The 115,343-nt window shown below is 39.0% G+C and carries 100 protein-coding genes (2 of these 100 cut by a window edge); 42 read left to right on the top strand and 58 right to left on the bottom strand.

Features of this window, described 5'->3' with window-relative positions:
- On the top strand, positions 1-1,521 hold the 3' portion of the coding sequence (locus KSK37_RS11960; RefSeq protein ID WP_217201779.1) for a penicillin-binding transpeptidase domain-containing protein. It extends 495 nt beyond the left edge of the window; only the last 1,521 of its 2,016 coding nucleotides appear in the window; the start codon falls outside the window, past its left edge; its stop codon occupies positions 1,519-1,521.
- A complete protein-coding gene (rodA, locus tag KSK37_RS11955; RefSeq protein ID WP_217201777.1) occupies positions 1,518-2,747 on the top strand; it encodes a rod shape-determining protein RodA in 1,230 nt (409 codons plus the stop codon). Before KSK37_RS11960 ends, rodA begins: the two co-directional genes overlap by 4 nt.
- A 396-nt stretch (positions 2,748-3,143) precedes the next feature.
- On the opposite strand, the gene KSK37_RS11950 is transcribed toward rodA, so the two are convergent.
- Both KSK37_RS11950 and KSK37_RS11945 read right to left on the bottom strand, forming a co-directional pair.
- The gene (locus KSK37_RS11950; protein WP_088359077.1) at positions 3,144-3,827 is read right to left on the bottom strand and encodes a C40 family peptidase; all 684 of its coding nucleotides are present in this window, start codon (positions 3,825-3,827) and stop codon (positions 3,144-3,146) included.
- Between the two features lie 326 nt (positions 3,828-4,153).
- Positions 4,154-6,355, bottom strand: a complete 2,202-nt coding sequence (locus KSK37_RS11945; protein ID WP_088359078.1) for a glutamine synthetase III family protein — start codon at positions 6,353-6,355, stop codon at positions 4,154-4,156.
- 204 nt (positions 6,356-6,559) lie between these two features.
- Here KSK37_RS11945 and KSK37_RS11940 point away from each other — a divergent pair, with 204 nt between their 5' ends.
- The 3 genes from KSK37_RS11940 (at position 6,560) to KSK37_RS11930 (ending at position 11,001) form a co-directional block, all read left to right on the top strand.
- Entirely contained in the window at positions 6,560-8,245 is a 1,686-nt protein-coding gene (locus KSK37_RS11940; RefSeq protein ID WP_088359079.1) for a DUF6909 family protein, read from the top strand.
- A 138-nt stretch (positions 8,246-8,383) separates the two neighbouring features.
- Entirely contained in the window at positions 8,384-10,228 is a 1,845-nt protein-coding gene (locus tag KSK37_RS11935) for a M1 family metallopeptidase (protein ID WP_217201775.1), read from the top strand.
- A gap of 14 nt (positions 10,229-10,242) precedes the next feature.
- Positions 10,243-11,001 (top strand): type III pantothenate kinase, encoded by a 759-nt coding sequence (locus KSK37_RS11930; protein WP_088359081.1) that lies wholly within the window; start codon positions 10,243-10,245, stop codon positions 10,999-11,001.
- 77 nt (positions 11,002-11,078) lie between these two features.
- On the opposite strand, the gene KSK37_RS11925 is transcribed toward KSK37_RS11930, so the two are convergent.
- The 5 genes from KSK37_RS11925 to KSK37_RS11905 all read right to left on the bottom strand — a co-directional run bounded on the left by KSK37_RS11925 (position 11,079) and on the right by KSK37_RS11905 (position 17,485).
- Positions 11,079-12,449, bottom strand: coding sequence for a tetratricopeptide repeat protein (locus tag KSK37_RS11925; protein WP_217201773.1), 1,371 nt, complete (start codon positions 12,447-12,449; stop codon positions 11,079-11,081).
- 98 nt (positions 12,450-12,547) lie between these two features.
- Positions 12,548-13,930 (bottom strand): phosphoglucosamine mutase, encoded by a 1,383-nt coding sequence (gene glmM, locus KSK37_RS11920; RefSeq protein ID WP_217201771.1) that lies wholly within the window; start codon positions 13,928-13,930, stop codon positions 12,548-12,550.
- A gap of 227 nt (positions 13,931-14,157) precedes the next feature.
- Positions 14,158-16,194 (bottom strand): ferrous iron transport protein B, encoded by a 2,037-nt coding sequence (gene feoB / locus KSK37_RS11915; protein ID WP_217201769.1) that lies wholly within the window; start codon positions 16,192-16,194, stop codon positions 14,158-14,160.
- Complete coding sequence (locus tag KSK37_RS11910; protein ID WP_217201767.1) at positions 16,195-16,446, bottom strand: FeoA family protein; 252 nt, start codon at positions 16,444-16,446, stop codon at positions 16,195-16,197.
- Positions 16,447-16,588: 142 nt separating this feature from the next.
- Positions 16,589-17,485 (bottom strand): GLPGLI family protein, encoded by an 897-nt coding sequence (locus KSK37_RS11905; RefSeq protein WP_088359086.1) that lies wholly within the window; start codon positions 17,483-17,485, stop codon positions 16,589-16,591.
- 125 nt (positions 17,486-17,610) lie between these two features.
- Here KSK37_RS11905 and KSK37_RS11900 point away from each other — a divergent pair, with 125 nt between their 5' ends.
- Entirely contained in the window at positions 17,611-18,108 is a 498-nt protein-coding gene (locus KSK37_RS11900) for a DinB family protein (protein WP_217201765.1), read from the top strand.
- Between the two features lie 61 nt (positions 18,109-18,169).
- On the opposite strand, the gene KSK37_RS11895 is transcribed toward KSK37_RS11900, so the two are convergent.
- Complete coding sequence (locus tag KSK37_RS11895) at positions 18,170-19,042, bottom strand: GLPGLI family protein (protein WP_217201763.1); 873 nt, start codon at positions 19,040-19,042, stop codon at positions 18,170-18,172.
- Between the two features lie 16 nt (positions 19,043-19,058).
- On the bottom strand, positions 19,059-21,785 hold the full coding sequence (locus KSK37_RS11890) for a carboxypeptidase regulatory-like domain-containing protein (protein WP_217201761.1): 2,727 nt from the start codon (positions 21,783-21,785) through the stop codon (positions 19,059-19,061).
- 167 nt (positions 21,786-21,952) lie between these two features.
- Here KSK37_RS11890 and KSK37_RS11885 point away from each other — a divergent pair, with 167 nt between their 5' ends.
- Complete coding sequence (locus KSK37_RS11885) at positions 21,953-22,834, top strand: cupin-like domain-containing protein (protein WP_217201759.1); 882 nt, start codon at positions 21,953-21,955, stop codon at positions 22,832-22,834.
- Positions 22,835-22,883: 49 nt separating this feature from the next.
- Here the strand turns inward: KSK37_RS11885 and KSK37_RS11880 are convergent, their stop codons facing one another.
- Entirely contained in the window at positions 22,884-24,581 is a 1,698-nt protein-coding gene (locus tag KSK37_RS11880; protein WP_217201757.1) for a M14 family zinc carboxypeptidase, read from the bottom strand.
- Between the two features lie 46 nt (positions 24,582-24,627).
- Between KSK37_RS11880 and KSK37_RS11875 the strand changes: the two genes are divergently transcribed.
- A complete protein-coding gene (locus KSK37_RS11875) occupies positions 24,628-25,407 on the top strand; it encodes a hypothetical protein (protein WP_217201754.1) in 780 nt (259 codons plus the stop codon).
- Positions 25,408-25,460: 53 nt separating this feature from the next.
- Here KSK37_RS11875 and lepA read toward each other — a convergent pair whose 3' ends face one another.
- The 4 genes from lepA to KSK37_RS11855 form a co-directional block, all read right to left on the bottom strand.
- Positions 25,461-27,257, bottom strand: coding sequence for a translation elongation factor 4 (gene lepA, locus KSK37_RS11870; protein WP_088359091.1), 1,797 nt, complete (start codon positions 27,255-27,257; stop codon positions 25,461-25,463).
- Between the two features lie 252 nt (positions 27,258-27,509).
- Positions 27,510-28,019, bottom strand: a complete 510-nt coding sequence (locus KSK37_RS11865) for a hypothetical protein (RefSeq protein WP_144264858.1) — start codon at positions 28,017-28,019, stop codon at positions 27,510-27,512.
- 12 nt (positions 28,020-28,031) lie between these two features.
- The gene (locus KSK37_RS11860; RefSeq protein ID WP_217201752.1) at positions 28,032-28,574 is read right to left on the bottom strand and encodes a hypothetical protein; all 543 of its coding nucleotides are present in this window, start codon (positions 28,572-28,574) and stop codon (positions 28,032-28,034) included.
- 37 nt (positions 28,575-28,611) lie between these two features.
- Positions 28,612-29,163 (bottom strand): RNA polymerase sigma factor, encoded by a 552-nt coding sequence (locus tag KSK37_RS11855; protein ID WP_217201750.1) that lies wholly within the window; start codon positions 29,161-29,163, stop codon positions 28,612-28,614.
- Between the two features lie 106 nt (positions 29,164-29,269).
- On the opposite strand from KSK37_RS11855, the gene KSK37_RS11850 reads away from it, so the two are divergent.
- From KSK37_RS11850 to porW, 4 genes are all read left to right on the top strand, one after another.
- A complete protein-coding gene (locus KSK37_RS11850) occupies positions 29,270-30,022 on the top strand; it encodes a Rossmann-like and DUF2520 domain-containing protein (protein ID WP_217201747.1) in 753 nt (250 codons plus the stop codon).
- Positions 30,012-30,530, top strand: coding sequence for a KdsC family phosphatase (locus tag KSK37_RS11845; protein ID WP_217201745.1), 519 nt, complete (start codon positions 30,012-30,014; stop codon positions 30,528-30,530). Before KSK37_RS11850 ends, KSK37_RS11845 begins: the two co-directional genes overlap by 11 nt.
- A 32-nt stretch (positions 30,531-30,562) precedes the next feature.
- Positions 30,563-31,120, top strand: a complete 558-nt coding sequence (locus tag KSK37_RS11840) for a Maf family nucleotide pyrophosphatase (protein ID WP_217201743.1) — start codon at positions 30,563-30,565, stop codon at positions 31,118-31,120.
- 91 nt (positions 31,121-31,211) lie between these two features.
- A complete protein-coding gene (gene porW, locus KSK37_RS11835) occupies positions 31,212-33,728 on the top strand; it encodes a type IX secretion system periplasmic lipoprotein PorW/SprE (RefSeq protein WP_217201740.1) in 2,517 nt (838 codons plus the stop codon).
- Between the two features lie 41 nt (positions 33,729-33,769).
- On the opposite strand, the gene tsaB is transcribed toward porW, so the two are convergent.
- Genes tsaB through rpiB form a run of 7 tightly spaced genes read right to left on the bottom strand, consistent with a single transcriptional unit; the run spans position 33,770 to position 39,932 of the window.
- Positions 33,770-34,447, bottom strand: coding sequence for a tRNA (adenosine(37)-N6)-threonylcarbamoyltransferase complex dimerization subunit type 1 TsaB (gene tsaB / locus KSK37_RS11830; RefSeq protein ID WP_217201738.1), 678 nt, complete (start codon positions 34,445-34,447; stop codon positions 33,770-33,772).
- A gap of 51 nt (positions 34,448-34,498) precedes the next feature.
- Entirely contained in the window at positions 34,499-35,251 is a 753-nt protein-coding gene (locus tag KSK37_RS11825; RefSeq protein WP_217201736.1) for an SDR family NAD(P)-dependent oxidoreductase, read from the bottom strand.
- 26 nt (positions 35,252-35,277) lie between these two features.
- A complete protein-coding gene (locus tag KSK37_RS11820; protein WP_088359101.1) occupies positions 35,278-35,649 on the bottom strand; it encodes a YraN family protein in 372 nt (123 codons plus the stop codon).
- Positions 35,650-35,652: 3 nt separating this feature from the next.
- Positions 35,653-36,582, bottom strand: a complete 930-nt coding sequence (locus tag KSK37_RS11815; RefSeq protein WP_088359102.1) for a S66 peptidase family protein — start codon at positions 36,580-36,582, stop codon at positions 35,653-35,655.
- Entirely contained in the window at positions 36,583-37,263 is a 681-nt protein-coding gene (locus KSK37_RS11810; RefSeq protein WP_088359103.1) for a LysE family translocator, read from the bottom strand.
- Between the two features lie 52 nt (positions 37,264-37,315).
- On the bottom strand, positions 37,316-39,472 hold the full coding sequence (rnr, locus tag KSK37_RS11805; RefSeq protein WP_217201733.1) for a ribonuclease R: 2,157 nt from the start codon (positions 39,470-39,472) through the stop codon (positions 37,316-37,318).
- A 28-nt stretch (positions 39,473-39,500) separates the two neighbouring features.
- Positions 39,501-39,932 (bottom strand): ribose 5-phosphate isomerase B, encoded by a 432-nt coding sequence (rpiB, locus tag KSK37_RS11800; protein ID WP_217201731.1) that lies wholly within the window; start codon positions 39,930-39,932, stop codon positions 39,501-39,503.
- Between the two features lie 716 nt (positions 39,933-40,648).
- On the opposite strand from rpiB, the gene KSK37_RS11795 reads away from it, so the two are divergent.
- A complete protein-coding gene (locus tag KSK37_RS11795) occupies positions 40,649-41,839 on the top strand; it encodes a phosphoglycerate kinase (protein ID WP_217201729.1) in 1,191 nt (396 codons plus the stop codon).
- 263 nt (positions 41,840-42,102) lie between these two features.
- Here KSK37_RS11795 and KSK37_RS11790 read toward each other — a convergent pair whose 3' ends face one another.
- From KSK37_RS11790 to KSK37_RS11765, 6 genes are all read right to left on the bottom strand, one after another.
- Positions 42,103-42,921, bottom strand: a complete 819-nt coding sequence (locus KSK37_RS11790; protein ID WP_217201728.1) for a class I SAM-dependent methyltransferase — start codon at positions 42,919-42,921, stop codon at positions 42,103-42,105.
- Between the two features lie 108 nt (positions 42,922-43,029).
- The gene (gene mnmG, locus KSK37_RS11785; RefSeq protein ID WP_217201726.1) at positions 43,030-44,892 is read right to left on the bottom strand and encodes a tRNA uridine-5-carboxymethylaminomethyl(34) synthesis enzyme MnmG; all 1,863 of its coding nucleotides are present in this window, start codon (positions 44,890-44,892) and stop codon (positions 43,030-43,032) included.
- Between the two features lie 149 nt (positions 44,893-45,041).
- Positions 45,042-45,449: an rRNA maturation RNase YbeY gene (ybeY, locus tag KSK37_RS11780; protein WP_217201724.1), complete on the bottom strand. Its 408-nt coding sequence runs from the start codon at positions 45,447-45,449 to the stop codon at positions 45,042-45,044.
- Between the two features lie 3 nt (positions 45,450-45,452).
- On the bottom strand, positions 45,453-47,618 hold the full coding sequence (locus tag KSK37_RS11775; protein WP_217201722.1) for a patatin-like phospholipase family protein: 2,166 nt from the start codon (positions 47,616-47,618) through the stop codon (positions 45,453-45,455).
- Positions 47,619-50,063 carry a bifunctional UDP-N-acetylmuramoyl-tripeptide:D-alanyl-D-alanine ligase/alanine racemase gene (locus tag KSK37_RS11770; protein ID WP_217201720.1) on the bottom strand — a complete coding sequence of 815 codons (2,445 nt, stop codon included), beginning with the start codon at positions 50,061-50,063 and terminating at the stop codon, positions 47,619-47,621.
- Positions 50,060-50,650 (bottom strand): thymidine kinase, encoded by a 591-nt coding sequence (locus tag KSK37_RS11765; protein WP_217201718.1) that lies wholly within the window; start codon positions 50,648-50,650, stop codon positions 50,060-50,062. Before KSK37_RS11765 ends, KSK37_RS11770 begins: the two co-directional genes overlap by 4 nt.
- 58 nt (positions 50,651-50,708) lie before the next feature.
- On the opposite strand from KSK37_RS11765, the gene KSK37_RS11760 reads away from it, so the two are divergent.
- From KSK37_RS11760 to fabG, 4 genes are read left to right on the top strand one after another with little or no spacing between them, the layout of a single operon-like run.
- On the top strand, positions 50,709-51,704 hold the full coding sequence (locus tag KSK37_RS11760; RefSeq protein ID WP_217201716.1) for a hypothetical protein: 996 nt from the start codon (positions 50,709-50,711) through the stop codon (positions 51,702-51,704).
- Positions 51,705-51,720: 16 nt separating this feature from the next.
- Complete coding sequence (locus tag KSK37_RS11755) at positions 51,721-53,097, top strand: UDP-N-acetylmuramate--L-alanine ligase (RefSeq protein WP_217201714.1); 1,377 nt, start codon at positions 51,721-51,723, stop codon at positions 53,095-53,097.
- 49 nt (positions 53,098-53,146) lie between these two features.
- A complete protein-coding gene (gene rsmI, locus KSK37_RS11750; protein WP_217201712.1) occupies positions 53,147-53,881 on the top strand; it encodes a 16S rRNA (cytidine(1402)-2'-O)-methyltransferase in 735 nt (244 codons plus the stop codon).
- 5 nt (positions 53,882-53,886) lie between these two features.
- Complete coding sequence (gene fabG, locus KSK37_RS11745) at positions 53,887-54,630, top strand: 3-oxoacyl-[acyl-carrier-protein] reductase (RefSeq protein WP_088359115.1); 744 nt, start codon at positions 53,887-53,889, stop codon at positions 54,628-54,630.
- A 44-nt stretch (positions 54,631-54,674) separates the two neighbouring features.
- Here fabG and KSK37_RS11740 read toward each other — a convergent pair whose 3' ends face one another.
- The 3 genes from KSK37_RS11740 to surE form a co-directional block, all read right to left on the bottom strand.
- Positions 54,675-55,124 (bottom strand): GNAT family N-acetyltransferase, encoded by a 450-nt coding sequence (locus KSK37_RS11740; RefSeq protein WP_217201710.1) that lies wholly within the window; start codon positions 55,122-55,124, stop codon positions 54,675-54,677.
- 76 nt (positions 55,125-55,200) lie between these two features.
- Entirely contained in the window at positions 55,201-56,241 is a 1,041-nt protein-coding gene (locus KSK37_RS11735) for a GMP reductase (RefSeq protein WP_217201708.1), read from the bottom strand.
- 10 nt (positions 56,242-56,251) lie between these two features.
- Complete coding sequence (gene surE / locus KSK37_RS11730) at positions 56,252-57,016, bottom strand: 5'/3'-nucleotidase SurE (protein WP_088359118.1); 765 nt, start codon at positions 57,014-57,016, stop codon at positions 56,252-56,254.
- Between the two features lie 138 nt (positions 57,017-57,154).
- On the opposite strand from surE, the gene KSK37_RS11725 reads away from it, so the two are divergent.
- From KSK37_RS11725 to KSK37_RS11705, 5 genes are all read left to right on the top strand, one after another.
- Positions 57,155-59,275 carry a carboxy terminal-processing peptidase gene (locus KSK37_RS11725; RefSeq protein WP_217201706.1) on the top strand — a complete coding sequence of 707 codons (2,121 nt, stop codon included), beginning with the start codon at positions 57,155-57,157 and terminating at the stop codon, positions 59,273-59,275.
- Between the two features lie 143 nt (positions 59,276-59,418).
- Positions 59,419-60,738, top strand: coding sequence for a 2TM domain-containing protein (locus KSK37_RS11720; RefSeq protein WP_217201704.1), 1,320 nt, complete (start codon positions 59,419-59,421; stop codon positions 60,736-60,738).
- A complete protein-coding gene (locus KSK37_RS11715) occupies positions 60,738-61,025 on the top strand; it encodes a 2TM domain-containing protein (RefSeq protein WP_217201702.1) in 288 nt (95 codons plus the stop codon). Before KSK37_RS11720 ends, KSK37_RS11715 begins: the two co-directional genes overlap by 1 nt.
- Positions 61,009-61,302, top strand: coding sequence for a 2TM domain-containing protein (locus KSK37_RS11710; protein WP_343216991.1), 294 nt, complete (start codon positions 61,009-61,011; stop codon positions 61,300-61,302). The genes KSK37_RS11715 and KSK37_RS11710 overlap by 17 nt, the downstream gene beginning before the upstream one ends.
- 69 nt (positions 61,303-61,371) lie before the next feature.
- Positions 61,372-62,115, top strand: coding sequence for a LytR/AlgR family response regulator transcription factor (locus tag KSK37_RS11705; RefSeq protein WP_088359123.1), 744 nt, complete (start codon positions 61,372-61,374; stop codon positions 62,113-62,115).
- Position 62,116: 1 nt separating this feature from the next.
- On the opposite strand, the gene mnmA is transcribed toward KSK37_RS11705, so the two are convergent.
- Positions 62,117-63,304: a tRNA 2-thiouridine(34) synthase MnmA gene (gene mnmA, locus KSK37_RS11700; RefSeq protein ID WP_217201700.1), complete on the bottom strand. Its 1,188-nt coding sequence runs from the start codon at positions 63,302-63,304 to the stop codon at positions 62,117-62,119.
- 299 nt (positions 63,305-63,603) lie between these two features.
- On the opposite strand from mnmA, the gene KSK37_RS11695 reads away from it, so the two are divergent.
- Complete coding sequence (locus KSK37_RS11695) at positions 63,604-64,143, top strand: hypothetical protein (protein ID WP_217201698.1); 540 nt, start codon at positions 63,604-63,606, stop codon at positions 64,141-64,143.
- A 55-nt stretch (positions 64,144-64,198) separates the two neighbouring features.
- On the opposite strand, the gene KSK37_RS11690 is transcribed toward KSK37_RS11695, so the two are convergent.
- Both KSK37_RS11690 and KSK37_RS11685 read right to left on the bottom strand, forming a co-directional pair.
- Entirely contained in the window at positions 64,199-64,840 is a 642-nt protein-coding gene (locus KSK37_RS11690; protein WP_217201696.1) for a hypothetical protein, read from the bottom strand.
- Between the two features lie 110 nt (positions 64,841-64,950).
- Complete coding sequence (locus KSK37_RS11685) at positions 64,951-67,170, bottom strand: TonB-dependent receptor (protein ID WP_217201694.1); 2,220 nt, start codon at positions 67,168-67,170, stop codon at positions 64,951-64,953.
- 152 nt (positions 67,171-67,322) lie between these two features.
- Between KSK37_RS11685 and KSK37_RS11680 the strand changes: the two genes are divergently transcribed.
- Positions 67,323-67,826: a superoxide dismutase family protein gene (locus KSK37_RS11680; RefSeq protein ID WP_179209373.1), complete on the top strand. Its 504-nt coding sequence runs from the start codon at positions 67,323-67,325 to the stop codon at positions 67,824-67,826.
- Positions 67,827-67,871: 45 nt separating this feature from the next.
- Here KSK37_RS11680 and KSK37_RS11675 read toward each other — a convergent pair whose 3' ends face one another.
- The 5 genes from KSK37_RS11675 to KSK37_RS11655 all read right to left on the bottom strand — a co-directional run bounded on the left by KSK37_RS11675 (position 67,872) and on the right by KSK37_RS11655 (position 74,948).
- Positions 67,872-69,146 (bottom strand): DUF6080 domain-containing protein, encoded by a 1,275-nt coding sequence (locus KSK37_RS11675; protein WP_217201692.1) that lies wholly within the window; start codon positions 69,144-69,146, stop codon positions 67,872-67,874.
- 30 nt (positions 69,147-69,176) lie between these two features.
- Entirely contained in the window at positions 69,177-70,721 is a 1,545-nt protein-coding gene (locus KSK37_RS11670) for a protein adenylyltransferase SelO (RefSeq protein ID WP_217201690.1), read from the bottom strand.
- 75 nt (positions 70,722-70,796) lie between these two features.
- On the bottom strand, positions 70,797-73,178 hold the full coding sequence (locus KSK37_RS11665) for a penicillin-binding protein 1A (RefSeq protein WP_217201689.1): 2,382 nt from the start codon (positions 73,176-73,178) through the stop codon (positions 70,797-70,799).
- 8 nt (positions 73,179-73,186) lie between these two features.
- Entirely contained in the window at positions 73,187-73,651 is a 465-nt protein-coding gene (locus KSK37_RS11660) for a gliding motility lipoprotein GldH (protein ID WP_217201687.1), read from the bottom strand.
- Positions 73,644-74,948 carry a PSP1 domain-containing protein gene (locus KSK37_RS11655; protein WP_088359130.1) on the bottom strand — a complete coding sequence of 435 codons (1,305 nt, stop codon included), beginning with the start codon at positions 74,946-74,948 and terminating at the stop codon, positions 73,644-73,646. The genes KSK37_RS11660 and KSK37_RS11655 overlap by 8 nt, the downstream gene beginning before the upstream one ends.
- Positions 74,949-75,335: 387 nt before the next feature.
- Here KSK37_RS11655 and KSK37_RS11650 point away from each other — a divergent pair, with 387 nt between their 5' ends.
- From KSK37_RS11650 to KSK37_RS11630, 5 genes are all read left to right on the top strand, one after another.
- Positions 75,336-76,571: an OmpP1/FadL family transporter gene (locus KSK37_RS11650; protein WP_217201685.1), complete on the top strand. Its 1,236-nt coding sequence runs from the start codon at positions 75,336-75,338 to the stop codon at positions 76,569-76,571.
- A gap of 14 nt (positions 76,572-76,585) precedes the next feature.
- The gene (locus tag KSK37_RS11645; protein WP_217201683.1) at positions 76,586-78,043 is read left to right on the top strand and encodes an SGNH/GDSL hydrolase family protein; all 1,458 of its coding nucleotides are present in this window, start codon (positions 76,586-76,588) and stop codon (positions 78,041-78,043) included.
- Positions 78,044-78,137: 94 nt separating this feature from the next.
- Entirely contained in the window at positions 78,138-79,076 is a 939-nt protein-coding gene (locus KSK37_RS11640; RefSeq protein ID WP_088359133.1) for a ribose-phosphate pyrophosphokinase, read from the top strand.
- 49 nt (positions 79,077-79,125) lie between these two features.
- Positions 79,126-79,767 (top strand): 50S ribosomal protein L25/general stress protein Ctc, encoded by a 642-nt coding sequence (locus tag KSK37_RS11635; protein WP_088359134.1) that lies wholly within the window; start codon positions 79,126-79,128, stop codon positions 79,765-79,767.
- A gap of 246 nt (positions 79,768-80,013) precedes the next feature.
- The gene (locus KSK37_RS11630; protein WP_217201681.1) at positions 80,014-80,625 is read left to right on the top strand and encodes a YdeI/OmpD-associated family protein; all 612 of its coding nucleotides are present in this window, start codon (positions 80,014-80,016) and stop codon (positions 80,623-80,625) included.
- Between the two features lie 20 nt (positions 80,626-80,645).
- On the opposite strand, the gene KSK37_RS11625 is transcribed toward KSK37_RS11630, so the two are convergent.
- The 4 genes from KSK37_RS11625 to KSK37_RS11610 all read right to left on the bottom strand — a co-directional run bounded on the left by KSK37_RS11625 (position 80,646) and on the right by KSK37_RS11610 (position 83,244).
- Positions 80,646-81,077, bottom strand: coding sequence for a nucleoside deaminase (locus KSK37_RS11625; RefSeq protein WP_217201680.1), 432 nt, complete (start codon positions 81,075-81,077; stop codon positions 80,646-80,648).
- A gap of 72 nt (positions 81,078-81,149) precedes the next feature.
- The gene (locus tag KSK37_RS11620) at positions 81,150-81,695 is read right to left on the bottom strand and encodes a DUF3575 domain-containing protein (protein WP_217201678.1); all 546 of its coding nucleotides are present in this window, start codon (positions 81,693-81,695) and stop codon (positions 81,150-81,152) included.
- A 56-nt stretch (positions 81,696-81,751) separates the two neighbouring features.
- Positions 81,752-82,303 (bottom strand): hypothetical protein, encoded by a 552-nt coding sequence (locus tag KSK37_RS11615; RefSeq protein ID WP_246566540.1) that lies wholly within the window; start codon positions 82,301-82,303, stop codon positions 81,752-81,754.
- A gap of 158 nt (positions 82,304-82,461) precedes the next feature.
- The gene (locus tag KSK37_RS11610) at positions 82,462-83,244 is read right to left on the bottom strand and encodes an XRE family transcriptional regulator (protein ID WP_217201676.1); all 783 of its coding nucleotides are present in this window, start codon (positions 83,242-83,244) and stop codon (positions 82,462-82,464) included.
- A 61-nt stretch (positions 83,245-83,305) separates the two neighbouring features.
- On the opposite strand from KSK37_RS11610, the gene dinB reads away from it, so the two are divergent.
- The gene (gene dinB, locus KSK37_RS11605; RefSeq protein ID WP_217201674.1) at positions 83,306-84,454 is read left to right on the top strand and encodes a DNA polymerase IV; all 1,149 of its coding nucleotides are present in this window, start codon (positions 83,306-83,308) and stop codon (positions 84,452-84,454) included.
- Between the two features lie 24 nt (positions 84,455-84,478).
- The gene (locus tag KSK37_RS11600) at positions 84,479-87,565 is read left to right on the top strand and encodes a DNA polymerase III subunit alpha (RefSeq protein ID WP_217201672.1); all 3,087 of its coding nucleotides are present in this window, start codon (positions 84,479-84,481) and stop codon (positions 87,563-87,565) included.
- Positions 87,566-87,632: 67 nt separating this feature from the next.
- Here the strand turns inward: KSK37_RS11600 and KSK37_RS11595 are convergent, their stop codons facing one another.
- A complete protein-coding gene (locus tag KSK37_RS11595; RefSeq protein WP_088359142.1) occupies positions 87,633-90,152 on the bottom strand; it encodes an ATP-dependent Clp protease ATP-binding subunit in 2,520 nt (839 codons plus the stop codon).
- A gap of 158 nt (positions 90,153-90,310) precedes the next feature.
- Here KSK37_RS11595 and KSK37_RS11590 point away from each other — a divergent pair, with 158 nt between their 5' ends.
- Genes KSK37_RS11590 through KSK37_RS11575 form a run of 4 tightly spaced genes read left to right on the top strand, consistent with a single transcriptional unit; the run spans position 90,311 to position 93,056 of the window.
- Positions 90,311-90,529: a uroporphyrinogen decarboxylase gene (locus tag KSK37_RS11590; protein WP_088359143.1), complete on the top strand. Its 219-nt coding sequence runs from the start codon at positions 90,311-90,313 to the stop codon at positions 90,527-90,529.
- A gap of 9 nt (positions 90,530-90,538) precedes the next feature.
- Complete coding sequence (locus tag KSK37_RS11585; protein WP_217201670.1) at positions 90,539-91,636, top strand: glycosyltransferase family 4 protein; 1,098 nt, start codon at positions 90,539-90,541, stop codon at positions 91,634-91,636.
- 38 nt (positions 91,637-91,674) lie between these two features.
- Complete coding sequence (locus KSK37_RS11580) at positions 91,675-92,094, top strand: SufE family protein (RefSeq protein ID WP_217201668.1); 420 nt, start codon at positions 91,675-91,677, stop codon at positions 92,092-92,094.
- Positions 92,094-93,056, top strand: coding sequence for a glycosyltransferase family 9 protein (locus KSK37_RS11575; protein ID WP_088359455.1), 963 nt, complete (start codon positions 92,094-92,096; stop codon positions 93,054-93,056). The genes KSK37_RS11580 and KSK37_RS11575 overlap by 1 nt, the downstream gene beginning before the upstream one ends.
- 75 nt (positions 93,057-93,131) lie before the next feature.
- Here the strand turns inward: KSK37_RS11575 and KSK37_RS11570 are convergent, their stop codons facing one another.
- From KSK37_RS11570 to KSK37_RS11540, 7 genes are all read right to left on the bottom strand, one after another.
- Positions 93,132-94,214 carry a mannose-1-phosphate guanylyltransferase gene (locus KSK37_RS11570; RefSeq protein ID WP_246566537.1) on the bottom strand — a complete coding sequence of 361 codons (1,083 nt, stop codon included), beginning with the start codon at positions 94,212-94,214 and terminating at the stop codon, positions 93,132-93,134.
- Between the two features lie 2 nt (positions 94,215-94,216).
- Positions 94,217-94,807 (bottom strand): SprT-like domain-containing protein, encoded by a 591-nt coding sequence (locus tag KSK37_RS11565; protein ID WP_217201667.1) that lies wholly within the window; start codon positions 94,805-94,807, stop codon positions 94,217-94,219.
- 61 nt (positions 94,808-94,868) lie between these two features.
- Entirely contained in the window at positions 94,869-96,209 is a 1,341-nt protein-coding gene (locus KSK37_RS11560) for a TolC family protein (RefSeq protein WP_088359147.1), read from the bottom strand.
- 40 nt (positions 96,210-96,249) lie between these two features.
- The gene (locus tag KSK37_RS11555) at positions 96,250-96,642 is read right to left on the bottom strand and encodes a hypothetical protein (protein WP_217201665.1); all 393 of its coding nucleotides are present in this window, start codon (positions 96,640-96,642) and stop codon (positions 96,250-96,252) included.
- Between the two features lie 18 nt (positions 96,643-96,660).
- Positions 96,661-98,064 (bottom strand): nucleoside recognition domain-containing protein, encoded by a 1,404-nt coding sequence (locus KSK37_RS11550; protein WP_217201663.1) that lies wholly within the window; start codon positions 98,062-98,064, stop codon positions 96,661-96,663.
- 95 nt (positions 98,065-98,159) lie between these two features.
- Positions 98,160-99,203 carry a PA0069 family radical SAM protein gene (locus tag KSK37_RS11545; protein WP_217201661.1) on the bottom strand — a complete coding sequence of 348 codons (1,044 nt, stop codon included), beginning with the start codon at positions 99,201-99,203 and terminating at the stop codon, positions 98,160-98,162.
- 123 nt (positions 99,204-99,326) lie between these two features.
- Positions 99,327-99,524, bottom strand: a complete 198-nt coding sequence (locus KSK37_RS11540; RefSeq protein ID WP_088359151.1) for a hypothetical protein — start codon at positions 99,522-99,524, stop codon at positions 99,327-99,329.
- A gap of 134 nt (positions 99,525-99,658) precedes the next feature.
- Between KSK37_RS11540 and KSK37_RS11535 the strand changes: the two genes are divergently transcribed.
- The 7 genes from KSK37_RS11535 to KSK37_RS11505 all read left to right on the top strand — a co-directional run bounded on the left by KSK37_RS11535 (position 99,659) and on the right by KSK37_RS11505 (position 106,897).
- Positions 99,659-101,773 carry a prolyl oligopeptidase family serine peptidase gene (locus KSK37_RS11535; RefSeq protein ID WP_217201659.1) on the top strand — a complete coding sequence of 705 codons (2,115 nt, stop codon included), beginning with the start codon at positions 99,659-99,661 and terminating at the stop codon, positions 101,771-101,773.
- A 91-nt stretch (positions 101,774-101,864) separates the two neighbouring features.
- Positions 101,865-102,584 (top strand): class I SAM-dependent methyltransferase, encoded by a 720-nt coding sequence (locus tag KSK37_RS11530; RefSeq protein ID WP_217201657.1) that lies wholly within the window; start codon positions 101,865-101,867, stop codon positions 102,582-102,584.
- 73 nt (positions 102,585-102,657) lie between these two features.
- A complete protein-coding gene (gene mutL, locus KSK37_RS11525; protein WP_217201655.1) occupies positions 102,658-104,421 on the top strand; it encodes a DNA mismatch repair endonuclease MutL in 1,764 nt (587 codons plus the stop codon).
- A 6-nt stretch (positions 104,422-104,427) separates the two neighbouring features.
- A complete protein-coding gene (locus KSK37_RS11520) occupies positions 104,428-105,159 on the top strand; it encodes a rhomboid family intramembrane serine protease (protein ID WP_217201653.1) in 732 nt (243 codons plus the stop codon).
- A gap of 9 nt (positions 105,160-105,168) precedes the next feature.
- Positions 105,169-106,146 (top strand): endonuclease/exonuclease/phosphatase family protein, encoded by a 978-nt coding sequence (locus KSK37_RS11515; RefSeq protein WP_217201652.1) that lies wholly within the window; start codon positions 105,169-105,171, stop codon positions 106,144-106,146.
- 2 nt (positions 106,147-106,148) lie between these two features.
- Positions 106,149-106,514, top strand: coding sequence for a hypothetical protein (locus tag KSK37_RS11510; protein ID WP_217201650.1), 366 nt, complete (start codon positions 106,149-106,151; stop codon positions 106,512-106,514).
- 38 nt (positions 106,515-106,552) lie between these two features.
- Complete coding sequence (locus tag KSK37_RS11505; protein ID WP_217201648.1) at positions 106,553-106,897, top strand: hypothetical protein; 345 nt, start codon at positions 106,553-106,555, stop codon at positions 106,895-106,897.
- Positions 106,898-106,926: 29 nt separating this feature from the next.
- Here KSK37_RS11505 and KSK37_RS11500 read toward each other — a convergent pair whose 3' ends face one another.
- The 8 genes from KSK37_RS11500 to murC all read right to left on the bottom strand — a co-directional run.
- Positions 106,927-108,441, bottom strand: a complete 1,515-nt coding sequence (locus KSK37_RS11500; protein ID WP_088359159.1) for a GH3 auxin-responsive promoter family protein — start codon at positions 108,439-108,441, stop codon at positions 106,927-106,929.
- A gap of 102 nt (positions 108,442-108,543) precedes the next feature.
- Positions 108,544-108,954, bottom strand: a complete 411-nt coding sequence (locus KSK37_RS11495) for a BrxA/BrxB family bacilliredoxin (RefSeq protein WP_088359160.1) — start codon at positions 108,952-108,954, stop codon at positions 108,544-108,546.
- Between the two features lie 182 nt (positions 108,955-109,136).
- Entirely contained in the window at positions 109,137-110,024 is an 888-nt protein-coding gene (locus KSK37_RS11490) for a hypothetical protein (RefSeq protein ID WP_217201646.1), read from the bottom strand.
- Between the two features lie 105 nt (positions 110,025-110,129).
- A complete protein-coding gene (locus tag KSK37_RS11485) occupies positions 110,130-110,576 on the bottom strand; it encodes a GatB/YqeY domain-containing protein (RefSeq protein WP_088359162.1) in 447 nt (148 codons plus the stop codon).
- A 61-nt stretch (positions 110,577-110,637) separates the two neighbouring features.
- Positions 110,638-112,467, bottom strand: coding sequence for a cell division protein FtsZ (ftsZ, locus tag KSK37_RS11480; RefSeq protein WP_217201644.1), 1,830 nt, complete (start codon positions 112,465-112,467; stop codon positions 110,638-110,640).
- Between the two features lie 69 nt (positions 112,468-112,536).
- Positions 112,537-113,907 (bottom strand): cell division protein FtsA, encoded by a 1,371-nt coding sequence (gene ftsA / locus KSK37_RS11475; protein ID WP_217201642.1) that lies wholly within the window; start codon positions 113,905-113,907, stop codon positions 112,537-112,539.
- A gap of 50 nt (positions 113,908-113,957) precedes the next feature.
- On the bottom strand, positions 113,958-114,995 hold the full coding sequence (locus KSK37_RS11470) for a cell division protein FtsQ/DivIB (protein ID WP_246566535.1): 1,038 nt from the start codon (positions 114,993-114,995) through the stop codon (positions 113,958-113,960).
- Positions 114,996-115,023: 28 nt separating this feature from the next.
- Positions 115,024-115,343: the 3' end of a UDP-N-acetylmuramate--L-alanine ligase gene (murC, locus tag KSK37_RS11465; protein WP_217201641.1), read on the bottom strand. 1,039 nt of this gene lie beyond the right edge of the window; 320 of the gene's 1,359 nt are visible here — the last part of the coding sequence; its start codon lies off the right edge, out of view; it ends in the stop codon at positions 115,024-115,026.

Below are 115,343 nucleotides of genomic sequence, written 5' to 3'. Positions count from 1 at the left end.
GTGAACGACCGCGACATTAAAAAAGATTCCCTGTATTACTTGCCCGGCGATTTCATTGGCAAAACAGGAATTGAAAAGTCTTATGAAAAAGATTTGCGTGGCGAAAAAGGCATCCAGTACATTCAGAAAGATATCCGTCTAAGAAATGTCGGCCCTTACAAAAACGGAACTTTAGACAAAGAGGTTGTTACCGGAAAAGACATTACACTTACCATTGATTACGACTTGCAGAGACTCGCTGAAGAAATGATGGTTAATAAACAGGGTGCCATTGTTGCTCTGGACCCGTCGAACGGAGAAATACTTGTTCTTGCAACAGGTCCGGATATTGATCCCAATCTTTTTACAGGTCCTGATAAAACCAGAAATCTTTATAAATTGCAGATGGACACAATTTATAATAACCGTCCAACTTTCGACCGCTCTTTACAGGCAGCTTATCCACCGGGATCTACCTTCAAACTTCTTACCGCAGCAGCAGCGATGCAAATGGGCGTAATGGATGAAAACACCATCTTTCCATGTGGCGGCGGATTTAATTACAGAGGCCTGAGAGTTAAAGGTCACGGCGGTGCCGATCCTTTAATTCCCGCGATTCAGGTTTCCAGTAACTGCTATTTTTCTTATGCGTTTATCGCGATCATGAATAAATATCCCGGAAACCCTACAAAAGGTGTTGACGAATGGAAAAAAATCATGAGCAGCTTCGGAGTGGGTGAATTTTTAAATAATGATTTGGCAGTAGGCGCAAAAGGAAGAATTCCGTCAGGCGAATTTTACGAAAAACGATCCGGCAAAAAAGACTGGAGCTCCGCCTACACCATGAACGGATCGATTTTTAACGGAATGGGTCAGGGAGATGTTTTGCTTACCCCTCTGCAAATGGCAAACTCCATCGCAGCGATTGTTAACAGAGGATGGTATTTTACCCCACATATCGTAAAATCCATTGACGGCAAGCCGAATCCTGATCCGAGATTTAAAGTGAAGCATAAGACACTCGTCAATCCGAAACATTTTGAACCGATCATTAAAGGAATGGAAGCTGTGGTACTCAACGGGACTGCAAGAAGTTTAAAATCCGCTGATTTTACCATGCTTGCAAAGACGGGTACTGCACAGGTTCCGCAAGGAAAAGATAACTCTATTTTCGTTTTGGCTGCTCCTGCAGAAAATCCTAAAATCGTCATCGCTGCGGTGATGGAACACGCCGGTTTTGGCGCTACATGGGCAGGTCCTGCAGCTGCAGTAATTGCTGAAAAATATCTGACCGGAGATTTAAAGCGCGAACATCTTTATAAAAAGCTCACCGGAGCCAGCTTCATGCCGGAATACAGAAGACAGTGGGATGCCGAGCTTAAGAAGAAAGGGCTTTACAAAGAACCTAACAAAGATTCTGTAAGAATTCAAAATATTGAAGACAGTCTGAAGTTTATTAAAAATGACCAGATCCGGGCAAAGCTCATTTATAAAAGAGATTCGCTGCGATTAAAAGTAAAAACTCAAACTCCGAAAAAATGAAGTGGACAGAAGGAATAGACAAACTCAGCATTTTTCTGTATCTCGCCATCTCGCTTTTTGCAGTGGCAAACATTTACAGTGTTGACGAAGGTTTAGGAAAAAAACAGCTGATTTTTTTCTGCATTTCCCTTTTTATAGGCATCATCATTTTTATGATGCGGACTAAGTTCTTTGAAAATTTCGCCAGTATCATTTATGTTTTCGGAGTCTTGCTCCTCATTGGTCTTTTTCCGTTCGGAACTGAAATTCTGGGTCAGAGAAACTGGTATAAATTCGGCGGAGTGACGATGCAGCCTGTCGAATTTGCAAAAATTGGGGTTGCTCTGATGCTCTCAAATTATGTTTCGGGGCCGGATTTTAACCTGAAAAACAGAAAATCTCTACTCACTACTCTTGCTATTATCGGAATTCCAGCGATTGTGGTACTCGCAATTCCCGATGTTGGATCTTTACTGGTTTTTACCGCGTTTTTTATTGCGCTTTTCCGGGAAGGATTAAGCGGCTGGTTTTTCGGAGTCGGAGGTATATTGGCAGCGGTTTTCTTAGTAGCTCTTGCTGTAGATCCTCTTTACGTCATTATCGGAACTGCTGTAATTTACGGTTTCATTGTTTTATTTAATTATAACCGAATCCACTGGAATGTAATATCTGTCGCAGGTTTTCTCGGGTCGTTTCTTCTCCTTTCAGGACTCGCTTTCGGTACTCCGAAAATTCTGGAAAAAATGCCGAAACATCAGCGCGAACGTATTGAAGTTCTGTACAAAGGTGAAAAAGCATTCCGCGATACTTCCGGTTACAATTTACTGTATTCCAAAACCGCGATCGGATCGGGAGGGTTTTTTGGCAAAGGTTACAAAGAAGGTTCTGTAACGCAGGGGAAATTTGTTCCTGAACAGGAAACTGACTATATTTTCTGTACTGTTGGAGAAGAATGGGGTTTCTTTGGAGCGTCACTTCTCGTAATTTTTTATGCGGTCTTTATCGGAAGGATCTATTACCTTTCAGAAAAGCAGAAATCAGCTTTTAACCGGGTTTTCGGCTATTGCTTTGCCTCGGTGCTCTTAATGCACTTTTCTATCAATTTAGGAATGGTTATGGGATTATTTCCTACAGTGGGTATTCCGCTGCCGTTTTTCAGTTACGGTGGAAGTTCACTACTGGCATTTTCGATCATGACTTTTATCTTCTTTAAACTGAATTATACGGACCGGAACAGTTTGGTATAGCATTCTTAATTTTCAGCCCTGATTGCGTTAAATTTAATAAGGAAGTGAAATCTCCATTATCAAACCTTTCCGACAATCAGGCATCCAAATAACCCGCTTTGGGAAGAATATAATTATTAAACCTGGAGATCGATTAAACGCTTGACGTGCTTTAACGAAGTTTCGTCTCTAAACATTTAGAAGAATAATGAAGAGATTTTCTGTATTATAATTCTTGACCCTTAGTTTGCTTAATCATAGAGAGATTCACTAAAAATTAAGCTTGAGATCCGTTTCATTGATAACTTGTTCTGGGGCGAAACTAATTCTGCCTGTAGTTTCCATAAACAGTTAAGCTGAATAGCCAACAAAAAAAAGCTACTCTCGGGTAGCTTTTAATTGAATCAATTATTTATTTTAGTTATTAGCGAAGTTGTTAAACGAATCCATTGAGATGATTCTTTTTGCAAATTGAAATTTCGGACCCCAATAAGAATCAGTAAGGGAAGAAATCATAACTCCTTTTGAAGTGGCCGCATGAATGAATTTCACACCTCCTTCCGCTGATACTTCTTCTACAATTCCTACGTGAGAAATTTTGCCTTTACCATGAGAGAAGAAAACCAAATCGCCTTTCTGAAGCTCATCCTTGTTAATCTTTTCGCCTTCCTGAGCCTGAGATGCAGCTACTCTTGGCAAATTCATCCCTGTAACAGCTCCAAAAACCGAAAGAACGAACGCTGAGCAGTCAATTCCTCTTCTGGTCATTCCACCGTATCGGTAAGGAGTTCCTAAGTAAGACTGTGCCTCTGCCAAAAGATCATCAATTTTTTTGGTGAATTTTACCGTTTTGGCAATCTCGTCATTTCTTAAATTAGCTTCTAAAGTCTTTGATGCAACAACTTTTTCATCATTAAAACTGTTAAGTAATTGAGATTTAGCTTTTTCTAATTTTTTATTATCAATAGATGCTAGTTTGGCATCTGATTTGTATTGATTAATTTGGGTTGCTGGTGATGATACAACATAGTTGGTTACACAAGACTGCATTGACATGGTAGCAGTTACAGCAACTAAATAAAACAGAACTCTTTTCTTCATATATATTTGATTATCTGTGTTAAAGAAGTAATATTTGTTTTTAAATGCAAGGCAAAATTAAGTATTCGAACTTGAAGGGGGGTGAAAACACCCTTTTTGAAAAGCCACTTTAACACTTTTTAACATTTTTAATACTAATGTTAAAGCAAAACAAACCACAATCACCCTATTTAGGGAGGTTGTGGTTTAATTTTTTTTATGATTTATTAACATTTATACAGGGCATCTATTTAATACATTATTTTTCTCTATAATGTAAGCTCCCAATATGTAAACAAAAAAAGTCCTGAATGAATCCAGGACTTTTATAATTTGCAGTAAATCAGTTATCTTGTGAACAAAAGCTCTCTGTACTTGGTCATTGGCCAAAGCTCGTCATCAACAACCATTTCCAGCGCATCAGATGCGTCCCGGATTTTATCAAATAATGGTTTTACATCGTTACAGAATGACTCAGCCATTTTCTGGGAATCTGACGCAGCCTTCGCTGTTTCGATTGCAGAAAGTAAATTGTCAATCTCTACTTTCATAACTGAAACATGTCCTGAAATTTCGACAATCATGTTCATCTGTTCCTTACCAAGGGTTTTGAATTCTTTATCCCCGAAAATTTCTTTAAGTCCTTTTACATTCTCAATTAAACGGTTCTGATAATTGAGTGCGCAAGGAATGATATGATTTCTCGCAATGTCTGCCAAAACGGTTGCTTCGATAGCAATCACGGTAGAATATTTTTCAAGCTTCACTTCATTTCTCGCCTCAATTTCCCGGTGCGTATAAATACCCAGATCTTCATACAGCGTAACAAATCTTTTATCAAGCTCTTTCTTAAGTGCTTCAGGTGTAGTTTTCAGATTATTCAAACCTCTTTTCTTTGCCTCGTTCGCCCAGTCGTCGGAATATCCGTCACCTTCAAACATGATATTTTTAGAAACTTTGATATATTCTCTTAAAATATTGAAGATTGCTTCGTCCTTTTTCAGTCCTTTTTTCTCTATTAAAGTATCTACCTCTTTTTTGAAATCCTGTAACTGTTTTGCAACGATGGAGTTCATCACCGTCATTACTTCTGCACAGTTAGCCGAGGAACCTACCGCTCTGATTTCGAACTTATTTCCAGTGAAAGCGAAAGGTGATGTTCTGTTTCTGTCAGTATTATCTAATAGAATTTCCGGAATTTTTCCTACTACATTTAATTTAAGCTCTGTTTTTTCTTCCGGTGAAAGTTTTCCGTCCGTCACTTTTTCAAGTTCTTCCAACACACTGAATAGCTGCGTTCCGATAAAGGCAGAAATAATTGCCGGCGGCGCTTCGTTGGCTCCCAAACGGTGATCGTTACTCGCAGACGCGATGCTTGCTCTCAGGAGATCAGCATAATCATGAACCGCTTTCAGCGTATTGACAAAAAAGGTAAGGAACTGCAGATTCTTTTTAGGGTTTTTCCCAGGACTTAAAAGGTTTTCGCCAGTATCGGTCGCTAAGCTCCAGTTGTTGTGCTTTCCGCTTCCGTTAACCCCTGCAAAAGGTTTTTCATGGAAAAGGATATGGAAATGGTGTTTATGAGCAACTCTGGCCATAATATCCATCAGTAAAGAATTGTGATCTACCGCAACATTCACTTCTTCAAACATCGGAGCCAATTCGAACTGGTTTGGCGCCACCTCATTGTGTCTTGTGGTAACCGGAATTCCCAGTTTCATACATTCAATCTCCAGCTCTTTCATGAAATTCATTACTCGCGTAGGAATGGAGCCGAAATAATGATCGTCCAGCTGCTGACCTTTGGCAGGCGAATGCCCCAACAAAGTTTTTCCGGTAATTACCAAATCCGGACGGGACTGATAAAGTGCTGAATCAACAAGAAAATATTCCTGCTCCCAACCCAAAGTCGGACTCACCTTCGTCACATTTTTATCAAAATAAGATTTACAAATGTCGGTGGCCGCTTCATCAACAGCATGAAGAGCTCTTAACAACGGAGCTTTATAATCTAATGTCTCCCCGGTATATGAAATAAAAATAGAAGGAATACATAGTGTTGTTCCCATAATAAAAGCGGGAGAAGTAGGATCCCATGCGGTATAACCTCTTGCTTCAAAAGTATTTCTTATACCTCCGTTTGGAAAAGAAGACGCATCCGGTTCCTGCTGAATAAGCATTCCGCCGGAAAACCTTTCAATGGCTCTGTCTGTTTCAAATGGCGTAAAAAACGAATCATGCTTTTCTGCGGTAGATCCCGTAAGAGGCTGAAACCAATGGGTATAATGCGTTACGCCTTTACTCAAAGCCCAGTCTTTCATCGCTACTGCAATCTGGTCTGCAACATCACGCTGGATTTTGGTCCCTCTTTTTATTGCATTCTGAATAGAAGTGAATGCTTCTTTGGTTAAATATTCTCTCATCGTTTCTTCAGAGAATACATTTTGGCAGAAAAGTTCTGATAATTTTGCTGGAACTGTAACCGCATTATCTTTTCGGAAATCCTTAAAAGATAACATTTCTAAAGCCTTAAATCTTAGTGATGACATATTTTTATGTGTTTGATGGGGGTAAAATTACAAAAAAAAACAAAATAAATCATTTAACCCTTAAAAATTTAGGGGTTAAATTGAAATTAAGTGAACTTTATAAGAATTTACATAGTAAATATTCAATTCTGATTAATGTCATCTATGATATAAGCCGTATGGAAATTTGCGATATATGTATTATATTTGCCAAAAGATACACCTATGGTAAATTCACGTGCACGGGAAACTACAGAAGCAATCGAGCGACTTTATGTTTCTATGCGACACTTATTCTATCGCGGTTTTTTCAAACCTTCCGGAATCTCCGGCGAAAGTCTCCGGTCTTTATTAACGACCATCAACCCTGAAATTTACGGAACAATGGGCGTTCCCAACAAAATAGAGTTAGACGGACTTCTTTATGTTCTGGATCGTCTGCCTGAGGGAATTGAGGAATGTTCATTCATCCACTTAACTTCTGATGAAGGCTTTGAAAAAGGCAGTTTTGAAGTTATTGTTCCGAAGAAAAGACGCAGAAACTGCTACCGAATCGATGAACACCAGATGAATATCGAAGTTCTCCTGGGCCGTTCCGAAATCTACGATATCCTTACTCACCTTACCTTCTTATATATAGAAGCTGATAAAATTAGAAATCTTGCGTTTATTTCTGATGAAAACGACAAGCCGACACGCGCCTGGAAAATCATTGAAGAAGTTGCGAAAGGCGAGAAAAAATTCAGCAGAAAGGAGAAAGAAGTAGCACTCATTCATCTTTCTTCACTTTTGGGAAGAACTTTTGATGAAACTTTAAATGCTTATAATAATTTCGGTGACGATGCAAATCCGGACCGTCTTTTCAAAATCGTTTACCATCTTGGAAACGAAAGCTTTAATGACAATAAAAAGATTAGAGAACGCGAAGTTCACTTCTCTGCAATACTCCGCGAAAGAGTTGGTCATCATTTCTTCGGTGAAAAATGGGCGAATAAAGTAAAACAGGTTTTAGCAGAAAACAATCTGCAGATGAGACCTCTGCACATTATTTCCGCCAACATGCACTCTGTGAAAAACATGCTTTACGCCAATGATGCAGTAGGAAAAAAAGCAACAAAAGATGTGGACTTCAAGCTTTACGAAGAAATCTCCAACAAAAAATCGCTGCAGGAAAAGGTGCTTGCACATTCTCAGAAAGCGGGCTTAATTTATATCGATGACCAAAGCGGAAGTAATATCGATGTGCAGATTATTGATCTTGCGAAAACCGATTTAAAAAACACCCCGTTCGGAGGTTTAAAATTTTCCGGCGATGATGTGGTGATGGTTTTTGATTATGCTTTCGGTGAGCAGGCCTATGAAATCATGGACGAGCTTCTTCGCCCTTACGATTACAACGGCGAAATTTACACCATGAAAGTGAAATCTATTTCAATTATGGGTAAAGCGGGGATTTTAATGGGAGGAAAAGGAGATATTATGATTCCTACTTCTCACGTATTTGAAGGAACTGCAGATAACTATCCGTTTGAAAACGCTTTGAAACTTGAAGATTTTGAAGATGATGATCTTCAGGCATTCGAAGGCGGAATGGTTACCGTTCTCGGAACGTCGCTTCAGAACAAAGACATTTTAAGATATTTCATGGATACTTCGTGGAAGGCAATCGGGCTGGAAATGGAAGGGGCGCATTATCAGAAAGCCATTCAGGTGGCTTCGAAAATCCGTCATCATATCTCGGAAGACCTTTTTGTAATGTATGCTTATTACGCTTCGGACAATCCTCTGGAGACCGGATCTACTCTCTCTTCCGGCGGACTTGGTCTTACGGGAGTAAAACCGACTTACCTCATTACTTTAAGAATTTTAGAGAAAATTCTGATGAGCGCAAAACCGTCAGAGAAAAAATAAAGTTTTTACTCAAATTTACATCAGCCCTTTCAGTATTTCTTCTGGAAGGGTTTTTATTTTTACTCGCCTGAATCCAAAACTTAACTTTTTCCGGTAAAACCAAAATTCCTTATCTTTCCCAATCAAAATTATTTTAACATGAACAAAGGACTTCTCGTTATTCTTACTTTCGTTTTCGGAATATTTTCGGCGCAGCAAAACGCTTACTATCAGCAATCTGCAAAATACAAAATGGATATTGATGTCAATGCACAGAATTTCACTTACAAAGGCAATCAGACCTTAACCTATACCAACAATTCGCCCGACGAACTGAAAACAGTTTATTTTCACCTCTACTGGAATGCCTTCAAACCTGGTTCTATGATGGATCAAAGGGTTCAGAACCAGGGAAAAAATGGCGACTCAAGGTTGCAGGTTAACGGAATTTCAAGACTGGCTTCAATCCCGGAAAATGAAAAAGGCGCACAAAATATTCACTGGATCAGACAAAACGGAAAGGATCTGAAGTTTGAGATCCAGGAAACCATTATGAAGGTTGAACTAAATACTCCTTTAAAACCGAATTCATCCACCACATTTACCATGGAATGGGACGCTGTAGTTCCTCAGCAGATCCGCAGAGCCGGAAGAAACAACCGTGAAGGAATTGATATGACCATGACGCAGTGGTATCCAAAGATCGCTGAATACGATTATGACGGCTGGGCAACTTTCGATTATATAGGAAGAGAATTCCATGCACCTTTTGCTGACTTCGATGTGAGCATTAAAATTGATAAGGATTACATTATAGGAGCCGGAGGAACCTTAGAAAATCCCCTGGAAGTAAAAGGTTACGATGCGAACGCGAACATTAAAACAGATAATAAAAATAAAGCAATATGGCGCTGGACGGCTAAAAACCTTCTGGATTTCGCCTGGGCTGCCGACCGCGATTATACCGTTGAATCTTTCACCGTTTTAGATGGCCCGAAGGTATTTTATGTTTACCAAAAATCTGAGAAAACAAAGTTCTGGGAAGAATCAAAACCTTATGTAACCAAATTCTTTCAGCTGATGAATGCGTCGTTCGGAAGATATGTTTACCCCTCTTATTCCTTTATACAGGGCGGCGACGGCGGCATGGAATACGGAATGTGCACCATGATTCTAGGCGAAGGCCGATCACTGGAAGGATTGGTAGGATTAATGGTTCACGAAGGCGGACATTCCTATAACCAACAGATCTTAGCTTATAACGAAAGCGTAAGACCGTGGATGGATGAAGGTTTCACAAGTTATTATGACGATTATGTTATGCATCAGCTTTTCCCGCCTAAAGAGCCGGCAGCGAATCCTTTCGTGGGCTCCATTAAGTCGTATGTCAATTTCACTAAAACCGGAAAAGAAGAGCCTGCTGCGTGGCTCGCTGATCACCATGACAACGGAAGCGCTTACTCGATTGCGTCATATGTGAAAGGTGATTTGTTTCTTGTTCAGCTGGGTTATATTATCGGGGAGCAGAATCTTTCTTTAGTGATGAAAGAATTCTATAACCAATGGAAACTGAAGCATCCTACGGACCGTGACTTTATGCATATTGCACAGAAAATTTCGGGAATGGATCTTAAATGGTTCCATAATTACTGGATTAACAGTACGAAAACTATAGATTATGCTGTTAAAAATGTAAAGTATGACACCAATTCCACGACTATAACTTTAGAAAATAAAGGTCAGATCCCAATGCCTATTGATTTTTCTGTTTTAACAAAAGATAAAAAATTCGTTAACTACCAAATTCCACTGAATATGACTCATGTCTGGAAATCCAAAGATATTTACGGTGATTTCAAAACACTGAATTTCTGGCCATGGACGCAGAAGGAATATACGTTCACAATACCTTACAGCAAATCTCAGATTGCTGCCTTGGGAATTGATTTTTCCCAGCGGTTAGCGGATGTGAATCCGGAAGATAATTTTGTAGAAGTAAAGTAATTTAAGGTATCAAAATGAATTCCATTGTAATCAACATCGGAAACACGAACATCAGATTCGGGCTGTTTAATGAAGAGAACTGCGATATTTCCTGGATTCTCAATACCAAACCTTACCGAACCAGCGATGAACTGCAGATGCAGTTTATGATGATGTATCAGACGCATAAAATTGATGCCGCCAACATCGATCAGATTATTATAGGTTCTGTAGTTCCGCAGCTCACCTACGACATCACAAGAGCCATACAGAAAATCCACGGTAAAAAACCTGTTACGGTAAGCAGAAATACACCTTCCGGAGTACAGCCCAAATCAAAACAGATGGGTACAGACATCTATGCAAACCTTGTTGCTGCACATCATCTTTATCCAAACGGAAAGAAAATTATTTTCGATTTCGGGACAGCTTTAACCGCAAGCTGTATTGATGAGAAAGGAGAAGCTTTGGGCGTAATTATCGCTCCGGGTATTATCACTTCCCTGAATTCCTTAATTCATGACACCGCGCAATTACCGGAAATTGAACTGATTAAGCCAAAAAAAGTTCTTGGTTTGGATACTGTTGCCTGCATGCAGAGCGGAATGGTTTACGGATTTCTGGGAATGGTGGAAGGTTTTATCGACCGGATCAATGAAGAAGTTCAGGATGACTGTTTCGTAGTGGCAACTGGCGGGGTTTCGCATGTTTATAAACCTCTTACCGATAAAATACATGTTGCAGACCGTTTACACACCTTGAAAGGTCTGTACTATTTAGGCAAAGATCTTTGAAAGAAAACCATTCAAAAGCTGTTTAAAAATAAAAAACGCGTCCTTTCGGGCGCGTTTTTTATTGATATTTAATTAAATTATTTCTTTTTAGCTTTTACTTTATCAGCTTCTTCTTTGATAAAAGGATATTTCTGTTTCATATCTTCCAGAAGATTCGGGTCAAGATCCAGGGCTGAAGAAAGTACTTTCCTTCCTTCTTTTTGGTTATTCATGTGGAAATAACAATTGCTCAGCTGGTAATAAAGTTCGGCTCTGTTATGCATTTTTGTAGCGTTTTTCAGAACTGAAATCGCATCTTCATAATCTCCAATCAGCATCAGTACTTCAGAATAGGCGTACCAATTATAAAATCTCGTTGGTTCGAAATCCACAAGTTTTTTAAGGCATTCCAAACTTTCTTCAAACTTCCCTGAATCGATATACAGGTAAGCCAGTCTTTTCTGATAATCCAGATTGCTGCCGTTCATTGAAACCGCTTCTTTTGCAAAGTGCAGCGCTTCTTTCATACCGCCCATCTCCTCATAAATATATGACTGTTCCATCATCGAAAGATAAAACTGAGGATCATCTCTCAAAGATTTCTGAAAAGCATTAAGTGCCTGAACCGGCTGCTTGTTTTCTTTATAACACAGACCGATTTTATAAAAAGTAAAAGATTTGGTGTATTCCAGTTCAAGCATTTCTTCATAAACAGAGATCGCCTTCAGCCACTCTCCCATCGCTTCGAAACATGCCGCTTTATTGGCATAAACTCCAACAGACTGAGGATTTATCGCCAGAAGATAATCGAATCCTTTAATGGCTTCCTCGTAGTTTTTTCGGTTGAAATAAAACTGTCCGTATTCATACCATGCAGTTTCGGAAAAGGCAAACTGATCGAGATAACCGTTCAGAAATTCAATTGCTTCGTCACTTCTTTTCAGCTGGTTGTAGCAGAACATCACATTTTCTAATGAATATTCATCCTCCTGATCAAATTTCAAAGCCAGTTTGTAATGCTTCAGCGCATTAAACGGATCTTCCAGATTAACGTATTCGTCCGCGATAAAGTTGTGCAGAAAGTTTTCTTCTTCTTCCAGTTCCAGCGCTTTTTCGCAATATTCGATCGCTCTTCGTGGGTTGCCAAGGTTTGAATAATATTTTGCGCAGCATACCATGAAATCTGTACTTTCCATTGAAGATTCCTTCAGTTCCTGCATCAGTTCCTTGGCCTGTGTATAATTTTCGAGTTCCAGATAGACCTCGAATTTTTTAATCTTTAATTCCAGAGAATTCGGATGAAGTTTCAGCGCATAATTTGTTGCCATTTCTGCGAAAGAAATATCCCCCATCTCCAGATAATAGATAATAATGTCCTCGTATTCTTCGGTTTCGAAGTACAGCTCGTCATTATTTTCCACCATTTCTTCGAACTTTTTTACAAGTTCGTTTTCAAAAAATTCTTCCAATGTGTTATCTCACCGTCTTTTCAATGTTTAAAAATTCCTTCTGAACTTTGAAAAAACTATTTATTTAAACTTATTAAATTTAATAAAAATATTTAATTTTAAATCAAACTTTTTATTTTCTCAATCATCTGATTTCCAAGGCTGTCAGCTTCTTCCTGAGAAAATGCTTCGGTATAAATCCTGATAATCGGTTCGGTATTGGATTTTCTTAAATGAACCCAGTTCTTTTCAAAATCGATTTTTACACCGTCAACAGTAGAAATCTTTTCATTTTGATACTCCTTTTCCATTTTAGTTAAAAGGGCGTCAACATCAATATCGGGAGTGAGTTCAATTTTATTTTTACCCATAAAATAACCCGGATAAGTTGTTCTAAGCTCGGAAACGGTTTTGTTTTCTTTCGCCAAATGCGTCAAAAACAAGGCCACACCCACTAAAGAATCTCTACCGTAATGAAGATCAGGATAAATGATTCCGCCGTTTCCTTCACCGCCAATTACAGCGTTTTTCTCCTTCATCAGCGTCACTACATTCACTTCTCCGACAGCGCTCGCAAAATATTCCGAATTTAAACTCTTCGCTACATCTCCCAATGCGCGGCTGGAAGAGAGATTGGATACAACAGCACCTTTCTTGTTTCTCAAAAGATAATCCGCAACTGCCACTAAAGTGTATTCTTCACCGAAAAGTTCGCCGTTTTCGTCGACTAAAGCCAAACGGTCAACGTCAGGATCCACAACGATTCCCAAATCTGCTTTCTCCTTTTTCACGAGTTCGCAGATATCTCCCAAATGTTCTTTTAACGGTTCCGGATTGTGAGGAAACTGTCCGTTTGGTTCGCAGTAAAGTTTTATCACTTCACAGCCCAGTTTTTCCAGAAGCTGCGGAATTGCAATTCCACCGGTTGAATTTACCGCATCTACGACAATCTTAAACTTTTTACTTTTTATAATTTCTGCATCTACCATCGGCAAATCCAGGATTTTTCTGATATGAATATCAAAACCGTCGTCACGGGTTTCATATTTTCCTAAATCATCTACTTCCGCATAATTGAAATCTTCATTCTCCGCTAAAGCCAAAACTTCAGCACCGTTTTCTCCGGTAATGAATTCTCCTTTTTCATTCAGTAATTTCAGTGCATTCCACTGTTTTGGATTGTGGGAAGCGGTTAAAATAATTCCGCCGTCAGCATTCAGTTCAGGAACCATCACCTCAACGGTTGGCGTTGTAGAAAGTCCCAAATCAACGACATGAATTCCCAAACCCTGTAAAGTTGCGGTAACCAAAGAATTCACCATTGCACCTGAAATTCTGGCATCTCTGCCCACTACAAGTGTTAAATTCTTTTTGTTCTTATTATTCTGAAGCCAGGTTCCGAAAGCCGACGTAAATTTCACTACATCTAGCGGAGTAAGGTTTTCATTCACTTTTCCACCAATAGTTCCGCGGATTCCTGATATACTTTTGATTAAAGACATTGCCTAATTGATTTTAAATTAGAGATTTAAATTGGTGCAAAAATACGAATAAATAAATAGGGGAAAATGAATTTCTTATGAACAGCCGCAATCTGAATCACAGCCCGGTTTGCCTTTTTTAAACTTTTTGGAAGTGAAATTTTTCCTGATCATTTTAAACAGAGAATATGCTGCAAACAAAACAATTGCTGCAATAATCAGATACTGTAAAATCAAAGAATTATCCATTATTTTAATAGCTGATAAACGATGAATGAGGCGATATAGGCAAGTCCGGACATTCCGAACAGCTGAGCGGCCGTCCATTTCCACGATTTCGTCTCTTTATATACAACGGCTAAAGTGGAAACACATTGCATGGCAAATGCGTAGAAAAACAAAATTGAAATTCCGGTCGCAAAATTGAAGACTTTCTCCCCATTGGGTTTTACGTCGTGACGCATTTTATCGATTATTTTCCCTTCCGGTGCATCGTCATCCAGAGAATATAAAGTAGACATTGTCCCAACGAAAACTTCTCTCGCCACGAAACTCGTGAGGATTCCCACTCCCATTTTCCAGTCATAACCGAGCGGTGCAATGGCAGGTTCAATGGATTTACCCATTTTCGCGAGGTAAGATTTTTCCAGTTTCACATCTGAAGCAACCAGCTGATCAGGTGTTTCCTTCGGTCCGAAATAACTGAAAAACCAAATTAATATACTTACGATAAAAATAATTTTACCCGCGCCGGTAATAAATTCCCATACTTTTCCCAGCATCAGTTTGAAATCGTAACCGAAAAGCGGCATTTTATATGTTGGCAAATCCATCACCAGGAATGATTTTCCTTTATTTTTAATGAATTTTTTAAGAATCAGTGAAGCGATCAGTGAGGTTACAAATCCCAAAATATACATCGCCATCAATGCCAGAGCCTTGTAACTGATTCCTCCGAAATACTCATCAGGAATAATTAAAGCGATAATGATACTGTAAACCGGAAGCCGCGCAGAGCAGGTCATAAAAGGTGTTACAAGAATTGTAATCAGTCTTTCTTTTACGTTCTCGATGTTTCTGGTCGACATGATTGCCGGAATGGCGCACGCAGTTCCTGAAACAAGAGGAACGATACTTTTTCCGTTAAGTCCGAAAGGTCTTAAAAAGCGGTCCATTAAAAAGATAACTCTCGCCATATAACCGGAATCTTCCAGCAAATAAAGGAAGTACAAAAGGATTCCGATCTGTGGTGCGAAAACCATAATTCCGCCGATTCCCGGAATGATTCCGTTTGCGAGAAGTGAATTAATAGGACCTTCAGGAAGATGAGTGTTAGCAAAAGTGGAAAGAAAGAGGAAAAAATCAGAAATCCAGTTCATCGGATATTCTGCCAGAAAGAAAACGCTTTGGAAAATAACCAAAAGTATGAGGGCAAATATTAAATATCCCCAAACTTTATGCACTAAAATCTTATCTAATTTCTCCGTTAAAAGCTCTTTGAACTGAGGTTTTTTGGATAAAACCTTTGTAATGATTTTATCAATGCTCTGATAGCGTCTGATGGTTTCCTGAGTCTGAAGTCTTTTAGGAACAAGACATTTCACCTCATCATCATTCATCTGGTCCTTAACGGTTTCCAGTTTACCGATATAAGTATCCGAGGAAAGAAGCGTCCAGATTTTATACTGATTGCTCTCTTTCGTTTCTGATAAAATTTTAAAAACCAAACCTTTCTGTTCCAATGGAATTTCGAAGGAAACGGTTTCTGATTTCGTGAAATTATTCTTAAAAATTTCTTCCCGCAGTTCGTCAATTCCTAAATTCTGTTTCGCATTGGTCTGCAAAACTTTTACACCCAGTTCTTTGGAAAGTTGCTCTAGATCAATATTGATTCCGCGCCTTTCGGCCTGATCAATTTGGTTCACAATAAGTAAAACCGGTATTCCCAGATCCTGAATCTGCTGAAAAAGAAGCAAACCTCTTTTGATACTTAAAGCTTCCAGGATATAAACTACACCAATGTAATTCTGCTGTTCTTCAATTAAAAATTTGGAGAAAATAGCCTCGTCTTCCGAAGTTGGATAAACGCTGTAAGATCCGGGCAAATCCACCACTTCTACATTTTCGCCCTTATATTCGTAGTTTCCGGAATGGCTGGCTACGGTAACGCCCGCATAATTGCCGGTTTTCTGCTTTTTGTTGCAGAGCAGATTAAAGACTGTCGATTTCCCAACGTTCGGGTTTCCGACTAAAAGGATTTGTTTGTTTTGGGAAGATGTTTGCATTTACACAGATTCTACAATAATAAACCGTGCCTCCTCTTCACGAAGTGCGATTCTGCTCTTCTCGTCGCCAAACTCAATATAAAGAGGACCGTTGAATGGCGCCTGATAAAGGATTCTGAAAACGGTTTCCGGAAGAAGTCCCATCTCAATAATTTTATTGGGCATTTTGAGGTCTTCGTTTTCGTAACCCAGAATTTTCCCGGATTTCTCCTTCGGGAAGCAGCATAATTTATTAAAAATATCTCTTTTCAAGACTCAATTTTTGAAGAGCAAAGATAAGTTATTTAAATTAAATCTAAATAAGGATTGCTGTTAAACTGACAACATTCATAAAAAAACCCCGAAACATCAAGTTTCGGAGTTTAAAAAAAATATAATTTAGTTAAAATGAATCTTACTTCTTGTCCTTTGTAGGAACCTGCTGAATTTCAATCGGGTTGTTGTTGGCTCCATAAAAATCTTTCAGCATTTTCTCCTGCTGCTTTACCATATCTCCAATCGTGGTGTCACTTCCGGGCATTTTCTGAGATAACATTTCGGGTTTCAGCATAGGTCTTGCGGATGCAAAAGGATCTTTTTTAAAGTCATTGAAAGTCTTGTCGAATTTCTCGCGGCTTATTTCCGCCACTTTACCGCCGTTTCCTCCCGGGGAAATGGATTCCAGATAAGTAACTTCGTTAAAGTTTTCCACTTTTTTATTTCCTTTCAGTTCCCAGGAATAATTTTTCCCTTCGTCTTCAATTTTCACAATAAGTCCCGGCAATCCGTGGAATTTATACGGCCCGTCCTGAAGCGGAATATCCGAACTGAACCATGCATTCCAGGTTCTTCCTCCAAATTCTGTGGTCGCTTTTTGGGTATTGTAGCTTCCGATTTTGGCTTTTTCATTGGAGATTTTCCAGTTGATTTTGGTATCATCGTTATACCCGATATTCATTGGAGTAAATCCGCTTGAGATTCTTTCAACATACTGTACTTTCATTTCCGGATAGAACTTGTAAACCTTTTCTGAAAACTTAGGCATGGTTACCATTTTGGAAATGTCTTTAAATACGCCGGATTTCTGCATGGCTTCCACCTGAATTTTCATGATAGAATCCTGCGCAACCATGGTGTAATCGCGATAAATAGATTTGTCTTTCGTGATGTCTAAAATCATCATTACTTTATCGGTTCTGGCAGAATCTTTTTTAGGCTTAAAGCTTAATTCGTAAAAGAACCGGTTGGCGGTTTCCTGTGCATTTAACGCAACGAACGCGGTAACAAAAAGGAGGGAAATTAATTTTTTCATTTTCAATATTTAATCATTAGTAAAGAAGTTGAAATAATTGTTACAAAAATTTAAGAATAATTTATAATTATTTATGATGACCTATATTTGAAATCACAATATCTTTATTCCATAAAAATATGACTATGAACACTTTATCCAACCTTAAAGAGGAACTGAAAAACGAGTACGAAACCACTTCAAAATTTATTGAAAATTTTCCCGACGGAAAAAATGACTATGCACCACACGAAAAAAGCATGAAACTGATGCCGCTGGCAACGCATATCGTAGAGATCGTAGGATGGCCGGAAACGATTCTGACGACAGACAAATTAGATTTTTCTGCCGGCGATTACCAACCTTCCAATTTAGCCACAAAAGCAGAACTGAAGCAGAAACTTCAAGAAGATTATACCAAAAGCAAAGCCGCTTTGGATAACATCAGCGAAGAAGATTTAGACGGAAAATGGAGCATGAATATGGGCGAAAAAGTGCTGGCAGATTATACGAAGTACAGCGCCATACGCCACGCTTTGAATCAGCTTACGCATCACAGAGCTCAGCTGGGGGTTTACTACAGATTAAATAATATTCCGGTACCGGGAAGTTACGGTCCCTCAGCGGATGAACAGAACTTTTAGTTAGTTTTTAATAAGTTAGATAAATGATGAATCCCGCCTTCTTCCGAGGCGGGATTTTCTTTTAAGGTATGAGTTCAATTTTATTGTTATTGCGCTGTATTTCTTCCTTTGCATTTTTCTCGAGTTCCCGGAGAATTTCTTTAGGATCAGAAATTTCTTTGCCGTTTACATTGATCATGACTTTGGAATTGGGACGGTTCAGAATCTCCCTCATTCCCTGAACAGGATCATTTTCGTACTGTTTCAGCTGTTTTACGTATTGCTGCCGGTTGACTTCGATGGGCTTTTTTCTGAGCATCGGGATGTCTTTTCCTTGAGTGTTGAGTTCCTCTGTTGTGCTTTCAGGAATTTTTTTCAAACCTTTCAGTTCCATTTTATGGGTACCGGTTTGGTCTGCAACCTCAATAATCAATCCCGGAAGTCCTGAAAATTTATACGGTCCGTCCTGAATGGGAACATCGGTCGTGAACCATGCAGTCCATTTTCTTCCGGCAAAATCGGCTGTGGCTTTCTGTACGCTGAAAGTTCCCAGCTTCTTTTTCTCGGACGAAATTTTCCAGTCGGGTTTCCGGTCTTCTACCACTTTATAGGTATCATTCCCGATGTTGGAAACTAAATATGTTCTGTATTCAGGATAGGTTTTTTCTACTTCATAATTAATTTCTCCGCCCCGTCTCTGCTTTGAAACAGCAATATTTCTCATCCCCGAAGCCATCTGTTTCCTGATGCTTTCCTGAATGATAGAATCACTTTCAAAAGTGCTTTTGCTGTAAAATTTCGATCCTTTTTTACTGATGTCGAGATACATCCATTCGGTTTTCAGACTGTCACTTTTGGTGGAGTCCGGCGCGAATTTGTATTCGTAAATCACTCTGTTGTTCTGTGCTGAAAGCATTAAACCAACTAACAAAAACAAGGCTGATAATTTTTTCATGATTTAGCTTTTAAAACTATTTAAAATTGAATTTCACTGTAAACATCACCTGGCTTGGGCGGATATACATGGTGCGTTTGGTCGTCAGCAGGAAACCGGGATCGTAAGAAATGTCTTCGAATGCTTTTTTATTGCCAATATTCATCCATTTCAGTTCAAAATCGATTTTCTTTTTGGACCAGGTGTATTGATAGGAAAGATCAAAAAACGAATTTCTGAAACTTTCCCCCCCGGATTTGGTGTTTAAATCATCCCAAAAAAAGCCAACAGTGTGGTTTTCCACCGGATAAACATAAGCCGCAAGATTGTGGCTCCATCCGGAATTCTTTCTCGAAGAATTAAAAGATTCGTTGATGCTTTCAGACCAGTTCATGGAGATATTATAATCAACGCTCAGCCAGGAGAAATAAGTGTTGTTAAACTTGAATCCTAAGTTCTGGCGGTTCGATTTAGTTTTCACCAAAGTATTGAAAAAGGTATATCCGTTAGAATTGGTATTGGAAAAATTAAATGAAGCATTGGTTTTAAACTTAGGAAAATACTTCCCTATTTCTGCACTTTCAGTTCTTGAAATAATCGTGTTATCAATCGCTGCCAAAGAAAGCTGGGAACTGAATCCCTCGCCGGTAAATCTTTCGATGATATTTCTCTTGTTCGTATTGTAACCGTATCTCACATTGAAAAAGAGGTTGTTCAGCGGGTTTCTGTACTCTAATCTTGTTCCTAAATTTCTTGAAAGATATTCAGGCATCAGCGGATTCGTATCATCGTATCTCTTCGTGAGCCCAACCGGAGAAGTCAGCATTTGTCCGCCATATAAAAACCCGAAATTTCCGAAATCGTAAGACTGGTTGGCAAAAACCCACCATTTAAAAAACGAAGCGAAATCATAAGAAGCAAATAAACTGGGTTCGAAAACGATTTTGTCATTGTCTAAAAACTGATTTCTCAAGTGATCTTTATAAGTAATTCCATAAAAATTCAGCGGTAAATTGGCACTGAAGTTAAAATTGCTGGATTTATAATTAATCCCGACCTGGGTGTAAGGCTGCACTTCATTCCAATCCATATTATTCTCATAGTCAGCACCATAACTTACGAAACTGTTGCTGCCGCCCAAAAGAACAGATTCCAGATTATTGAAACTCATATTTAATCCCATCTCCGGAGTGAAAGTAAATTTCTTGTAAGAAAATCCTACGGATGCGGAATGATTGGCGATAAAGGTATTCGATTTCGCAAACTGTTTGGATACCGCAAAGTTGAGTGCAGACGGGAAATTGTCTCCCATATTGAGATAAGAAGAAGGCGAAACGGAAAGCGTCTGCTGATCCTTCTGGTAACTGATATAGCTCATCACATTAAACAGTTTTTCCTTCCACGGTAAAATGGCACTTAGGGAGTTCTGAATCATTCCGGACGGTGAATTAAGGCCTTGAGCTGATGCGTAATTTGTAGAAAATGTATTTCCGGATTGATCTTTTTTAGCAATGTCTCTTTGTGTTTCCGCATTGCTCTCGTTCCAGAAACCGTTCCATGTTGTAGTATTTTTAAAGAAGCCTTTTTTAGCATTTTTCGTGAAAATTACTTCCCCTTTGGTAGCGTTGGTATAGAAATTATTGGAAGTGAAAGAAGTAAGTTCCCCGCCGCTCAATAATTTCGGTGAGTCAGGCTGGAAAATTTCAATTCTGTTATCGCGCCTCTCGATACTGTTGTTGGTATAGCTTGCATTGGCTTTCAGTTCCCATTCTTTACTTTTGAAAGGATTCGTCAGAAGGTTAGCCGAGAAATAATGAACATTGTTCAGCAGATATCTTTTTTCCGGGACGTTGGGTACATCTGCAGTCTCAAGATTGGTCCAGCTTTTTTGTGAAGCCTGGGTTCTTCTGCCTTCCCAACGGTTGCCAAAACTTAAAAGATTTCCTTCCTTTTCAACACTTTCCCCGTTATTATTGGCTTTATAATTAACGACCCACTGGTTTTTCTGTCCGAAAAACATCGGCGTCAGTTTTACATTCCAAAGTAAAGGATCCATTCCGACACCTACTTCGCCTCTCCCGGTCATGGTAACCGTTTTCTTTAAAACTACGTTGAGCGCTGCATTTTCCGAAGGCACTTTATCCTGAAGAATCTTTACGGGCTGGTGATTTTCCAAGACTTCCACTTTCTGAACGGCATCTTTCGGCAAAGAATTATTCACTGTGCCGTAACCGCCTTCCATTAAATCTTTTCCGTTGACATAGAATTTGTTGATCGGCTCGCCCTGATAAAGCACGGATCCGTCGCCATTCACTTCAATCCCCGGTATTTTCTTTAAAACATCGGCAAGGGTGCGGTCAGCTTTGCTTTCAAATGCTTTTAAATCATAGGAAATCGTATCTCCTTTTTTGGTGATAAGTTTAGTTTTCAGTTTTACTTCTTTAATTTCTGTTGCATCGGAATCCATACTGAAGCTGAGCGTCTGGTTCTGATTTTTAATCGATTTAACCAAAGGTTTTTGGTTAAATGCTTTGATTTTTAAATCGACATTCGGTTCTGCGGAAGTAAAAGTAACTTTATATTCTCCTTTCGAATTGGAAATTGAATAAGCCATAATGGCGTCTTTTCCAGGTTCTTCGATGGTAACACTGGCGCTCGGAATGGGTTGTCCGTCAGCATCTGTGATTTTCCCCGAAACCGTAGTCTGGGCGTAAGAAATAACTGCGAAAAAAAAGGTGAAGAAAAGTGTAGAGAAAAATTTCATGAATGTTTTTTAAAATTAGTAGATGCTTCATCATATTTGTTACAGAAAATGTGTGATTCACAAAGACATTGAGAGTGAAGCGGTGTTCCGTATTTGATAAAAACTATCATCTTTTAAGTCATTGAAATTTCTTTTTTCATAATTTTGCCAATTAACACTTACTTAATATGGGACTTCACTTAACGCCGATCGATGTTGTAGAAGACATTACCAAAGAAGAATTCCGGGAAAAATATTTGATTCCCAGAAAACCGGTAGTCATCCGAAACATGGCCAAAAACTGGCCGGCTTACCAAAAATGGACGATGGACTATATGAAAGAAGTGGTGGGTGACGTCGAGGTTCCGCTTTATGATTCTTCGAAGGCCGATCCTTCAGCTCCGATCAACTCCTCGGCGGCAAAAATGAAGTTTGGTGATTATATCGATCTGATCCAGAAAGAACCTACGGATCTGCGGATTTTTCTGTTCGATCCCATTAAATCTGCCCCTAAATTACTTCAAGATTATCTCTCGCCAAAAGAACTGATGGGAGGCTTTCTTGATAAATATCCGAACATGTTTTTTGGCGGTAAAGGTTCAGTGACCTTCCTGCATTATGATATCGATATGGCGCATATTTTCCACACGCATTTCAACGGGCGGAAACATATTCTGCTGTTTGATTATAAATGGAAAGACCGTCTTTACAAGATTCCGTACGCCACTTATGCGCTGGAAGATTATGATATCGCAAACCCAGATTTTGAAAAATTCCCTGCATTGGAAGGTATTGAGGGCGTTGAATGTTTCCTTGAGCACGGCGACACTTTATTCATGCCTACGGGTTGGTGGCACTGGATGAAATATCTGGACGGCAGTTTCTCCATTTCACTCAGAGCTTGGGATAAGTCGTGGGGAGTAAAAGCACATTCATTGTGGAATCTAACGGTTCAGAGGAATTTTGACAATTTCATGAAAGGAAAATTCAAAAAAAGATATATGGACTGGAAGGAGAAAAAAGCCATCGAAAGAGCAAATTATGCATTGAAAAAAGGGCTTCCCAAATAGTACTGAACGAAAAAAGGCAAACATTTAAGTTTGCCTTTTTTATTCGTTTCTACTGGATCCTGAAAATCGGATATAACCCCACCGTTCCTTCATAATAATCGGAATGTTGATAGACCCAGTCCAGTTGAGCATTTCCGTCTTTTGCAAAATCAGGGTTTGCCACTTTTTCGAACTCAAAAGCAGTTTTTAAAACCTGGTTGTTTTTCAGAAGTTCTGCCGCCGTATCTTCAAATACATAATCGGAAAAGTATTCTTTCTGTCCCAGAATTCCGTCAAAGAAATTCCAGTTAAAAAAGGAATCGGTTGCTTCCGGTTCAAGGGTTTCTAGCAGATATTTTACGCCGTTCTGTCTCGTGGAAACCAGAAAATCACCTTTTCTGAAACCGATATTCTTAAATTCAGATTTTATTTTGGTTTCATAATGAAGATAATGACCTTCGTACGGGTTTTTCACCGTTTTGTAATCAGAAATCCTATAAAGCTCTACATTTATCACCGAATCCTTGGCAATTTCCTTAAGCTTGATATTGTTTCTTTTAAGGTATTCGATCACTTTGTATTCAGATTTCGGAATCACATAATAACTTGGGATTTTAATTTCCTTAGTAGACACATAATCGTTAAAAAACTTCACTTTTCGGGTAAAGGGTTTTGTCCGGTCATAAAACAGTCGCGGTTTTCCTGAAACTCCGCTGGTTTTTTTTCCGGCTTCAAATCCTTTGAAATCAATCATCTGGAATTTATTGTCGTCAGTTTCCCACTGTAAACTGTATCTCATTCCGGGCTGCAGTTCAATCATACTTTCGGTCATTTTTTTCTGAATTTCTGAAGCGTTTTTGCTTACATAATTAATGGAACTCAGCATATATTCATAAGTTGCCCGAACACGGTCACTGTAAGGTTTCAGCATATGCGTTTCGGCCACGGTTCCCATTGTGTTGAAAAGCGTGGTATAACCCGTCGCATAACGCGGAGAATCCATAAAAGCAGGGAAACCTTCATCGGGGGAGTCTCCGTGGATATTTACGTAAGGCGTGGTAAGAATTCCCTGTTTCTCCACATGCTGCAGGATTTCGGGCTGCATTTTCCTGTTGAAATAATTGCCTAATGTTTTACCCAGTCTTTCTTTATTAGTAGAGATATAAGTGAATAAATACTGATAGTCGGCACCGTTACTTACATGATTGTCAATAAAATAAACCGGTTTGAAATATTGAAAAATTTCCTGAAAAGCCTTGGCGTTTTCGCTGTCATTTTTAATAAAATCGCGATTCAGATCGTAATTTCTTGAATTGCCGCGGAAACCGTATTCCTCCGGACCGTTCTGATTGGCGCGGCTGTATTTTCCTCTCCGCAACATTCCTGAAATATTATAGGCTTGCACCGCTGCAATTCTTAGATTTTTAGCTGAAATTTTTCCGGTAGCCAAATCCCGCATCAGCATCATTGTGGCGTCAATTCCGTCGGGTTCGCCGGGATGGATTCCGTTATTGATCAGGATAACCGGATTGTTTTTGTTTTTGGAAGGATTAAAAATCACCACTTTTATCGGTTCTCCATTATCATCCTTACCGAAATTTTCAACAGAAATATTTTCAAAATTCTGATCGAGTTCATCATAATATTTCACCATTTCTTCATAAGTAACAGTTTGGTTGCCGTTACCTTTTTCGTAAGGTGTCTGGAATTTTTGCTGAGCGAAAATCAGATTGGAAGAGAATAGAATGATGAGTACTTTGAACTTCATTTTTAATTTTTTTCAAAATTACAAAAAAACATTACCTTTAAATATTATGAAAAGTCTGAAACTGGTATTCCTACTAATGATTTTAACGGGTTGCAAAAAAAACACTTTTGCAGATAATATTGTTTTAGTTGACGGTTCTAAAATCGAAATGAAGTTTCAGAATTTTAATGAAGGTGTGGATGAATATGGTTCTTCGGTGATATATGTAGGTGAAATAAAAGATTCAATACCTGTAAAATATTATGACTCCATGTTTCCGCCACCGCCGCCACCGCCAAATTTTTATCTGAAAACAGAAAGAGAAAAGAAAGATTCAGTTCTTTTTAATCAAATGCGTAAAAAGTATTTTCTTGATGATTTTGATAGAATTCAATTTTCGGATAAACCTGTTAAGTTTGATTCTCTTACAAACAATAATCTAGAGGTTATCATAAAACCAAAGGATACAATTCCGCATTTTGTAATTGATTCTGCAAATCAAATTGAAGCTTATAAATCCTTTCCCGTTTTTGTAAGGAATGTTTCCGGTAAAAAACTTATTCTGCCTGAGATGAAGTCCTTAGCTACTTTTGTACTTAATAAAAATAAGAAGTGGCAACTTATATGGAACGACAATGCTTTTGTCTGTGGAGACAGCATGTTTAATAGAAGATACTGGATTTTGAATCCGGGCGAAATCATTATTTTTTCTATGAATTATTTTCAGGGAAAACAAAAAGCAAAATTTAAAGTTGGTTTGTCATACTATTTCTTTTCCGAAGAATTCGAAGGACATATCAATCCCTTACTCTTTCAAAACCAGCAAAAATTCTATGAAATAGAATAAAAAAATTCCTGAAAAATTCAGGAATTTAAGTTTTATAAGAATAGTTTCAGTGTTTAATCATTCAGTTTCAACACCGCCATAAATGCCGATTGCGGAACCTCAACTCTACCGATCTGTTTCATCTTTTTCTTTCCTTCTTTTTGCTTCTCAAGGAGTTTACGCTTTCTGGAAATATCACCACCGTAACATTTTGCGGTAACATCTTTTCTTAAAGCCTTGATCGTTTCTCTGGCGATAACTTTCGCTCCCAGAGCTGCCTGAACGGCGATATCAAACTGCTGTCTCGGAATCAGTTCACGGAGTTTTTCACACATTCTTTTACCGATGTAATACGCGTTGGAATCGTGAATTAACGAAGAAAGCGCATCTACCATATCTCCGTTGATCAGGATATCCATCTTCACCAGTTTGGAAGCACGGAAACCGATCGGATGATAATCGAAAGAAGCATAACCTTTAGAAATTGATTTCAGACGGTCATAAAAATCGAAAACCACTTCTGCCAAAGGCATATTGAAAATGAGCTCTACCCTTTCTGAAGTTAAATAACTCTGATTAACAATTTCACCGCGTTTCTCAATACATAAAGTCATTACCGCGCCAACAAAATCGGATTTGGTAATGATGGAAGCTTTGATAAAAGGCTCTTCTACACGATCCAGCATCATCGGATCTGTCATCTCTGAAGGGTTATTGATGAGGATCATTTTTTCAGGATCTTTCTTGGTATAACCGTGATAGGAAACGTTGGGAACCGTCGTAATTACGTCCATATTGAACTCTCTGTCGAGTCTTTCCTGAACAATTTCCATGTGGAGCATTCCGAGGAATCCGCAACGGAAACCGAAACCAAGGGCGGCGGAGCTTTCCGGTTCGAAAACCAAAGATGCATCATTCAGTCTGAGTTTTTCGAGTGAAAATCTCAGTTCTTCAAAATCTTCTGCTTCGATTGGATAAATTCCGGCAAAAACCATAGGTTTCACCTCTTCAAAACCTTCGATGGCAGCGGCTGCGCCGTTTTCAAAAGTGGTGATGGTATCTCCTACTTTTACTTCTCTGGCGTCTTTAATTCCTGAAATAATATATCCTACATCGCCGGTCAGAATTTCTTTTTTGGGCGCCTGTTTCAGTTTTAAAGTTCCTACTTCATCAGCCTCGTACATTTTTCCGGTGGCCATGAATTTAATCCGCTGACCTTTTTTAATGCTGCCGTTCACGACTTTGAAATACGCTTCAATTCCGCGGAAAGGATTATAAACAGAATCGAAAACCAAAGCCTGTAAAGGTGCATCAGGATCTCCAACAGGAGCCGGAATTCTTTTTACAATCTGCTCTAAAAGTTCGTGAACGCCTTCACCGGTTTTTCCCGAAACGCGTAAAACATCTTCGTACTCGCAACCGATCAGGTTCATGATCTCATCAGTAACTTCTTCGGGATTTGCGGAAGGTAAATCGATTTTATTAAGAATCGGAATGATGGTTAAATCATTCTCTAAAGCTAAATATAAATTGCTTATCGTCTGTGCCTGAATACTTTGCGCAGCATCTACAATAAGAAGCGCTCCTTCGCAGGCAGCGATCGAACGGGAAACTTCGTAGGAAAAATCGACGTGTCCCGGTGTATCGATAAGGTTGAGAATAAATTTTTCGCCGTTCAGTTCATAGTCCATCTGGATGGCGTGGGATTTTATGGTAATTCCGCGTTCTTTTTCCAGATCCATGTCGTCCAGGGTTTGGGACTGCAGCTCACGCTGTGTCACGGTTCCGGTGTATTCCAAAAGCCGGTCTGCCAAAGTAGATTTCCCGTGGTCGATATGTGCAATAATGCAAAAGTTTCGTATGTTTTTCATTGAATATTCTAGATAGTTGGCAAATTTAGTGTTTTTTACCGGAATTTTTCTTACAATTTCGAGGGTGTATTCGCGATAGGGATAGTAACGGAAACCCCGCAGTATGCGTGGGGAAAGTTCGGGAACGAGGAGTTGCAGTGTATAGCCCGACCCGAGGTGCGGGATTTGAGGAGGCGAGGGGATCGCCCAAAAAAAAGAACGACCTCTGCACAAAGGATGTAGAGGTCGTTCAAACATTAAAAAAATAAACTATTATGGTCGCCTGCTCTGCGGACTTTTTTTAGATTGCCCGTCTTTTTTATCTAATATTTTGTTGCGCATTTTGCCTTCTGTCTGGTACATTTGCAGTACCTGCTGCGGCTTGATTACTTTCATGAATTTTTGCGCGTATATTTTTCTGTTGTCTAAGAGTTGCTGGCCAATTTCGAAACTTTCGTTGAGATGGCGTTTTGCTTCGTCGTCACTCATATTATCGTAATCTTCGCTTGGCTTGAACTTGTTCTTTATTTCGTTCTGCTTGTCCTGATATTCCGAAAAAAGAGTTTTGAATTCGGTCTGTTCATTTTGCGGAACATCAAGCTCGGAGACGATCATATTTTCGCGGAACTGCTTCAGAAGGGTCATTCTTTCCTGTGGACTCATATTCTGGATGACTTCCTTTCTCTGCTCGGGCTTCATTTTTTTCCAGTCATATTTCTGTTCCTGGGCAAAACTGTTTGATGCAAATAATAGGGTAATTCCTAAAAATAAAATCTTTTTCATGTCTGTTTTCATTTAATTATACAGATCCAAATAAATGTCCTGTTCTGTATTTTTTCCTAAATCTGCCAACTCAGCCGAAGTAAAATTGGAGAGCATCTGATCTACCTGAACTTCGGAAACCGGAGCGGTAATTCTTTTTGTCTGAACATCTGCGCTTGTCGCCTTACTGCTGACAACTCTTACAAGTCTTTCGTCTTCTTTTTGATTATCCTGAGCTGAAGAAGTTAAATCATTCTGCAAAGTTTGATATGCAACTGTTGCTTCTTTTTGTGGTTTTACTTCTGTTATCGCGGTGTTTGCAGAACCATTTTCAATATTCGATGCCTGTAATTGAGCTGCATTCTCGCTGTCGATGCTTTGGTTTACAAAAAAAGTAACTCCAAAAATCATCGCTACTGCAGCGGCCATTCCGTAAGCCCAATTCAGTTTCACCACTTTTGCCTGCTTTTGGGGAGTGGTTTGACTCAGAACTTTCGCCTGCATTTCGTCAAAAAAACGGTCGGGCGTTTTGTAAATATTTTTACGCTCTAAGCTTTCTATATCTAAATCTTTCATTTTCAGTGTTTTATCAAATTTTTTTGCGAATAAAAAATTATTCTGTATAATTTGCCTTTATATAATCTTCCACTTTCTGTTTGGCGTAGTGGTAATTGGTTTTCAGCGTTCCGACGGACATGTCCAGAATTTTCGATATTTCTTCGTAAGGCAAATCGTCATAATATCTCATGTTGAAAACCAGTTTCTGTTTTTCAGGTAAAGAATGAATGGCTTTCTGCAGCAAAACCTGAATTTCCTCCGCTTCTGCGGAAACATTATCAGCCATAAGATTCTGAAGATGATATTCGGGATCTTCGTCTGTTTTCTGCATTCTTTTCAGTTTGTTCAGCTGCTGCAGCGATTCGTTGGTTGCAATACGGTAAAGCCAGGTGTATAACTGACTGTCCTGTTTGAACTGATGAAAATTCTGGTAAGCTTTAATGAAAGTATCCTGCAAAACATCCTGCGCCAAATCATGATCTACAACAATTCTTCTTATATGCCAATATAACCTGCTCTGATACGCATCCATCATTAAGCGAACACCTTTTTCACGGGATTTTTCGCTCAACATCAACTCGATAATTTCGGCTTCCTTAATCTTCATTGAGATGCTTTCGGGGTTTGGATGGTAAATTTAGTTAAAAGTTAAATAAGTATTTCAATTAACAGTCCAAACCAAAATAATTATCTTTGTTTTATATTTATTTTTCATGAGGATTGTAATTTTGGGCTCGGGTAATGTAGCTTTTCATCTGGCAAAAGCGTTCTGCGAAAAAAAAATCCCTGTTTTGCAAATTTTTGGCAGGAATGAAACAGCCTTGAAAGAGATGTTGGAAAAATTCAATATTCCGTATTCTATAAAGGAACTTTCAGAGGCAGATCTTTATATAATTGCCGTGAATGACGATGCAATTGCAGGAATATCCAAAACCATCATTAGTGAAAACGCTTTGGTAGCACACACTTCCGGATCGTTACCAAAAGAAATTCTGGAAGGAAATTACCGGAAAGCCAGTTTCTATCCTTTACAGACCTTTTCCAAATCCAAAGATCTTACTTATGCTGATATTCCGTTTTTTGTCGAAGCGGATGATGAAAAAGATTTGGATTTGCTAAAAGATCTCGCTTCAAAGATTTCGGAAAACGTAATGATTTCCGATTATGAAAAAAGAAAATACATTCACCTGACTGCGGTTTTCGCGTGTAACTTTGTGAACCATCTTTTCGCAAGAGCCAAAGAAATTTCAGATTCACAAAATATTCCTTTTGGTTATTTTTTACCGTTAATTGATGAAACTGTTCAGAAAATTAATGAAATAGAACCAAGATCTGCACAAACCGGACCGGCAGTAAGAAATGACCAAAGGGTTCTAAAACTTCACGAAGCTCTAATCACTAATGAAGAACACCTGAAAATTTATAAAACCATGAACGAATCTATAAAGAAAATGTATGAGTTATAAACTGAAACTTAAAAATATAAAAGCTTTCGTATTCGATGTTGACGGCGTTTTCACTGATGGAAGCGTTTATCTGATGCCCGACAAAAGCATGTGCCGTGTAATGAATGTTCTGGACGGTTATGCGGTGGTAAAAGCAGTGAAAAACAATTACAAAATCTGTGTGATTACCGGTGGAGACGACCCGGCTGTTCGAAACCGCATCAATTATCTGGGAATCAATGAATATCACGCAAAAGTATCTGATAAGCTGGAAAAATACGAGGAATTCCGACAAAAATATGATCTTGGAAACGAAGAGATTTTAACCATGGGTGACGATCTACCCGACATGAAAATTATGAAAGCATCCGGTATTTCTGCGTGTCCAAAAAATGCGGTTCCGGAAGTGAAAGAGATTTCTCAATATATTTCAGATGTTGAAGGCGGAAAAGGCGCTGTCCGCGATGTTATCGAACAGGTGATGAAGGTTCAGGGAAAATGGATTGAAGACAATACCCAAAGCGTTTAATCAAAGACAACAATCATTATTAAAAAATTTAAATGAAGATATTACTGGCATCTAACTCTCCGAGAAGAAAAGAACTTTTAACCGGTTTAGGTTACGATTTCGACGTAGTTTCTGTGGATTGTGACGAAATTTATCCCGAGGATTTAGAAGTTGGAAAGATTGCGGAATACCTATCAGACCTCAAAGCAAATGCATTCAGAACTTTAGAAAAAGATGAAGTATTAATCACTGCGGATACTATTGTCGCAATAGAAAATGAAGTTTTAGGAAAACCCAAAGATGCAGTTCACGCTAAGGAAATGCTGAAAAAACTCTCAGGAAAAACACATGAAGTTTTTACGGGAATTACCATCAGAAACTCAGAAAAAAGCATTTCCCGGACTGATGTAGCCCATGTGGAAATTGATGAAGTGAGCGATGAGGAAATCGATTTTTACGTAAACCGGTACAGACCTTTCGACAAGGCAGGAAGTTACGGCGTTCAGGAATGGTTCGGAATGGCAAAAATCAAAAATCTGAAAGGCAGTTATTACACGGTGATGGGATTACCGACTCATTTGGTGTACACCTTATTAAAAGATTTTCAATAACGGAGTCTCAGAAATAAAAAATCGTTATTTTTACAAAAATTAATCTGCGATTTCTATACTATTTCGTGGATTTCAAAGTTATTACCAGATAATGAAAAAAACGATATACCTCCTTTTAGCAATCACGGTTTTCAATTCCTGTTCCACCAGGAAAAAGAGCAGTGATTCTACATTTATGAAAGGATTTTTCTCCTATTACAACACCCTTTTTAACAGTAAAGATGCATTGCAGACTGAGCTGAAAAACCGGGATCAGGCTCATAAAGATAATTTTTACGCTCCTTACATTCAGCTGTTAACCTACGATGAACAGCCTTTAGGAACAGACCTTAATTCGAGCGGAATGTTCGGTGAAGACGATGTAAATATGAATCCAAACGGTCCGGGAGTTCCAGGTTTACCTGGAAGAACTCCGAATTCCGGAAACGCAGGAGTAAAATCAGGTGCTACAGTTTTGGAGATTTCGGAAGCAAAAGCTTTAAAAGCCATCGCAAAATATTCAGTAATGAAAGGTGGCGAGGAAAAAAACAAGAAAATTTTTGATGCCAATATTCTGCTTGCTCAGGCGCGGCTGTACAACAACAAACCGCTGGAAGCTTTGGACGGACTGAATTATATTTTTGCCAATATGCGAAAGGATAAGAGAATGCCTTTGGCGAGAATTTATCAGGGTTTGGCGTATTCTAAAATGGGCGATTTTGCAAGAGCTGAAGAGGTTTTTGCCGATGTGAAAAAAGATAAAATCAAAAAAGATTGTCAAAAACTGTTAAGCATCTATCATTCGGAAATGCTGCTTCAGGCGGGAAAAAATGAAGATGCTGCCAACGAACTTGAAGAAGCTTACGCACTGAATAAAAACAGAAAACTCCGAAGCAGAATTGCTTTTTTAAGAGGGCAGATTCTGGCCAATTTGGGAAAAAATGAAGAAGCAAGAGAAAGCTTTGTTTCGGCCTACAAAAACGCCAACAGCTTCGAGTTTGAGGTGAAATCCCAGATCGAAATCGCAAAAACATTCAACGGAAAGGGTGATGATTATGAAGGCGCAAAAAATTATTTAGAGAAGATCAGTAAAAAAGGAACCTACGCTTCCCGTAAAAACGAATTTTACTATGCGCTCGGTTTAATGGCTAATAAGGCCGGAAAAAAAGACGATGCCAAAGCGTTTTTTGCGCAGTCGCTTAAAGAAAAAATGTCTGATCCTCAGATCCGCGGACTGGATTATTTCGAAATCGGGAAGGGCTTTTTTGAGGAAAGCGATTATCTTTCTGCTGGTGCTTATTACGATTCTGCACTTGCTGTAATGACTTACGAACCTTCCAAAATTCTTTTAAAAGAAAGATCCGAAAATATCAAACAGGTTTCTGCAAATTACTATTTAATCAAGAAAAATGACAGCATCCTGGCGTTAACCAAAATGCCTGAAGCGGAGAGAATCGCTTATTTTAATAAATATATCGATGCAGTAAAAGCGAAAGAAACGAAAGAAGAACTGGAAAGGAAAAGAAATGAACGCAGCAAAGGTTTTGATACCGGAGATTATGGGGCAAACTCTATTTTTGCGGCCAATTCAGGCGGTTTTCAGGATTTTGGAACAGGGAGAGGAGGCTTTTATTTCGCCAATCAAAGTACGGTTGCCAAAGGGGAATCTACCTTTAAACAGATATGGGGAAACCGTTCACTGAACGATAACTGGCGAACTTCTACCAGAACAAGTTCTATTGAAGATCTGAAAAACGAAGCGATGGGAATTGCATCCGCACCAGATCCACGAAGACTTGAACCCGGTTTTTATATCGAAAAAATACCTACCAATTCCGAAGAGATTTTAGCATTGAAAAAAGCCAGAGATACTGCGAGTTTAGGTTTAGGAAGAATGTACGAAACTTATTTTTCAGATACGCCTCTTGCTACCAAAACTCTTTATGATTTAGTAGATACCAACCCTGAAGAGGAAACCAAACTTCTGGCCCTTTACAATATTTTTGCCTTTAATTATGAGAAAAGTCCGGCAGCGGGCGAAAGGGCGAAACAGATGATTTTATCAGAATTTCCTTACACTTCTTATGCAGAATTTGTGAAGAATCCGAAAAACAATTCTTTCTCCCAGTCTTCTGAAGAAGTTGAAAAAGCTTACGCTCAGGCTTTCGATCTGTATTCCGCTGAAAAATATGACGAAAGTAAATCACTGATTGAAGCTTCATTACAAAAGTATCCGAAAGATGCGCTTGTTCCGAAATTTGCTTTGCTCAATGCATTCAATTCAGGTAAAACAGCAGGCAAAGAAATTATGATCCTGCAGCTCGAACAGATAGCTTTAAACTACGCCAGAACAAGCGAAGGCGAGAAAGCCAGAGAAATGCTGAAATACCTTAAAAGCGAACTTGAAATGGAAATGACGGATGAAAACGGAAATAAAAGCGAAACTGGCGGACCCGGAAAACCACGCGCTGAAGAAGGGCCGGCAGAGATTGCTTCGCCAGTACAGACACGCGAATTGAGTTCACCGACTCCGCAGGATCCAAATAACGGGACCGTAAGACCGAGAAAACCAACAGGGAAACAACCTGAGATGAGTTCCCCATTACAAATGGAAATGAAATTAAAATAAAGCGAAGAAATAATCTTCGCTTTTTTTATGAGTTTGAAATATTATGATGTTTTCTTTTTCTTAACGCCCTGAAAATCCTTCAGATAAAACGGCTCAAAATAAGCAACGTCCTCAAATTCTTTTTCATTGAATTTTTCCACAGCTTTCTTAATTAAATATTTTGCGGATGGATATACGTTATCTTCAAATACAGCATTCGGAAGCCGAAGAATTTCCTTTGCTTTCGCTGTACCGTCACCTACAAAAATCACTTTTTTATCACTGAATTCCTGAAAAGAAGTTTCATCCAGAACTTTTGCGTCGGTTTCAGTAAGCATTTTGCCGGTATTTCCGTCAAAAACAGCCGTATAAACCTCCATCCGCCTTGCATCGAGCAATGGAATGATAAAGTCATAATCTTTGCTTAAAAACGGCTCAATCATCGTTTCTAAAGAATTCACTGCCACTAACGGAATTTTCAGACCGTAACAGAACCCTTTTGCTGAAGATGAACCAATGCGTAAACCTGTGTAAGAGCCGGGACCCATTCCCAAAGAAACTGCGTCAAGGTCTTTCAGAGTGATTTTCGCGCCTTCCAAAGCCCATTGAACAAAAGTGTGCAGACTTTCGGACTGTTTATAATTTTCGGAAACTTCTTCGCATAAACATAAAAGTTCCTCACCATCCGAAATGGCAACAGAACAGTTCTTGGAAGAGGTTTCGATGTGGAGAATTTTCATGATGCAAATTTAACAAATCAAAAATGATTGATTAATCTTAAATAGCTGAATTTATAAATTTTTATACACCGTTCTCGGTTCACTCTGTGCACTCGGATAGATGGTTAAATCTGAAATGGCGACATGTTTTGGTGCATTGACGCAATAGTAAATAGCATCTGCAATGTCTTCCGGTTCCAGTGCTTTATAACCCTGATAAACAGTATTGGCTCTTTCTTCGTCTCCCTTAAAACGGACTTTGGAAAAATCTGTTTCCACCAGTCCCGGCTGAATATTGGTTACTTTAATTCCAAATTCTGTAAGCTCAAGCCGCATACCGTCAGAAATAACATCGACTGCTTTTTTTGAAGCGCAGTAAACCACTCCATTTGAGTAAGTCTGTCTTGCAGCAACGGAAGAAATATTCACGATATGTCCGGAATTCCTTTCTTTCATTCCCGGAATGAGGAGTTTTGAAACATAGAGAAGCCCTTTCACATTTCCGTCCATCATCGCGTCCCAGTCTTCAATTTTACCTTCCGAAAGAGGTTCCAAACCGTGGGCGTTTCCTGCGTTGTTAATTAAAACATCTATATTCTTCCAGTTTTCCGGAAGCGAAGCAATAGCATTTTCAACTTCGTTGAAATTTCTTTGGTCGAAATCTAAGGAATAAACTTCAGTGATAGCTGAAAGTTCTGTTTTCACCTGTTCCAGAACATCCGTTCTGCGTCCGCAAATGATAATTCTGAAACCATTTTTTGCGAATAATTCCGCGGTGGCTTTGCCAATTCCGGAAGTGGCTCCGGTGATAAGCGCTGTTTTCATTTTTTACTGATGATATTTAAATATTATTAGTTGGCATCGAAACTCTGAAAAGCATCTTCAATATGATTGATCTGCAAAACGCCGGATGAATCGGGGAGAACCGTGATAATATCAAAGCGGACTTCCTTATCAATGTTGTTTTCCTTCATGAAAAAGTCGGCACACATGACGATTGATTTTATTTTCTTTTTAGTCACCGCTTCCTGCGGCTCAATCACGGTATTATAGCTGCGTGCTTTCACTTCTGTTACGACAATCGTATTTTCAATTTCGGCAACAATATCAATTTCGGCTTTCTGATAACGGAAATTTCTGACCAAAATTTTGTAATTTTTCGAGGCTAAAAAATCAGCCGCCAAATCTTCTGCAAGTTTTCCGAAATCATTATGTTCTGCCATAATTTAGAAATTTACTTCTACCTTTTCGCCTACTTTTACTGAAACTTCTGCACCGATAATTAACGGGCGGTTATCAAAAATATGCCCGTTCGGGAAGCCGAAAACTGTCGGAAAATCATATTTTGAAAGCCGTTGTGAGATGATCTTGTAAGAAAATCCGTCGAAGCTTTCTTCGTAGTTTTTATTTTCTTTTTCATCGCCCATATTCGTCATTCCGCCGATAATCAATCCTTTAATCTCTCCGAAAACTCCGGCCAAATCAAGGGACATCAGCATCCTGTCCAATGCATAAAAATTCTCTCCGATATCCTCAATAAACAGGATTTTGTCCCTGAAATTAAAAGAGTAGGGCGTTCCTAATAAAGCATAGACCAAAGCTAAATTTCCGCCAATCAATATTCCTTCGGCATTTCCGGATTTGTTAAACTCATGGTTTGTGATAGAATATTTCGGGAATTTTCCTTTCAGAATATCGAACGTCAGATCATAACTTTCATCCGTCACTCCGAAACTTGATGTTTTTACAGTTTGCGCATGAATGGAAGCAAAATTATTTTTTAGTAAAAAGCTCTGAATCACGGTATTATCAGAATATCCGATGTACCATTTAGGGTTTTTTCTGAATTTTGAAAGACTCAAATGTCTTAACAAATGCTGACAGCCATAACCTCCTCTCGATGCCCAAATTGCCGAAATTTCTTCATGTTCTAAAGCCCAGTTCATATCGGAAATCCTTTCTTTTTCCGTCCCGGCGTAAGTGTATCCGTTTGAATATCTGGTGTAAAGATGTTTCCCTAAAACCGGCTCATAACCTTTAGCCTGAATCAGTTTCAGGCCTTTTTCAAGCTGAGATTCCTCCACTGCTCCCGCAGGCGAGATAATGGCAATTCGGTCTCCCTTTTTCAATGATTTGGGAAAAATAATCTCTTTCATTTACGGTCTGTGTTTTTGCTCGGTTTTTTCGGCTTCTTCAAGCTTTTTATCAAACTGATTGAATTTTTTAAAACTCTGCAGGAAGATAAAAATACTGAAAACGACAAGTACGAAACCCACGCCCTTCCTGATCTGATTGGCCAGTTTCTCGGTAAGTTTGTAATGAAACTGCTTCGCCAGGTAAATTTTAAAAAAGTCGATGGCGAGATAGGTTCCTACCACCAAAGCCATATACAGAAGAAATTCGTCCAGTTTCGGATAAGCATTTCTTACTGAAATTACCGTGACGAGCCAGAAAAGGACCACCCCGATATTCAGAATATTGAAGAAAAACCCGTTCAGAAAAGTTTTTATATAATTCTGGCTGATCATCTTTTCTTCTGAGGCGAGGTGCATTTTGGTTTTCGAAACAATCATGTAAATGGCGTAAATCAGGACGATGAACGAGGTAATCCGGTAAAATCCGGGATGTTTATCAATGAGCTGTACCAAATCTCCACTCGCAAAAAAAGCGGCCGCTATGCATAAAATATCCGCAAAAATAACACCCAAATCTAATGCTAAAGCGTGCTTTGGGCCGCGGGAAAAGCTGGTTTCGATCAGCAGGAAAAAAATGGGTCCGATAAAAACAAGACTCAGCATTACTCCTAAACCGACAGCTGATACTATAAGTTCCAACATTTACTAAATATTAATGTATTTTTATTTGACTGTACTTTGTTTTACATCAATACTATTCGTTTATAATTTTGAAATCAAGCTGTTTCTGTATCAGATTAGCTTTCATTACTTTAATTTTCACTTCGTCACCAAGCTGATATTGGTTTCCTGTTCTTGCGCCCTGAACTAAATGATTTTTCGCGTCGTAAGAATAGGAGTCGTCCATTAAATCACGAAGCTTAATTAAACCTTCCGCACCGTTTTCAGGAATCTGCACCCAGAAACCGAAATCGGCAACACCTGAAATAACTCCGGTGAACTCCTGACCCAAATGTTTCTCCATGAATTTCACCTGCATGAACTTGATGGAATCTCTTTCAGCATCGGCAGCGAGTCTCTCCATAGAACTGCAGTGCTTGCTTTTTTCTTCGATTTCTTCTTTGTTTGGAGACTTTCCGCCGTCCAGATAATGCTGCAGCAGACGGTGCGCAATAAGATCAGGATAACGTCGAATCGGGGAAGTAAAGTGAGAATAATACTCGAAACCAAGCCCGTAATGCCCGATAGGATTCGTGGAATAAACCGCTTTGCTCATCGATCTCATCGCAAGAGTTTCAATCATATTTTCTTCACCCTTTCCTTTTACATCGTTCAATAATTTATTTAAAGATTGAGCCACTTTTTTGGTATTCGCCAAATCCATTTTATACCCAAAAGTGGATACAAACTCTCTAAGTGCTTCTAATTTAGCAGGATCCGGATCGTCGTGAATACGGTAAATAAAGGTATTTCCGGTTGGTTCGCCTTTTCTGTTAAGGGAAATAAATTCCGAAACTTTCCTATTAGCCAAAAGCATAAATTCTTCAATTAAATGATTGGAATCTTTGCTTATTTTAAAGTAAACACCGATCGGCTCGCTGTTTTCGTCCAGATTAAAACGAACTTCGCTTCTGTCGAAAGTAATAGCACCATTATCAATACGTCTTTTTCTCAGTGTTTTCGCCAGACGGTCCAAAACCAGAATTTCTTCTGCAAGATCACCGGTTCCGGTTTCAATCCTTTCCTGTGCTTCTTCGTAACTGAATCTTCGGTCGGAATGAATTACTGTTCTTCCAAACCATTCCTTCAGCACTTCCGAATTATCATTGATTTCAAACACCGCAGAAAAAGTATATTTATCCTCATTCGGTCGGAGAGAACACACGTCGTTACTCAAAACTTCCGGCAGCATCGGAACTACGCGGTCCACCAGATAAACGGAGGTGGCGCGGTCATAAGCTTCATCATCGAGCAGGGTACCTGGAACTACGTAATGGGAAACATCCGCAATATGAACACCCACTTCCCAATTTCCGTTTTCTAATTTCTGGATGGAAAGTGCATCATCAAAATCTTTTGCGTCTTTCGGGTCGATCGTGAAAGTGCAGATTTTCCGCATATCACGTCGTTTGGCCACTTCACTTTCATGGATCTGTCTGTCGATTTCATCGGCTTCTTTTTCCACTTCTTCAGGGAAACTGTAAGGAAGACCGTACTCTGCTAAAATGGAATGAATTTCCGTTTCGTGCTCTCCCGGAGCTCCCAGAACTTTGATGATTTCTCCTTCAGGATTTTTTTCTCCAGCTTTCCAGTCGGTCATTTTTACGACCACTTTGTCACCGTCCTGCGCACCGCCGATTTTACCTTTCGGTACGAAGATATCTGTATTGATGGTTTTTTTGTCACACACCACAAAACCGAAATCCTTATGTTTTATCAGCTGGAAAGTTCCTACAAACTCGTCGCGGTTTCTCTCAATCACTTCAAGAACAGAACCTTCTAATTTTCTTCCTTTGAAATGATAGGTTACAATAAGTACTTTATCACCCTGCAGCGCATCTTTTACGTTTTTGGAATGAATAAATACGTCGCCGTCCATTCCGTCCACGTTAACATAGGCATTACCTGCCTGGTTGAAATCGATGATTCCTGTTAAAGTCCCTTCAATATGAAGATTGATGATGTATTTGCCTTTTTCTACTTCCTTTATTCTTTCATCGGAAAGCAGTTTGTGGAGTGACTGAATTACTAATTCGCGCTGGCGTGGATTCTTATAGTCTATACCATCAGCTATCTGCTTATAATTGTAGATTTTGCTGGACTGTTTGTTCATAAAACCCAAAATCAAACGTCCAATTTCCTGGAGTTTGTGGTTGTTTTTATGAGATATAAATTTGCTTTTTTTTGCCATTTAATTTTATTAAATTTTTTAGCGGAGATTAGCAATATGCAATCTTATCCACTCTGTTTTGGTGTCTTCCTCCTTCAAAATCTGTACTGAGGAATTTTTCAACAATATCAATTGCCAGTTCGCTGGCAATAAATCTCGCCGGAAGTGCAATCATATTGGCGTTGTTGTGTTTTCTTGCAAGTTCAGCCAGTTCAGGCATCCAGCAAAGGGCACAACGGATATCCTGATGTTTGTTTGCGGTAATAGCTACACCCTGTCCGCTGCCGCAGATCAGAATCCCGAAATCGCTTTCTCCTTTTTCCACTGAAGTTGCTGACGGATGAACAAAGTCTGGGTAATCCACAGAATCTTTGGAAAACGTTCCGAAATCTTTTACTTCATATTTATCTTGCAAATATTTTTTTATGATTTCTTTGTAATCGAAACCTGCATGGTCGCAAGCAATTGCTATTTTTTTCATGGGATATTTATTAAAGATCAGAATTTCAATTCATACAAATTTATGATTATTAAAATAAATATAATTAAACGCGCCTTATTTCTTTACGACAGAGGTCCGTTTTTTGTTTTTGGAAATCACTCTGCATGAGTGATGGAAGCGGTTACCCCGCAACACGCGGCGGCAAAGGAAAGGCGTGAGGAGTATGAGCGGACAGCACGACCCGGGCGGCAGATTAGGCAGAAGGCGAGGGGCATGCCCAAAAACTATACCTGTTACTTGTGAGGATAACCCCGAATTCCTGTGGATAACTCCTAAAAAGATTTGTTTTTTTTATTCATATTAAATTCATAATGCATTTTGTTTTTTGATATCCGGCGAAATTATTGGAAAAGTTTTCGGGTGGAATAAGATAGGTTTTCCATAATGCAGTTGCTAATAGATGTCTTTCATAACAGTTACTGACAATTGTTAATAAAAGTTAATTTCTGTTAAAAATCAGCATGTTGCAATGTGAATTAAATATGAATTGAACTGCAACTAAATGTGGCGAAATAAAAACTTTTAGTTCTCCCCAAATCCGTCTGCTACAACAACACTAATCATTTCTTTTTTTTAAAGAAAGAATATATTGTAGATAAAATGAGGCTTTGGGGATTGTGGAATTTTAAATGAAATTAAATTTTTAATCGGGTGAATAAATCTTAAATTTGTGAAACAAAAAAACAGAGGATTTTATGAAAACAATTAACGATTTCAATTTTAAAGATAAAAAGGCTTTGGTGAGAGTGGATTTTAATGTTCCTCAAAGTGCCGATCTGAAAGTTACCGATAATACGAGAATCCAGGCCGTGAAACCTACGGTGGATAAAATACTGAATGACGGAGGTTCTGTGATTTTAATGACGCATCTTGGAAGACCGAAAGGAAAGGTGTCTGAGCAGTTTTCTCTGAAGAATATCGTTCCTGAGATTGAGTCTGTTTTAGGAAAAGAGGTGAAGTTTTGCGACGACTGTATGGGGGAAGACGCCAAAAATATGACTGCAAACCTTAAGCCAGGCGAAATCCTTCTTCTGGAGAATTTAAGATTCTATGATCAGGAGGAAGCAGGGGATAAAGATTTTGCTGAGAAGCTTGCGAAATATGCTGATTCATACGTTAATGATGCATTTGGTACCGCGCACAGAGAACATGCTTCTACTGCTGTAATCGCTCAGTTTTTCCCTTCAACTAAATTTTTCGGTTTACTGATGGCTAAAGAGCTGGATGCTATAGATAAGGTTTTGGGAAGCGGTGAAAAACCGGTTACTGCGATTCTTGGAGGTTCAAAGGTTTCTACTAAGATTACTATTATTGAAAATATTTTGCCTGCGATTGACAATTTAATTATCGGCGGCGGAATGGCTTTCACTTTTGTTAAGGCTTTAGGCGGACATATCGGAAATTCTCTGTTAGAAGAAGATAAGCTTGGTTTAGCGCTGGAAATTTTGGAAAAAGCAAAAGGTCAGAATGTTAAAGTCTATTTGCCTGTGGATACTATTATAGCTGATGAATTCAGTAATGATGCTGACCATAAGGAAATGGATATTTATGCAATTCCGGACGGATGGATGGGAATGGATGCAGGAACAAAAACGAAGGCATTGTTTCATGATGTACTGATGAATTCGCGGACGATATTATGGAACGGCCCGATTGGGGTTTTCGAAATGCCGAATTTTTCTTCCGGAACCGTTTCGTTAGGAGACAGCATTGCTGAAGCGACTAAACTTGGTGCTTTTTCTCTTGTAGGTGGAGGAGACAGTGTTGCTTTTGTGAAACAGTTCGGTTATGATGATAAAGTAAGTTATGTATCAACCGGAGGAGGAGCGATGCTTGAAAGTTTGGAAGGTATGGAACTTCCCGGAGTAAAAGCGATCAATAACTGATAAGAACTATTATTTTAGTTTTAAATGTAAAAGAAAAAGTTTCCAGATGATTCTGGAAACTTTTTTTTATGATCGAATTTCGAAATGGATGAGTTCTAATTAAATTTCTTTTTATGGTCAAGAATTTTTCGGGGAAAAATCTTATAACAAATATTTCTAAAATTTCCTTATTGGAAATTTTTTTGGTTGAAATTTAAATTTTAACCAAAAAATGAAAAATCAGGCGAAAAACGGATCTCATAAACCTATTAAAAATCGAAAAACTATTTCTTTTTGATAATATATATCAAACTTGAAAATTCGTTGTTTTTTAACCCTTTAAAATTAGAAATCGCTCCGAAAATCATTCCCTTAATCCAAAATAATGGAGATTTTTTATATTTTTCGCTTAACATAGAAATATAGAAAGAATCGAGGAGGAGAGGTTTAATTTTTTTGAGTTCCCAGTTTTCATTATTCATTAAATTTATCATTCCAGTTTTTGTAAAATGATAAATATGTCTTGGAACATCATACGCTGCCCAGTATTCTTTGTATTTCTTAGCATCATAAGAAGTTGGATTTGGGACCGCGATTATTAATAAGCCGTTGTTTTTCAGTTTATTATGGAATTTATCCAACATATATTGCTGGTTTTCAATATGTTCGAAAACGTGCCATAATGTAATGGCATCTAAACTTCCGTTTTCTATAGAGTCGATTTCGCTTAGAATTTTTGTTTTTGATACCTTTTGTGAAGCGAAATTTCTTGCTGCTTCGTTCGGCTCAAAACCATAGGTAGTAAAATCTTCTTCGATGAACTTTAAAAATTCACCTGCGCCGCATCCGTAATCCAGAACTTTTGCATGCAGATAGAGTTCCTTTGCCAGAATATTTCTTTTGAAATTTAAATTAAAACCCTGAAGAAATTTATATAGTTTTTCTTTCAAAGTTCCGGAATCCTGATGATGAGAAATATACTCTTTGCTCTCATAATACTTTTCAATATGATGAGGGACGGGGTGGGTTTTAAAAACGCCTTTAGTTTCAGTTTCCCTGATTTCAAATATTTCCTGAGAGAGGAAATGGTCTTTAATTTTCATAATAGTGGATGTTAAAATCAAAACTTCAGCACCAAAAATTGATAACTGAAGTTTTTACATTTATGTTTCACGTGAAACATTTACTTTTAATCAAAACGGAAAATGTATTTATCTTCCTAAATAAATTAAAAGCACGTTAATATCTGCCGGCGATACACCGCTTATTCTTCCGGCTTGAGCTATAGTTTTTGGCTGCACTTTATTCAGTTTCTGTTTGGCTTCTGACGAAAGGGAACCAATCTTTGAATAATCAAAATCCTCCGGGATTTTAATAGTCTCCAAGCGATTTAGTTTAGCGACATTTTCTTTTTCCTTTTCAATATATCCTTTGTATTTAATATTGATTTCCGCCTGTTCTTTTACTTCTTCACTATAATTTTCGGTTTTCTCTAAAATGAAATCGATATCCTCTAATTTCTTCATGGTCATATTAGGCCTTGTCAAAATCTGAGAAGCGCGGTAAGCCTGATCAACCGCAGAGGATTCAATCGATTCTAAGATTGGATTGATTATTCCGGGTTTTAAAGATGTTTCTTTTAGAAATGCTTCAAGTTCGTTACTTTTATTGATCTTTTCTTCAACATTTTTAAGTCTTTCTTCGTCAGCTAATCCCATCTTGAAAGATTTCTCAGTGAGACGGATATCGGCGTTGTCCTGTCTTAAAAGCAGTCTGTATTCAGCTCTTGACGTAAACATTCTGTAAGGTTCTTCGGTTCCTTTTGTGATAAGATCATCAATCAAAACCCCGATATAAGCTTCGTCGCGGTTCAGGATAAATTCTGCCTGATCGTGAACTTTATTATGTGCGTTAATACCAGCAATTAATCCCTGTCCTGCTGCTTCTTCATAACCAGTAGTACCGTTAATCTGTCCCGCGAAATAAAGATTTTCAATCAACTTTGTTTCGAGAGTATGGTAAAGTTGGGTAGGAGGGAAGTAATCATATTCGATAGCATATCCCGGACGGAAGACTTTTACATTTTCAAAACCTGGGATATGTCTCATCGCCTTGATCTGAATGTCTTCAGGAAGCGAAGAACTGAATCCGTTTACGTAGATTTCAACTGTTTTCCATCCTTCCGGCTCTACGAATAACTGATGACGGTTTCTTTCTGCAAAGCGGTTGATTTTGTCTTCAATGCTTGGGCAGTATCTTGGACCGATACTCTGGATAGTTCCGTTAAACATCGGGCTTCTGTCAAATCCTTCACGCAAAATATCGTGCACTGTTTCATTTGTATAAACAATATGACAGCTCATCTGTTTGGTAAGTTTTAGGGTATCAGAATAAGAAAATTTCTGTGGATTTTCATCGCCTTTCTGTTCTTCCATTTTGGAGTAATCCAAACTTCTTCCATCGACACGTGGAGGAGTTCCTGTTTTCATTCTACCGGCTTCGAAACCTAGAGAAACCAGCTGTTCTGTGATCCCAAAAGCGCGTGGTTCGCCCATTCTTCCGCCACCTAACTGCTTGTCTCCAACATGAATTAAACCGTTTAAAAAAGTTCCGTTGGTTAAAACAACGGATTTACCTTTGATTTGGATTCCCAAGGAAGTTACGACGCCAACTGCTTTATTGTTTTCGATGATCAGGCTTTTAACCATATCTTGGAAAAAGTCCAGATTCGGTGTATTTTCCAGGGCTAACCGCCATTCTTCAGCGAAAAGCATCCTGTCATTCTGTGTGCGCGGAGACCACATTGCAGGGCCTTTTGAAAGGTTAAGCATTTTAAACTGGATCGCAGATTTATCTGCAATAATTCCTGAATACCCACCCATTGCATCTATTTCCCGGACTATTTGTCCCTTTGCAATACCACCCATTGCGGGGTTACAGGACATTTGTCCAATCGTTTGCATATTCATGGTGACGAGCAGGGTTTTTGAGCCCATGTTAGCAGCGGCGGCGGCGGCTTCACAACCTGCGTGACCTGCACCAACAACTATTACGTCGTATATTTCGTTGATCATTTCTTATTGATAAATGCTGATTAATAATTGATGTTTCACGTGAAACATCAGATTTCTTTTTGAATTAATGGGTTGATTCTGGTCCGAGTGATCTCAAATATTTTGTGAATTTACGTACAAAATATGAAGAGAAAAACGGGAATCAGGTCCTATAAAATATTCAAATAAAAATCTTCTTTTCTGCGCATTTCTGTTATTTCCTCATCAGTTTTGTCTTTATAACCGCAAAGATGAAGGATGCCATGGGCTAAAACACGGTATAATTCAACATCAAAATCTTTTGACAAAATAGCAGCATTTTCAGAAATGCGCGGCAAAGATACGAAAATATCTCCTGCGATTGTTTTGCCCTTTACATAGTCGAAGGTGATAACATCGGTGTAATAATCGTGCTGTAAGAAATCGCGGTTAACTTTTAGAAGGTAATCGTCATCGCAAAAGATGTAATTTATATCTCCAGGTTTTTTATTTTCTGCGAGTATAAGGTTTTCTAACCAGGTATTGATTTCCTGACCGATAGTAATAGATTCTATATTTTCAAAGAAAAACTGTATCATAATTTAGAACCAATGTCCCAGGATAACGCTGTAAACATTGTTTTTTTGTGTTAAAGAACGGCTGTAATTAAATTTGATCTGTCCGAATGGTGATTTGTAACCAGCGGTTAAACCAGCCGAAGATTGGTTAATGTGCGGAATATCGTCCACTTTTATGTCATTAAATAAATTGGCAATACTGAAATGTGCGTCAATAAAATAGTTTCGGTATAGGTTAAACTGAAAAGTATTGGATGCGGTAAGCATATTCTTCGAGCTTAACTGTCCAAATTCGTAGCCCTGAAACTGGGTGAAATTCCCTAAATTCTGCTCAAAAATACCGCCAATTCTATAATGGTAATAAGGGGAAAGATCCTCTCCAACAGTGAAACCGCCAAACAAACCGAGTCTGTAAGTCAGCCAAGCGGATATCGGGAAATTAATCTGAGAGGTGATTTTGGCCTGAAAAGTTCTTCCTTCCTGATCCTTATTCAACAAATGCAGAATTTTTCCTTCTGCGTTAAGAAGTAGACCTTTTGTAGGGAAACTTTTATCATCCTGCGTATCGGTTTTGATGAATGCATATGCATTTATGAAGTTAATAGCGTTGGAATAAGTCTGAGCTCCCATGACTTTCGATTCAAAATAATCATGACTTAAACCGGCACCTATGGCATATTTATCGCGCCAAATCGATTGAATAAATGCTTCATTGCGGAGCCAGTTCCATTTTTCGTATACATTGGAATCAACGTCATTAAGATCAAGGGTCATTCCGGATGCGTAAACACCAAATCCGGGGATATATCCGTTATCAATAAAATAATTAAAATAGTAACGCGGTTTATCACCTACAACAACATCAAGAGAAATTGTAGAATTTCTGAATAAAAGTCTTTTAACTGTTGTATTGATCAACAATCCTGTTTTGAAAACTTCATCATAATGAAGCCCAAATTTCAGAAAAAACCGCGTGTCGTCTTCAGTAACTGTAAGTTTCAGAAAATTATGGTCATCTTTCTGAATAATATCATAATTGACTAAAGTGTAGTTATGGGTAGAGTAGAGTTTATCGATCATTTTATTGATACCTCCGTAAGTCTGTAAAGACGGAACCCGAAGACCCATTTTTCCGCGGACATAATTTTCCCCAAAAATATGGTTGTTTTCAAGAATTAGACTATCGATCTTATAAACATTAGAATAAATTGAATTTAACGGAGCCCGCAGAAGTTCTGTTTTGCGTTTCGGAAGCAGCGATAGGGTTGGAGTGTATTTCTGAGCTTCGACATAACCGGAATCTAAAATGGCTCTTTTAGCATCGTAACTTGTAGCGCTCATCCCAGTCAAATCAGGACGAATGTTAATATCGGTGTATTTGTACTGGTTTTTTGTTTCTTTCTGAATCCCAAAATCGATCACCTGATTCAAAATGGCAATCGCACTCTGCAGCTTGCCACGGTCGGCAAGTCCCTGGCTTAGATCTACTCCGATAACGATATCTATTCCTTTGTCTTTAAGCGGTTTAGACGGATAATTTATTGTCATCGCACCGTCAATATATAATGAATCACCAATTTTTACAGGATCCATTAATGAAGGAAATGCTGAGCTGGCCATAATGGCGCTGACTAAATCTCCTTTTTCGAAAATTTCGATTTTTCCGCTCTCCAGGTTAGTTGCAATACACATGAAAGGAATGGGAAGTTTTGAAAAATCACTGATGGTAGAAACATTTTTGAAGAGCTCTTTCAGCAGGTAAATGTTTTTTTGTCCCGTAGAAATTGCTTTGGGCAGCACATTAATCTTGCCGTCTTTTACGGGAACGGTGAGAATGTATTTATCAACAGCTTTATTGAAAAAAGTGGTTTCCTGTCTTGTCTTTTCATTGGCTATTATGTTGTAGAAATCCGTATCCATCACTATTTTCTCGATTTCCTTACCCGAGTATCCGGATGCATAAAGACCGCCTACAATAGCCCCCATACTGGTTCCGGAAATATAATCGACTTTCACCCCGAGGGAATCAAGAACTTTCAGTACACCGATGTGGGCAAAACCTTTTGCTCCTCCTCCCGAAAGCGAGAGGCCTATTTTAGCGTGAGGAGGTATAGAAAGTCCTTCTTTCACCTGTGCTTCCAGAGAAAAATTCAGAATAACAACAAGAAAAAGCAGGAGTATTTTTTTCATTTAATCTTTGATATAAATTCTTTTAACCCTTCTTGAAATAGATGTTAAAACTTCATAAGGAATTGTATTACAGTAATTTGCGAATTCCTCCAAAGTTGGATTAGCATTAAAAATTATTACTTCGTCACCTTCCTTTACCACAGCATTACCGATATCTACCATCAGCATATCCATACAGACGTTTCCGACAATCGGATAAAGTTTTTTATGGATACCTACATTTCCTACTTTGTTACCGATTAACCGTGGGATTCCATCAGCATATCCAACAGGGATTGTCGCAATCATAGTGTCATTCTCAGGACGGTACTTTCTGTTGTAACCTACTGATTCTCCTTTTTCGACCTTGGAGATCTGTGAAATTACGGTTTTAAAAGTTACTGCATTTTTCAGTTGTTTTTGGATGTCAGGATTTGCTGATATCCCCACCATTCCAATCCCGATTCTCACCATATCAAACTGAAAGTTTGAATAGCTTACAATGCCCGATGTATTAAGGATATGCCGCAAAGGCTGGTATTTCAGGCCATTAATAAGCTGCTCAGAATTCTTAGTGAAAATATCAATTTGCTCTAAAGTATATTCTTCTCCATCCGGCACATCTGAGGAAGATAAGTGACTGAAAATGGATGCCACCTTTACATTCATGGTCTTCAATTTTTCAGCGAGCTCATCAAGTTCATCTTTCTTAAAACCAAGACGGTGCATTCCGGTCTCGAGTTTAATATGAATTGGATAGTCTTTCTGAATACCTTTCTGAACCAGTTGTTGATTAAACAGTTCCAATACGCGGAAACTGTAAATCTCAGGTTCCAGATTATAATCGATGATAATGTTATAACTGTGCTGCTCCGGATTCATTACCATAATCGGCGTCGTGATGCCGTTTTTTCTTAAATCTACACCTTCATCAGCATACGCAACTCCAAGATAGTCAATATGGTGGTGCTGCAGAAATTCTGCGATTTCGTAACCTCCTAAGCCGTAAGAATAAGCTTTTACCATTGCCATCATTTTAGTTTCAGGCTTCAGCAAGAATTTATGAATATTGATATTGTGAAGAATCGCATTCAGGTTTACTTCAAGAACAGTATCGTGCTTTTGTAATTCCAGATGATTTTTTACTTTTTCAATCTCAAATTTTCTTGCACCTTTTAATAAAATGAGTTCATTTTCTATCTGGTTAAGCTGATGACTTTCAGTGAGTTCAATCGTGCTATTAAAAGTATAAGTCTCTGATGAAAAAAGTTTTGCAAAAACGGATATTTCCTCGCCAACAAGAAATATTTTACTGAAATTCTGTTGATTGGTGAGTGCTGCGACCTCATGATAAAGCCGTTCAGAATTTTTACCTTCAACAAAATCGGTAAGTATTAATGTTTTCTTCGGTTTGTTGTATTCATTGATAAATTGAAAAGCAATTTTCAAAGAATCCAGATCAAGGTTAAAGGAATCATTAATGATCAAATTATTCCGCAAACCGTTGACACTTTCCAGACGCATTTCTATCGATTTCAGAGAATTTATTTTATCAATAATTTTTGAATTTCCGAAACCGTATTCTTTAAGCACCGTAATAATACAGAGTGCGTTACTCAAAGTAGCCTCATCACGCTGGTGCGCTGGAAGCGAAAATGTTTCATCAAAATACTGAATCTGCAGACTGGTTGTTTTATCGGTCCAGTCGTTTTTGATGTAAAGGTTATTATGGTTTTTTAATCCGAATGATATTAATTTTTTACTTGAATATATTTCATTTATTTTATTAAAAACCAAATCATTATCACCATTAAAAATGATAGTCTCAGAGTTTTTAAATAACTCAATTTTTTCATCTATTAACTGTTCTTCATTAATAAAATTAGAAGAATGCGCTGATCCGATATGCGTTAAAATTCCAACCTGAGGAGAGAAAACATCTTCAAGAATTTCCATTTCGCCGGGTTTAGAAATTCCGACTTCAAAAATCCCGAGCTCATGATTTTTTTCAATTTGTAACAGTGAAAGCGGAAGACCGATTTGGGAGTTGAAACTTTTCGGACTTTTTACCGTATTGAAATCATCGAAAAGACTTTGGTAAAGCCATTCTTTTACGATTGTTTTTCCATTACTTCCAGTAATACCAATGGTTTTTAAATGAAATTGCGCAAGATGATTTTTTGCTAAATTCTGAAGAAACTTCACTGAATTTTTAACGATAATCCAGGTGATATCTTTGATTTCCGGGAGCTGATGTTCTGCAATAATAATCTTTACTCCTTTTTCTACCGCCGAGTGAATATATTTTTCACCTGAATTTTTAGAAGTAGTAATCGCAATAAAAGCGGTATTTGCCGCTGAGTAAATATTACGGCTGTCGAAATCAATATTTTTCACAGAAAGATTTGGATCTCCGATTAACTGGGAGTCTGTAATTTCTGCAAGCTGTTGGGTGGTGTAGTTCATTTGTTATTTCTGTTCAGAAATTCGTCATTAAAAACTTTACGGCTGACCGCTTCATAGCTTTCAGTTTCTCCCAGCTCCACAAGATCTTTGCTGGTAGAAATCCTCATAGAATGGTTTGCGAGATTTCCGGTTCGTTTGCAGATCGCGTGAACTTTCGTTACATATTCCGCGGTGGCCATCAGATTGGGAATCGGTCCGAAAGGGCGTCCCATAAAATCCATATCCAGACCGGCAATTACAACACGGATTCCATTGTTTGCCAGTTTATTAGCAACTTCAACAATGCTTTCGTCAAAAAACTGTGCTTCATCTATGCCGACAACATCGCAGGTAGATCCCAGCAATAGGATTTCGTTCGGGCTTTCAACCGGGGTGCTGCGAATTTTATTCTGGTTGTGGGAAACCACTTCCTCTTCCGCATAACGCGTATCCAGTTTCGGTTTGAAAATTTCCACATTTTGTCCTGCCATTTCCGCACGCCGAAGTCTTCGGATCAGTTCCTCAGTTTTCCCCGAAAACATCGAGCCGCAGATAACTTCCATCCATCCGCTTTGTTTTGCGTGATTAATTGTATTTTCTAAAAACATTTGTTAATTTAGCCGTGATATTTAAAGACCAAAATTAAGGAAATTTAATAGCTTTATTATGCAAAACCTTCAAGATATACAGGAAAAAATTTTTTTTGAATCCAAAAGCATTCTCGAAACGCTTTCCAAAATAAATTCCCGCGAAGAACTGTTGGCCAAGCAGGATTTGTTTGCAGAAATAACGGACAGAATTGCTTTTCTTAGAATTTTAGAAAAGAATAAAGACAGTTTTATTGAAGAGGTTGATTTGCATAATACTGGTAATCAGGAAAATACAAGTCAATTAAATCCAAAAACCGAAGAACGGTTTGAAGATGCTCCGTCGGAAGAAGATCTCATTGAGGAGGAAGTAATTTTCACTAATGAACTCAATGAAATTGAGAATGATGAGGATTTAAATTCAGAAAATGAAGTTAATCGAGAGGTCAGTGCTGAAGATCATCAGGAAAAAAATATCGTTCCGGCATCAGAAATAGTTTCGACGATTGCAGAGGAAACTCAGCCCAATTACGAAGACATTGTTGCGCAGAAAGAAAGAGATTTTTTGGAACTCGAGGAACGCCGCAGAAAAATAGTGGAATTCAATAAGGAAGATGTTATTCATCCGCCGAAGGATGTTTCGGAAGATTCCCATACCGCTCAGCACGCACAGGAAAAAAAATTCAAACTCGCTCATATCAAAGGACTGAGAGCTGTTCAGAATTTATTTGACGAGGATCCCTTAGAAAAGATGGAGGAGAACGAAGCAGAAACTGCGGAGGAAAAAATGAATTCAGGAAGTATGCTTAAAAGCAATATTCCTACTGATTTTATGGAAGCTGAAAAAAGAAAACCTGAATTCAGACTCGATCTGAATGACAAAGTTGCTTTCATCAGACATCTTTTCGATGGCGACGCTGTGGAATTAAAAATAACAATCGATAAACTGAATTCTTTCACTGATCTGGAGCAGGCAAAATCATATTTAAGTGATATTTATTATTCCAAAGACTGGAAAAAATCCGATGAATATGCGCAGAGACTCTGGAATCTCGTAGAAAATAAATTTCTGTAACGTGGAAATAGAAAAAATGATCAAAAGCATAAACGATTTTCAAAACGTATTCTTTATCGGTGTTGCCGGAGTGGGAATGAGCGCAATTGCGCAGTATCTTAAGGGAATCGGGAAAGAAGTTTCGGGAAGCGACCGCTACTTTCTACCGGAAACCTTCAACAGAACTAAAGAACAGTTAGAAAAGGAAGGCATCACATGTTTTCTTCAGGACGGAAGCGGCATTACGGAAAAAACAGATTTAATTGTAGTTTCCACCGCGATTGAAGACACAGTCTTCGAAGTGCAGAAAGCAAACGAATTAGGAATTCCCATCATCAGAAGAAGCGAACTCCTATCCATTATCGCCAAAAGTAAAAAGACAATTGCCGTTGCCGGAACTTCCGGTAAATCAACAACATCAGCGATGTTATATCAGGTTTTACTTGATGCAAAATTAGAACCGAGTATTATTTCCGGTGCAGGGTTAACCTCTATTATTAAAGAGGGAAAAATAGGAAACGCTGCGGTTGGAAAAGGCGACTGGCTGATTATTGAAGCGGACGAAAGTGACGGTTCAGTGGTTCAGTATGAGCCGGAAATCGGCTTGCTTTTAAACATTGATAAAGACCATCAGGAAATTGATGAACTGATCGGATTATTTACTATTTTCAAAAATAATACAAAGCGTTTATTTGTTGTTAATCAATCAAATACACTGACTAAAAGTTTGTCTGCAGATGCAGAAAATGATTTTGGCTTTGAAGATGAAAATGCAGGATATTCTGCCTGGAATTTTCAGCAAAACGGCCTTTCATTAACGTTTGAAGTATTAAACCAGAAATTCCAAATGACTTCGCTTGGAAGACACAGCGTAGAAAACGCAGCCGCAGCAATTGCTGTTGCTCATCAGATTGGTGTTACTCTGAAGACCTGTGCGGAAAGTCTCTCAAAATATGAAGGAATTTATCGCCGTCATCAAATTCTCGGACAGAAAAACGGAATTTGGGTCATCGATGATTACGCTCACAATCCTGCTAAATGCGCTGCTTCTATCAAAGCCTGTCAGCCTTTGGCAGAGAAAGTAATTGCATGGTTTCAGCCGCATGGTTACGGACCAACAAGGTTTTTAAGAAATGATTTCGTGGAAGAGATTTCCGAGGCTTTAAGACCTGAGGATGAAATCTGGATGAGCGAAATATTCTACGCCGGCGGAACTGCCGTAAAAGATATCTCGGCAAATGATTTAATTGAGGACATCAAAGCTAAAGGTAAAAACGCGCATTTTGTAGAAAACAGAGATGATTTGCTTGATGCTTTGAGACCCGAACTCACGGAAGGAACGCTTCTGCTTTTAATGGGAGCAAGAGATCCCGGGCTAGAAGAATTTTGTAAGGATTTATTTGAAAAATTATAAATTAAATCCTTGAAGCTTTTTAAAACCTTCAAGGATTAACTTAAAGAATATGTCGGGAATGCTTTATTTTGTTCCAACACCGATTGGAAATTTAGAAGATATGACTTTCAGAGCCGTAAAGATTCTGAAAGAGGTGGATTATATCTTATGTGAGGATACCCGAACCTCCGGCGTTCTCTTGAAACATTTCGAAATTTCTAAACCGTTGAAATCCTATCACTTACATAACGAGCATCAGATGACGCAGAAAGTAATTGGTGATTTAAAAAACGGACAGAATATCGCAATCATTACGGATGCAGGAACACCTGGAATTTCTGATCCCGGCTATCTTTTGTCAAAAGCGGTTTCGGATGCAGATCTGGAAATGCAGTGTTTACCGGGAGCAACAGCTTTCGTTCCTGCACTCGTCGTCTCCGGATTACCGAATAATGAGTTTTTATTCTCAGGGTTTTTACCTCAGAAAAAGGGAAGGCAAACCAAGCTGAAACAGCTGGCTGCAGAAAATAAAACAATTGTTATTTATGAAAGCCCGCACAAGATCAATACTACTCTGGAACAGATTAAAGAATTTTTCGGTGAAGAGACGAAAGTGAGTTTAAGCCGGGAAATTTCCAAAAAATTTGAAGAAACTAAACGCGGTACTGTCAATGAGTTAATTGAATTCTCTAAAAGTAAAACTTTAAAAGGGGAAATTGTGCTTGTCATCAACAATTCTGAAAAAGAAAGTGATGAAGAGGACAAACCGCAGTCAAGAAACAAATACAAAAATTTAAATAATTAACTGATATGGGATTATTAGAAGGGAAAGTTGCCCTCATCACCGGTGCAACCCGCGGAATAGGAAAAGGAATAGCGGAAGTTTTCGCCAAAGAAGGTGCAAAAGTAGCATTTACGTATGCGGGTTCTGTGGATAAAGCAAAAGCTTTAGAGGAGGAACTTTCAAAGATAACAACAGCGAAAGGTTATCAGTCAGACGCTTCTGATTATGATGCAGCACAGAAATTAGTGGAGGAAGTAATGGCAGAATTTGGAAGGATTGATATCCTGATCAATAATGCCGGAATCACCCGCGATAATTTAATGCTCAGAATGTCCAAAGAAGATTGGGATACCATTATCAGAGTTAATTTAGATTCTGTGTTCAACCTTACGAAAGCGGTAATTAAGCCGATGATGAAGGCTAAATCGGGCTCTATAATCAATATGACCTCCGTTGTCGGAGTTAAAGGGAATGCTGGACAGGCCAATTATGCAGCTTCAAAAGCTGGGGTAATTGGGTTTTCAAAATCTATCGCACTGGAATTGGGTTCAAGAAACATCCGTTGTAACGCCGTTGCGCCTGGATTTATCGAAACTGAAATGACCGCTGCACTCGACGAAAAAACCGTTCAGGGTTGGAGAGAAGGAATTCCTTTGAAACGCGGAGGACAGCCAGAAGATGTTGCAAACGCGTGCGTGTTCCTTGGAAGCGAAATGTCAAACTACATTACCGGTCAGGTACTGAATGTAGATGGCGGAATGTTGACCTAAAAAAATAAACCTTCAAGGATTCCAAATCCTTGAAGGTTTTAATTCTATCCCAAATCTTTCTTAAAACACAGAGAATTTTCAACGCCTTTATATTGGCCGTAGTTTTCGATACGTTCAAAGGTTCGGTCGTACATTTTTATGGCTTCCAGCTGGTTGATTCCTGTTTCCAGTATTACACTTTGAAAACCCAGCTCTTTCGCCCAGTTTTCAAGCTCTGAAAGAATTTTTGAAGCATAACCTTTCCCTCGGAATTCAGGAATCACAAACATTCTTTTCAGTTCTGCAGAATTCTCATCGTAAGGTTTTATCGCACCGCATCCCACCGCATTTTCTTCTTCGTAAAGTACAACACAGTGCTTCAGCATATCTATTTTATTATACTGGTCATAAAAGGCGTGATCTTCCCCATCCGTATAGGCAAGATATTCGTCCAGCATTTTTACCAACTGTATAAAATCCTGGTTATCTGAGTTTGTTCTGATAAGTTTCATCATTTCAGTAATTTTTCACATTTATTATTCAGGAAAATAAAAGGAAAGGGCAGTTGAGCTCTCTGTCACAGAATTAAGTTTAATTCCCAAAAACTTCATTATGCTGTTCCGCCACCCGGATAAACGTAGTCCTTTTTGAAAGTTCGCGAAGTTGTGAAGCGCCAACATAGGTACAGGTAGAGCGGACTCCGCCCAAAATATCTTTTACCGTCTCCGAAACCGCACCTTTGTAAGGCACTTTCACCGTTTTACCTTCCGAAGCACGGTATTCCGCAACACCACCGGCATGTTTGTCCATCGCAGTTTGGGAACTCATTCCGTAAAAGAGCCTAAATTTCTTACCGTTTTCTTCCACCATGTCGCCGCCGCTTTCATCATGTCCTGCAAACATTCCGCCCAGCATCACAAAATCGGCGCCGCCACCAAAAGCTTTCGCCACATCCCCGGGAATCTTACAACCGCCATCCGAAATAATATGTCCGCCAAGTCCGTGTGCAGCATCAGCGCATTCAATAATGGCGGAAAGTTGTGGATAGCCCACACCGGTCTTAATTCTCGTCGTACAGACAGATCCGGGACCAATGCCAACTTTGATAATATCTGCACCGGCCAGAATAAGTTCTTCCACCATTTCTCCGGTAACTACATTTCCTGCAATAATGGTTTTGGTGGGAAAGTTCTTTCTTGCCCTTTTAACAAATTCCACAAAATGTTCGGAATAGCCGTTGGCAACATCGATACAGAGAAATTCAATTTTCGGATGTTGGTCAACAATCTTTTTTATTTTCTCTTCATCAGCTTTTCCGGTTCCGGTGCTGAGGGCAATGTACTGGTAGATCGAGTCGGGCTGTTTTTCTAAAAATGCAGTCCATTCTTCAGGGGTATAATGTTTGTGAATCGCGGTTACAATTTTATCTTTGGCAAGTGCTTCTGCCATTTCGAAAGTTCCTACGGTATCCATATTGGCGGCAATGACAGGAACTCCGCTCCATTTTTTCTGGGAATTCACAAATGTGAAGTTTCTTTCCACGCTTACCTGAGATCTGCTTTTCAGGGTAGATCTTTTCGGGCGGATCATGACGTCTTTAAAGCCAAGTTTTATTTCGTATTCAATTCTCATTTTGTTTTTGTTATTTTAAGATTTCGCGCAGATTTTCTAAATATTCATAAGCTGTTAAATCAAATTTTACCGGAACCACAGAGATATAACCTTCTGAAAGTGCAACTTCATCAGCATCTTCGCTGGTATCCATGTTGTTAAAATAACCTGAAAGCCAGAAATATTTATGACCGTGCGGATTGATGCGTTCATCAAAACTTTCTTCCCATTTGGCATCAGCCTGTTTGCAGACTCTTATTCCTTTGATCTCTCCGCTGCTGAGTTTTGGGATGTTAACATTCAGTACAATTCCTTTAGGCATTGGGTTTTCGAGAACTTTATTCACAAGGCTCTGAATATGGGTTTTTGCCTGCTTGAAATCTGCGTCCCAGGAAAAATCAAGGAGCGAGAAGCCAATCGCCTGAAGTCCTTCCACACCGGCTTCCACCGCGGCACTCATGGTCCCGGAATAGATGACATTAATGGAGGAATTGGCGCCGTGATTAATTCCTGAAACCACGATGTCGGGTTTTCTTGTAAGAATTTTATCGAGGGCAAACTTTACGCAGTCCACGGGAGTTCCGCTTAAAGAATAGTCTTTTTGCGGACCGTCTAAATTTATTTCTTCAAAAGTAAGAGTCGAATTAATAGTGATCGCATGGCCTTTTCCGCTCTGCGGGGAATTGGGCGCTACCACGACCACTTCTCCGATTTCATTCATGAATTCCACCAGATTTCTTATTCCTGGAGCCGTTATTCCATCATCATTGGTGACTAATATCAAAGGTCTTTGCATATAATTAAAGGGTTTTCCAACAAAATTACTTAAAAAAATAGTGTTCAAATATAAATAAGGTATTAATTTTGATACTTTGTAAAATCCTGTAACAAAACGGATAAAACCTTAACAAATTAGATATCATAAAATCATAACATGTTCAAGAAATTAAAACTCAATAGATTACTGCTTTTTATTCCACTTACGAGCTTAGCATTCTGTTTTAATTCACCAAAAAACGATGACGAAAAAATGTCAACGATTATGGTGAGTGTAAAAAATACGCTGAGCTACCTTCATTATTCACCAAAACCCATTAATGACGCCTATTCCCAGGAGGTTTACAAGCATTATTTCGAAATGGTAGATGCATCGAAAAGATATTTCATGCAGTCGGATATGGATGAATTTGCGAAACACAAAACAAAGCTTGATGATTACCTGAACCAAGGTGATCTGACTTTTTATAAACTCACTGTCGACAGACTTTACCAGAGAGTGGATGAAATCGATAAAATCACTCAGGATATCCTCAGCAAACCGATTAATTTAGACGAAGACGAAACGCTTGTTCTAGAACCTAAAATCAAGAAGTACGCCACCAATTCAAATGAAATGTCTGCGGAATGGAGAAAATATATCAAGTACAATATTCTTCAGGAAATGGAATCTCTGAAAGCGAAAGAAGAAATGCAGAAAGAGAAGAAAGATTCGGTTCAGAAATTTAATTTAAAGGATACCATTAAACTGGAAATCCTTACGCCGGAACAGAAAAGAATTAAAGCTACCGAAGAGGTAAAAGACCTGGTAACTGACACTTTCAGAAGGTTTAAGAAAAGAAATAAAATGGATTGGTTTACCGTGTATATGAATGCTTATACCGAAGTTTTCGATCCGCACACCAATTATTATTCGCCAAAAAATAAGGAAGATTTCGATACCCAGTTCAAAGGAAAAGTGATCGGAATTGGAGCGATCATTCAGGAGAAAAGAGGATATTTATATTTAGGTGCACTTACTATTGGTGCTCCTGCATGGAAATCGAAACAGCTTTCCGAAGGGGACAAGATCCTGAAAGTAAAATCAAAACCGGATGAAGACGCAGTAAATGTGGTTGGAATGCTTTCCGATGAAGCCGTGAGACTTATCCGCGGTGAAAAAGGAAGCAAAGTGACCTTAACAGTGGAGAAAAAAGACAAAAGCATTAAGGAAGTAACGATGATCCGTGAAGAAGTAGCTATAGAAGATACTTTTGCAAGAAGCATCATCGTGAATTCACCTGACGGTAAAAAATACGGATTCATTAATCTGCCAAGCTTCAATGCAGATTTTGAAGACGCGAAAGGCAGAAATGCATCTGACGATATTAAAAATGAACTGATCAAACTGAAAGCACAGAATGTTCAGGGAATCATCCTGGATCTAAGAAATAACGGAGGAGGAAGTTTAACCGAAGTAGGCGACATCATGGGATTGTTCATGAATGCCGGTCCTTACGTTCAGGTAAAAGACGGTAACGGAAAAATTCAGACGCTGAAAAACAAGACTAGTACACCGCTTTGGACCGGTCCTTTGGTGATTATGCAGAACGAACTTTCAGCATCGGCATCAGAAATTCTGGCAGGAGCAATGCAGGATTACGGAAGAGGCGTAGTGATCGGTTCTCCGCAATCTTTCGGAAAAGGAACTGTACAGACTTTCGTTGATCTGAACAGATTTTTGAATACCAACGATGATTTTGGTTCCCTGAAACTGACCATTCAGAAATTCTACAGAATCACAGGAGAATCTACCCAAAGAAAAGGGATTGAATCGGACATTAAAATGAAAGATTTCTTTACCTACGCAGAAATTGGGGAGCGTTATGATGATTATGCTTTGGCTTGGGATAAAATTCCGGCAGTAGCGTATCAGCCTGTGAATTATTTCTCTGTTCAGGCTCTTCAGAAAGGAATTGAAACGAGGCTTCAGAATAACAGAACTTACCAGTTAGTTCAGGAATCTGCACAATGGAAAGAAAACCTTGATAAAGAGGAAAGCATTTCCCTGAATCAGGCAAAATTTAATGAAGTGATGAAAACGAGAAAGTCGCAGATTGAGAAATTCAAAGCTTTAGATAAATTCAATAACGGATTGAAATTCACCCTGAACCCGGATGAAGTAATCCGTGAAAAGAAAGATGAAGCATTTGCAAAGAAATCTCAGAACTGGACCAAAAATCTTCAGCGCGATCTGTATCTTCAGGAAGCAGTAGCGGTTGTCGGAGAAATGAAATAATTATAAAGATATTAACCAAAACAAAACCATCGGAATTTCCGGTGGTTTTGTTTTTTACAGTTCAGAACTTAAATTCCGCCTTTCGGTGAGAAATTATTTTATTTACCTTTATTTTGAAATAGTTTTGCTTAAGAAATTAACCCATGAAAAGAAAAGATTTTTATAACATCCTTTTTATATCGCTCGGAGCGGGACTGTTCTTCTTTACCTTCTTTGACAGCGAAAAAACGGTGCAGAATTTTCTGTTTACTTTGGGCATTTCCCTTTTTTATACCATTGTTTTATCCATGGGAAATCACCAGATCAACTCTTTTCTGAATAAGAAGTTTTCATGGGTCGAAAATACGCGGCAGCGAACCATCTTCGGGATTCTTGCTACGGTTTTCGGAAACGTTATAATGGTTCTGTTCTGCAATTATGTGGTATTTATCCTGATCAAAAATCAGAATCCTCAGGACTTTTTCTCAGATACGATGAACTTCGTGAACTGGTTTATGATCAACTTCGCGCTCATGATTTCGGCTATTCTGCATGCAAAGGGTTTTATCGAGGAATGGAAAAAATCCACCCGTAAAGAAGTCGTGGAACAGAAACTGATCGCAAAATCGGCCAATGCACAGTTCGAAACATTGAAGAATCAGCTGGATCCTCATTTTCTCTTTAATTCATTAAATGTATTAAGTTCTTTAATTGACGAAAATCCTGATCAGGCGCAGCATTTTACTGCCTCAATGTCGAAGATTTACCGTTATGTTCTGGAGCAGAAAGATAAAGAACTGGTTACTGTTGAAGAAGAAATCGAATTTGCAAGAACTTACTGCGATTTGTTAAAGACAAGATTCGAAGACAGCGTCAACTTTGAATTTAACGTCAATGAAAACGACCTGAAATCTTTTGTTGTTCCGCTTTCACTGCAGCTGCTTCTGGAAAACTGCATCAAACATAACTTCGCAACCTCACAAAAGCCGCTGAATATTAAAATTTATTCAGAAAAGGGCTTTCTCCTCATCGAAAATAACCTGATGGCTAGAGAACAGGTAAAAGAAAGCGCAGGGATTGGTCTTTCAAACATTGTACAGCGCTATGCATTACTCACAAAACAAAACGTATTTATCGAAAAATCTGCCGACTTTTTCAAGGTGAAAATACCGGTATTAACTCAAAAAATTACAGCAATGACAACACAACCGTCACAAGAGTCCCAGGCTTACGAAAGAGCCGCAAAAAGGGTGAAAGAACTGAAAGGCTTCTATGCGAATTTAATGTCCTACTGTTTGGTTATTCCGTTTCTGATCTTTGTTAACCTGTATACTTCGCCAAAACATATTTGGTTCTGGTGGCCGATGTTGGGCTGGGGAATTGGTCTGGCGTCGCATGCCCTGCAGGTTTTCGGCATTGGCAGAAACTGGGAGGAAAAACAGATCCAGAAGATTTTAGATAAGGAAAACTTAAAAAGCAAATAATGGAAAATTCAACCGAAATCAAGTACAGAAACGCAGCGGAGCGCGTCGCCCGTCTGAAGAAATTTTACGGCAGCTTGTTTCTGTTTTTAATCATCTTCTGTGCTGTTACATTATACAGGTTTTATAAAACCGGAGATTTTTTCTACAGTTCCGGAGTTTCAGTAATTTTTGTGATCTGGGCAATTATTTTGACAGTAAAATCAGTAAAACTTTTCTTTCTGAATGCCGAATGGGAAAATGACATGATAAAAAAAGAACTTAAAAACCAACATGATGCAAACCAATAACGAAAACGATATCAGATATTTACAGGCCAAAAGAAGAGTGAAAAGAATGAAAGGATTCTATATTCACGCCACGGTTTATGTATTGGTCAACCTGTTTATTATTGCAGGAAATACTCAGGAGGGAGAATCTCTTTTGAATATGGATAATTACTGGACTGCCATCTTTTGGGGAATCGGTCTTTTAGCGCATGGAATAAGTGCTTTTATGCCTAATTTATTTCTCGGAAAAGACTGGGAAGAGAGAAAGATCCGAGAACTGATGGACAAATACAAATAATTTTTTAAGTTTGAAAAAATAACTAAAACTTACATTAAACCGATAAACCTAAAACTCAAAATTTAATCAATGATCAAAACCGTAATCATAGAAGACGAAAAACCTGCAGCCCGGAAACTGGAAAGATTATTGGGTTTGTTTCCTGATTTAGAATTAGTTGCAACATTGAATTCGGTGGAAGAAAGTATTGATTGGTTTACGGAAAACCAACATCCGGACCTCATATTTTCTGATATTGTTTTAGGGGACGGTTTGTCTTTTGACATTTTTGAAAAGATTCCTACGAAGAGCTTTATGATCTACACAACGGCGTTTGATCAGTATACTTTAAAAGCATTTAAGCTCAATTCCATCGATTATCTTTTGAAGCCGATTATGGAAGAGGATTTACAAAAAGCTATTGATAAGTACAAAAGTTTCCTGCCTACAGAAAGCAATCATAACTTAAAGGAAATCAAATCATTAATTAAAGAAGAGAAGCAGAAACTTTCAAGAATTCTGGTGAAGATCGGATACAATTTGAAGATCGTTCAGACGGATGAGGTTTCGTGTTTTTTCAGCGAAAACAAAATCGTATACCTTCAGACCAAAGAACGGAATTATCCCACCGATTTCACTCTGGACGAACTCCAGGAAGTTCTTGATGATAAAACTTTTTTCCGTGTAAACAGACAGTTTATTATCAATTCAAATTTCATCAAAAATATTCATACTTCACCTTATTACAAAGTTGAAATGGAGTTTCAGCCCGAAGAGGAAATCTCGGTGAGCCGCGACCGTGTGAAGGATTTTAAAGATTGGCTTTCGAAATAATTTAAGAAATAACCCCGCTTCCAATCAGTTCATCTTCCAGATACCACGCTGCGAACTGCCCTTCAGCAACTGCAGATTGCGGATTAACGAATTCAATATAAAGTCCTTCTCCAAACTGATAAAGTGTAGCATCTTCCAGGGTTTGCCGGTAACGGATTCTTGCTTTTACCTGCATCGATTCGCCATTCTTCAAACGGAGATCTTCCCGAACCCAATGAATTTCAGAAGATTCTATTTTTAATGCAGTTTGATAAAGTCCCGGGAAATTTTTTCCTTCGCCTACAAAAATGGTGTTGGTTTCCATATCGCGGGAAATGATAAAACAGGATTCTTTGTGTCCGCCGATTCCCAAACCTTTACTTTGGCCAATTGTGAAATAATGCGCTCCCTGATGTTTTCCGATGACTTTTCCATCGTATTTTTGGTATTTAATTTTTCTGGAAAGAAATTCCAGTTCTTCCAGTTTTGATGAGAATTGAGGTTTTTTTGTATGAAATTCAGCGAAATCGTTGAAAATTTCAACAATTTCGCCCTCTTTTGGTTTCAGCTGTTGCTGTAAAAATGTTGGCAAACTTACTTTTCCAATGAAACATAAACCCTGCGAATCTTTTTTATCCGCTGTAACCAAACCGATTTCTTTTGCAATTTCCCGAACTTCAGGTTTCGTCAGTTCACCGATCGGAAACAGAGATTTAGAAAGCTGATCCTGACTGAGTTGGCATAAAAAATAGCTTTGGTCTTTATTAGTGTCTTTCCCTGCGAGAAGATGAAAAATTTCTTTGCCATTTTCATCAAAAGTAGAGTCAACACGCGCGTAATGTCCTGTTGCAACCTTCTCAGCGCCAAGCGATAAAGCTGTTTTCATAAAGACGTCAAATTTCACTTCACGGTTACAAAGAACATCCGGATTCGGCGTTCTTCCTTTTTCATATTCCGCGAACATGTAATCAACGATTTTTTCCTTGTATAATTCGCTCATATCAATCACCTGATAAGGGATTCCGAGCTTTTGCGCGACCATCAGCGCATCATTGCTGTCCTCAATCCACGGACATTCATCTTCCAGAGTTACGGACGCATCGTTCCAGTTCCGCATAAAAAGCGCCACCACATCGTGTCCTTGTTTTTGCAGCAGATATGCTGCTACACTCGAATCTACACCACCGGATAAACCTACAACTATTTTCATATTATTGTTACGCTTTCGTTAAGGGAAAGTTTTACGGCTGCAAATTTACAATATTAATCGCAGAATATTCAGGAGCGCCGAGGCCGGAACTTCTTTTGGGAGACTCATCCCGCTTTCCACTGCAATCTTTTTGGCAGCGGCGAAGCCGCCGCCAAAAAGGATTTCCGTTACAATCGGGGCTAAAATTCAGGTTCCCGCTTCTTGAGATTTCCCGGAACTCTCAATATTGAAAATATAAATGATCGTCATTTGGTACAGAATTTTAATATAAATTTGAACATCCAATAAATTGAAATCCAATGAAAAAAATAATAATTGGTCTTTTCCTGATGTTAGGATTTGGTTCACAGGCCCAGATCGGGACTTCTGCCCAAACCGCAGGCGCTGACTCGAAATGGACATTCGGTGGCTACGCAGGTTTAGGAGGAAGTTTTGGAAGCGGCGGAAGCGGAACTTCCCTGTATATTTCACCAAGAGTAGGTTACAAAGTCACTGAGAATTTAGAAACAGGTTTGGCAGGAAGCTTAACATGGTCAAATTCACAGTATTATTCTTCGACAATGGTAGGAGTCGGTCCTTTCGCCAATTACTATTTTTCCCGTAATTTCTTTCTGAGCGGGATGTTCCAGGAATATTTTATCGATCAGAAAAACAAAATAGATAATCTGAAATATTCAGGAAATGAATCGGCGCTTTATCTCGGTGGCGGTTATATGCAGAAGCTCGGAGAAAGGACATATATGCAGGTCGGCGGAATGTACAATGTGCTGTATAAGAAAGACAAATCGGTTTTTGGCAGCGGGTTTATCCCAAGTGTCGGAATTGTCTTCGGACTTTAATCAATAAAAAAATCTCCTGAGTTTTTCAGGAGATTTGTTATTTATATTGGTGAATTTAAGGCTTGGTTGCAAGAAAATATTCTGCTTCTCCTTTTCCCCAGTTCGGATCAAATGCAGATTTGGTTTTGTACACTTTGAACTGATCAAGTGCTTTCTGAAAAAGTTCCAGACCTTTAGCTTTGCTTCCGCCAAATTGTTCCGGAGTGAAATAGGTATCCTCCGCTTTCATCAAAGTGATTCTTGGGTTTTCCGCGTCTGCCTTTTCAGCTTTTGATAAAGCGTCTGCCGCCAGCATTCCTTCGCTCATAAAACGCTGCTGTGGATTTACCATCATTTTCAAACCGTGGATCATTTTCTGAAGAACCAGATTTTCTGCATTGTCTTTATTTAACGCTATTGCAAGATCAAGAGATTTCTGGGCTTCGTCAGCAATCGGATCCAGATCGGCAACTTTTCCTTCGCGCATCGCTAATCTTCCTTTTTGGATCGTAGAAAATGCTGCGTAATAATACGGAAGCCACTGGGTTTTTTCTTTGTCCCCGATTCTTTTGAAATCATTGGCCAAAGCAGTAAACTCATCCGGAGTTTTGTGCTGCTCCACCTGCGCGATTTTTTCGGTCATTGCTTTCTCGTAGGCGGTTTGGGAAAATGCGTTTACTCCGATCAAAAGGCATATTCCAAGTAATAAGTTTTTCATTGTATTTTAATTTTGTTGTTTGTTCTTATTTTGTAATTCAAAGGTATCTTATAATTTTTCTTCTTTAAATATTTTTTTTCTGAAAGGTTGATTTTGTTTTCCGAAAGGTATTACAGATTATTATTGATCGCATCCTCCGTTCTGTCAATTCCGAAACTGATGAACGCACCGATGAACACAAAAGTATTTGCAGAAGGAAGAATCGCTTTACTTCTTAGGCCGTCATTTGAAAAATTGTAACCATAAATATTTTTCTGTCCAAGGACATTATTAACGGATAGAACCAGTACTGTAAATGATTTCGCGTCTTTTTTACCTAAATTCGGAAGATAATTTAAACTGAAATTTAAAGCGTTGTAATCCTTTGCTTTCCCCTGATTATTAAGGAAATAGTTTCCGCTGCTGTCTGTCATGAAATTATAGTAAGGTCTTCCCGAAGCGTAATTATAGGAAAGATTAAAACCGGTTTTCCAGTTGGTGACGAATTTTTTGGCAACCAAAGAAAGCGTGTGTTTTGCAGCAAAATTCGGGAACAGACTTTGGTCGTAGTTCTGGAAATTTCTCTTAGAATCGAGAAATGAATAAGAAACCCAGTAATCGATATTTTTAATTGATTTTTTATCTCTCCAGAACAGTTCAATTCCTTTCGCAAAGCCGTCTCCGTTGTTGTTAAAAGCTACAGGTCTGTAATCTTCTATGCGGGTTTTAATTAAATCTGTGTAGTTTTTATAAAAAGCTTCCAGTCTCAGACTTCTTCCTTCCTCAGATTTCTGCACCTGCAAAATATAATGTTCCGATTTCTGATAATTCAGATCATGAGTTCCAAAAAATCTGTTTTCCGGGTTTTGGTAGAAAATTCCATAGGCGAGAGAACTCGTCCAGTTTTTAGAAATCCTGTAAGCAAGAGCAAGTCGCGGAGCCAGATTCCAGTCATCTACAGCGGACGAATATTCAGACCTTAAGCCTAATTTTGCGGAGAAATTATTGCTGAATCCTAAATCAGTTTCCGCAAAAACTGAAGTGATCCCATCGTTGAATTTGAACGGAACCGGTGAAAGTGCAACCTCGGTATTTTCATGGGTTTGATTAAATTCCACGCCGCCTCTGACCGCTGATATTTTATTGATTTTCCGTTCTAAAGTTCCTTTCGCATTGAAATAATTTCCGGTGATGTCAATCGTATTCGGATTGAATTCAGTATCATGATAAGTACTGCTCAAATCGATGTTATTGTTGTTATAAGTATATGAACTTCCCAAATTCAATAGATATTTCCCAAATTTCTGTCTGAATGAAAGGTTGTGAAATGTGTTTTTACCTTTCAGGGACGTGTTGTCAAAATCCGTATTAAGTTCCAGACTTTCCGCTTGCAGACCCATTGTATTGGTATCAAAACTTCCGTAATATTTAAGAATTCCGCCGCTTTTATTTTTAATTCTGAAGTTGAAATTGGTTCCGAAACCTTCCGGTGCTTTTGTAAAATTATTGTTGAAAGTGAGCAGTTTCGTCATTAAAACAAGATTAGTATAAGCCGCGGAAATTCCGAAAGATTTTGTTTTTTCCTGATTCACGTTCTGGAAACCGCCGCTAAGAAATATCGGTGAAATCCCTATGTCTACTGAGTTTCTTTCGGGAAAATCAATACTTTCCAAAACGAGAACAGATGATAATGCCTGGCCATACATCGCCGAATATCCGCCGCTCGAAAAAACATTTCCTTTAAAAAGGGAAGTATTCAGCCTGTCCATCGCTTTAATGCCCGGAACAGAATTGCCGAAAAAATTATTCACAAGATTTCCGTCCATGAAAAATTTGGTTTCTGCACCGGTTCCGCCACGCACAAACAAACCTTCCGTTTCGCCGATTTTCTGAACCCCGGGAAGCGTTTCCAAAGCTGATGATACCTGTCCGTTAGCGCCTGCAGTGGTGTAAATGTCAATAGGAGTTAAAAGCGCGGTGGCTCTTTTTCTGTCGCTGGCTTCAATAGATCCCGCTGAAATGACGACGGCGTCGATTTCTGAGATCTGTTCCTTCAGGTCAGTATTTACGGTAACCGGATTGTTTTCAATCACTATAGTTTTCTCAACGTCTACAAATTTAGGATTCGAAAATAGAAGAATCTGATTTCCTTTTTCTGTAGTCTGAAAGGAGTAGTTACCGTTTTCGTCGGTGGTGGCACCGTCATACGAGTCTTTCAGGGTAACGGAAATGTCTTTCACTCCCTTATTTTTGAAATTCACTTTTCCTGAAACGGTGATTTGGGCGTTAAGAAAAAATGCAATGCAGAGGAGAATAAGTGTTAATGTTTTCGAGAGGATAAGTGTTGGCATGGTTGTAATTTTATGAAGCAAAGATATTGCGGAATGCGTTTTGCTGAAAATATTTTTAACCGAATGGCGGGAAATCACAGCTGAGCTGTTAAAATCTAAATAACCCTGAAATTATTCTTAACTTTATACGATCATTAAATACCTGAATCATTATGAAAATTTCCAAACTTTCTGTACTTGTCTGCAGTGCCGTACTTGCTGTATCCTGCTCAACGACAAAAAATTACAAAGTAATGTCCAAAAGCGGAACCGAAACCCAGGGTGAAGCAAAATTTACCCAAGCCGGTAAAAATGTATCACTGGATTTGAATGTTTACAAACTTACACCCGGAATTCATGCCGTGCATATTCACGAAAAAGGGGATTGCTCCGCTGCTGACGGCAGTTCAGCAGGAGGTCACTGGAATCCGTCCAATAACGACCACGGAAAATGGGGAGCCGAACATTTCCACATGGGAGATATCGGAAACCTTACCGCGGATAAAGACGGAACCGCAAGATTGGTTTTCAAAACAGATAAATGGTGCATCGGATGTACTGACGAATCTAAAAATATTGTCGGAAAATCACTGATTATCCATGCCGGAAAAGACGACTTTCATACTCAGCCTACCGGAAATGCAGGCGGCAGAGTAGGTTGTGTGGAAATTAAATAATAACAATTGAAGATAAAAAAAACGCAACTCAAGGTTGCGTTTTTTTTACTGATAGAACTGATCCAGAAACATAAAAAATTCTTCCATCCTGAAAAGGTTATTGAGCGCCAAGTAGACGAATAAAATCCAAACCCACACATAAAGAAACGAAAGAATCTTTGGGGAGTTTTTATAAGCATAAAAAAGCCATCCCAGGAGCAGCGGCACCACAAAAACAAAATGTCCCCCGTAAATATAGGAAGTGTGAAGCCCGAATTTTAAAACACAGTGAATAACGATATCCACCAGAAATGAAATCATTAAAATCTGCACAAATTTATTTCTGAAGTTTTTGATGTAACTCCAGAAAACAAGAATAAGCACAGCAGCCACAAACAAATACGGTATCCACGAATCATAAACCTCCATAAAAAGCGCTTTGTACTTAAACCCACTTTTGTTGTGATAATCTCGGATTTCAAAACCTGAGAAGAGCATGTTTCCGCCAAAGAACCAGGATAAAATCATATCCCACACCGGCGTAACTTTCGGGGTAGAAAACTTTTCGTACTGTTGCTCGGATTTGTTGAGAAAATTCAGAAATTTGAAATCCAAACGGTAAAGAAACAGCAATACGAATACAGCAACGGATGCTATAACCCGCAAAATACCATTCCCAAATTTTTTCCAGTTGGTAAAAATGTTTTTCTCCAAAAGTAAAGGAATATAAACTTTTACAATATTCGTCACCGTTAATCCGCCCACAGAAACTCCTGCCAAAATAAGCGCCGGAGCCGTAATTTTTTGGTCCTTCTTTAGTTTTAAAGCTGCATAATAATTAAACAAGACGAGAAAAAACAGAGTGTATGTGTAAGTTTCCGGTGTGAAGGAAAGCAAAATATTAGTAGTGAAGAAAGCAAAAAACGCGAGAATCAGCAGAGAAATTTTCTTCGGTAAAACGGTGATGTTTTTCAAATATTTGTAAATCTGAACCAAGCTTAAACTCACCGCAAAATTGCTGCACCAAGCCAAAACCAGACGGAACGTTCCGTCTTTCTTTCCGTTGGAAAAAAGATAGGCAAAATCCCGGATCCAGTCAAAGTAATAATTGGCAAGCGGGTGTCTTTCAAAACCGCCGCCGGTCATTACTATCGCGCGGTTGTCAAAACTGAAATAAGCATCCCAGGGAATTCTCTCATCAAAAATAATGCGGTAATTCAGCGCAATGAAACTTCCTAAAAAGCCATAAACAGCAATGAAAATGATAAAGAGTAAAAACTCGAATTTCGTTGAAGGGAAAACTGTTTTTAGAAAATCAGTAAATTTTTGTTTATAAACCAAGGTTAAAAATTTCGTCAAAAATAAGAAAAATTACGAACTGCAGGAAAGGGTAGAGCTCCCGGTTTGCCCATCATACAGCGGCGGACGCTTTTTGGAAAATTCCGGATAAAGTTCTTCGTAAGGATTTTCCAGCGCGGAAAGCAGTTTGTTAAACAGTTCTTTTTTTCCTTCGTTCAGTTCTTTGATGCATTCAAAAAGAAGATAATTTCTGAGAATAAATTTCGGATTGTTTTTTTGCATCAAGCTTAAAGATTCTGCCTTGGATACAGTGTTTTTCTTTAAACGGATCAAATAGGTTTTAATAAAGTTCTCAAAAATTAAAGACTGTTCAGCTAAAACCGGAGCATAGAAAATTTCCTTAAAATGAGTATCCAAATCTGTTTTTTCGTCGAGTTTTTCGAGCTGGTTAAAGAACAGCGTATAATCTATATTTAAATCTCCCATCATCTGCTGCACATCGGTGAAAAACGCGTCATCACCTTCCATAACTTCATTAAAGCCGAATTTTTTCGCCATCATTTCATCATGTTGCTTCCAGAAATTACCGCTAAAACCGTTAAGTATTTTTTCGAGAATTTTTTCATCTTTAATCAGTGGAAACAAAGCGTTCGCGAGCTGCCAAAGATTCCACTGCGCTATTTTAGCCTGATTTCCAAAAGCATAACGGCGGCCGGGCAAATCGGTTGTATTTGGGGTGAAATTCAGGCTGTATTCATCCAGGAAAGAAAACGGTCCATAATCGATTGTAAGTCCTAAAATGGACATGTTATCGGTATTCATTACGCCATGCACAAAACCGACGCGGTACCATTCAACAATCATTGCAGCGGTTCTTTCTGCAACTTTCTCAAAAAACTGAGCATATCTGTCCGTACCTTCTGTATTGATTTCAGGGAAATAATTTCCGATGGCAAAATCGGCGAGTTTTTTTAAAGTATCGGTTTCTTTCTGAGCGGATAACAGTTCGAAATGTCCGAAGCGCAGAAAACTTTCAGCTGTTCTTACCATGACGGCGCCTTTTTCATATTCAGGATTTCCGTCATACATCATGTCTCTCATCACTTCTTCTCCGGTAAAAGAAAGAGAAAGTGCTCTGGTAGTGGGAATTCCTAAATGAAACATCGCTTCACTCATCAGATATTCGCGGACTGACGACCGGAGCACTGCTCTGCCGTCTGCATGGCGGGAATATGGCGTAGCACCGGCTCCTTTCCATTGTATTTCGGTCTTTTTTCCTTGACTGTTTTTGATTTCACCCGCGTAAATTGCGCGGCCGTCACCAAGTTGCCCGGCCCAGTTCCCGAACTGATGTCCTGCATACGCGGTGGAATAAGTTTTTAAAAGTTCCGGCACAGAAGAGGCGTTCAGAAACTGCAGATCACTTTCATTGTCTATTTTTCCGAGGCCGATTTCTTCCGAAAGTTTTTCATTGAAAATAATCAGTTCCGGGTTTTGATATTCAGCAACCGCGACCGTCGCAAACAGAACTTTCGGGGTTTGGCGCTGCATGGTGTTTCCTGAGAAATCGCCGGGAAATTCATTGATAAACGGTTGGGTGATTTGATCTAAATTCATAATTCAAAGTTCGTTAAAAAAAACATCCTTCCAAAAAATGAAAGGATGTTTGTGGGTTCATTTCAAAAAATGATGTTATTTATTGAAATCGATTTCGTCTCCGGTATTGATGTTTTCGTTGACGTTCTCTTCTTTTTTACCTGAAGGTTTTGTAGGATGATTGGTTTGTTCATCCACTTTAGGCGCTTTTAATTCGTCTATGGTCTGCAGACCTCCTTCGTCACCGTATCCGCCCAGTCCCTGAAGGTCAGAGCAGCTTCCGGTCCAGTTGGAAGGTTTAACGAATTTATCGTCTGGTGAGACGCCCAGTGTTTTATCTGCCCAGACCTTTGTCATGAAAATTGCCCAGATTGGCAAAGCCATTTTCGCTCCCTGACCTTCGCCAGTTCCGCGGAAGTGCGTGGCCCTGTCTTCCCAGCCGACCCAAACTCCTGTTGCGAGATTCGGGGTAATTCCCATAAACCAACCGTCAGAGTTATTCTGAGTGGTTCCGGTTTTTGCAGCAATTTCGATATTTTTATCAACTCCTCTTCTGCTGAGTTCACCGGAAGCGGTACCGAAGGCTGCAACGCCTTTCATCAGATCGATCATCGTATACGCATAAAGTTCATTCATCACTTCTTTCAGCAATGGTTTTACTTCTTTAATAACTCGTCCGTTCGCATCTTCAATACGCCAGATCATTTCGGGTTTAATATAGTTCCCGTAATTGGCAAATGTGCTGTATGCTCCCAACATTTCAAAAATCGTAATATCGGAAGAACCGAGCGCCACCGCATATTCGTTAGGAATTTCTTCAGTTACCCCTAAATCTCTTGCGGTCTGAATGACGCTTTTAGGTGTGGTCATCTCGATGAGCCGAACTGCTACAGGGTTTTTAGAATGGGCAAGTGCATCTTTTAAAGTAAGCATTCCGCCTGAGCCTTCAACAGTCCAAGTTCCTTTTCTGTAGGTTGCGTTGGAAACGGTAGAGCAAGGTGTCATTCCCAGTTTCATAATTGCAGTAGCATAAACGAAAGGTTTGAAGGTGGATCCCACCTGTCTTTTTCCCTGTTTAATGTGATCATACTGGAAGTGCTGCCAGTTAATCCCGCCTACCCAGGCTTTAATTTCCCCGGTTCCGGGTACCATTGACATTAGACCGGCCTGTGCAATCTGTTTGTGATAACGGATGGAATCCAACGGTGACATTTCCACTTCTTCTTCACCATTCCAGGTAAATCGTGAAGTTTTGATCGGCTTTTTAAAATCCATCATGATGGAATCCTCAGAAACCCCTGCATTTTTCAGCTGCTTGTATCTTCCGGTTCTTTTCATGGCCTGCAACATAATACCGTCAATCTGCTTGTCATTAAGGAAATAGAACGGTCTCTGTTTCCGTCCCCGCTGTTCCGCGTCAAATCTTTGCTGAAGATCTGTTAAATGCTCCTTGATCGCTGCTTCCGCATAGGTCTGCATCTTGGAATCCAGGGTTACATATATTTTAAGTCCATCTTTATAAAGGTTTAAGGTTTTACCGGTTTTCTTTTCGTAATCCTTTAAATAGTTGTCAATTTCTTTTCTCAGATAAAATTTGTAATATGCAGAATAACCTTCATCAATAGATTTAATCGGCTGATAATCAAGCTTTATTGGTGTGTCTATTGCTTTCTGATAAGTTTGCTGATCCAGATAACCTGTTTTCAGCATTTGTTCCAGAACGACGTCTCTTCTTGTCTTTGCCCGGGTTTCATTACGCATCGGGTTATTTTTCACCGGTGCTTCCAGCATCGCAACAAACATTGCTGCTTCAGGAAGAGTTAACTTCGAGGTAGGTTTATTAAAATAAACTCTTGAAGCCATCTCAATTCCGTTGGCATTGTAAAGGAAATCGAACTTATTGAAATATAATGTAATGATCTCTTCTTTGGTATATCTCTTCTCGAGGCTTACCGCAACAACCCATTCTTTGAGCTTTTGAAAAGCCCTCTGAACTTTGTTTTGTGAAACCTTATCCGTAAAAAGAAGTTTTGCAAGCTGCTGGGTAATGGTAGATCCACCACCGCGGCTTCCTCCGTAAACTACAGCTCTGGCAACAGACTGTAAATCGATTCCGGAATGTTCTTTAAAACGCTCGTCTTCCTTGGCCTGAAGCGCATAAATTAAATAAGGAGGCAATTCTTTATAAGTTACGGGCTGCGTCTTCTCCTTCTCGAATTTCCCCAGAAGTTTACCGTCTGACGAATAAATTTCGGAAGCCACATAAATGTCCGGATTTTCCAATTCTTTCACATCGGGCATACTGCCGAGAAAACCTTGCGAAACAGCAAAAAATAAGGCGGAAATTCCTAAAATTACTGCGATAAGCGACAGCCAGACAATTTTGACCCATTTTTTCCAGCCGCGGTTTTTGACATTCTTAGGAGGAAGGGGGAAGGTTTGTTTAGGTTTGCTTCCCTGGTTTTGTTTATTTTCCATAAATAATATTACGGTTTTGCAGTTTCTATTTTTACACCAACGTCTTCAATTCCCTTTAAATTATCGGTTCTCATCGCGTGGATCACTCCAATGGAATAATTGCCGTTTTGGGGAAATTTGTAGTTGAGCTTATACTGAAACAAAGTTTCTTTGGTTTCCCCAAACCCTTTGCCAATCCACTCTCCGTTTGGTTTTGCCAAAATATAATTTAAGGTATCAATACTTTTTTTATTCGTTTTCAAATCCGAAAAATTTACGATAAAACGGATGTTGCTGTAAGGATAATCATTATTGTTTCTTACAACAAATATAATATTTTTCGCATCCTGCGCATCGTTTACCTTAAAATTGAATTTCTGCTCAGCATTCTTTTTCCAGTTTCCGTTGAGGTTCTTCATATCAACATTTTCGGAAGAAGTGCTGCAGCCGGTGAACATCACCAAAACGGAAAAAACAGCCAGAATCTTATGCATTGTCGTCACGTTTTTTTGGCGGGAATTTCTTTTTAAATTTTTTCGGCTGCTGATTCTGGGGTTTAGCATTTTGCGGCTGATTCTTTTCGGGAACATTTTTTCGCTGCTCTGTCTGATTGCCGCCAGCTTTATTCTCAGGTTTTTGGTTCGGATTTGGTTTTTGGCCGTTGTTCGGTTTTTTTCTGTTCTGGTTTTTGCCGGAATTTTTGTTTTTCCTTTCAAAACGGTCCATGTTATTTTCCTGAATCAGATCTACCGATTTTACCGGAATGTCGTTGGTTTTCAGTTCCTCTAACGGCTGGGTTTTTTCGCCTTTTTTGTTTTGGGCGATCAGTTTTTTTACCTCCTGAACATCCAGATCATACCACGCCATAGATCGGTCTGCATATGCAAACCACATCCTTTTCTTGAAAACGTCGATTTTAATACAGAAGGCTTTTCCGTTTACTGTATCAATAGTGGTTGAAGAGGAAGGGAAATCGCTTAGAGCATCAAGGTAACTGTCCAATTCATAGTTAAGACAGCATTTTAATTTTCCGCACTGCCCCGCAAGTTTCTGAGGATTAATGCTGAGCTGCTGATAACGTGCCGCGTTGGTATTTACCGAACGGAAATCGGTAAGCCAGGTCGAACAGCACAATTCTCTTCCGCAAGAACCGATACCGCCAACTTTTGCAGCTTCCTGACGGAAACCGATTTGTTTCATATCAATTTTCGTACGGAAAGTTGCGGCAAATTCTTTAATTAACTGCCTGAAATCGATGCGGTTATCAGCCGTATAATAGAAGGTCACTTTCGCACCGTCTCCCTGAAATTCAACATCGGTAATTTTCATATCGAGATTCAACGCATGAGAAATCTTTCTTGCCTGAATCTTAACGGGCTCTTCTTTTGCCCGCGAATCCTGCCAAACTTCAATGTCTTTCTGATTCGCTAAACGGTAAATTTTAAGGGGGTTTTCTTCAGAAACATTTTTCTTTTTCATCTGAATCTTTACCAATTCCCCAGTGAGGCTTACTACACCTATATCGTGACCCGGGCTGGATTCTACTGTGACTACGCTCCCCATATGAAGCGGTAAACCGTTTACGTTTTTATAAAAAAATTTACGATCGTTCTTGAATCTTACTTCCACAAAATCGGTTTGCTTTTTAGTGGGATTACTGACATTCGAGAGCCAATCGAAAACGCTTAATTTATAACTGTTTCCGCAGGTATTTACATTTTCACAGCCATTCGCAGATTTTGTTCCGCATGAATGGGACGAATCGCCGGATGTTTTACATCCACAACTCATATCTATATTTATATTATATCATGCAAATTTAGCATAAATTTATTTTGTGCATATCAAAGGTTAGATATTTTGACGCAGGATTTGTAATTATTATTAAAAATCGCTATATATTGAAGATAATTCATAAATAATATAAATATTATGCAAATCATATAATTAAAAAATAGGAAAATGTTATGGTTTTCATTGCATTATTTAATTTAAATGAGCTTCACAGGAGAGGCTTATAAAATATTAAAAGTCCTTTAAATAAAGTCTTTTATGTGAGTTTGTTTAAATGAGGCGTTTAAACAGCGGGTTGCAATTCGAAATTGTTTAAAATAATTTATGATTAATTAACATTTGTTTAAAAAATAATTTTATATTTGGGACATTAATAATGAATTTATGAAAAAAATCGTTGTATCAACAGCATTGTTAGCGGGTATTCTTGCGCACGCGGGAGGCTTTAGGGTTTCTTTGCAGGGCGTTAAGCAACTTGCGATGGCTCATACCAGTGCGCATGCGGAAGACGCGAGTGTCGCATTCTTTAATCCTGCAGGAATTTCGTTTATTCCTAATAAATTAAGCGTTGCTGCGGGAGGGTTTGGAATCAATTCGGAAATCACCTACCAGAACGCCTCTACGTTGGAATCTTATTCTACTGATAATCCCATGGGAACTCCAATTTACGCAGCGATAGCTTATAAAGTTTTGGATGATGTTTCTGTAGGTTTCAGTTTTGCGACTCCTTTCGGAAGTACCGTGCAGTGGCCGACCGATTGGGCGGGAAGAGAAATCGTGCAGAAAATTGAATTAAAAGCATTTTATTTTCAGCCAATGGTGTCTTTCAAACTGGCGCCGTGGGTTTCTTTAGGCGGTAGTTTTATTTACGCTAAAGGATCTGTAGACTGGACTAAAAGCGTTACGCAGCTTGGAGGAACTTTAAATATTAAAGATGATCAGGCGTCCGGAAAAGGATTTGGATTTGGATTTTATTTCAAACCGAACGACAAACTGGATGTAAGTATTGCTTACCGTTCCCCGGTTGATATGAAAGCGGATGATGGTGTTGCGACATTTAATATTTCATCAGCTCTTTTTCCTGCGCTTAATTTAGACGCTAATGGTCAGGATAAGTTTAAAGCAATTTTGCCTTTAGTAGATGAGTATACTATTGGACTAACTTATAAAGTTACTCCGAAATGGCAGGTTTCAGGTGACTTCAATTACAGTGGCTGGGACAGATATGATCACCTGACTTTGGATTTTGAAAAAGCTCCGGTTGGTAATCAGCCAAACGACCCAACTGTTTTGGTTTCTCCTAAAAACTTCCACAGTACTCAAACATGGAGAGTGGGAACGCAATATATGGTTACCGATAGTTTCGCTGCCAGATTAGGATACTATTATGATGAGTCTCCTTATGAAGATAAAGATTTTATCCCTGAAACACCGTCATTCAATGCAAACGTAATTACTGGAGGTATTGGATACAAGTGGAAAGGATTAGGTGTTGATCTTTCTGGTGCTTACAATTTCCAGACACCAAGAAATGTAGATAACAGTTATAACAATTTCTACGGACAGGCAAAAGCTAAAGCATATTACTTTGGTTTAGGCTTATCTTACAACGCATTTTAAGAATTATTTTAATTATGAAAAAAATATTAATTTCAACTATAGCACTCTCGGCTTTACTGTTCAACGTAAGCTGTGATACAAGCTTTGACCAGGATGTGAGCAGCATTGTGGTTTCTAAAGGCGATGCAGATTTTACAAAATATGTAGCTTTAGGTAACTCACTTACTTCTGGTTACAGAGACAACGCCTTATATATTGACGGACAGAACGAATCTTACCCAAGTATGCTTGCGAAGCAAATGCAGCTTGCGGGTGGAGGCGCATTCAAGCAGCCTTTAATGCCAAATAATACCGGAGGATTTACAGATTTGCCAGGATTTACGGGGAAATATGTTCTCTCTGTAGTTAATGGTTCATTATCACCGGTTCCAACTGCTCCAGGCGCGGCATTGGATAATGTAAAGACAGGTGGTCCTTACCAAAATTTAGGAGTACCAGGGGCTAAATCTTTCCATTTGGGTGCTGCGGGTTACGGTAATGCTGCCGGTTTGTTAACAGGACAGGCAAATCCTTATTTTGTAAGATTTGCAACCAGCGGTACTACTTCGGTAATTGCCGACGCGGTAGCTCAGGCTCCAACATTTTTCTCCCTGTGGATCGGAAACAATGACGTATTGTCTTATTCAACCAGTGGTGGTGTAGGGGTAGACCAAACAGGAAATACTAATCCTGCAACCTATGGAAGCAACGATATTACTGATCCGGGCGTTTTTGCTTCGGTAATCAGCGGATATGTAAATGCTTTAACAGCGAATGGCGCAAAAGGGGTAATGGCAAATATTCCTAACGTAACATCAATCCCATACTTTACAAGAGTTCCTGCAAAACCGATTGCTGGCTTAACTGATGCACAGGTTTCTCAATTGAATACCGCTTACGCTCAATATAATGGTGGATTAGCACAGGCCAAAGCAGCAAACTTAATTACCGATGCTGAATATCAGCAGAGACTTATTAAATTTAATGCTACTGTTGCCAACGGTGCAGTGATTAAAGATAAGGATCTTACCAATCTGTCTGGTTTGGGACTGCCTTCTTACAGACAGACTACAGCTAAGGATTTAATTTTATTAACAGCTTCAGCTGTGCTTACTCCTACAGCAGGCGGCGGAACTTCAGTAGCTTTAGATGACAAATATGTTCTTACTGAAAAAGAAACTGCTAAAGTTACAACAGCAACCAACGCTTATAATACAGCATTACAATCTATCGCAGCTTCTAAAGGATTGGCTTTCGTGGATGCTAATGCTAAAATGATTGAACTTTCTGCAGCTTCAGGAATTACTTATGATGGTGTAAAATATACAGCAACATTCGTTACTGGCGGAACTTTTTCACTTGATGGGGTTCACCTGACAGGAAGAGGGTATGCGTTAATTGCAAATGAGTTTTTAAAAGCAATCAATACCAAATACCATTCTACACTTCCGATGGTTAATATAAACAACTATTCAGGAGTTAAGTTTCCATAGAATTATTAGCTAGAATGATAAAACTTTAAAACCACCGGAATCCTTTCCAGTGGTTTTATTTTTTTCTAAATTTGCACCATCTAAAAAAGTAAAAATGGCTGATCAGGCAAGTTATCTTTTCTCCACAAGAACCAGTAAGGTTTTAGCGGAGAAAATTGCTCAACACTATGGGCAGGAAATGGGAAAAATTAATTTCCAGGAGTTTAGCGACGGAGAGTTTGAGCCGGTTTTAGACCAATCCGTAAGAGGCGGAAGGGTTTTCTTAATAGGTTCCACATTCCCGCCGGCAGACAATCTTTTAGAATTATTACTGATGATTGATGCCGCTAAAAGAGCTTCAGCAAAAAGCATTACCGTAGTGCTTCCTTATTACGGTTTGGCCAGACAGGACAGAAAAGACCAGCCAAGAGCGCCAATCGGTGCAAAACTCGTGGCAAACCTTCTTACTGCAGCCGGAGCTACAAGAGTAATGACGATGGATCTGCATGCAGATCAGATTCAGGGTTTTTTCGAAATTCCGGTGGATCATCTTTATGCTTCCACTATTTTTATTGAATATATTCAGAAACTGAATTTAGACAATCTTACCATCGCTTCTCCGGATATGGGCGGCGCGAAAAGAGCGAAAAATTATGCAAGCCATCTTGGTGCGGAAGTAGTAATTGCCTACAAAGAAAGAAAGAAAGCCAACGTCATCGAAGAGATGTTTCTGATTGGTGATGTAGTGGGCAAAAATGTAATCCTTATCGATGATATGATTGATACTGCAGGAACCCTTTGCAAAGCCGCAGATATCCTGATAGAAAAAGGAGCAAAAAGTGTCCGCGCCATGGCAACACACGGTGTGCTTTCAGGAAAAGCCTATGAAAACATCGAAAATTCTAAAATTTCTGAAGTTATCGTAACAGACACCATTCCGGTAAAAACAGAACTTTCATCCAAAATTAAAGTGCTTACCTGCGCAAAACTTTTTGCAGACGTAATGAAGATGGTACACGAGCACAAATCAATCAGCGAGAAATTCATTATTTAAAAAATAATCTATATCTTTGCACCCTTAAAAATTTTTTAATATAATTATAATGAAATCAATTACAATTCAAGGTACAAAAAGAGAAAGCGTGGGCAAAAAGTCTACTAAAGCTTTACGTGATGCTGAATTAGTTCCTTGTGTTGTTTACGGAGGCGCCGAAACCCTTAATTTTTCTGCTGAAGAAAGATCTTTCAAAGGTTTGGTATATACTCCTGAAGCACACACGGTATCTATTGAGGTTGACGGAAAAACAATTCCTGCCGTACTTCAGGACATCCAGTTTCACCCATTAACAGACAAGATTCTTCACGCAGATTTCTATCAGCTTGATGAGAACAAGCCTGTGGTAATGGAAGTTCCTGTAAGAATTACAGGACGTTCTAAAGGTGTTGTTGCCGGTGGTGCAATGCGTCAGTCTTTCAGAAAACTGAAATTGAAAGCACTTCCTGCTAACTTGCCGGACGAAATCGTGGTAGATGTTACACCTCTTAAGATTGGTAACAAACTTTATGTAGGAGACATCAAAACGAACAACTTTACATTTATGCACCCGGACAACGCAGTAGTAGTAGCTGTGAAAATGTCTAGAACTGCAAGTAAAAATGCTGGAGCAATGGCTGATGATGATGAAGAGGAAGAAACAGCAGCTGAAGGAGAAGCTCCTGCAGCAGAAGCTACAAGCGCAGAATAATATTCTCGAAATAATTTTCAAGATCCCGTCAGTTCATTCTGACGGGATTTTTGTTTTTAGGAGCAGAAAGTGTCCGCATTCCCGAAGGTTGGGCGCGCTCTCACTACTCGCTTCCCGGGGCCGAATACGGCCCCGGGAGAGCTCAGACATGCCGTTCCATCGCGGCTAGGATAAAAGGCGGTTCTTCTTCCGGAGAAAACAGTATCCGTATTTGAAATTTAAGTAATTTTACTTCAAATCTCATTTATGTCAGCTACCGAACCAAGAATCGATGCTTATATCGACAACGCGCAGCCTTTCGCAAAACCCATCATGAATTATCTCCGCGAAATCATTCACGAAACCTGCCCCGATGTGGAGGAAGGCTGGAAGTGGAGTTTCCCTCACTTCATGTATAAAGGTAAAATTCTATGCGCGTTCACGGCATTTAAACAGCATTGCCGCTTCGGCTTCTGGCTGGAGAAAGAGATGAAAACTGTCAAAGAACTGACCGCCGATAGCGAAAGAACCGGAATGTTTACGCTGGGAAAAATAAAAAGCCTCGATGATCTTCCGTCTAAAGCCCGTTTAAAAGCTGCAATCAGAGAAGCGATGGAACTTACAGACATGGGAGTAACGGTAAAGAAGGCACAGTCGGTAAAAAAGGAAACAGAAATTCCCGCCTATTTTACAGAGGCTCTAAAAGGAAAGCCTGTTGCCCAGAAAGTGTTCGATAACGGTTCGCCGTCTTTCAGGAAAGAATATATCCTGTGGATCACCGAAGCGAAAACCGCAGCCACGAGGAATAAACGGATGGAGCAGGCCCTTGAATGGCTCGCTGAAGGCAAAGGCCGCAACTGGAAATATGAGAAATGTTGATTATCAGGTGCTGATTTCTGCTACCTTTTGCTTTTGAAAAAATCCTTTATCAGTACTGAACATTCGTTTTCCATCACGCCCGTAACGATTTCGGTTTTTGGGTGAAGCGTTAGATTTTTATTAATAAAGCCGCGCTGCTCATCTCTTGCGCCGATCACCACTTTGGTAATTTGTGACCAGTTCAGGGCGCCGCAACACATCACGCAGGGCTCCAAAGTTACATATAACGTACAGTTCTGCAGATATTTTCCCCCCAGGAAATTCGCAGCAGAGGTGATGGCCTGCATTTCTGCATGAGCGGTTACATCGTTCAGCGTTTCGGTAAGATTATGTGCTTTGGCAATGATCCGGTTGTTGGAAACGATGACGCATCCAATGGGCACCTCATCTTTTTCCAGCGCAGTTTGGGCTTCCTGGAGCGCCATTTTCATGTAATATTCGTCGGTAAACATTTAGTGATTTTTTAAACTAAAAAAGGTTCAGTACAAAACTAAACCTTTTTCACATTAATATTTTTATTTCTTCTAAAAACGGTAACCAATTCCCAGCATTCCTTTTCCGGTGATTGCCGAATCATGCTTGCTATCCGTTCCGAATCTTCTCGCGATTCCCGTGCTTGCTTCAAAAATTATATTTTTTCTGGCCACCCATTTTCCACCGAAGCCTACACCAATACCTACTGTCGTATTCTTATCTTCTCGCAGGGTGGACGAACTGTATCCCGGCCCAGCATAAAAATCGTAGTAGGTATCTTTTGTCATTGTAATTGGGGCAAAACCTTCCACAAAAAACCCTGCAGCATATTTTTTACCAAAATACATTCTGTAATAAGGTGAAATTTGGGTGAAGCGATAATCATCGTTGTTGGTACCTAAATAAAACATGCCATTTACCCCAACTCCGGAATTTTCGCTGAGAAGTCTTTCGTAAGAAACATTAATCATCGGTGCAGCAATTAACTCAATCGGGCTGAGCATGATGTCGTTTTGCCGCTCTGAGGTTTCAGTTTCCTGTGCATAAAGATTAAAAATTCCTAATCCGGTAAAAACAAAAAGGAGTAATTTTTTCATAATTTATTTTTCTCAAATATAAAATTTATATTCGAACCTCAATCAAAAATGAAAATTTAGTCAAAATTCATCGCCAAAGGCAACCGGAACCGGTAACGCACTGCATTTCCGTTAATGATGGCAGGAGAAAATTTTTCGGGCAGAAGATACATCGCAATTTCGGCTTGTCGGTTGAAAGTGAAGTTTTCGCCTTCTGCATGGACGCTGCTGATGCTTCCGTCCTTTTCTACAACGAAAACTACATTGGTTTTCAAAAGTTTTTGGTCTGGCAATACCGAGCCGGTATAAAACAGATGAGCGACCTGCTTTCTTAAAGTTTCGAAACCTCCGGGATAAGACGCTTCCTCATTCAGATCAGTTTTTTCAGGATTTTCAAGGTGGGGAGCGGATGTATTTTTTCTGGTAATTCTTTCCAGATCTTCGCGGTTTTTTACTTTGATTAAAGTGCCGATAAAAGCGATATTCTGAATGCTGTCGAGTTTAATCATGAACTCTGAAAAATCGGTCTTAATGGCAATTTTTTGCTGAATGTTTTTTTCCTCATCAAATTTTTTGCGGAATTCATTATCCAGCATAAACCGCTGATAATCAAAATATTTCTTTGCCATTTTGAATTCATCGTTTTGCTGAGCCTGTAAAAAATTCGCGCAGAGCAATAAGATCAGATAAATTATTCTTTTGTTCACCTTAGAAGTATATCATGTAAAAATAGCTAAAAATATCAATAACAGTATTTTAAGATATTTATTTGCGGTCCTGTTGAGTTTTACTCTTCTTTAAGGCCGGAAACCTTTAGGTCGAGATCGCGGATGTCTTTCCTCAATTCCAGAAACATCTCTTTTAAGTTGTGATTTTCAAAATGATCCGGTTCAAAATCTTCAGGAAAAATACCGGAAGCATATTGCCAGATTTCTACAATTTCATGAAAAGGAATTTCATAGGGTTCATAAAAAGAATTGTCTGCAGCTACCGTAACCGCCTTTTTATTTTTAGACTTGAAGCGTTTATAGGAAATACCGTCATTGAGCGTCACAAATACATAACTTCTATTGAGTTTTAAGTCATCAATGTTTTCAAGATATTTTCCGATAATATAAGAACCGTCTTTAAAAGGCGGCATCGAATCTCCTTGCGCGGGAAAAGCTCTGTACTTTCCGTTGGTGAGGAAAGGAAGAGAAATCCGCTGCAGGCTTTCAATATATTCAGGATCGCTATAACCGGATAAATAACCCATCGAGGCTTTCTGAGGAATAATTTCAATGCTGTTGTTGCCCAGTTTATCTACCACAACAGGAAGTACAATTCGGTTGTCGGGCAGGCGCAGAATTTCTTCAATCGGATATTTTCTGATATCAACCGAAACCAGAAGATCTATACTGATGTTAAAAAACTTCGAGATCTTCACCAAAACCTCAATCGGCGGTTCCGAACGGCCGTCTTCGTAGGAAACATAGCGTGACCTTGTGATGATTAGCGTATCCGCTAATTCCTGTTGGGTAATTTCTTTTTTACCTCTCAAAAACCTGATGTTATCTGAAAAAACTGACATTGTTATAATTTGTAACAACAAAAATACGAAAATTGTTTAAAAACGTAACTAATTTTGTGGAGTGAATCGTTCAATTGTACATATGGATCTGGATGCGTTTTTCGTTTCGTGCGAAAGACGGCAAAACAGCAAACTCAATAATATTCCCTTGATTATCGGCGGAGGCGACCGTGGTGTAGTGGCCTCATGTTCTTATGAAGCCAGAAAATTCGGCGTCCGTTCTGCAATGCCGATTCGGATGGCGCTGAGGCTGTGTCCCGATGCAAAAATAATTAAAGGAGATTATGAACTTTACTCTTCTCTTTCAAATACCGTGACCGAAATTATTCAGGAACGAGTTCCGGTAATGGAAAAAGCAAGTATTGATGAGTTCTATCTGGATCTTTCCGGTATGGATAAATTTTTTGGATGCTATCAGTGGACCCAGGAAATCGCAGCTGCCGTAACCAAGGAAGCTGGATTGCCAATCAGTTTTGCCTTATCGGCCAACAAAACAGTCTCCAAAATAGGAACAGGAGAATCTAAACCTGAAGGAAAACGGCAGATCGCAGAATCGGAAATCAAACCTTTTTTAAATCCTCTTTCTGTGAAAAAAATTCCGATGGTAGGAGACAAAACTTTTCAGCTGTTATCTAGAATTGGGATAAGAACCATTCATACTTTATCTGAAATGCCGGTTTTGGTGCTTCAGCAAATGATCGGCAACAACGGAAAAGAACTTTGGAAAAAAGCTAACGGAATTGATGAAAATCCTGTGGTTCCGTATTCCGAGAGGAAATCTCTTTCCACAGAAAGAACTTTTGCCACCGATACGATTGATATTCCGGAATTGAAAAGAATTTTAAATGGAATGGCAGAAAAACTCGCTTATCAGCTGAGACAGGAAAAATGGCTCACCTCCACCATTGTCGTGAAAATTCGCTATTCCAATTTCGATACGGAGACCAAACAAAGCCGTGTAGCTTATACTTCGGCAGATCATACCCTGTCCCGGGTCGCTCTCGAGCTTTTTAACAGACTTTATACCCGAAGAATGCGTATCAGACTCATTGGATTAAGATTTACAGATCTTGTCCACGGAAATCATCAGATGAATCTTTTTGAAGATACAGAAGAGCAGATGAATCTCTATCAAACGATGGATTATCTTAAAAACCGTTTCGGAACCGATGCCGTAGGAAGAGCTTCAGGTTTTGATTTCGGTAAATAATTTTTTCTTAAAATTTTAAATTAAATGTTTCTCAACTGTCATTCTTTTCACAGCCTTCGATACGGAACTTTGAGTATTTTACAGCTTGTAAGTCAGGCAGTATCTTCAGGAACTAAAAGTTTAGTTTTAACGGATATTAATACTGTTACTGCCATTTATGATTTTAAAAAAGCATGTGAAAATGCCGGGATCAAGCCCATCGCAGGAATAGAAATCAGGAAAGAGAATAAACTGCTGTATATTGCCATTGCTGAAGAATTTTCGGGAATTGGAGAGGTAAACAGAATGATTACAGCGCACAATTGTGACGGAGAAGAACTTTCTGAAACCGCTCCGGAATTTCAAAAGGTATTTGTTGTTTATCCTATTCAGAATATTCCTTTAACACTAAAAGAAAATGAATTCATCGGTATTCGGGAAGAAGAGCTGAATCTCCTGCTTCGTCCCGAGCTTAAAATACTAATCCCGAAAATGGTAGTTCTGCAGCCAATAACATTCAGCACTAAAGAAGAGTACAATCTTCACAGGATTTTAAGGGCCATCGATCAGAATACGATTCTTTCAAAACTCGGTGAAGAAGATCTCTGCCGGAAATCTGAATATTTCAAACCTGAAAAAGAAATTATTAAAGCTTTTCAGCAGTATCCGGAAATTATTAAAAATACAGAACATATTATGAACTCATGCAGTTTTGAGTTTAATTATAAAGAAAAAGGAAGTACTGAAAACAAAAATAAAAGATATTTTACAAATTCTCAGGAAGAAGACATGCAGCTTTTGAACAAACTGGCTTATGAAGGACTGCAGGAAAGATATGGCAATAACGAAGCCGCCGAAAAAAGAGTTGAAAAAGAACTTAAGGTGATTGGTGACCTCAAATTTTCGGCTTATTTTCTTATTACCTGGGATATCATTCAGTACAGCAATAAGATGGGTTTTATGCATGTCGGCCGAGGAAGTGGCGCTAATTCTATTGTAAGCTACTGTCTGGGAATTACAGACATCTGCCCGATAGAGCTGGATCTTTATTTTGAACGTTTCCTGAATCTCAACCGGACTTCACCGCCGGATTTTGATATCGACTGGAGCTGGCAAAACCGCGACGCTATTTTAGAATATATTTTTAAACGGTACGGAAAAAATCACGTTGCTTTTTGCGGAACCAATGTAGAGTTTAAATACAAATCTATCTTTCGCGAAGTGGGTAAAGCTTTCGGATTGCCTAAAGAAGAGCTTGATGATCTTGCTGGAAAATCTGTAGAACACCATGATCAGAATTTTATCGTAAAGAAGGTTCATAAGTACGGAAAATTAATGGAGAAATTCCCCAACCAGAGAAGCATGCACGCTTGTGGAATTCTGATTTCGGAAGAACCTATTACGAATTATTCTGCCCTGGAAATGCCTCCAAAAGGATTTCCGATCGTTCAGTTCGATATGAATGTGGCTGAAGATATTGGCCTCGAAAAATTTGATATTCTGTCGCAAAGAGGTCTCGGGACGATTAACGATACCGTAAAACTCATCAAAAAAAACCGTGGAATTGAGATTGACATTCGTGATACTTCTATTTCTAAAGATGAAGCGTTGTGTAATAAATATTTGGCAACAGGAAAAACAATAGGCTGTTTTTATATCGAAAGTCCGGCAATGCGCGGACTTTTAAGAAGATTAAAATGCGGCGATTACAGAACTTTGGTAGCGGCGTCTTCGATCATCAGGCCCGGTGTTGCGCAAAGCGGAATGATGAAAGAGTATATTTTCCGTCATAACAATCCCGATCAGTTTGAATATTTCCATCCTGTATTTGAAGAAAATCTGAAGGAAACCTACGGAATTATGGTCTATCAGGAAGATGTGATTAAAATTGCCCAATATTTTGGAGGGCTGAGTCATGCCGATGGTGACATTCTGAGACGTGCTATGAGCGGAAAGGAGAGATCGATTCAGAAGTTGAATGAAGTGAAAAACAACTTTTTTACATCCTGCAAAAAGCAGGGACATTCGGAGCAGATGACCACGGAGGCTTTCAGGCAGATTGAGTCTTTTGCAGGATATTCTTTCTGTAAAGCGCATTCCGCTTCTTATGCGGTAGAAAGCTATCAGAGTTTATATTTAAAAGTGTATTATCCACTGGAATTTATGGTTTCGGTAATCAACAATCAGGGAGGGTTTTATCGGACCGAAGTTTATGTGCATGAAGCGAAAATGTCGGGTGGTGTCATTCAGAATCCGTGCGTTAATGCCGGCGAATTTCAGACTTCACTAAAAGGAAAAAATATCTTTTTGGGATTTATGCACCTCCAGTCACTTGACACCAAAACTGCACAGCTTATCTCCGAAGCGCGGGACAGAAATGGAAATTATAAATCACTGGAAGACTTTGTCCGGCGCATCCCGATTGGGATTGAAGGGGTGCAAATCCTGATATTTATTGGCGCTTTCCGGTTTACAGGAAAACAAAAAAATGAACTTTTAATTGAAGCAAGATTATTACTGATCAATTTCAAACCCGAAAACAGAGGTAAAATGCTGTTTGAAGAATCTGTTCAGGAATACCGGCTTCCGGAGTTGAAAAGAGATTTCTTTGAGGATGCTTTTGATGAGATCGAAATATTGGGATTTCCGGTTTCCTGCACTCCTTTCGATCTGCTTGAAACCAAATACCGCGGCTCCGTTTTTGTAAAAGATCTGCTGAAGTATCATAAAAAACAGGTGAAAATGTTGGCATATCTTATTTCCCGAAAACACGTCCCAACCAAAAAAGGAACCATGTATTTCGGAACCTGGATTGACGCAAACGGTGATTATTTTGATACCGCACATTTCCCTGACAGCCTGGGAAAATATCCGTTTCAGGGCGGCGGCTGTTATTTGCTTTTGGGAACTGTGGAAGTAGATTATCATTTTCCCACGATTACCATCATGAAAATGGCCAAGATGCCAATGATACCTGATCCGAGATATACGTCCGATAAAGACCGGCAATACGATATTCACCAACAAATTAAAGAAGATGTGAGCATGACGTTCCGTAAACCTTATCCTCAGGAACATGAAATTGGCTTACCGCGTAATTTTATTCCCGATTGTTTTTCTAATAGCAATTGAAATCAGTACTTATAGAAAAAACCTTGTCAAACATATTGACAAGGTTTTCATATTTAAATTCTGCAATTTATTTTGCGCTCTGTTTCTTTTTTACAGTTTCACTAATAAGTGCATCTTTGGTTTCATTTAGATTTAAAACAACTGTCTCACCTTCGGTAAGCTGTTTGTTGACCAGCATTTCTGCCAATAAATCTTCGATGTATTTCTGGATGGCTCTTTTCAGCGGTCTTGCTCCGAAATCTTTGTCCCAGCCTTTTTCAGCGATAAAATCTTTCGCTTCCTGAGTCAGATCAACATGATAATTCAGTTTTTCAAGACGTTTGTAAAGTTTGCCGAGTTCGAGATCGATAATTTTCGTAATATCTTCTTTCACTAATGAATTAAAGATTACAATGTCATCAATTCTGTTCAGAAATTCCGGTGCGAATGCTTTTTTCAGGGCATTTTCAATCGTGCTTCTGGCTCTTGCATCTGTATTGGATTTCTTCGCTGAGGTTCCGAAACCTACGCCGTCGCCGAAATCTTTAAGATCTCTGGTTCCGATATTTGAAGTTAAAATGATAATCGTATTTCTGAAATCAATCTTTCTGCCTAAAGAATCGGTCACGAAACCTTCGTCCAGAATCTGCAGCAAAATATTGAAAACGTCAGGATGTGCTTTTTCAATTTCATCCAAAAGCACTACTGCATAAGGTTTTCTTCTCACAGCTTCTGTTAACTGGCCGCCTTCTTCATATCCGACATATCCCGGAGGAGCTCCCACTAATCTGGAAACCGCGAATTTTTCCATGTATTCGCTCATGTCGATGCGGATTAAAGCTTCATCAGAATCGAAGAGTTCTCTTGCCATTACTTTCGCAAGTTCGGTTTTTCCGACACCGGTTGTTCCAAGGAAAATAAACGTTCCGATAGGACGGTTCGGATCTTTGAGTCCGGCTCTGTTTCTCTGAATTGCTTTCACCACTTTTTTCACCGCATCTTCCTGTCCGATTACTTTTCCGTTCAGCATTGCATCCATCTGTGAAAGTTTGTCGAGTTCGTTTTTGCCGACTTTAGTCACTGGAATTCCACTCATCATGGAAACTACTTCAGCAACGCTTTCTTCGGTTACAAGTTCTTTCTTTTCTTTCACGTTTTTATCCCACAGTTCCTGAGCAAGATTAAGTTCAATCTGCAGTCTTTCCTCTTCATCCTTTAATTTTCTTGCTTCAAGATAATCCTGAGCTTTTACTGCACTCTGTTTCTGTTCCTTAATTTCCTCAATTTTATTCTCGTACTCTACGATTTCATTCGGAACTTTCATGTTTTTAATATAAACCCGTGAACCGGCTTCATCCATTGCATCAATTGCCTTGTCCGGAAGAAAACGGTCTGTAATATATCTCGCCGTTAAATTTACACAGGCTAAAATCGCTTCTTCAGTGTAGGTTACATTATGATGATCTTCGTATTTATCTTTAATCTGATTAAGGATCTGCACGGTTTCCTCCACAGAAGTAGGTTCTACCATTACCTTTTGGAAACGTCTTTCAAGCGCACCGTCTTTTTCAATGTACTGTCTGTATTCGTCTAATGTTGTTGCTCCGATGCATTGAATTTCTCCCCTTGCCAAAGCGGGTTTAAACATATTGGAAGCATCCAGACTTCCTGTAGAACTTCCTGCTCCAACGATGGTGTGAAGTTCGTCGATAAAGAGAATGACGTCACGGTTTTTTTCCAGCTCAGTCATAATCGCTTTCATTCTTTCTTCGAACTGCCCGCGGTATTTTGTGCCGGCTACTAAACTCGCCAAATCAAGGGTGATCACCCGTTTTCCAAAGAGAACTCTGGAAACTTTTTTCTGCTGTATCCTTAAAGCCAAACCTTCAGCAATCGCTGATTTACCCACACCGGGTTCCCCAATCAAAAGCGGATTGTTCTTTTTTCTTCTCGATAAAATCTGAGAAACCCTTTCGATTTCTTTTTCACGGCCAATAACAGGGTCGAGTTTTCCATCTCTTGCGAGTGATGTTAAATCTCTTCCGAAATTATCCAAAGTCGGGGTTTTGCTTTTTCCTGTACCGATGTTTCCTGTTGGCTTACGCATCTGTCCGAATTCTTCCCTTTCTTCGTCGTCATCATAGGCGCTCATTTTTGGGTTTTGTCCGGAATTTTTAAGCATTGTTCTATATTCTTTAGTCACTCCTTCATAATCAATATCGTAAGAGCTCAAAATATTAGTCGTTGGATCATCAGATTTATATAAAATACCTAAAAGAAGATGTACGGTATTGATTTCGGAACTTTGGTACTGTCTGCACTCCAGTTCCGAACGCTTTACGGCCTGATCTGCCATTTTAGTAAAAGAAATTTTATCGCTGTCGGGTGAAAAAGGATTTAATCCGGATACCGACATGGTTTCAATTTTTCTTCTTATTTGAGTTAAATCTGCTCCCAAATTCTGCAAGATTTCTTTCGCAGAGTTTTCTGTTTTGATGATTCCCAAAAGGAAATGTTCCGTGTTCAGAAACTCGCTTTGCAAACGTCTTGCCTCGTTTTTGCTGTGTTGGAAAACTTGATCCAAACCGTTTGAAAATTTATGATCCATATTATTTGTTCAGTATAATTATTAAAGATATTCATCCATCTTTAATTGTATAATCAAAGTTACAAATACTTTACCAAAATTAAATAATGACTTTATGGCAGAAAAAACTTTCCCATTTCGCTGAAAATGATTAGGTTTGTCTCCCTAAAAAATTAACTATGAGTCCTGAAATTACTAACTTTATCGGTTATGGTGCTTCTTTTTTTATTGTGCTGAGTTTTATCCTGAAAGACATAAAAAAAATACGTGTTGTGAACCTTGTTGGATGTATTCTGTTTGTAATCTACGGTATCTTCAGCGACTATCTTTGGCCAATTATTATCCCGAACGCAATTCTCTGTTTCATTCAGGCTTATCATTTGGTGAAAAAGGATTAAATTTCTGCCATGAAAGTTTTGGTAAGTGTTTTCAATAATTTATATACAGACCAACGCGTTGAAAAAGTCTGCAGAACATTATCTCAAAACGGTTTCGAACCTGAACTTATTGGCAACAACTGGGGCGGTTTACCCGAAATGGCGCGCCCTTACCCTTTTTCCCGGATTGTTTTAAAATCTACCGTTCTTCGGTTTGCCTATGTGGAATTCCAAAGGAGGCTTTATCAGGAATTGCTGAGAAAGGCAGATGAAAATACTATTCTGCTCTCTAACGATCTCGATACACTTTTGCCCAATTATTTAATTTCAAAAAGACTGAATATTCCTTTGGTGTTTGACAGTCATGAGATTTTTACTGAAATGCCGTCTGTCAACGGAAGGTTTACGCAGAAAATCTGGCGTTCGCTGGAGTCTTTCATCGTTCCGAAACTTAAATTCATGATGGCGGCAAGTGAAAGTTATGCGGACTGGTTTGCTAAAACCTACGAGATTGAAAGGCCGGTGGTCGTACAGAATTTTCCGCAGAAAACAGAAAATCCTCAAAATTATTCCCAGGCCAATTCTAAAAAAATCATTCTTTATCAGGGAGTCATCAATCCTTCCAGAGGTTTGGATAAAATGATTCCGGCAATGAAACAGATAGAAAATGCTGAACTGTGGATTGCCGGTGACGGACCGAAAAAAGCAGAGTTTTCGGCATTGATTAAAAATTTAAATTTAGAAAGTAAAGTGAAATTTCTTGGAAAATTACTGCCTGAACATCTTAGAGAAATTACTAATAAAGCCGACGTCGGTTTGAGTATTGAAGAAAACAACGGCTTAAGTTATTATTTTTCCATGCCTAATAAAGTTTCAGATTATATTCAGGCAAGGATTCCAGTGGTAGTTTCAGATTTTCCCGAAATGCGGAAAGTTATTGACCGGTTTCAGGCTGGAGAGAAAATTACCCATCACAGTGAACTTGCCGAAAAGGTAACTACTGTTCTGGAAAACGGAAAACATTTCTATAAAGATTCTTTAAACCGCGCTGCCGGAATACTTTGCTGGGAAAATGAAGAGCCCAAAATTATTGAGTTGTTCAGAAAAGTGGTGAAGGAAAATTTCTAAAACACATTTCTTATCTTTGCACAAATTGAAAGTGAAAGATGACCATCAAAGAAAAACAGCAGGAGATCGTTGAAGAATTTGCCTTTCTTGAAGACTGGGAACAGAAATACGAATATATTATCGACCTCGGAAAAGAGCTGAAAGGACTTCCCGAAGACAAAAAAACAGATTCAAATTTAATTAGAGGCTGCCAGTCTAAAGTTTGGATTGATGCTGAATTTACAGACGGAAAACTCTTTTTCAATGCAGATTCTGACGGTATTTTACCAAAAGGAATTGTTTCCCTTTTGGTCTCTATTTACAGCGGCCATTCCACCCAGGAAATTTTAGATTCCGATTTTCAGTTTATTTCCGATATCGGTTTGCAGGAATTTCTTTCCCCTTCCAGAGCCAACGGTTTAATGGCAATGACCAAACAGATTAAGTTTTACGCGGTCGCATATCAGTTAAAAAAGTGATCAAAATATTAGCATACCGGTTTTCTGCTTTTGGTGATGTTGCGATGACCGTTCCTGTTCTGACCGAATTTCTGGAGCAAAACCCAGGAGTAGAAATCGTAATGGTTTCGCGCAAAAATTTTAAAGATCTGTTTGAAGGTATCCCGAACCTTATCTTTAAAGGCGTTGATATCGATGAATACAGCGGATTTTTTGGAATCCGGAAATTGGCAAAGGAATTAACGAAAGATTTTAAGCCAGATTATGTAGCTGATTTACATGATGTTATACGGACTAAAATCCTTAGCAGGGTTTTTAAGATGAAAGGATATAAGGTTTCCATCATCAATAAGGGAAAAAAGGAAAAAGAAGATTTAACCAATATCCGGAATCTTGAAAAAATACCGCTGAAACGAAATACAGAACGTTACGCCGATGTTTTCAGGGAGATGGGCTTTTCGGTTAAATTGTCATATCAGTACAGAACCGTCTGTGCAGAGAAATCCGGAGTTGGATTTGCTCCGTTCGCTCAGCATGAGGGAAAAATGCTTCCGCTTGAAAAATCCTTTGAACTCGCAAAAATCCTTTCCAAAAAACATAAAGTTTATTTTTTCGGAGGCGGAAAATCTGAAATTGAAATTCTTGATAATTGGGTAAGACAGATTCCCAACACAGAAAATTTTGCAGGGAAATTATCTATTAAGGAAGAACTTAAGAAAATATCGGAAATGGAAACCATGATTTCAATGGATTCGGCTAACATGCATCTGGCAAGTCTTGTAGGTACACGGTGTGTTTCAATTTGGGGATCGACCCATCCGTTTGCGGGGTTTTTAGGTTATGGACAAAATGAGAATGATGCTGTTCAGATAACAGATCTTACGTGCAGACCATGCTCTGTTTTCGGTGACAAGCCATGTTATCGTGGCGACTGGGCGTGTCTGGAAGAAATTGATATTCAGAAAATTAACGTTAAAATTTAGTGTAACTTCTTTTCGTTATTAAGTATAAAAATCCTTCCAGATTTTATGGAAGGATTTAATTTTTACAGCGGTATTTTATAGAAATTTCTCCCCCTTTTTAAGGGTTTTCAAATCGTGAATATATTCTTTAATAAGCTGGTCATTCTCTCTCGGACAGATCAAAAGGGCTTTCTCGGTATCTACAATGATGTAATTTTCCATTCCATCGATAATTGCAGCTTTGCTGCTGCTTTTAAGCCGGATGATGTTCCCTTTAGAATTATAGGTGAGGATATGCTTGGAATTAATGGCGTTATTGTCCTGGTCTTTATGGGCGTTTTCATATACTGAAGTCCAGGTTCCCAAATCGCTCCAGCCCAGATCTGCGGGGATGACATATACATTTTTAGCCTTCTCTAAAATCCCGTTGTCAATTGATATTTTTGCCACTTTCGGATAAATCATTTCAATGCATCTTTCTTCGTCTTTGCTGTTGTACTCGCAACTCACAAATTGTTGTGACATTTCATCAAGATGCTTGTCAAAAGCCGCCAGAATGGACTTTACATTCCAGATAAAAATCCCCGCATTCCAGAGGAAATCGCCGCTTTCCAAAAAGGTTTTGGCAATTTCAAGGTTCGGTTTTTCGGTGAAAGTTTTTACTTTAAAGTACTCAGAGGCTTTTTTTTCTTCGAACTGAATATAGCCATAACCCGTATCCGGACGTGTCGGAGTGATTCCTAAAGTAATCAGATAATCGTTTTTTTCTGCAAGAGTGAATGCAAGTTCCACTTTCTGGAGAAAGATATTTTCTTTTAGAATTAAATGATCTGCCGGAAGAACAATCATGTTGGCATCCGGATTAATCGCTGCAATTTTTTTCGCCATATAAATATTACAGGCAGCTGTATTTTTCATCAGCGGTTCTCCTACAATATTATCTGCTGTGAGTTCCGGAAGCTGCTGTTCGGTAAGGGAAACATATTCTTTATTAGTGATCACAAAGATGTTCTCTGGTGGAACACTTTGGCTGATTCTGTCATAGGTTTGCTGGATCATCGTTCTTCCGGTTCCCAAAATATCCTGAAACTGTTTGGGATATTTCTGTGTACTCATTGGCCAGAATCTGCTGCCAATTCCTCCTGCCATTATGACGCAGTAATTGTTTGATTTAGACATGCTTAACTTATTTTTTCTACTCTTGCTAAAGGTTTGAAAATATATTTTTTCCCGTTATCGAGATTCTTACAAAGATAGTTTTTTTTACGGAGCTCCTCAATGATATAAGTCTGTTTACGGTAAATAAAGCGGTCGCCTGCGTTTAAGTCTTCCACATAAGAACTTTCGTCCTCGTAATCTTCAATGTGAAAGTATCTTACCAAATCCGGACTCGACATGAAATTAGCTTTCGGCGACTTGGAAAATTTAAGAATTATTGGTTTTAAATCGTCCGAATAAATGGAAATACTTTCCAGAAGCATCGTTCTGAAAGTGTTTTTCCATTCTGCTCCATGCGGTGATATTCTGCCTCCGAAATTCTCAAATGCCAAAAGGTGAGCAAGTTCGTGAGTGAATACAAAAAAGAAAAGTTGTGGCTGTAGGGTTGAATTGATCGTGATTTGATGGGATTTATCCGGCATTTTCCGGTAATCACCTAATTTTGAATTTCTTCCCCTCGTGATTTTAATGTGAATATAATGTTCGCCAAACCACTTTCTGAGAAAGGGAAAAGTGTGTTCCGGCAAATATTTTTCTAGATTTTTGATGGACATTCTTAAAGTATTCGGTGATTACAAAATCGGTGACCAATTTAAGAATAATCCTCAGAACCGGCTAAAGACTTAAAGGAATGCCGGCATAGAAATTAAGTAATTTCATGCTGAATAGATAGTTGTATTTTGCCTGAGCTACCGATCCCTGGGCATTTGCGTAATTGTTTCTGGCAATATTAAGATCGTAAATGGTAGTTCTTCCTGCTGCAAAGCTTTTCTCCGCAAAGTCCAGTGCGAGTTTTGAACTTCTTTCGGCTTCTGCTGCTGCAAGATAATTTTGGTAATTGCTTTCCGCATCAAACTGGGCTTTCTGAACATTCTGCAAGACGTCCTGTTTTTGCTGTAATAAAGAAGTTTTTGCGATATCTTCATTAATTTTCGACTGTTCTACCTGAAGTTTCGTAATTCCTTTATTGAAAATAGGAATGTTAGCTGACAAACCAAGCTGCTGTCCAAAATTGTCTTTATACTGTTTGAAAAACCCGGTTTGCTGAATTTTGTTTCCATTAATATCAGTTCCTGCACTCATCAGATAAAAATAGGATGATCCAATGCCGGCATTTGCTGTCACCGTTGGCCAGAAAGCGGTTTTCGTCACTTCAGTTTGTGCTTCTGCAGACTTTATTCGGCTTTCTGCTGCTTTCAGCTGAGGCTGATTTTCGTAGGCTTTTGTAATAATGTTTTCTGCGGTGAAAAGTGGCGCATCAAGCATGTTTTCGAGAGGAACTTCCTGTACATCAAAGTTTTTATAATCGGGAAGCTGAAGAAGCATTGCTAATGCAAATAAACTTCTGTTGGTATTGATTTCCGCGGTTTTTACATTTTGTTTTTCCCTTGCCAGCGCAGCTTCGGCTTCAGCTAAAATCGTCTGTGGCGTTGTGCCGACGTCGGTCGTAATTTTTGCTCTTTTGTAAAGTTTATCAGCATTTTCAAGTGCGCTTTCCGAAATTTTTGTGATCTCCCTGTTCAGTAAAACAGATAAATACTGTTGCGCAATCTGTAAAGAAATGTCGTTTTTAATTTTTTCAAGATCAAATTTACTTGCTTCAACTTCAAACTCCGTTTTTCTGATGTTTTTTTCTAACCGGCCGTTGTTGAAAACTAAAATATCGGCACCGATATTGGCACTGTTGCTGAAATTATCGTTCCTGTTGGTATTTCCAAAGACATCCCGTCCCTGACCGAATGACGCACTATTGTTAATGTTGCCCGAAACGGAAGGTAGGTACTGTCTTTTTGCAATCTGCAGCGTGTTATCCTGAGTTTTGGTATTGAGTTGGTTTTGAAGAACCTGCAGGTTATTTTCCAGTGCGTAATTCACACATTCCTGAAGTGACCATTTCTTCTGGGAAAAGGCAAAAAAGGACATCAGGCTCAGCAAAAGAACTGCAGTTTTTTTCATAAGGAAGTTTACACAATAAGACGGAGTTTTTAATAAAATGTTACAGCTGACCTTTTAACTCATTGATTCTTGAAACAACGGGCATTGAAAATATTCCGCTTTTCTGCAGATACAGTTCATAAAAGGTTTTGCTTTTTTCTGCAAAATTTTTGTTTTGGTTCTCTCTGTTTTTGAAGTAAAATAAGTGCCCCAAAAGTTCAAAATAAGGGATGTGATGGGATTTGTCCTTTTCCTCCACCAACGCTATAATTTCCTCCGATGATTTCGATGAAAGCGTATCGAAATCCATCTTGAAAGTATCATTCATGTTGGTATCAAAAATTCTTTCCCATTCAGAAAGTTCACCTTCATTTTTTCCTCCCAGAATCATTTTTGAAAGAAATTCTGAAAATTGTTTTACAATCCTGATAATGTAATCTTTATCGTGTATCATTTTAAGTATCTTTTAATATTAAGCAAAGAAAAGGTAAGCCAGAATAACAGAAGTAATAATTCCAACCAAATCTGCCAGAAGCATCGCGGTTACCGTATATCTCGTGTTTTTAATTCCGACGGCGCCAAAATAAACTGCGATCACATAAAAAGTAGTATCCGAACTTCCCTGTAAAACTGCGGCCAGCCTTCCCTGGAAACTGTCTGCCCCGAAAGTCTGCATCGTATCCACCATCATTCCTCTCGCACCGGAGCCGGAAAGCGGTTTAATTAACGCGGTTGGTAAACCGTCCACAAATCTGGTGTCAAAACCAACGACAGCAGCGACCCATTTCATCCCGTCAATCAATACGTCGAAAACGCCGGAAGTTCTCAATAAGGAAATCGCGATCAGCATTCCCACTAAATACGGAATGATTTTTACGCAGGTCCAGAATCCTTCTTTCGCACCGTCGATAAAAGCATCAAAGACATTTATTTTTTTGTAAATCCCACCCAAAACGATCGCAAAAAATATGAGCAGAATAATCCCGTTGCTTAGTAACATACTGAAATTATCCAGACCTTCTTTGCTTAAGCTTACGAGATAAACCACTAATAATCCGATGATTGCGGCGATGCCGCCGACGTACGCTATTACAGCTGGCTGAAGCAGATTTATTTTCTGATAAAGGGAAACAACAATCATCGCTGCAAGTGTTGCCGCGAAAGTTGCAATCATACACGGCAGAAAAATATCGGTAGGAGTATGGGAGCCCATGGAAGCCCGAATGGCAATAATAGAAACGGGAATCAGCGTCAAACCTCCTGCATGAAGGCAAAGGAACATGATCTGCGAATTGCTGGCTCTGTCCTTATCGGGATTTAAAGTCTGTAAACTTTCCATTGCTTTTAAACCAAAAGGAGTTGCGGCATTATCTAAACCGAGCAGATTGGCAGAAAAATTCAGCAGCATGTGTCCGAAAGATGGATGGTTTTTAGGGATTTCGGGAAATAACTTGGAGAAGAAAGGTTGAATTAATCTTGATAATAAATTGATTCCTCCTGCTTTTTCCGCGATACTCATAAAGCCCATGAAAAGCGTCATAATACCAATTAAACCAAGACAGATTTTCACCGCAGTCTCCGACGTTCCGATAACGCCATCCGTTTCCTGAACTCGGTAAACCTTTACATTCGATTTTCCTGAATCGGTTTTATAATGAATTCTGTTTTCGTCAAAAGCAGCTTTCAAAAGCAGGGCTTCTTTCACCGATGGTGACATTTCATTGATGTTTTTCGAAGCAATTTGCACGGTGTCACCACTTTTTCCAACCACCATGTCGTTGTAAATTGCTTTGTAATTGTCTGAAAACAAATATTTTACACTTGCAACTAGAATTGCGACAATAATAAAAGCACTCCAAATTCTGCTTAAAACCATTTCTGAAAATTTTGATAAAAATAACCAAAAACTTCATGCAATATCGTTTATGCAACAAATTTTATTGATTTTAAAGCGTACAATCTCGAGAAATGTCAGAAAAGTTTCAGCTGTTGATCTTTGGTACCTGTGAAATTTTCAGCCGAAAGTGCAGTAGGTTGTTTTTCCGCGAAGTATTTTCTTTTCCCTAAAGCAAATGTATCGTGAATCATTTCAGCAATGTTTCCTTCGCCTTTGTATCTTTCGTGGTATCTTTTTTCGCCTAAGTTTCCGCCGCGCATTGATCGGATCAGGTTTAAAACTTTCTGCGCTCTGTCGGGGAAATGTGCATTAATCCAGTTAACAAAAACCGGTTCGACCGTATCATTTAATCTTACCAGAACATATCCGAATTTTTCAGCGCCTGCTTCAGAAATGGTTTTAAGAATATTAAGACTCTCATCGCTCGTCAGTCCGGGAATTACCGGTGCAACCATTACTCCTGTCGGTATTTTATTTTCTGTAAGAATTTCAATGGCTTTCAGCTTATTTTTTACGGAGGAAGTTCTGGGTTCCATTTTTCGACGGATTTCTTCGTTGATTGTCGGTATACTTAATGAAACGGAAACCAAATTCTGCTCTGCCATTGTTTTCAGAATATCCAGATCGCGTAAAACCAAAGCATTTTTCGTTAATATCGAAACCGGATGACGGTATTCAAGACAGAGTTTCAAAATTTTTCTCGTAATTTCAAATGTCCTTTCGGCGGGTTGATAACAGTCGGTATTTCCTGAAAGGGTTATGGTTTTGGGAATATAATTCCTTTTCCGGAAAAATTTCTCGAGAAGTTCAGGTGCATTTTTCTTCACCATTATTTTTCTTTCAAAGTCAGTTCCGGCGGAAAATCCCCAATATTCATGAGTTGGTCGTGCAAAACAGTAGGAACAGCCGTGTTCGCAGCCTTGGTAAGGATTCAGAGAATATTCCATCCGTAGATCCGGACTTTTCACATCATTAACGATGGTTTTCGGGTAGACTTCCGTGAAAGTGGTTTTTGATGTCTGAAAATCTTCTTCCTCAGGCTCAAAAGTGAAACGGTCGAAACGGTTGTTTTCGTTTCGCTTTGCGCCCTGACCTTTGATGAAGTTTTCGTTCGACATGTTTTTTATTTTGCTAAATTAAATTCTGAATCACCGAAAATAATAAGTTTTAAGAACGAAGTTTTCCACAAAAAAATCCTGATTTCGTAAAAATCAGGATTTGGTATTAAAGACAGTTGTCTTTTAAAGCATTGATAAGTATTCTACCCCGTGGTGTCCTTCTTCTTTTTTGTGTCTTTTTTCAAAATGGCGGTGAAAATCCGAATAGTAATCATGATAGTCTTTATGTTTTTTGGATAAGAACTTTTGCACACCTAAAAAACCGAGACCGATTAATACTCCCATACTTCCAGCCAATAAAATTCCTGTTTCTTTTTTCATATTACTTTTATTCTGAGCATAAATTTAAGCAAATTGCATACCCTTTACATATTAAATAATGGTAAAGTTTGTTAATGTTTAGGCAACAATCGCCAAAATGATATAAAAGTTATATTTTTGGTAAAATTGATTTAATGAAAGTACAAATTCTAACTGTTGCTGTTGCTGCTTTTGCGGTTAACATGATGAGTGCACAAAAAATGACTAACAATTTCAAGTATCCTGAAACCAAAAAAGTTTCCCATTCTGATGATTATTTCGGAACCAAAGTTGAAGATTCCTACCGCTGGCTGGAAGATGACCGTGCCGAAGATACCAAAGACTGGGTACAGCGCGAGGTGGCGTTTACCAATAATTATCTTCAGAAAATCCCTTTCCGTGAAGAGATCCGCGCGCAGCTGAAAGACATCTGGAATTATGAAAAAATTGGCGCTCCTTTCAAAGAAGGCGATTATACATATTATTATAAAAATGACGGACTTCAGGCGCAGTCTGTTCTTTACCGGACGGATAAAGCAGGCAAAACAGAAGTTTTTCTGGATCCTAATAAATTTTCCGAAAAAGGAACCACCTCATTAGCCGGCGTTTCATTCAACAAGAAGGGGACTTTAGTGGCCTATTCAATTTCTGAAGGCGGAAGCGACTGGAATAAAATTATTATTCTCGATGCTTTAACTAAGAAAGTAATCGACGAAACCATTATTGACGTTAAGTTTTCCGGAGCTTCATGGTTAGGTGATGAAGGATTTTTCTATTCAAGCTATGATAAGCCGAAAGGAAGTGAGCTTTCAGCAAAAACCGATACACACAAAGTATATTTCCATAAGCTTGGAACCAAGCAGTCTGCTGATAAACTGGTTATCGGTGGCGAAAATTTCAAGCGCAGATATATGGGAATCGGAGTTTCTGACGATGAAAGATATCAAGTTCTGAGCGCGTCGGAAGCCACAAACGGAAATGAACTTTATATAAAAGATTTAAAACAGAAAACCGATTTTATTCCTGTTCAGAAAGGATATGATTTCAATACAGATTTTGTTGATTCAAAAGGAGATTTTATTTACGCTTTGACAGATAAGAACGCTCCCAACATGCGTTTGGTGAAATTTAATATCAATAAACCGGATGTTTGGACCGATGTGATTCCGGAAACTGAAAATGTGTTAAGTGTTTCAACGGGTGGCGGTTATATTTTTGCCAAATACATGAAAGACGCTGTTACTTCTGTTAAACAGTTTGATTATGACGGAAAACTGATGAGAACCATCGGTTTGCCGGGAATTGGTACTGCTGCAGGTTTTGGCGGAAAAGCTAACGAAAAGGATCTTTATTTTTCTTTCACCAATTATATTACACCGGGAACAACTTATAAATTCAACGCAGAAACCGGTAAATCTGAAGTTTATCAAAAACCGAAAGTAAAATTCAATCCGGAAGATTATGTGTCAGAACAGGTTTTTTACACTTCCAAAGACGGAACGAAAATTCCGATGATGATTAATTACAAAAAAGGGACAAAACTTGACGGTAAAAATCCAACGATTTTATATTCTTACGGAGGTTTCAACATCAGCCTGCAGCCTGCATTTTCAGTTATAAATGCCATCTGGATGGAAAATGGAGGAATTTACGCCGTTCCGAACATCCGCGGCGGCGGTGAATACGGAAAGAAATGGCACGATGCGGGCACCAAAATGCAGAAGAAAAATGTATTTGATGATTTTATCGCGGCAGGAGAATATCTACAGAGCAAAGGCTATACTTCTAAAGAATATATGGCGCTTTCAGGCCGTTCAAATGGTGGACTTTTAGTGGGTGCAACCATGACGATGCGTCCCGATTTGGCAAAAGTTGCTTTCCCGGGAGTTGGGGTTCTCGATATGCTCCGTTATAATAAATTCACAGCAGGAGCCGGCTGGAGCTACGATTACGGTACCGCTGAAGACAGCAAAGAAATGTTTGATTATCTGAAATCTTATTCCCCGGTTCATAATGTCAGAAAAGACGTTTGCTATCCGTCAACCATGATTATTACAAGTGATCACGATGACAGGGTGGTTCCCGCACATTCATTTAAATTCGGGGCTGAACTTCAGGAAAAACAGGCCTGCAACAATCCGGTTTTGGTAAGAATTGAAGTAAATGCAGGGCACGGTGCCGGAAGAAGTACTGATCAGGTAATTGGTGAAAATGCTGATTTGCTGAGTTTTGCATTATTTGAAATGGGCTTCAAGGCTTTGAAAAAATAATAAACGGACTGAAAATTGATATGAAAACTTCCTGGGATTCTCAGGAAGTTTTTGATTAATAAAGAACAAGAAAAATCCTTATTTTTACCCAATGAAACAAAATGAAATCTCTGAGTTTTATGATGAATATGTTCAGAGACAGCTCAAAATAGGAGCCAACGAAAGGCTTATCTCGCTTTACAAAAGGCTGCTGAATGGCGGTTTAAATGCTGATTCTAAAGTCCTCGAGCTCGGATGCGGCGTTGGAATTTTCACAAAACTTCTTTCTAAGAAAGTGACCAACGGAATTATCGAAGCCGTGGATCTGAGTGAAAAAAGCATTGCTGTCGCCCGGCAGGAACTGAAGGACAAAAAAAACATTCATTTTGATGTTGCCGATGTTGTAAAATACCAGCCGAAAAATGACGGTTTCGAAATGATAACCCTTATGGATGTGATTGAACATATTCCTTTGGAACATCATGAAGAACTTTTCGGAAATTTAGCAAGAATCGCTACCGATAAAACCAATATACTTATTAATATTCCGAACCCGCAATATATTGGCTATGCAAGGATTAACCATCCAGAAAGTCTGCAGGTCATTGATCAGGAAGTAGAGCTTTTCAGCATAATGAAACATCTAGAAATGCACAGTTTAGAACTGGTTTATTTCGAGAAATACGGAATTTGGGAAGAAGAAGATTATCATTTCATGGTCATCAGAAAGAAAAGACCGTTTGAACTGAAACACCTTTCCGACAAAAGAAATCTTTCCGAAAAAATCTTTCACAAAGTTTCAGGTAAAATAGACGCAGCTAAATACAGATAACAGCCAAAAAGTATTAATTATTAAAATCTCAAAACCCCGAATCTAATCATTATTTTTGTGGGATTATAAAAGAATGTCAGATATTATAAAACTTTTACCCGATCATGTCGCCAACCAAATCGCCGCGGGTGAAGTGGTGCAGCGGCCTGCATCTATCGTGAAAGAACTCATGGAGAATGCCATTGATGCTGGTGCAACAAAAGTTGAACTCATTGTTCGTGACGCGGGCAAAAATTTAATCCAGGTGGTGGACAACGGAAGCGGAATGAGCGATACCGACGCGAGGCTCGCTTTCGAAAGACATGCGACCTCAAAAATCAGTACGACTGAGGATATTTTCAGAATTTCAACCAAAGGATTCCGTGGTGAAGCGCTTGCTTCCATCGCGGCAGTTGCGCAGGTAGAATTAAAAACCAAAACCAGAGACGCTAAAACCGGTACCAATATTTATATTGAGGGTGGTGGTTTTCAGTTTCAGGAACCGATCCAAACTGTAGAAGGATCGAACTTTTTAGTAAAAAACCTTTTTTACAACGTTCCTGCGAGACGTAAATTTCTCAAGAATAATAATGTAGAATTTCGTCATATCATTGATGAATTTCAAAGGGTTGCACTGGCGCATGAAAATCTAGATTTTGAGCTTTTTCATAACGATGACGTTGTTTTCAGGTTAAGGAAATCAAGCTTGCTGCAAAGAATTGTGGAAATTTTCGGTCGTAAACTTCATCAGATTTTAGTTCCGATTAAAGAAGATTTAGGCTGGGTGAAACTGAACGGGTTCGTTGCAAAACCTGAAGGCGCCAAAAAAGTTCGCGGCGAACAGTTTTTCTTCGTCAACGGAAGATTTTTCAGGAGTGCTTATTTCAATAAAGCGGTTCAGGAAGCATTCGAAGGATTGCTTTTGCCGGGTTACATTCCCACATTTTTCCTGTTTTTAGAACTTGATCCTGAGAAAGTGGATGTGAATATTCATCCTCAAAAAACAGAAGTAAAATTTGAAGATGAAAATTTAATTTTCGCGTTGGTACGCTCCACAATAAAAAAATCTTTAGGAATTTACAATGTGGCGCCAAGTCTTGATTTCGACAGAGATACCAGTATAGACGCTTTTGTTCATCAAAAAAGCAGTGGTGGCGGAAGTTTCAGAGCACCCGAAATTACCGTTGACCGCGATTATAATCCGTTTCTTGAAGAGAGAGTTTCCGCGGGCGAAACCAGGGCAATAACGGAAATGTATCAGCAGAACATTCCGGCTGAACCGTCAAAAATTAATCTTTTTGAGGATGAAGATTTTGATGAAGATTTGATGCGGCTCCCGAACGGTTACTGGCTTTTTAATAAAGGCGGAAAAACCCTCATGCTCGATCTGGGCAGGATGCACCGTCTGGTTGTTAGCGAAAGAAATGCGAAGAAAAAACGCAGCAGCGAAAAACATACCTTGCTTTTTTCTCTGGAATATCACATGAACGAGACGGAGAAAAATAAATTCCGTTCCATCAAAAAATATTTGCCAGAACTTGGCTTTGAGATGATCATCGCTAACGATAATGTTTTAAGGATTGATGCGGTTCCGGAAGGGTTGAAAGAAACTCAGGTGATGAAATTCATGGAGAATCTTTTTGAAATCCTGGAATATAAAACAGAGGAAGAATTTCTGAGTTTTTATCACAACCAATGGAATAAGACCCAAAGCAAATCCCGTTTCGACTTCCTTTACAAAGTAGACGCAGAACAGGTTATCCGAGACTTCACTGAACTTGGTTTTCCGGAATTTTTACCTTCCGGAAAAAGATGTTTTACAGAAATTCCGCTTGATGAATTAAAAAATAAATTTTAAAAACTGATGTTTAACAATATACCGCCAATTACCCGCAATATCATTATCATTAATGCAGTGGTATTTATCCTCACTTATTTTCTGAACAGTGATCTGATGTACAGATACTTAGCTGCGTTTTATCCTTTCTCCCCGTTTTTCCATTCGTGGCAGATCCTTACGCACATGTTTATGCACGGCAGTCTGATGCATATCTTGTTTAATATGCTTACACTGTATAGTTTTGGGCCGGTACTTGAGCAGGTTTTAGGTGAAAAAAAGTATCTGATTCTTTATTTTGTCAGTGGATTGGGCGCTTTTTTCCTTTTTAATTTATGGAATTTTGTAGAGGTTGAACAGATAAAAACAAGTCTGCAAAGTTTCGGTTTCGATTTGAGCGGATATATGGATGGTGAAAGTGTTCCATTTAAAGGGAGTTCGGATGCCATTCTTGCACAGCAGGAACTTATCAGTAATCTGCGGTCGATTATTACCGTTCCGATGGTAGGAGCTTCCGGAGCGATTTTCGGAGTTATTGCTGCATTTGCAACACTTTATCCGGATGCGAAAATCATGATTATGTTTATTCCGGTTCCTGTGAAGGTAAAATATGTACTTCCTGTGGTGGTCATAGGTTCAGTAGTTTTGGGAGTTACCGGAAATGTGGGCGGAATTGCGCATTTGGCTCATGTTGGAGGCGCAATTGTAGGTTACATTCTGGCAAGTTATTGGAAGAAGAACCGTTTCAGAATCAATTAATTATCTTTTGTGAAACTCCTGCGGTTTATTTTAACGCTAATCCATCTTTTTATTATCGTTCTTTTACTCGGAACGTTACTCAATGCTTATGTTCCGCCAAGAGTTTTTCCTTGGATTAATTTGCTTTCGCTGATGTTTCCCGTTTTAATGATTGTAAATATTGCCCTGTGTTTTTTCTGGATTGTTCTTTGGAAAAAAAGGTGCTTTTTATTTTTAATTCTTTCGATACCGCTTATTATTCCCACAACAAGATGGATCAATTTCAAAGGAAAGACTTCAGAGAAACCCAACCTGAAAGTTGTCACGCTTAATATGAAAGGTGGAATTTTCGGAAGAGATAAGATTTATGAATATCTGAAGAATACGGATGCTGATATTATTTTAGGTCAGGAATACGGCTCCGAATTTACGGTCCCGGGTTATGCAAATGTGACGAAAGATTATGAAATTGTAGCTTTGAATTCCAAAACCAGAATTATCAGTCAGGCCAAACTCGCTGCCACTGGAAACGGCAATGCTTTTTATGCTGATATTGAATTCAAGGGAAAGGTCATCCGCATCATCAATGTTTATCTGACTCCTTTTTCTTTTGACAAAGGAAAAGTAAAGCCAACGCAGGATTTTGATCAGAACCAGATGAAACTGAAGTACATCCTGAAAAAACTGGTTCCAACTTTCAAAATCCACCAGCAGGAAGTTGCGGAGATCCGTACCGCAATTGATCAGTCGCCATATCCGGTCATTTTAGCAGGAGATTTCAATGCTGTTCCCAATTCCTATGAATATTACCATTTAGGCAAGAATCTTAAAGACGTTTTTGTAGAAACGGGAAACGGTAGTTCCACAAGTTTTCACGATTACAAATTTCCGATAAGGATTGATCATGTTTTCTGCTCGGAAAATATCAAACCCATCAGTTACAAAGTTGATAGAAGCGTTAAACTGTCGGACCACTTTCCGGTGATTACTGAATTTAAAATTGATTAAAAATGAAAAGTATCCTTACACTCTCTTTCCTTTTACTGTTGATTTCGTGCGGTAAGAAAAGCGATAAAACCCGTGTTGCGGTTGAGAGATCTTCCGCCGTTCCGCCTTATGATACTGTTGCTATAGATTCTTTTTCAGTCGGAGCTACTTCGGTGGATGTTGCGAGGAAGATTAAAATTTCATCCCTGAAATATCAGGATTCCCTCCGGAAAATTCAGACAAAACTTGAAGAAGAAAAACTCTTGAACAAGATGGAAGATGAAAAAGAAAAACTCGATAAAAAGGCTGCTGATGATAAGAAAAAAGCAGAAGATGCAAAGAAAAAACAGGCGGAAGTTCATTCTGCAGAAAACGTTCTGATTCCTTAATTTTTTTTTATATTTGAATATCACAAAATAAACAAAATATGAAAAATTATCTTTTTATTGCAGCTGCAGTTTCTTTCAGTTTAATAAGTTGCAAAAAAGCAGAAAAAAGAACGGAAACCACCGAAAATCCTGACGGCAGTGTTACTACAACAACGGTAGAAACAGAAAAATCCACCTCACTGGATTCCGCCCAGATCAACGCTACTGTAGAAAAGGCTAAGGAGAAGCTGAATGTAGCGGGAGAGAAGATTGATGCCGCTGCCGATAAAGCCGGAGAAAAACTGCAGAAAGCGGGTGAAGAGGTAAAAGATGCTACCGCAAAAGGCGCCGATAAAGTTGAAAAAAGCGCCGAAAAAGTGAAGGAAGATCTCAAGAAAAAATAAAAAAGTCCGCTGAATTTCAGCGGACTTTTTTATTCGTTCAGTTTCAGCAAAGGATCGATATATTCGCGGTCATTACTTAGCCTTGGGACTTTATTCTGTCCGCCCAGTTTTCCGCGCTGAGACATCCAGGTGTAGAAAAGCTGAGGTTTTGCCACATGAACGATCGGTTCCTTCAGCGTTATGTTATGATATCGTTTTGCCTCATAATCGGAATTGACTGATTTCAGATAGTTGTCAAAAACTTCAGTGAAACGGACTAAATCTGCAGGTTCTTTCGTGAATTCGAAAATCCATTCGTGAGCGCCGCTTTCACCGTCTTTCATAAAAACCGGTGCGCCGGTAAAATCTGAAATGGCAGATTCCGTCGCTTCGCACGCCTTGCTGAGCGCCGTTTCCACATTATCAATCATGAGTTCTTCCCCAAAAGCATTGATGTAATGTTTTGTTCTGCCGGAGATTTTAATTCGGTAAGGATGAAGTGAAGTAAATTTAACGGTATCACCAATTAAATACCGCCACAGTCCGCTGTTAGTCGTGATTACCATCGCATAATTTTTACCGATTTCCACTTCTTCAAGAGGGATCGCCACCAGATGATCGGGGTTGAATGTGTCCATCGGAATAAATTCATAGAAAATTCCGTAATCCAACATCAGGAGCATTTCATCGCTTCCTGGCTGATCCTGAATGGCAAAAAATCCTTCAGAGGCATTGTAGATTTCGTAATAATTAATATCCTTGCCGATCAGTTTTCGGTACTGTTCTTTGTAGGGTTTAAAACTGATTCCGCCGTGGAAGAATACTTCCAGATTGGGCCACAGTTCGGCAATGTTCTCTTTCCCGGTTTCAATTAAAGTTCTTTGAAGAAGCACCATCATCCAGCTCGGAACGCCCGTCATACTTCCTACATCTTCATTTTTTACTTCAGAAACGATGGCTTTCAGTTTGCTTTCCCATTCGGACATCAGCGAAACTTTTTTGCTGGGCGTCGTGGTAATTTCCACCCAAAAAGGAAGGTTTTCGATCATAATGGCAGACAGATCGCCGAACTTGGTATTGAAATCTTCATACAGTTCTGAACTTCCTCCCAATCGCAGATTTTTATTAGAAAAAAGTGAGTTTTCCGGATGATTGTTGGCATAGATGGAAAGCAGATCTTTTCCGGCTTTGAAATGACAGTCTTCCAGGCATTCTTCAGAAATAGGAATAAATTTACTTTTCGCATTGGTAGTCCCGGAGGATTTTGCAAATTTACGGATGTGGCCTGGCCAGAAAACATCTGGTATTCCCTGTCTTGCTTTTTCAATAAAAGGCTCGAAATCTTCATAAGTGACAATGGGTACATTTCTACGGAAATCATCGTAACTTGAGATGGAGCTGAAACCGTGGATTTTTCCGTAATCGGTATTTTCCGCGTGATAAAGCTGGGAAAATAAGACACCATTTTGCGTTTCGACAGGGTGATTCATGAAATTCTGAATCTGATCTATTCGTTGGCGGATAAACCAATTTACTACGGTATTAAAAAGCGCTTTTGTTGCCATTAGGACAAATATAATATTTTTCGGTTAAAGACTCATTACCTTTTACCAACAAAAAATTCCGCTCATCATGAACGGAATTTATTATAAACTAAAAGACTCGTTTTAGCAGTATTCATCATAAGCAGCCTGCAGATTTGCAGCGATTGCTCCTGCCGGATTTCCTTCAATGTGGTGTCTTTCCAGCATGTGAACCAATTCGCCATCCTTGAAAAGTGCAACACATGGAGAGCTTGGCGGAAACGGAGCCAAAAATTTTCTAGCTTCGGAAACGGCATCTGTATCAAAACCTGCGAAAACAGTAGTTAACTGATCTGGTTTTTTCTCCCCGGTTAAAGAGAAAATAACTCCCGGTCTTGCTGCTCCTGCTGCGCAACCGCAAACAGAATTGATCATCAAAAGGGTAGTGCCTTCTTTTTTAATTGCATTATTTACTTCTTCAGGCGTTCTTAAATCCTGGAAACCTTTATCGGTAAGCTCAGCCTTCATCGGCATTACTAATTCTTCTGGATACATATCTTATATTATTTTATTGATTAGAATTTGAGATTATTTCTCATGTTACAAATTTAGAGATTTTTGTGCACTAAATTTCATTCAAATTAATGATCAAAATCATTCCAAAATTCAATGATGGCCTTTTTGTCAGGTTTGTTTAAAATTCTCTTTGATTTGTAAGAATTTATTTTGGGATAATGTCAGAAGAAATTAGGGGTCAGAGATTCGAAATTCAGTGTTGCTCCGATCCGGATCTGATTGTAAGGAAAGTCGTTGACACCATGTTGGTATTGTATAAAGTAGGTGTTTTTGCGGTTGTAGTAATTAATTTTAGAGGCGAAAATACTTGGCCTGTTTCCGTAATCGGGACCTCTGTTAATCCAGCCGTTATAGCCGGAAAAGGTGTTTTCCCAGCCAAAATTATTTTTTTTCAGAATGAGTTTCAGCCCATACATCGGTGCGTCATCCTGCACGTTAGAATTCGGAGTCTGCACGTCCCAGGAATAGAATCCGAAATTTCCTACCACTCTGATTTCATCAAAATATATTTTTGAAAACCTGAAACTTTTCCCGATTTCGGTATCAAAATAATATCCGGCTGTATTGAAAAAGCGCCGGTTTTTAAATCCCGAACCAGAAGCAGTTTTTAAAGTGCTGTTTAAAATGACAGAAGGCCGGTATTTTAATTCCTTTGCTAAAGAAATCCGGGTTTGGATGTATACATCACCATTAGCGAAACCACTGTTTCCTTCAAGCATCATTCGTTTTTCCTTTATTTCGTCCGTTACTTCATAATGTTCAGCAACCGGAGACCAAACTTTAACGGAAACTTTTTGGGAAATTAATGGGATCTCAGCTTTGATATACACAGTTTCCGTATTATCGCCGTATCCATAGTAATAATCGCCATATATGGACAGCTGCGTGTTTTCAGGAATGGTTGCATCGGTGAAATCCGGAACAGGATTAGCGTTGGGACCGAACCAGTTGGTGGTGTGATGAATGAGAGTTTGGGAGAAGGTAAATCCGAAGAACAGACACGGGAATAACACGGAAAATTTCCGCAGTAGGCGTAAAGAAAGATTCATTAAGTTTTAGTTTTTTTGGTCGTTAAATTTAATAAAAAACCCGAAACATAAATGTTCCGGGTTTCAATCAAATCGATATGCAAAGGTTGGATATCCGTTTTTTTTTTAGGAAAGAAGTTTCTTCGCCATTTCGGAAATACTTTTTCCGTCGCTTTTTCCGGCTAATGTTTTTCCGGCAATTCCCATTACTTTTCCTAAGTCTTTGGCGCTTTGGGCACCTGTTTCGGCAATGATTTTCTTCATTTCCGTTTCTAATTCTTCTGATGAAAGCTGTTGCGGTAAGAATTTTTCAATCACTTTCATCTGCGCAGTTTCCACTTCTGCCAGGTCATTTCTGTTCTGTGCAGTAAACTGTTCGTGAGAATCTTTTCTCTGTTTAATCATCCGCTGTAAAATGGCAATTTCCTGGTCTGCAGAAACCTCTGCGCCTTTTGCTTCAGTTTTCAACAGTAATATCTGCGCTTTTACGGCGCGGAGAGCGTCGAGTGCCACTTTGTCTTTTTCTCTCATAGCGGTTTTAATCGCCTCGCTGATGGTATTTTCTAAACTCATTGTTGTTTAATTTTTATTGAATAATTCAGTACACATTTTGGAATGATCTTTCTACTGCTTATTAATCTACATCTTTATTCAAAAATTTATTTTCCCTAACTTCCATTCTTCCGTTGTTTTCTGAAAGAAAACTGTTGATTTTATGTTCAGATGCGTTGCTTCCTTCGATGCTGATATTTTTTCTTCGGAAAGCCGGTACTGTTTCGAAATCGCTTTCATGATCCGTTGTCTGATACCTTGAATTGAACTCTTTCAGTTTGTTTCTTCTTTCCAAAACTTTATCACTGGAAGTGGTTTTACTGATGAAGGTAAACTCGTTTTCAGTTTCAAATTCTTTGATTTCAGCGGCTGTTTCCACTACTTTTTCTTCCACCTTTAATTCGGTTTTCTGAACCGGTTCCGGTTTGATTTCTGCCTGAGGCTGTGGTGTCGCAACTTTGGGCTCCTCAATCGGTTCGTTTACGAAAAAACTGAATTCCATTGGCTTTTCTTCTGACATAGAGTTGTTAGATTCCGCAGGTTTTTCTTCAGTTTCAAATTTGAAGGACTGTACTTCAGGAGTTTCGAACGTGCTGTCGTCAAAAGAAAACAGATCCAGTTCCTGCGGTTCATCATTGATATGGAATTTCGCTTCCGGCTGTTCCTCTTCATCCAGATCGAAAAACTTAATTTCCACCGGAGCTTCCTTTTCAATAACAACGCTTTTTTCTACCGTTTTCACATTGAATTCAGGAGTCTGCAGATCTTCCTCGTCATCTAAAACGAAAAGGCTTTTTCTAGCAAAATTTTCTCTTGTAATTTCCTCTTTCTCCATTTTCTGTTTGAAAGGAGATTCCGGTTTTGCCGGTGCGCCCATGTTGTCGGTAAGGGAAAATTTAATTTTCTCTGTCGTCCCTGAATGTTTTTGGTGGTCTTTTGCGAAGCCTGTTGCAATGACCAAAACGCTTACTGCATCGCCCAGTTCTTCATCAGTTCCCACCCCGAAAATAATGTCGGCAGTATTTCCTGCTTCTTTTTGGATATGATCCATAATTACTCCGATTTCGTCCATCGTAACTTCTTCAGAACCGCTTCTGATCAAAAGCAATACGTTTCTTGCGCCGGTAATTTTATTATCATTCAATAACGGAGAATCTAAAGCTTTTTTCACGGCTTCTTCGGCTTTGTTTTCACCGGAAGCAATTCCGTTTGACATTAAAGCTGTTCCGGAATTAGCCAAGACAGATTTCGCGTCACGGAAATCGATATTCACATCGAAATAACCGGTAATTACTTCAGCCATGCCTTTTGCCGCGTTGGTTAACACTTCATCGGCTTTGGAGAATCCGGATTTGAAACCCAAATTTCCGTACTGCTGACGAAGTTTATCGTTATTAATAACGATTAATGAGTCTACATTATTTCTTAATTTTTCAAGACCTAAATCAGCCTGTTCCAATCTTCTCTTTCCTTCAAAACTGAAAGGCACGGTAACGATTCCTACGGTAAGGATTCCCATGTCCTTCGCTACTTTCGCAATAACTGGAGCTGCTCCGGTTCCGGTTCCGCCACCCATTCCGGCAGTGATGAAAACCATTTTGGTATTCTGTCCCATTGAAGCTTTGATGTCTTCAATACTTTCAATCGCAGCTTTTTCGCCCACTTCAGGATCTGCACCCGCGCCCAATCCCTCAGTAATGGTAACGCCAAGCTGTACTTTATTGGAAACAGGATTGTTATCCAGCGTTTGAGAATCGGTATTGCAAATCACGAAATCTACGCCGTGAATTCCTCTTTCGTACATGTGTTTCAAAGCGTTGTTACCACCGCCTCCAACTCCGATCACTTTTATAATTGATGAATTTCCTTTTGGCAAATCAAATGAAAACCCCTGTGTGTTCATATTTTCCATAATTTAAATTTTTTATTAATTGATAATTGATTACTGACAATCATCTGTCATTCATCATTAATGTTTTTTTTATTCAACTTCTTCAAAGAATTTTTTTACGCTTTCCATGATCTTCTGGCCGATGGTAAGTTTGTTTCGCCTTCTTTCGGCGGTTTGGTTTATTACCTCTTCTTCGGTTCTGAATTCAGGAGTTTCTGCAGTTACTGCTTCATTTTCGGTTTTTACCGGTTCTGGTTTTTCTACCACTTCTTCGATCTCTTCCGGAATGTTTTTCTTATCACGGATTTTCAGACTTTCCATTAATAAACCAATGGACGTCGCATATTCCGGGCCTTTTAAAAACTGGTTTTTATCGTTGGCAACATATTCATTTGCAAAACCGATTCTGCTGTCAAAACCTGTGGTGTAATTGGCCAGCTGACGGAGATGACGGAGATTGGAACCGCCGCCTGTAAGTACAATTCCGGCAATAAGTTTTTTCTTTTGCTCGAACGCACCGTATGCTTTCAGTTCAGTATTTACCATTTCCAGAATTTCTTCCACTCTTGCATTCACTACCTGAGCTAAGGTTTTCAGGGAAATTTCCTTATCAGGTCTTCCGTGCAAACCAGGAATGGTGACGAAAGTACTGTCTTTTTCCAGTTCTGGAACGGCCGAACCGAATTTTACTTTCAGCTGTTCTGCATGTTTTTCAATGATGGAGCAGCCTTCTTTAATGTCATCAGTAATGATTCCGCCACCGTAAGGAATTACGCAGGTATGACGGATGATATTGTCTTTGAAAATAGCGATATCGGTAGTTCCGCCGCCAATATCGACGATTGCTACACCAGCTTCTTTTTCTTCTTTTGTTAAAACAGATTCGGAGGAAGCAAGAGGCTCCAGCGTCAGAGACTCCATTTCCAGACCTGCTTCGCGAACGCATCTTGCGATATTTCTGATGCTTCCCATTTGCCCTACTACCACATGGAAATTGGCTTCGAGACGTTTTCCGTGCATTCCGACAGGCTCCTGGATTTCTCCTTCAGAATCTACCTTATATTCCTGCGGAAGGACGTGAATGATTTCTTCGCCCGGCAACATTACCAGTTTTTTTACCTGATCTTTAAGTTTCTCAATATCGTCTTCTGTGATATACTGATCTGGATTGTCTCTCATGATATAATCTGAGTGCTGAAGAGAGCGGATATGTTTGCCTGCGATCCCCACCGTTACCTTATGAATCGGAACGCCGGCGCTGTTCTGCGCCTCTGCTACAGCAGCTTTGATGGACTGAATAGTTTGGGAGATATTGTTTACAATACCTTTGTGAACGCCCAGGCTTTTTGCTTTCCCAATGCCGAGAATCTCAATTTTTCCGTGGGCATTTCTTCTGCCGACGATCGCCACAATCTTTGTGGTACCGATGTCGAGGCCTACTGAATACTCGTTATTTTCCATTTGTATGTCGATTTGATTTTTTATGTTTTTAATATCAGAGGATTTTGATCCTATTCTATTTTTACTTTTGCTTTAGGTTTTGAGGCCGGTTTCCCAGCGGCAGCTTTATCTGCAGTTGAAGCCTTGGGCTTCGTGGTTTCTTTGTGTACGGGTTTCGGCTTTTCCTCTGCTTTTTTTGGCTTTGGAGCGGTGACCTTAGGTTTTTCTTTCGGTTTGGTTTCCGTTTTTTTGACTTCCGGTTTTTCCGTTTCTTTTTTTATAGCCGCAGACGCAAATTTCACTTCCGTATTTTCTTTTTTCTGCGTGTTAACGGGTGCTTTTGCCAATTCTTTAGTTCCGAGAATAAGCAAACTGTCGTTTTCCTTATAATTTGGATTCAGAGTGGTGACGATCTGGTTGTCGTATTTTACTGAGATCCGCGTATATTTTTCGGGTTGCTGATAAATGAGATGTTTCTCCACAAAAGTTTTAAAACCTTTTACTTTCAGATCTATTTTTTCCAGTTCGCCGATTTCTACTTTATAATTTCCCTGGCTCGTCAATAAATTGTAACCTCCTTTTTCTTTAGAAATCCCGATGAAATATTTTTTGCTGAAACTGTCTCTGTCGATTTTATCAACCAGTTCGGCCAGTTTTTGATATTCTGACGGATTAACGTCTCCCGTTACCAGCATACACGGAAAAGAATAATTGGCTGAAATCGGGAACTCCGTTCCTTTTCCGTCCACGTAAAAATCTCTTCCGCCGGTATTCAGTCTGAAAGCCGGAACGCGCTGTTTGATGTCGAGATTCAGGTTTCCGTTTAAATTCAGATACACATTAGCGCTGTCCACAGCCGGAAGTCTGTTGAGCTGCTTTTCTAATTCAGGAATGTCAATATCGCCAAGTCTTCTTGTGGGATTGGATTTCTTTACAATATTCTTCACATCTTTTTCATCAATGAAATAAACCGGATGTTTTGTTTTGGTCATATTTACCGAAACTTTTTCCATGGTTTTATTGTTGAATCTTTTCAATGAAAAACTCAGCAGAAATCCGAAGATGATTACTGTTATTAATATTTTTAATATTCTGAATTTGTTTTTCATTTCTTATCTCAGTATCCTGTTTTTTAATTTATTTTTTAGAAAGCCATTCTACGACTGGGTCATAAAGGGTATCAATATTTCCTGCACCCACCGTTAATAAAACATCGAAATCTTTCTCTTTTATTTTATTAAAGGCGTCCCCCAGAGTTGAAACTTCCTTTTTCTCAAGTTTAATTTTTTCCGAAAGCCATTGAGAAGTCACCCCTTCAAAATTATCCTGTAATTCTCTTGCCGGATAAATATCAAGTAAAATAAGCTCGTCAGCTTTGTCTAAACTTTCTGCGAAGCCGTCTGCAAAATCGCGGGTTCTGCTGAAAAGATGCGGCTGAAAAACAACCAGCAGTTTCT

It is taken from the genome of Kaistella soli, assembly GCF_019038595.1.
GTDB classification, from domain to species: Bacteria; Bacteroidota; Bacteroidia; order Flavobacteriales; family Weeksellaceae; genus Kaistella; species Kaistella soli.
The sequence above is the reverse complement of the archived record's forward strand: the minus strand, read 5'-3'. Positions and strand labels throughout refer to the sequence as shown.

What these genes read in the sequence shown, in the direction of transcription:
- KSK37_RS11595 (WP_088359142.1), bottom strand. Translation starts at nt 90,152, where the DNA reads ATGGATCATAAATTTTCAAACGGTTTGGATCAAGTTTTCCAACACAGC.
- KSK37_RS11935 (WP_217201775.1), top strand. Translation starts at nt 8,384, where the DNA reads ATGAACAAAGGACTTCTCGTTATTCTTACTTTCGTTTTCGGAATATTT.
- KSK37_RS11580 (WP_217201668.1), top strand. Translation starts at nt 91,675, where the DNA reads ATGACCATCAAAGAAAAACAGCAGGAGATCGTTGAAGAATTTGCCTTT.
- lepA (WP_088359091.1), bottom strand. Translation starts at nt 27,257, where the DNA reads ATGAAAAACATACGAAACTTTTGCATTATTGCACATATCGACCACGGG.
- KSK37_RS11510 (WP_217201650.1), top strand. Translation starts at nt 106,149, where the DNA reads ATGAAAAGTATCCTTACACTCTCTTTCCTTTTACTGTTGATTTCGTGC.
- KSK37_RS11685 (WP_217201694.1), bottom strand. Translation starts at nt 67,170, where the DNA reads ATGCCAACACTTATCCTCTCGAAAACATTAACACTTATTCTCCTCTGC.
- KSK37_RS11680 (WP_179209373.1), top strand. Translation starts at nt 67,323, where the DNA reads ATGAAAATTTCCAAACTTTCTGTACTTGTCTGCAGTGCCGTACTTGCT.
- KSK37_RS11850 (WP_217201747.1), top strand. Translation starts at nt 29,270, where the DNA reads ATGAGGATTGTAATTTTGGGCTCGGGTAATGTAGCTTTTCATCTGGCA.
- KSK37_RS11880 (WP_217201757.1), bottom strand. Translation starts at nt 24,581, where the DNA reads ATGAAGTTCAAAGTACTCATCATTCTATTCTCTTCCAATCTGATTTTC.
- KSK37_RS11885 (WP_217201759.1), top strand. Translation starts at nt 21,953, where the DNA reads ATGGGACTTCACTTAACGCCGATCGATGTTGTAGAAGACATTACCAAA.
- KSK37_RS11865 (WP_144264858.1), bottom strand. Translation starts at nt 28,019, where the DNA reads ATGAAAAAGATTTTATTTTTAGGAATTACCCTATTATTTGCATCAAAC.
- KSK37_RS11690 (WP_217201696.1), bottom strand. Translation starts at nt 64,840, where the DNA reads ATGAAAAACTTATTACTTGGAATATGCCTTTTGATCGGAGTAAACGCA.
- KSK37_RS11640 (WP_088359133.1), top strand. Translation starts at nt 78,138, where the DNA reads ATGGCTGATCAGGCAAGTTATCTTTTCTCCACAAGAACCAGTAAGGTT.
- KSK37_RS11900 (WP_217201765.1), top strand. Translation starts at nt 17,611, where the DNA reads ATGAACACTTTATCCAACCTTAAAGAGGAACTGAAAAACGAGTACGAA.
- KSK37_RS11765 (WP_217201718.1), bottom strand. Translation starts at nt 50,650, where the DNA reads ATGTTTTTAGAAAATACAATTAATCACGCAAAACAAAGCGGATGGATG.
- KSK37_RS11535 (WP_217201659.1), top strand. Translation starts at nt 99,659, where the DNA reads ATGAAAGTACAAATTCTAACTGTTGCTGTTGCTGCTTTTGCGGTTAAC.
- KSK37_RS11490 (WP_217201646.1), bottom strand. Translation starts at nt 110,024, where the DNA reads ATGAATCTTTCTTTACGCCTACTGCGGAAATTTTCCGTGTTATTCCCG.
- KSK37_RS11705 (WP_088359123.1), top strand. Translation starts at nt 61,372, where the DNA reads ATGATCAAAACCGTAATCATAGAAGACGAAAAACCTGCAGCCCGGAAA.
- KSK37_RS11485 (WP_088359162.1), bottom strand. Translation starts at nt 110,576, where the DNA reads ATGAGTTTAGAAAATACCATCAGCGAGGCGATTAAAACCGCTATGAGA.
- surE (WP_088359118.1), bottom strand. Translation starts at nt 57,016, where the DNA reads ATGCAAAGACCTTTGATATTAGTCACCAATGATGATGGAATAACGGCT.
- KSK37_RS11860 (WP_217201752.1), bottom strand. Translation starts at nt 28,574, where the DNA reads ATGAAAGATTTAGATATAGAAAGCTTAGAGCGTAAAAATATTTACAAA.
- mnmA (WP_217201700.1), bottom strand. Translation starts at nt 63,304, where the DNA reads ATGAAAATAGTTGTAGGTTTATCCGGTGGTGTAGATTCGAGTGTAGCA.
- rpiB (WP_217201731.1), bottom strand. Translation starts at nt 39,932, where the DNA reads ATGAAAAAAATAGCAATTGCTTGCGACCATGCAGGTTTCGATTACAAA.
- ftsZ (WP_217201644.1), bottom strand. Translation starts at nt 112,467, where the DNA reads ATGGAAAATATGAACACACAGGGGTTTTCATTTGATTTGCCAAAAGGA.
- ftsA (WP_217201642.1), bottom strand. Translation starts at nt 113,907, where the DNA reads ATGGAAAATAACGAGTATTCAGTAGGCCTCGACATCGGTACCACAAAG.
- KSK37_RS11495 (WP_088359160.1), bottom strand. Translation starts at nt 108,954, where the DNA reads ATGTATCCAGAAGAATTAGTAATGCCGATGAAGGCTGAGCTTACCGAT.
- KSK37_RS11650 (WP_217201685.1), top strand. Translation starts at nt 75,336, where the DNA reads ATGAAAAAAATCGTTGTATCAACAGCATTGTTAGCGGGTATTCTTGCG.
- KSK37_RS11840 (WP_217201743.1), top strand. Translation starts at nt 30,563, where the DNA reads ATGAAGATATTACTGGCATCTAACTCTCCGAGAAGAAAAGAACTTTTA.
- KSK37_RS11520 (WP_217201653.1), top strand. Translation starts at nt 104,428, where the DNA reads ATGTTTAACAATATACCGCCAATTACCCGCAATATCATTATCATTAAT.
- KSK37_RS11950 (WP_088359077.1), bottom strand. Translation starts at nt 3,827, where the DNA reads ATGAAGAAAAGAGTTCTGTTTTATTTAGTTGCTGTAACTGCTACCATG.
- KSK37_RS11905 (WP_088359086.1), bottom strand. Translation starts at nt 17,485, where the DNA reads ATGAAAAAATTAATTTCCCTCCTTTTTGTTACCGCGTTCGTTGCGTTA.
- KSK37_RS11610 (WP_217201676.1), bottom strand. Translation starts at nt 83,244, where the DNA reads ATGTCAGTTTTTTCAGATAACATCAGGTTTTTGAGAGGTAAAAAAGAA.
- KSK37_RS11620 (WP_217201678.1), bottom strand. Translation starts at nt 81,695, where the DNA reads ATGAAAAAATTACTCCTTTTTGTTTTTACCGGATTAGGAATTTTTAAT.
- KSK37_RS11715 (WP_217201702.1), top strand. Translation starts at nt 60,738, where the DNA reads ATGGAAAATTCAACCGAAATCAAGTACAGAAACGCAGCGGAGCGCGTC.
- KSK37_RS11660 (WP_217201687.1), bottom strand. Translation starts at nt 73,651, where the DNA reads ATGCATAAGATTCTGGCTGTTTTTTCCGTTTTGGTGATGTTCACCGGC.
- KSK37_RS11930 (WP_088359081.1), top strand. Translation starts at nt 10,243, where the DNA reads ATGAATTCCATTGTAATCAACATCGGAAACACGAACATCAGATTCGGG.
- KSK37_RS11775 (WP_217201722.1), bottom strand. Translation starts at nt 47,618, where the DNA reads ATGAAAAAAATACTCCTGCTTTTTCTTGTTGTTATTCTGAATTTTTCT.
- KSK37_RS11635 (WP_088359134.1), top strand. Translation starts at nt 79,126, where the DNA reads ATGAAATCAATTACAATTCAAGGTACAAAAAGAGAAAGCGTGGGCAAA.
- KSK37_RS11615 (WP_246566540.1), bottom strand. Translation starts at nt 82,303, where the DNA reads ATGGCAAAGAAATATTTTGATTATCAGCGGTTTATGCTGGATAATGAA.
- KSK37_RS11540 (WP_088359151.1), bottom strand. Translation starts at nt 99,524, where the DNA reads ATGAAAAAAGAAACAGGAATTTTATTGGCTGGAAGTATGGGAGTATTA.
- KSK37_RS11735 (WP_217201708.1), bottom strand. Translation starts at nt 56,241, where the DNA reads ATGAGAATTGAATACGAAATAAAACTTGGCTTTAAAGACGTCATGATC.
- KSK37_RS11630 (WP_217201681.1), top strand. Translation starts at nt 80,014, where the DNA reads ATGTCAGCTACCGAACCAAGAATCGATGCTTATATCGACAACGCGCAG.
- glmM (WP_217201771.1), bottom strand. Translation starts at nt 13,930, where the DNA reads ATGTCTTTAATCAAAAGTATATCAGGAATCCGCGGAACTATTGGTGGA.
- KSK37_RS11895 (WP_217201763.1), bottom strand. Translation starts at nt 19,042, where the DNA reads ATGAAAAAATTATCAGCCTTGTTTTTGTTAGTTGGTTTAATGCTTTCA.
- KSK37_RS11550 (WP_217201663.1), bottom strand. Translation starts at nt 98,064, where the DNA reads ATGGTTTTAAGCAGAATTTGGAGTGCTTTTATTATTGTCGCAATTCTA.
- KSK37_RS11500 (WP_088359159.1), bottom strand. Translation starts at nt 108,441, where the DNA reads ATGGCAACAAAAGCGCTTTTTAATACCGTAGTAAATTGGTTTATCCGC.
- KSK37_RS11470 (WP_246566535.1), bottom strand. Translation starts at nt 114,995, where the DNA reads ATGAAAAACAAATTCAGAATATTAAAAATATTAATAACAGTAATCATC.
- rnr (WP_217201733.1), bottom strand. Translation starts at nt 39,472, where the DNA reads ATGGCAAAAAAAAGCAAATTTATATCTCATAAAAACAACCACAAACTC.
- KSK37_RS11670 (WP_217201690.1), bottom strand. Translation starts at nt 70,721, where the DNA reads ATGAATTTAGATCAAATCACCCAACCGTTTATCAATGAATTTCCCGGC.
- KSK37_RS11755 (WP_217201714.1), top strand. Translation starts at nt 51,721, where the DNA reads ATGATCAAAAGCATAAACGATTTTCAAAACGTATTCTTTATCGGTGTT.
- tsaB (WP_217201738.1), bottom strand. Translation starts at nt 34,447, where the DNA reads ATGAAAATTCTCCACATCGAAACCTCTTCCAAGAACTGTTCTGTTGCC.
- KSK37_RS11890 (WP_217201761.1), bottom strand. Translation starts at nt 21,785, where the DNA reads ATGAAATTTTTCTCTACACTTTTCTTCACCTTTTTTTTCGCAGTTATT.
- KSK37_RS11770 (WP_217201720.1), bottom strand. Translation starts at nt 50,063, where the DNA reads ATGAACTACACCACCCAACAGCTTGCAGAAATTACAGACTCCCAGTTA.
- KSK37_RS11560 (WP_088359147.1), bottom strand. Translation starts at nt 96,209, where the DNA reads ATGAAAAAAACTGCAGTTCTTTTGCTGAGCCTGATGTCCTTTTTTGCC.
- KSK37_RS11585 (WP_217201670.1), top strand. Translation starts at nt 90,539, where the DNA reads ATGAAAGTTTTGGTAAGTGTTTTCAATAATTTATATACAGACCAACGC.
- KSK37_RS11815 (WP_088359102.1), bottom strand. Translation starts at nt 36,582, where the DNA reads ATGAAAGAGATTATTTTTCCCAAATCATTGAAAAAGGGAGACCGAATT.
- KSK37_RS11710 (WP_343216991.1), top strand. Translation starts at nt 61,009, where the DNA reads ATGATGCAAACCAATAACGAAAACGATATCAGATATTTACAGGCCAAA.
- KSK37_RS11945 (WP_088359078.1), bottom strand. Translation starts at nt 6,355, where the DNA reads ATGTCATCACTAAGATTTAAGGCTTTAGAAATGTTATCTTTTAAGGAT.
- KSK37_RS11795 (WP_217201729.1), top strand. Translation starts at nt 40,649, where the DNA reads ATGAAAACAATTAACGATTTCAATTTTAAAGATAAAAAGGCTTTGGTG.
- feoB (WP_217201769.1), bottom strand. Translation starts at nt 16,194, where the DNA reads ATGCAAACATCTTCCCAAAACAAACAAATCCTTTTAGTCGGAAACCCG.
- KSK37_RS11855 (WP_217201750.1), bottom strand. Translation starts at nt 29,163, where the DNA reads ATGAAGATTAAGGAAGCCGAAATTATCGAGTTGATGTTGAGCGAAAAA.
- KSK37_RS11505 (WP_217201648.1), top strand. Translation starts at nt 106,553, where the DNA reads ATGAAAAATTATCTTTTTATTGCAGCTGCAGTTTCTTTCAGTTTAATA.
- KSK37_RS11695 (WP_217201698.1), top strand. Translation starts at nt 63,604, where the DNA reads ATGAAAAAAATAATAATTGGTCTTTTCCTGATGTTAGGATTTGGTTCA.
- KSK37_RS11725 (WP_217201706.1), top strand. Translation starts at nt 57,155, where the DNA reads ATGTTCAAGAAATTAAAACTCAATAGATTACTGCTTTTTATTCCACTT.
- KSK37_RS11825 (WP_217201736.1), bottom strand. Translation starts at nt 35,251, where the DNA reads ATGAAAACAGCGCTTATCACCGGAGCCACTTCCGGAATTGGCAAAGCC.
- KSK37_RS11545 (WP_217201661.1), bottom strand. Translation starts at nt 99,203, where the DNA reads ATGTCGAACGAAAACTTCATCAAAGGTCAGGGCGCAAAGCGAAACGAA.
- mutL (WP_217201655.1), top strand. Translation starts at nt 102,658, where the DNA reads ATGTCAGATATTATAAAACTTTTACCCGATCATGTCGCCAACCAAATC.
- KSK37_RS11655 (WP_088359130.1), bottom strand. Translation starts at nt 74,948, where the DNA reads ATGAGTTGTGGATGTAAAACATCCGGCGATTCGTCCCATTCATGCGGA.
- KSK37_RS11845 (WP_217201745.1), top strand. Translation starts at nt 30,012, where the DNA reads ATGAGTTATAAACTGAAACTTAAAAATATAAAAGCTTTCGTATTCGAT.
- KSK37_RS11530 (WP_217201657.1), top strand. Translation starts at nt 101,865, where the DNA reads ATGAAACAAAATGAAATCTCTGAGTTTTATGATGAATATGTTCAGAGA.
- mnmG (WP_217201726.1), bottom strand. Translation starts at nt 44,892, where the DNA reads ATGATCAACGAAATATACGACGTAATAGTTGTTGGTGCAGGTCACGCA.
- KSK37_RS11570 (WP_246566537.1), bottom strand. Translation starts at nt 94,214, where the DNA reads ATGTCTAAATCAAACAATTACTGCGTCATAATGGCAGGAGGAATTGGC.
- KSK37_RS11600 (WP_217201672.1), top strand. Translation starts at nt 84,479, where the DNA reads ATGTTTCTCAACTGTCATTCTTTTCACAGCCTTCGATACGGAACTTTG.
- KSK37_RS11565 (WP_217201667.1), bottom strand. Translation starts at nt 94,807, where the DNA reads ATGTCCATCAAAAATCTAGAAAAATATTTGCCGGAACACACTTTTCCC.
- KSK37_RS11940 (WP_088359079.1), top strand. Translation starts at nt 6,560, where the DNA reads ATGGTAAATTCACGTGCACGGGAAACTACAGAAGCAATCGAGCGACTT.
- KSK37_RS11590 (WP_088359143.1), top strand. Translation starts at nt 90,311, where the DNA reads ATGAGTCCTGAAATTACTAACTTTATCGGTTATGGTGCTTCTTTTTTT.
- KSK37_RS11760 (WP_217201716.1), top strand. Translation starts at nt 50,709, where the DNA reads ATGCAAAACCTTCAAGATATACAGGAAAAAATTTTTTTTGAATCCAAA.
- rodA (WP_217201777.1), top strand. Translation starts at nt 1,518, where the DNA reads ATGAAGTGGACAGAAGGAATAGACAAACTCAGCATTTTTCTGTATCTC.
- KSK37_RS11875 (WP_217201754.1), top strand. Translation starts at nt 24,628, where the DNA reads ATGAAAAGTCTGAAACTGGTATTCCTACTAATGATTTTAACGGGTTGC.
- KSK37_RS11665 (WP_217201689.1), bottom strand. Translation starts at nt 73,178, where the DNA reads ATGGAAAATAAACAAAACCAGGGAAGCAAACCTAAACAAACCTTCCCC.
- porW (WP_217201740.1), top strand. Translation starts at nt 31,212, where the DNA reads ATGAAAAAAACGATATACCTCCTTTTAGCAATCACGGTTTTCAATTCC.
- KSK37_RS11790 (WP_217201728.1), bottom strand. Translation starts at nt 42,921, where the DNA reads ATGAAAATTAAAGACCATTTCCTCTCTCAGGAAATATTTGAAATCAGG.
- KSK37_RS11740 (WP_217201710.1), bottom strand. Translation starts at nt 55,124, where the DNA reads ATGATGAAACTTATCAGAACAAACTCAGATAACCAGGATTTTATACAG.
- KSK37_RS11820 (WP_088359101.1), bottom strand. Translation starts at nt 35,649, where the DNA reads ATGGCAGAACATAATGATTTCGGAAAACTTGCAGAAGATTTGGCGGCT.
- rsmI (WP_217201712.1), top strand. Translation starts at nt 53,147, where the DNA reads ATGTCGGGAATGCTTTATTTTGTTCCAACACCGATTGGAAATTTAGAA.
- KSK37_RS11810 (WP_088359103.1), bottom strand. Translation starts at nt 37,263, where the DNA reads ATGTTGGAACTTATAGTATCAGCTGTCGGTTTAGGAGTAATGCTGAGT.
- KSK37_RS11555 (WP_217201665.1), bottom strand. Translation starts at nt 96,642, where the DNA reads ATGATACACGATAAAGATTACATTATCAGGATTGTAAAACAATTTTCA.
- fabG (WP_088359115.1), top strand. Translation starts at nt 53,887, where the DNA reads ATGGGATTATTAGAAGGGAAAGTTGCCCTCATCACCGGTGCAACCCGC.
- KSK37_RS11720 (WP_217201704.1), top strand. Translation starts at nt 59,419, where the DNA reads ATGAAAAGAAAAGATTTTTATAACATCCTTTTTATATCGCTCGGAGCG.
- KSK37_RS11625 (WP_217201680.1), bottom strand. Translation starts at nt 81,077, where the DNA reads ATGTTTACCGACGAATATTACATGAAAATGGCGCTCCAGGAAGCCCAA.
- ybeY (WP_217201724.1), bottom strand. Translation starts at nt 45,449, where the DNA reads ATGATACAGTTTTTCTTTGAAAATATAGAATCTATTACTATCGGTCAG.
- KSK37_RS11645 (WP_217201683.1), top strand. Translation starts at nt 76,586, where the DNA reads ATGAAAAAAATATTAATTTCAACTATAGCACTCTCGGCTTTACTGTTC.